Raw genomic sequence first — 96,022 nt, 5'->3', positions numbered from 1 at the left:
CCAGCGCCAGCGAGCTGTTCTTGGTCAGGTTCAGGTACTGGCTGGTCAGCGGCGGCACGATCACCCGCAGCGCCTGGGGCAGCACCACCAGGCGCAGCACCTGGCCGCCGGGCAGGCCGAGCGCGCGCGCCGCCTCGGTCTGGCCCCAGTTGACGGCGAGGATGCCGTTGCGCACGACCTCGGCGATGAAGCCGGCGGTGTAGATGACCAGGCCCGTCAGGATGGCGAAGAACTCCGGCGAGATCGCCAGCCCGCCGCGGAAGTTGAAGCCGGCCAGGGTGGGCATGTCCAGGCCGGTGGGGGCGCCGCCGGCGAGGAAGGCCAGGGCCGGCAGGCCCAGCACCAGGCCGAGGGTGGCCCAGCCCCGGGGGAAGGGCTGGCCGGTGCGCGCCTGGCGCGCCGCCGCCCAGCGCCGCATCACCACGGCCGCCGCCACGCCGGCCAGCAGGGCGGCGCCGACCCACGGCCAGACCGGATCGGCGGCCGGCACCGGGAACCACACGCCGCGCTGGGTCACGAAGACCCCGGGCAGCGGGTTCAGGGCCTCGCGCACCGGCGGCATGCTCTCGGTCACCAGCGCGTACCAGAAGAAGAGCTGCAGCAGCGGCGGGATGTTGCGGACGATCTCGACGTAGACCGAGGCCAGCTTGGCCACCAGCCAGTTGCTGGAGAGCCGGGCGATCCCGACCACCGTGCCGATGATGGTGGCCAGGACGATGCCGATCACCGCCACCTTGAGCGTGTTCAGCAGGCCGACGATGAAGGCGTAGCCATAGCTGTCGCGCGGGTGGTAGTCGATCAGGCTCTCGCCGATGCCGAAGGACGCCTCGCGCTCCAGGAAGTCGAAGCCGGTGGCGATCGACTGGCGTGCCAGGTTCTCCAGGGTGTTGGCGACGAGATACCAGCCCAGCAGCACCACGGCGCCGATGGTGAGGACCTGAAAGGCGATCGCGCGCACCGTCGGGTCGTTGAGGGAGAGCCGGCTGGCCGCCGGCGCGCCGCCGTTCGTGTCACTGACCAAAAGCGCCTCCGGGTTCTGTCGGTGTCGTGCTGTCGGTGGGGAGGGGTGGGGTGGGAGGGCGGCCCCCGCCGGCCGGGGCGGGGGCCGCCCTCCCGTCAGGACCGGCCGATCACCGGAACGGCATGGCGTACATCAGGCCGCCGTTGGTCCACAGCGCGTTGAGGCCGCGGTCCAGCTTCAGCGGGGTCTTCGGGCCGACGTTGCGGTCGAAGATCTCGCCGTAGTTGCCGATGGTCTTGATCACGTTGTAGGCCCACTTCTCGTCGAGGCCCAGCGCCGCACCCATGCCCGGCGAGTTGCCGAGCAGGCGCTGCACGTCCGGATCCTTGCTCGACGCGAACTCGTCGATGTTCTGCGAGGAGATGCCCTTCTCCTCGGCCTGGATGGTGGCGTAGACCGTCCACTTCACGATGTCGTACCACTGGTCGTCGCCGTGGCGCACCGCCGGGGCCAGCGGCTCCTTGGAGATGATCTCCGGCAGGATCAGGTGGTCGTCGGGGTTGGGTGCCACCGAGGCGCGCGTGCCGGCCAGGCCCGAGGCGTCGGTGGTGAAGACGTCGCAGCGGCCGGCGAAGTAGGCGGCGGTCACCTCGTCCTGCGACTCGATGACGACCGGGTTGTACTGCATGCCGGTGGCGCGGAAGTAGTCCGCCAGGTTGAGCTCGGTGGTCGTGCCGGACTGCACGCAGACGGTGGCGCCGTTCAGCTCCTTGGCGCTGGTGACGCCCAGCGACTTCGGCACCATGAAGCCCTGGCCGTCATAGTAGGTGACGGGGGCGAAGTTAAGGCCGACCGAGGTGTCGCGGGTCAGCGTCCAGGTGGTGTTGCGCGACAGCATGTCGACCTCGCCCGACTGCAGGGCGGGGAAGCGCTGCTGCGCCGACAGCGGGGTGAACTTCACCTTCTCCGCGTCGCCGAACAGGGCCACCGCCACGGCGCGGCAGTAGTCGACGTCGAGGCCGGTCCACTTGCCGGCGCTGTCGGGGTTGCCGAAGCCGGACAGGCCGGTGTTGACGCCGCACTGGACGAACCCCTTCTCCTTGATGGAGTCCAAGGTGGCGCCGGCGTGGGCGATCCCGGGGAGCGCCGCGACCGCGGCGGCGAGAACGGCGGCGGAGAGCGTGGTCTTCACGAGAGTGATCTCCTTGTTCGGTTCGGACGGCTTGTTTGTCGTCGCGCCCGCGGTACGGCCGGGTCCGGCCGCCCCGTGTGGCGGTGTCCTGGGCATGGATCATTCGCGGGCGAGGTGAATGCAATGCGCGCCCGAGGTGAACAGGGCGCGGAATTGTGTGAACGGATGTTCCAAAGGGGCCACGGGCGACCGCGGGTTTCGACCCATGCCCTTGAAACAAAAGGAAAGGGCCGGCGCAATGCGGCGCCGGCCCTTGGACATTCCATTCACATTCTGCGCCCCGGCCGGGACCCCCGGCTCAGAACCGGCTGATGTGGAACAGCAGCGTCTTGTCGGGATTGGCCTGCAACACCGCCTTGATCCCGCTGGCGTAGTCGGGGTGGGCCAGTTGCAGGTCCCGGTTGCCGCGGTTGTAGTGCACCGTCGACTGGGTGTCGCCGACGGCCACCGTCGGCAGGTCGCCGGCGTGGCCGGTGGAGTGCCCGGACACGATGACGGCGGCGATGCTGGGTGCCCCGATGCGGTGGCCGATGCCGATCTCGGTGTTGGCGCCGCCCGGCCCCTGGTTGACCGACGAGATCGCCTTGCGGTCGTCTTCGGTCAGGGTGGCGGGATCGATGACGTAGATCGCCGTGCCGTAGAGGCGCGCCGTGAGGGTCCCGAGGTTCTGGTTCTGGTTCAGGTTCTGGACGAACATCTCGCCGTCGCCGCGGTTCTCCAGGGCGACCGAAAGCGGCCCCCGCGCCCGGTTGGTCATCAGGTGGTCGACGAACGCCGACAGCCTTTCGTCGTCGTTGGCGATGTCCGCCGGCACGCGCAGCACGTTGACGCTGACCACGGAGTTGACCTTGTCGTCATCGCTGCGTTTGGCGCCGACCACCTCGCTGCCCGGCGCCAGGCCGGTCAGGGCGCGCCCGGCCACCGCGTCGAGGGGCGGCGCGCCGCCCAGGCCCATGTTCAGCAGGTTTGCGTTGGGCACGAGGCCGGGCAGGACGAAGCCGGGCTCGCCGCTGACCAGGTCCTTGCGGTCGTCGATGACGAGCTGGCCGTCCTGATCCCCGACCACCGGTCCCATCAGATCGGGACGCGGGCGGATGTCGATGCCTCGCACCAGGGACGCGACCTCCTTGTGCGCGACGACAAGCGCCGCGTTGCCGTCGGCGAGCTGGCCGCTGATGCCGGCCACCTCGTCCAGGGCCTGATGGATGCGGCTGGCCTGATGCGTCGTGGGCGTGCGGTCGTCGCGCAGCAGCGCCTGGCATTCGGCGATGCGGTCGCGCGACAGCGCGATCAGCTCCCCCATCTCCTGCTCCTTGGTCAGGATGTCGGCGAGCAAGCTGAGCGACTGGTGCACGTTGCGCGCGTTCGTCAGGGCACCGTCGCGGAACGCCGCCATGGCCGGATCGCGCGTCAGGTGGGGATCGTTGGTGATCTGCTCGTCCGCCCAGGCCAGATCAGAGTCGACGTGCTCGGCGGTCGAGCTCAGCTTTTGCATGACCTGCAGGTCGGTGTCCTGCTGCTGGAGCGTGTCGCTGCGGGCTTCGTCCAGTGCCTGGCTCAGGTCTTCGGTGTTGAGCCGCATCTGCTGCAGCGACGGGGCGCGGATTCCGAACATGGGGGCGACTCCCTGTGGGTGGAATGTCTCAACGGCCACCCCACCTCACACACGCAATCGTGCCCCGGCAACATCCTCACTGGAACGGCAGGGCGTAGAGGACACCGCCCTGGCGCCACAGCCGGTTCGGCCCGCGCGGCATGGCGAAGGGCGAGCGGGCGCCGAGGTTGCGCTCGTAGATCTCGCCGTAGTTTCCGACCTGGCGGATCACCTGGTAGCCCCAGTCCGCGCTCAGCCCCAGCCGCTCGGTGGCGGCGGGGATGCCGTTGAGCAGGCGGCGCACCTCGCTGTCGCCCGACTCCTCGCGCAGGCGGGCGGCGTTCTGCTGCTCCACCGCCTTCTCCTCCGCCAGAACCAGGGCGTGCATGGTCCAGCGCACCACCGTCAGCCAGACGCGGTCGCGGCTGGACACCAGCGGCGCGATGGGCTCGCGCGAGATGGTGTCGGGCGACACCACCAGGTCGTCGATGGGCTCGTGCAGGGCCTGGAGCAGGGTGGTCAGCAGGCCGCGGTCGGCCGACAGCACGGTGCATTCGCGGCCCAGGAAGGCCTGCAGCGCGTCGTCCAGGCTCTTGTAGGGGCGCACCGTCCATTCCTTGCCGGTGTCCGCCATGTGATCGCGCAGGTTGCTCTCGGCGGTGCTCTCCTGGGTGACGCACACGCTGGCGCGCCGCATGGCGAAGGCGGGCCGGCCGTCGCGCCCGCGCCACGCCGCGAACCCCTGGCCGTCGTGGAACACGACCGGCCCGAAGTCCAGCGGCAGCGCCGTGTCGCGCTCCAGGGTCCACGAGGTCTGGGCGAACGAGACGTCGACCTCGCCGTTCTCCAGCGCCACGTACTCCAGCGGCTTGGACGAGCGGCGCAGGTCGATGGCGTCGGCGTCGCCCAGCACCGCGGCGGCCAGCGCCCGGCACAGATCGACCATGAAGCCGACGGGGCGGCCGGTCGCATCGTGGGCGGCGAAGCCCGGCGCGATGACGACCCCGCAGCGCACCACGCCGCGGGCCTGGATGTCGCGGATCACCGGGGACGGGACGGCCGGCTCCGCCGCCGCCGCACCGCCGACGGCTGCCGCCAGGAGGGCCGCCGCCAGCAGGGCGGCCGCCCAAGGGGCCGCCGCCCAAGGGGCCGCCGGACCGGGGACCGCCGGACCGGGGACCGCCGGACCGGGGGCGGGAAGGGCGGCGCGCGGGCGGGCGGCGAACGGCATCAGAGATCACTCGCGGTGGGGCGGGGGCCGTATGCTACGGTTGGCGGCGCATCATGCAAAGGGTTTCACCGGCCGCGGGGGTGGCAGACGTGTCCAGCGTGTTCCGCACAGGCGTCGCCGGCCGGGTGTTCGGTGCGCTCGCCCTCAACGGGCTGGTGGCCCTGGTGATCGGGCTGGGCGCCTACATCGTGCTGGGCGACCTGCACCGCGGGATTTCCGACGTGACCTCGCGCCATTTTCCGGCCGTCGTCGCCTCCGCCAAACTGGAGCGCCAGCACCAGCGCATCATGCGCGCCCTGGAGCAGCTCGCCCTGGCCAAGGACAACCTGACGCGCTCGACCATCAACCAGAGCCTGTCGGACCTGCAGAACGGCTACGACCTCATGCTCGCCGACTTCTCCCAGCAGGACGGCCGGCTGGCGGTGCAGACCCGCACCCTGCAGGAGATGCGCGACGAGATCGTGCGCATCCGCCAGACCATCGACCGGCTGGTCGAGCGGCGGATCGCCGCCGGCAACGCCGTGCGCGAGAGCAGTCTGGCCCTCCAGCGCATCGAGGAGCGCCTGGCCGCCCTGGCGGTGCCCCAGTCGCCGGACCCGACGGTGCAGCGCTGGCGCACCGCGGCGCAGCGGGTGCTCTATCTGCTGATCTCCTCCTACCGGGTCGAGAACACCCACGCGCTCAGCCGGCTGGCGGCGGAGGCGGAGGCCGAGATGGCCGGCCTCACCGCCCTGGCCGCCGGCCTCGACGCGGCGCAGCGGGTGCGCCTCGACCCGCTGCTGGCCGCGCTCCAGCCGATCGCGCTGGGCGCGGGGGCGATCTACAGCCACCGCCAGGTGCAGCTCGACGCCGAGGAGAGCCTCGGCGGCATGGTCGACCGGGCCAACCAGGTCTCGCTGACCAACACCGGCCTCAACACCGCGATCTTCGTGGAGAAGACCGCGGCCGCGGAACGCTACCGCCAGGACATCATCGGCGCCTCGGTGATGTACACGCGGGTGTTCTCGGCGTCGGCCGGGATCGTGCTGGTGGGCGGGCTGCTGACCTTCCTGTACATCCAGCGCAGCGTCGTCGCGCGTCTGTGGAACGTGCGCCAGGCGCTGCGCGCCAAGGCGGTCGACGGCGACGCCGAGATCCCCGCCGACGGCAGCGACGAGATCGCCGAGCTGGCGCGGGCGCTGCGCTTCTACATCCACGAGACGGAGGTGAAGGGCGAGGCGTTGCGCCGCAACGAGCGGTGGCTGCGTGCGGTGCTGGAGGCGACGCCGGTGCCCCTGGTGATCGCCGGGCGCGACGACGGGCAGATCCGCTTCGTCAACCGCCGCGCCGTCGCCCTGTTCGGCGCCGCCGCCACCGACGGCCTGGTCGGCCGGCCGGTGCGCGCGGTGTGGACCGACGGCGCCGCCCACGACGCCTTCGTCGACACGCTGCGCGAGCGCCAGCAGGCCAGCGACTTCGAGGCCGAACTGGTCGACGGGCAGGGCCACGCCGTCTGGGGGCTGCTGTCGGGCCTGGCCTTCCAGTTCCAGGGCGAGGACGTGCTGCTGATCTCGGTGGTCGACATCACCCGGCGGCGCGAGGCCGAAGGGCTGCTGATGCGCACCCAGGCCTTCATGGACGCGGTGATCGACAACGTGCCCAGCGTGCTGTTCGTGCTCGACGGCGGCAGCGGGCGGGTGGTGCTGTGGAACCACGCGGCCGAGCGGGCCTTCGGCACCGACCGCGCCCGCATCGACGGGCGGCGCCTGTGCGACGCGCTCGGCGACGACGTCGGCGGGCGGCTGTGGCGGCCCGGCGGCGACCTGCCGGAGCAGGAGGAGGTGGTGCTGGACACCGACGGCGCCGACCGCACCTTCGCCATCCGCCGCCATCCCTTCACCTGGTCCGGCGACACCCGCCACCACGTCATCTGCATCGCCAACGACGTCACCGCCTCCCACCACGCCCGCGAGGAGCTGCGCCTGGCCAAGGAGCGGGCCGAGCGCGCGGACGCCGCCAAGACCGAGTTCCTGGCCACCGTCAGCCACGAGATGCGCACGCCGCTGAACGGCATCCTCGGCCTGGCCCGGCTGCTGGTCACCGGCAGCCTGCCGCCGGCCGACCAGCGCCACGCCCATTCCATCATGCGCTGCGGCATGACCCTGCTCGACCACGTCAACGACATCCTCGACCTGCGCAAGATCGAGGACGGCAAGCTGGAGCTCGACCCCGCGCCCTGCCTGCTGCGCCCGCTCCTGGACGACGTGCTGGTGACGGTGGAGAGCCTGGCCGACGAGAAGGGCATCGCGCTCCGTCTGGCCATCGCCGCCGCGGTGCCCGCGGCCATCGTCATCGACGAGCAGCGGCTGCGCCAGATCCTCATCAACCTGGTGGGCAACGCCGTGAAGTTCACCGACCACGGCGGCGTCGACATCGCCGTGGAACGCGCGACCGGCGAGGGCGCCGGCGGCGACCGGCTGCGCCTCACCGTGCGCGACACCGGGATCGGCATCCCCGCCGACCGGCTGTCGGCGATCTTCGAGAAGCTGGAGCAGGCCGACGCCTCGATCGCCCGCCGCTTCGGCGGCAGCGGCCTGGGGCTGGCCATCGTCCGCCACCTGACCGACGCCATGGCCGGCACCATCGCCGTGGCCAGCACGGTCGGGCAGGGCAGCACCTTCACGGTGGAGGTGGCGCTGGTGGCGGCGGAGCCGGGCTCGGTGGCGGCCGGCGGCACCGCGCTGCAGCCCCTGGAGCGCTCGCTCAGCCTGCTGCTGGTGGAGGACGCGCCGATCAACCAGGAGATCGCGCTGGGCCTGCTCGGCGACGCCGGCCACCGGCCGGTGCTGGCGGCCACCGGCGAGGCGGCGGTGGCGCTCGCCACCACCCGGACCTTCGACGCCATCCTCCTGGACATGCGGCTGCCCGACATCGACGGCGTCGAGGTGGCACGCCGCATCCGCCGGTTGCCCGACCGCCGCCGCGCCGCCGTGCCGATCATCGCCGTCACCGCCAACGTCTTCGTCGGGGCCCGCACCCGCTATCTGGAGGCGGGGATCGACGCCATCGTCGAGAAGCCGCTGTTCCCGGACCGCATGATCCAGGCCCTGTCGGGGGTGCTGGCGGCGCGCCGCGCCCCGGAGCGGCCGGACCCCGCGCTCGGGACGGGGCCGGCCGCAGCGGTCGAGGCGGTGCCGCCGGTCATCATGGACGCGGCCGTCCCGGACGCCCCGGGCGAGGAGGACCTGCTCGACGCCGCCGCGCTGGAGCGTTACGCCCGCTCCCTCGGCCCGGCGCGGTTCGCGGCGATCCGCCGGACCCTGCTGGCGACCCTGGGCGAGGGCATGGACCGGCTCGTCGCCGGGGCCGCGGCGGGCGGGGCCGACGACGGCCTGGCCGAGGCGGCCCATCTGCTAGCCGGCTCGGCCAGCCATTTCGGGCTGACCCGCTTCGTCGAGGCGATGCGCCGGGTCGAGGACCGGCTGGTCGAGGGGCGCCGCGCCGCCGCCACCCCCCTGATCGCCGCCGCCCCGGCCCTTCTGGACGCCAGCACGGCGGCGCTCCAGGCCTGGTGCGCGGCCCATCCGGGGATCACCGCCGCCACCCCTGCCGCCACCCCTGCCGCCAGCCCCGCTTCTGCCGAGGCGGTTGCCGGAACGGTTGGGGCCGGCTAGTCTCAAACCCTTGTCTGCCAGCGGGTTGCGAACCGGCATGCCTCACACCATCGCCATCGTCGACGACGACGCGGTCACCCGTGAGACGCTGGGCTCCTATTTCGGCCAGGAGGGGTTCACGGTTCTGCCGGCGCGCGACGCCGACGGGCTGTCCGGCATCCTCGCCCGCAACGCCATCGACCTGGTGCTGCTGGACATCCGCCTGCCCGGCAAGGACGGGCTGACGGTGACCCGCGAGCTGCGGGCGACCTCGGAGGTCGGCATCATCCTCATCACCGGACGCACCGACCGGGTCGACCGCATCATCGGCTTGGAACTCGGCGCCGACGACTACATCACCAAGCCGTTCGAGCCGCGCGAGATCCTCGCCCGCTCGCGCAGCCTGCTGCGCCGCATGGCCCAGACGGCGCCGCCGCCGGTGGCCAGCGTCCACCGCTTCGCCGGGTGGGAGCTGCGCCTCGACACCCGGCGCCTGACCCGCCCCGACGGTGGCGAGGCGCGGCTGACCACCGCCGAGTTCGACCTGCTGGCCGCCTTCGTCACCAACCCCGGGCGGGTTCTCAGCCGCGACGCCCTGCTCGACCTCACCCACCACCGGGTCGACCCGTTCGACCGCTCGGTCGACCGGCTGGTGCTGCGGCTGCGCCGCATCCTGGAGGAGGACCCGGCCAAGCCGCGCCACATCGTCACCGTTCACGGCAGCGGCTACGTGTTCGCCACGGCGCCGGCGGGCTGAGGCGCCGCGCCGGCGCGTGTGTCCGGCGCGATTGTGTTGACTCCGGCCGCCGGCCTGCCTATGGTCCGGCCCTCAGTCCCGGTCGACCTGTTCGACACCGTGCCTCATGGCGCGCCGCCAGTCCGCGAGTTTCGCGCACTGGCGCGATGGCGTTTGGCGCGGAGCCGGAGCGGCCGCCGGGGCCGGACCCGTTTCCCGAGGACCCGCATGTTCGAAGGCCTGACCGGACGCCTGGGCGACATCTTCGACAAGCTGCGCCGCCGCGGCTCGCTGAACGAGGAGGACGTCTCCGCCGCGCTGCGCGAGGTGCGCATCGCGCTGCTGGAGGCCGACGTCGCGCTGCCGGTGGTCAAGGCCTTCGTCGCCCAGGTCAAGGAGCGCGCGGTCGGCCAGGAGGTCCTGCGCTCGGTCACGCCGGGCCAGCAGGTCATCAAGATCGTCCACGACCACCTGGTCGAGATGCTGGGCCAGGCCGAGCCCATCAACCTCAACGCCGTGCCGCCGGTGCCGGTGCTGATGGTCGGCCTGCAGGGCTCGGGCAAGACCACCTCGACGGCCAAGATCGCGCTGCGCCTCAAGACCAAGGAGCGCAAGAAGGTCCTGATGGCGTCGCTCGACGTGCGCCGTCCCGCCGCCCAGGAGCAGCTCAAGGTGCTGGGCGAGCAGACCGGCGTGGCGACGCTGCCGATCGTGCCCGGCCAGGACCCCGTGACGATCGCCCGGCGCGCCCTGGAGACGGGACGCAAGGAGGGCTACGACGTCGTCATGCTCGACACCGCCGGCCGGCTCTCCATCGACGAGGAGCTGATGGCCGAGGTGGCGGCGGTGCGCGACGCGACCCGCCCGGTGGAGACGCTGCTGGTCGCCGACGCCATGACCGGCCAGGACGCGGTGACCGTCGCCACCAACTTCAACGACAAGGTCGGCATCACCGGCATCGTGCTGACCCGAGTCGACGGCGACGCCCGCGGCGGTGCCGCCCTGTCGATGCGCCAGGTCACCGGCAAGCCGATCAAGCTGCTGGGCGTGGGCGAGAAGCTCGACGCCCTGGAGAGCTTCCACCCCGACCGCGTCGCCGGCCGCATCCTCGGCATGGGCGACGTGGTCAGCCTGGTGGAGAAGGCGGCCGAGAGCATCGACCAGGAGGAGGCCGAGAAGCTCGCCCGCAAGATCGAGCAGGGCAAGGGCTTCGATCTGGACGACATGGCCTCCCAGTTCCGCCAGATCCGCAAGATGGGCGGCATGAGCGGTCTCATGGGGATGCTGCCCGGTGTCGGCAAGATCAAGGACCAGCTCAAGGACAAGAAGATCGACGACTCCGCGCTGAAGCGTCAGGAGGCGATCATCTCCTCCATGACGAAGAAGGAGCGCAAGTCGCCCGAGATCATCAAGGCGTCGCGGCGCAAGCGCATCGCGGCCGGCTCCGGCACCACGGTGCAGGAGGTCAACCGGCTGTTGAAGCAGTACGACGACATGCGCTCGATGATGAAGCAGATGCAGAAGCTGGGCAAGAAGGGCATGGCCCGCCACGGCCTGGGCGGCCTGCTGCCCCGCAACCTGCGCGGTGGCGGAGGCTTCCCGTGATCGACCACCTTTCGGTGCCGGTGTCCGACTTCGACCGGTCCATGGTGTTCTACGACGCGGTCCTGGCGGCGGTCGGCTACACCCGGGTGATGGAGTTCGGCCGCGGCGCCGGTTACGGCGACGGCCACCCGCACTTCTGGATCAACGAGATCGAGGCGGGCGGGGCGGCCACCGCCACCGCCGGCTTCCACATCGCCTTCCGCGCCCGCGACCGGGCCGCCGTCGACGCCTTCCACGCGGCGGCGCTGGCCCATGGCGGCACCGACAACGGGGCGCCGGGGCTCAGGCCCCTCTACCACCCCGATTACTACGCCGGGTTCGTCCTCGACCCCGACGGCACCAAGCTCGAAGCCGTGTGCCACACGGCGTCCTGACCCGTTCGACCATCCACCTTCAAACAGGAAAGCAGTTCGACCCATGGCCCTGAAGATCCGTCTCGCCCGCGGTGGCGCGAAGAAGCGTCCGTTCTACGCCATCGTCATCGCCGATGCCCGCAGCCCGCGCGACGGCCGCTTCATCGAGAAGATCGGCACCTACAACCCGATGCTGGAGCGCGAGCACCCGCAGCGCATCGTCCTGGACGCCGAGCGCGCCAAGCACTGGCTGGCGATGGGCGCGCAGCCGACCGACCGCGTCGTGCTGTTCCTCGCCAACGCCGGTCTGGTCGAGAAGCGGCCCTTCCGCGAGACCCCGAAGAAGTCGGCCCCCAAGGCCAAGGCCCAGGAGCGCGCCAAGGAGGCGGCGGCCGCGGCCGCGGCCGCCGAGGGCTGAGCCGCCTAGGCATCGGTTCCAACCATGTCCACCAAGGTCTGCGTCGGCCAGTTCGTGGGCGCGCACGGGGTGCGGGGCCTGGTGAAGCTGAAGAGTTTCACCGCGGAGCCGCACGCCGTCGCGGCCTACGGCCCGCTGTCGGACGAGGCGGGGGCGCGGCGCTTCGCCGTCGCGCTCGCCGGGTCCAACAAGGGGCTGCTGCTGGCCACCGTCGACGGCGTGGCGACCCGGGAGCAGGCGCAGGGGCTGGCCGGTGTCCGCCTCTTCGTCGACCGGGCGGCCCTGCCCGCGCCGGAGGATGAGGACGAGTTCTACCACGCCGACCTGATCGGCCTGCGGGCCGAGCGGGCCGACGGCACGCCCTTCGGGACGGTGAAGGCGCTGTACGACCACGGTGGCGGCGACGTGCTGGAGCTGCGCACCGTGGCCGGCGGCACCGAGTTTCTGCCGTTCACCCGGGCCTGCGTGCCGGTGGTGGACGTGCGCGGGGGCCGCTTGGTGGTGGAGCCGCCGGAGGTTGTCGAGGCCGCCCCGGACGGGGAGGTCGCGGACGGGGAGGTCGCGGACGGCGAGGAGGGCGGTGAGCGGTGAACCACGGTGCCATGGGGCCGTGCGTCTGGACGGCGCGGGTGCTGACCCTGTTCCCGGAGATGTTTCCGGGATCGCTGGGCCACAGCCTCGCCGGCAAGGCCCTGGAAAATGGGGTCTGGACGCTCGAAACAGTGGACATCCGGGGTTTCGCGCGCGATAAACACCGCTCCGTCGACGAGACCCCCTTTGGCGGCGGCGCCGGCATGGTGATGCGGCCCGACGTCCTCGACGCGGCGCTCACCGCGCTCTGCGGCGCGCCGGGAGCCGAGGGGCGGGGACGGGTCATCTACCTGTCGCCGCGCGGCCGGGTGCTGGACCAGGATCTGGTCCGGGAGCTGGCGGCGACCCCTGTGGTGACGCTGCTGTGCGGCCGCTACGAGGGGGTGGACGAGCGGGTGCTGGAGGCGCACGGGGTCGAGGAGGTCAGCCTCGGCGATTTCGTGCTGTCCGGCGGCGAGCCCGCCGCGCTCTGCCTCATGGACGCCGTGGTGCGCTTGCTGCCCGGCGTCATGGGGAACGTGGAGACGGCGGGCGAGGAGAGTTTCGAGCGGGGATTGCTGGAGTATCCCCACTACACCCGGCCGGCGGTGTGGACCGACGGGCAGGGTGTCGAGCGGCCGGTGCCGGACGTCTTGCTGTCCGGTCACCACGAGAAGGTTCGCGCCTGGCGGCTGGAGCAGGCGGAGCGGATCACGCGGGCCCGGCGGCCCGACCTGTGGACCCGCTACGCCGAGCGCCGCCGGGTGGACGAGGAAGCAACCGGCCGCGCGCGGCGCGGCCGCCGGAAAACGATGGAGTGACGGTCCGCCGCGAGGCGCGCCGGTTGGAAAGGGGTAGTGCCATGAACCTGTTGCAGCAGATCGAGCAGGAGCAGATCCAGAAGGTCCTGGGCGAGAAGGTCATTCCGGAGTTCTCGCCCGGTGACACGGTCCGCGTGAACGTGAAGGTGGTCGAGGGCACGCGCGAGCGCGTCCAGGCCTACGAGGGCGTGTGCATCGCCCGCAAGAACGCCGGCGTGAACTCCTCGTTCACGGTCCGCAAGATCAGCTACGGCGAGGGCGTGGAGCGCGTGTTCCCGCTGTACAGCCCGCGCATCGACTCGATCGACCTGGTGCGCAAGGGCGACGTCCGCCGCGCCAAGCTCTACTACCTGCGCGACCGCCGCGGCAAGTCGGCCCGCATCGCCGAGCGCACGACGGGCCGCGGCATGCAGAAGCCGGCCGCCGCCGCCGAGTAAGCGCCAGCACCTGCTGCAAGAGCCGTTCCCGTCGCCCGCCGGAGGTCAGCCTCCGGCGGGCGATCGGCGTTTGGGGCGGGGCGGCGGATGGCCGTGGCGAGAGAGGCTGTCCCGCGCGGCCCGCACGACGGGAGGCCGGCCCAAGGGTGGGAATCGGAGACGGCGGGGACGGTGCGGGGTCCACCGCGCCCCGGCGCAATGGACACTCTACAAGGCGCGAAGAGTCCCCGTGACCTCCACGACCACCCGGACCCCATCGATTTCGTCGGGAATCGGCCGGTCGGGCGGCCGCGCCATGTTCGCTTTGATCGCCCATCCGTGGCCGTCCGGGCGCGGCGTGACGCCAACGCTCACCGTCTGGTGGACAATGTCCTCCAGTGCGGCTTTGATCGTTCGTCGCCGCTGTTTGGCCGTGTCGAAATCGACGATCATAAGTGTGGCACCACTGTGGCGTTGAGAGAATCTAGCACGGCATTGATGTCGGTGGCAAACGTCAAACCCTTGGTACCACCGCGTGCATTTCCACACACCACCTGCGCCGCCAGCCCGTTGATGTGCGGCCCGCGCTCGAACAGGATCGGTGCTCCGCTGCAGCCGCCAATCGCAAAGGGCGGGTCTTCCTTTTGTGTCTTGATCTCGATCTGGTCGTCGAGACAGAACACATCATCGTTGTCGCCCCCGACGTAGTAAACCTCCTGCGCCAGAGAGCTCACGAATCCATAGCGCAGGCCATTGCCTGAACCGTATTTCTTCACCAGAAGTTCCCCGCCGGTGAGCATGTCCGGCTGGATCGACACGGCACCGCTGATGGGCACGCCCCGGAGGTCGGGCACGAGGTTGCGGTCATGGCGCACTTCCGGCAACAGCTCTGCAAGCCCGCAGTCGGTGGAGAGCGGGGCGCCGGAGCGGGTACCGACCGGTGCGGCCGGTGGAGACAGCAGCCTCGCGAAGTCACCCATCTGGCCGCTGCGGGACGTCAACGGTCGTTGGAGGAGCGTCCCTTCGCGGATGCTCATGAAGTCGGTCATGACGTGGCCGGACGACACCAGGCAGTGGCCTTCACACCACTTTGTCCGCACGAAGCATGTGATCGACCCGAATTGTCCGCCCGGGTGGTGCACGGACGCGCCGAGGGGGAGGTTGACGTGCGGACCGCGGAAGAAACGCGTCGCGGTAAGGGCCACGACCCTGCCCGCGTATTCGATCGAGGGAGCCGGATAGTCCCTGGAGATCGCGTCTTTCAGAGGCTTGCAGTCGAGGATCGCGCCGCGCCGGCCGGGGATGTCCTCCGGGAAGAACACCCGCACCGCCAAGGTGAATCGCGCTTCGCCGCCCACCGTCGCGGCGTAGGCAACGCCGCCGCCCAAGAGATAGTGGCCGCTGCGCACGTTGCCCCCGTGGACGCCCGGCTCGACCCGGTGCGGATGGTCACGCTTCTTGATCGACAGGGTCGGAAGGTCGAGGGTTCGTGCCCGGTAGCGTGCCACGAAGTCGGCCTTCATGGCGCGTGCGTCCTGAAAGGAGAATCCGGCGCTTTTCGAGCTGACGATCGCTGGCGCAGGGGGCCTGGCTATGGGATTGGTGGGTGCGGGAGGGGGAGGGGGCGCCCCGTTCGGAGCGTCGCGACGTCCCAGACGCTGCTTGACCCAGTCGATGACGTCGGGGGCCAGCCGTTCGACGACCGGCGCCAAGCCGGGGATATCGACACTCACGCTTCCGAACGACACCGACCCGCCGTTGGCAAGAAGGAGCACCCCGATGAGCGCGTATTTCGCGCGTTCCAGGGGCGTTCCCGCCATGGCGTTGGGCAACATGGCCTTGGCCACGGCCGCGTCCAGAGCCTGTCGATCGTCGTCGCTGCCCTGTCGGGCAACGGCCCGGAGAAGCTCGGTGGCCAGCCGGTCGTCGACCGGCGGCACGCCCTGTCCGCTGGTCTTGGTCGAGAATGCGGCGAGGAACTCGCCCAGGTCGTTGCCGGTGGACCGTATCGTCGCGCGCGTGAACAGCGCAAGAGCGGTGCCGGCGGCGTCACCAAGGGCTTCTATGGCTCCAATCAACTCGTCCGGACTGCGAGGCATGGCGTTCCACCGACGAAACAGGCGCGAAATGGCATCGAAACCCGTCAATGGGATGAGCGCTGCCAACAAGTATCGCGTCCATATCCTACGATAGGATTTGGTGCAAGTTTAAAGAGAGTTGCCAGCGTGCGCGGTGGGTGGTCGGTGTGGCGCCGGGTTTCGCAAGGGAGGGGGCCGGAGCGCCGGTCGCGCTCCGGCCGCCCCTCTCGGACCGCGCCGCTCAGACCGCCGGTGCCCGCGCCGCGACGCGCCGGGTGCGCCACCACTGCCAGCCCACGAAGGCCGCGGCGAGGCCCAGGCCCAGCTCGTCGGTGACCGGCAGGGCGACCACCAGCAGCGCCGCGGCGACGGTGGCGACGGCGCGTTCCGGCCAGCTCAGGCGGGTCAGGAAATAGCCGACCGAGGCGCCGCCCCACAGCAGGATGCCGACCGCCGCCTTGGCGACGATGTAGACCACCGCCAGCGGGTCGTCGGTCTGCAGCAGCAGGGCCGGGGAATAGACCGCCATGTAGGGCACGACGTAGCCGGCGATGGCGATGCGGGTGGCGATCCAGCCGATCTCCAGATGCCCGGCCCGGGCGATCGAGGACGCGGCCAGTGCTGCCAGCGCCACCGGCGGGGTGAGGTCGGCCATGATGCCGAAATAGAAGACGAACATGTGGCTGACGATCAGCGGCACGCCCATCTCCAGCAGCGCCGGGGCGGCGATGGCCGAGGTGATGATGTAGTTGGCGGTGGTCGGCAGGCCGGTGCCCAGCACGATCGACGCCACCATGGTCAGCACCAGGGCGACGATCAGGCTGCCGCCGGAGATGGCGACGATTCCCGCGGCGATGCCCGAGGCCAGGCCGGTCAGGGTGAGGACGCCGATCAGCACGCCGACCAGGGCGCAGGCGATGCCGACGCCCACCGCGTTGCGCGCCCCGTCGGCCAGGCTTTTCAGCAGCAGCTCCAGGGTCGCCCGCCCGCCCCGGGTGGCGAGGCTGGGCAGCACCAGCAGGCCGACCATGGCGACCGCCAGATGCTCGACCCGCAGGCCGAGGCGCCACAGCCCGGCCGCCACCAGCCCCAGGGCCACCCAGAACGCCACCCGCAGCCCGGCCGCCGGCAGCAATCCGGCGGTGCCGGTGCCGAGGATCAGGACGATGGTGCAGGCGATGCCGATGACGCCGGCGAACATCGGCGTGAATCCGGAGAACAGCAGCGCCACCAGCACCACCAGCGGGAAGATCAGGTGCCACTGGCTGCGGATGGCGGCCAGCGCGCTGGGGCACTCGCCCCGGGGCACCCCGTTCAGGCCGTAGCGCCCGGCTTCCAGATGGACCATCCAGAAGGCCGCGCCGAAATAGAGCATGGCCGGCAGCAGGGCCGCCAGCGCCACCTCGTGGTAGGGCACGCCGATGGTCTCGGCCATGATGAAGGCGGCCGCCCCCATCACCGGCGGCATGAGCTGGCCGCCCATGCTCGACGTCGCCTCCACCGCCCCGGCGAAGGCCGGGCGGTAGCCGAAGCGGGTCATCAGCGGGATGGTGAACTGGCCGGTGGTCAGCACGTTGGCGACGCCCGAGCCGTTGATGGTCCCCATGAAGCCCGATGACACCACCGCCACCTTGGCCGGCCCACCCTTGGCGTGGCCGAACAGGCCGAGCGCCACGTCGTTGAACAGCTTGATCATGCCGGCGCGCTCCAGGAAGGCGCCGAACAGGATGAACAGGAAGATGAAGGTGGCCGACACGTAGATCGGCGTGCCGTAGATGCCCTCGGTGCCGAAGGCGAGCTGCTCGACGATCTGGTCCAGCCCGTAGCCGCGGTGCGCCACCACGTCGGGCAGCCAGGGCCCGAAATAGGCGTAGGGCAGGAAGACGCCACAGATGATCGGCAGCGCCGGGCCGAGGATGCGCCGCGCCGCCTCGAACACCAGGGCGATGGTGACGGTGCCGACCACCAGGTCGAGGGCGCTGGGGTCGCCGGCGCGCAGCAGCAGGTCGTGCTCGAACACCAGGTGGTAGAGGCTGAGGCCGAAGCCCAGCGTCGCCAGCGCCCAGTCGTGCCACGGCACGGCGGTGCGCTCGTGGCCGCGCCCGCCGCCGAACAGCAGGAAGGTGAGGGCCAGCAGGAAGCCGACATGGACGGCGCGCACCACCGCGCTGGACAGCGGCGCGAAGGTGGCGGTCCACAGCTGGAACAGGGCGAAGGCGACGGCGACGGCGAACAGGACGCGCCGGGTCGCCGGTGGCAGGTCGAACGCGGCCGTGGCCGGGTTCTCGCGGTCGACGACGCGCCGCGTGTCGGACGTGCTCATGACGCAAACTCCGGGGACAGGGGCTGGGGTGTGCCGCGGCCCCTTGCCGCCCCCGCGACGGGGGGAGGCAAGGGGGAACGGACGCTACTTCAGCAGGCCCTTCTCACGGAAATAGCGCTCGGCCCCGGGGTGCATGGGCACGGCGATCGGCGTGGCCGCCTTGGCCGCGTCGATCTGCTTGGCCGCACTGTGGGCGGCGGCGAGGGCGTCCAGGTGGTCGAACACCGCCCTGGTCATGGCGTAGGCCGTGTCGTCGCCGACCCCGGCGTGGGTGACCAGGTAGTTGGCCACCGCCACGGTGGCGACGGCGCTGTCCTGGCCGGGATAGGTGCCGGCGGGGATCGGCGCGCTCCGGTAGACCGGGTTGCCCATCCTGGCCACCACCTCGGCCGGCACCTCGACCACCACCACCTCGGTGCTCACCGCCAGGTCCTTGATGGACGCGACGCCCAGCCCGGCCGACTGCAGGGTGGCGTCGAGCTGGCGGTTCTTCATCAGCTCGACCGACTCGCCGAACGGCAGGTACTCGGTGCGGTCGAAGTCGCTGTAGGAGAGGCCGGCGGCAGCGAGGATGGCGCGGGCGTTCAGCTCCGTCCCCGACTTCGGCGCGCCCACCGACACCCGCTTGCCCTTGAGGTCGGCCAGCGTCTTGATGCCGCTGTCGGCGCGGGCGACGATCTGGATGTAGTTGGGGTAGATGGCGCCGATGGTGCGCAGCTTGTCCAGCGTCTGCTTGAAGCCGGCCTCGGCGTCGCCCGCCCAGGCCAGCGCCAGGGAATCGCCCAGCGAGAAGGCCAGCTCGCCGCGCCCGCTCTGCAGCAGGTTGAGGTTCTCAACCGAGGCCTTGGTGGCCTGGACGGTGGTCTTGGCGTCGGGCAGCGCGGTGCCGACCTGGTTGGCGATGGCGACGCCCAGCGGGTAGTAGACGCCGCTGGTGCCGCCGGTCAGCACGGTCACGAACTCCGCGGCCGCGACGGGCGCGGCGGCGTGGAGCGACAGGCCGGCGGCGAGGCCAATGGCAGCGAGGGTGGTCTTCATGGAGGCATCTCTCCCTGGTCCGAGGTGTCAGCGGCGGCGCTTGGCTGCGCCGTCCGCGCCTCCCAGGGGCAAGAGCCGTGCCATCCATTGTGCGTGGGGTCGACCATTGGCGGACCTGTGTTTTCGCGGAATGGGCTGCGCGGTGCCGTGCGGATTTCCGCACGGGGCGGGGCGGGGTGTGCGGGTTTCGGCACGCGTCGACGGGGCGTTTCGTCTGCCCTCGGACACCGGCTCTGCGCTGACCGTTTCATCCCGCGTGGCAGAATTGTCGGCCAAGGAGGCCCCCGCCATGCGAACCGACGAGCCATCGGACGACAAGCCACGGCGCAGGACGCTCAACATCCGCATGCGATCTGAGGAGCGAAACCTCATCGATCGCGCGGCCCGGGCGCTGGGCAAGAGCCGCACGGATTTCATCCTGGACGCCGCGCGCCGCGCGGCGGAGGACGTGCTGCTGGACCGCGCGACCGTGTCGGTGAGCCCGGAGGCGTACACGGCGTTCGGCGCCCGTCTCGATGCACCGCCTGCTCCGAACGAACGGTTGCGGCGGACGATGCGGATGCCCGCTCCCTGGTGGTCGTGTCCCCGCTCGACCCGATGACGCTGATGGTCACCCTGACCGACCCGCGGGCGGGCGTGGAGCAGCCCTGAGCTACCCCCGCTCGAATCCCGCGCGCGTGATGCCGTGGCGCTTCAGCTTGTCGTAGAAGGTCTTGCGCGGCAGCTGCAGGGCGGCGCAGGTGGCGGCGACGTCGCCGTTGTGGCGGGTCAGCTCGCGCTCCAGGACGCCGCGCTCGAAAGCGTCCACCTCCTCGGCCAGCGAGCGCGGGGCGGCCAGGGCGGCGGCGTCCGGGCGGCCCGGCGCGAAGGGGTCGCGCAGCAGGCCCAGCACGGTGCGCTCCGCCACATTGCGCAGCTCGCGCACGTTGCCCGGCCAGTCGTGGGTGCACAGACGCTGCATCTGCGCCCGCGACACCGCCGGCGTCTCCCGGCCGTAGCGCACCGCCGCCTCCAGCACGAAGTGCTCGAACAGGGCCGGCACGTCCTCCAGCCGGGCGCGCAGGGGCGGCAGGGGGATGGTCGCGACGTTCAGGCGGTAGTAGAGGTCGGCGCGGAAGCCCTGGCGGTCGGACAGCGCCTTCAGGTCCTCCTTGGTGGCGGCGACCACCCGGAAATCCACGGCGCGGCCGTCGTTGGAGCCGAGCCGCTCGACCCGCCGGTCCTGCAGCACCCGCAGCAGCTTGACCTGCAGGGCCGGCGGCATGGTCTCGATCTCGTCGAGGAACAGGGTGCCGCCGTCGGCGTGCTCGATCTTGCCGATGCGCCGCTTGATGGCGCCGGTGAAGGCGCCGGCCTCGTGGCCGAAGATCTCGCTCTCAAACACGCTCTCGGGCAGGGCGCCGCAGTTCAGGGCCACGAAGTTGCGGCCGCGGCGCGGGCTCAGCTCGTGGAGCGCGCGGGCGACCAGCTCCTTGCCGGTGCCGGTCTCGCCCTCGATCAGCACGTCGGCGGCCGTGCCGGCCAGCCCCTCCACCAGGCGGCGCACCGCGGCCATCGCCGGCGAGGCGCCGCGCAGGGTGTCCTCCAGCGCGCCGCGGCCGCCGATGTGGCGGCGCAGCCGGCGGTTCTCCAGGACCAGCCGGCGCTTTTCCAGGGCACGGCGCACCACCTCCACCAGGTGGTCGGAGGCGAAGGGCTTCTCCATGAAGTCGTAGGCGCCGTCGCGCATGGCCTCCACCGCCATGGCCACGTCGCCGTGGCCGGTGACCAGCACCACCGGCAGGTCGGCGTCCACGGCGCGGGCGTGGCGCAGCAGCTCCAGCCCGTCCATGCCCGGCAGCTTGACGTCGGTCACCAGCACCACCTCGGCGTCGGCGGCCAGGGCGGGCAGCGCCTGCTCGGCCGTCTCGAAGCCCGCCACGGCGATGCCGGCCAGGGTCAGGGCCTGCGCGCTGCCCAGGCGGACGTCCAGCTCGTCCTCGACGAACAGCACCCTCATCGCCGCGCCTTCGCCGTCATGCCGGGGCTTCGCCGTCATGCCGCGCTCCGCGCCACGCCGGCCCGGGCGAGGTCGACGACGAACACCGCGCCCTCCGGTCCGTTGGCGGCGGTGAGCAGGCCGCCGGCGTCGCGGACGATGCCGGCGGAGATCGGCAGGCCGAGGCCCAGTCCGGCGGCGTCCTTGGTGGTGAAGAACGGCTCGAAGATGCGCGGCAGCACGTCGTCGGGGATGCCGGGGCCGGTGTCCGACACCCGCACCAGCACCCGTGCCCCGGCCCCGTCGCCGACCGCCTCCACGGCGATGGCCAGGCGCCGCACCGCGCACCCCTTCATGGCGTCCAGCGCGTTGCGGAACAGGTTGATCAGCACCTGCTCCAGGCGCACCTCCTCGAACACCACGGCCACGTCGGGGTCGGGCAGGGCGCAGGCCAGCTCCACCCCCTCCAGGGTCAGCCGCTGCTCGATCAGCACCAGGGCGTTGTGCACCGCGCGGCCCACCGGCACCGGCTCGGCCCGCGCCTTGGTCTTGCGGGCGAAGGCCTTGAGCTGGCCGGTGATGCGCGCCATCCGCTCGACCAGCCGGGGGATGCGCACGAGGTTGCCGCGCAGCTCGTCGTGCAGGCCGCGCTCGAACAGCACGACGGCGTTGTCGGCGTAGGTGCGGATGGCGGCCAGCGGCTGGTTGAGCTCGTGGGTGATGCCGGCGGCCATCTGCCCCAGCATGGCCAGCTTGCCGGCCTGCACCAGCTCGTCCTGGGCCTCGCGCAGCACCCGCTCGGCGCGCTCGCGCTCGTCCACCTCGCGGGTCAGCCGGGCGTTGGCGGCGACCAGATCGGCGGTGCGCGCGGCGATGCGCACCTCCAGCTCGTCGTGGGCGCGCTTCAGCTCGACGTTGGCGCGTTCCAGCGCCCCGCGCGCCGCCATGCTCTCGCGGATGCGGCGGCGGCGCTGGCGCCAGTAGAGGAACACCAGCACCAGGAACACCACGGCGAAGGCGGCGACCACGGCGGCGCCGTTCATCGCCGCCTGCACCGGCGCCATGTCCGACAGCACCAGCAGCCGCCAGCCCGGCCCCGGCAAGGCCACGCTCTGGGCGAGGTAGTCGGTCGCCCCGCGGCCGTCCGGGTTCCGGATCGTCAACACCTCGGCCCCGTGGACGCGGCGCCGCCCGGTGACGGGCAGGGGCGCCAGCGCGACGCCGGCGTACTGGCGGGTGTCGTCCATGCGCCGCTGCTCGGCCGGCGACGGCTCGGCCAGCGTGCGGTAGCGCCACTCCGGCTCCGACGACAGGAAGGCGACGCCGGCGGCGTCGGCCACCAGAACCCGCTCGGCGCCGAAGCGCCAGGCCTCCTCCAGCCCGTCCAGGCTGACCTTTTCGGCGAGCACGCCGACCACCCGCCCGCCGTCGGTGACGGCGTGGGAGAGGAAGAGGCCGGGCGTCCCGGTGGTCACCCCGACGGCGTAGAAGCGGCCGCGGCCCTGCTCCAGCGCCTGGCGGAAATAGGGCCGGAAGCCGTAGTTGCTGCCGACGAAGCTGACCGGCTGGTCCCAGTTGCTGGCGGCCAGCGTCAGGCCGTCGGCGTCCATCACGTAGAGGGTGGCCGAGCGCGCCTCCCCCGCCACCGTGGCGAGGTAGCGGTTGACCCGGTCGCGCCGGACCGCGTCGCCGGGGGCGCGCAGCAGCTGGCGGATCTCGGCGTTCATGGCCAGCACGAAGGGCAGGTAGTCGTGGCGCTGGACCGCGCTCTCCAGGTTGGAGACGTAGAGGGCCACCCGGTGCTCGCCGGCGGCGCGCAGCGCCTCGACCCCGCTGCGCTGGCTCCACAGGGCGGCCGCGGCGACCGCGCCGGCGGCGAGCGCCAGCACGGCCAGCCACCGCCCGGCCAGCCGCAGCGACGGCGGCAGCCGCTCCGCCAGGGGGCGCCGCCCGTGCTCCCGGCGGGCCTCCCACCGGGCAAGATGCCAACCGAAGGCCATGGCCGCTCCGCCCATCGTGCCGGCGCAGTCTACGGGGTTCGCCGGGCGTTGTCGCGGACCGGAGCGGCCGGCGGCGTGCGCCGCGCCACCGGACCGACCGCCGTCACCCCAGGGTCAGGCCGCGGAGCTGCCGGTTGGCCACCGCCAGCATGGCGAGGTCGACGGCGGGCTGGGCGCGCAGCTCGGCCAGCAGCTGCTCGACCCGCTCCACCACCGGCCGGCGCTGCTCGATCCAGCCGGCGACGGGGTCCTCCTCCGGCTGCTCCGGCGTGCTCTCCAGCACCCGCACGGTGAGGTGCATCTGGTGGGCGTAGAGGTCGTCGACGATGGCGGCGGTGGCCTGCTTCTGCCAGTGGTTGTCGGTCTTCACCAGGGCGGCGCGGTCGCGCAGCCATTCCAGGCCGAAGCGGCGGCCCAGCATGAAGTAGACCGCCGCCACCGCGGCCACGTCGCGCTCCGCCCGCTGGGCGATGCGCACCAGGTCGGGGGCGACCGCCAGCACCGGCAGGCTGGCGACGCGGCGCCCCACCGCCTCCGGCACGCCCTGCTCGGCGAAGCCGGCGCAGCGCTCGGCCAGGCGGCCCGCCTCCTCGGCGTCGAGCACGCCGTCCAGCCCGGCGGCCAGGGTGACGATGGCCGGGCGGTAGACCGCGGTCTCCGCGGCGATGTCCAGGGGGTGCGGGCAGTTGGTGAGGAACCACGCCACCGCGCGCTCCATCAGCCGCACCGTCTCCACCAGCATGCCGGTCTGCACCTCGGCCGGGACCTGGTTGTCGAGCCCCTCGATGGCGCCCCACAGCGGGCGCAGGTCGAAGGCGTCGCGGACGATGGCGTAGGCCCGGCTGACGTCGGCCGGCCCCATGCCGGTCTTCTCCATCATCTCCTTCACGAACACCGGGCCGACCCGGTTGACCACGCTGTTGGTGACGCTGGTGGCGATGATCTCGCGCCGCAGGCGGTGGCGGTCGATCGCCGCGGCGAAGCCGTCGCGCAGGGCCGCCGGGAAGTAGCGGTGCAGGTCGGCGGCCATGAACGGGTCGTCGGGCAGGTCCGACGCCAGCAGGTCGTCGTACAGGGTGATCTTGGCGTAGGCCAGCAGCACCGCCAGCTCCGGCCGGGTCAGGCCGCGGTGCTCGGCGGTGCGGGTGGCCAGCTCCTCGTCGTCGGGCAGGGTCTCGATGCGGCGCTTGAGGCGGCCGGTCTTCTCCAGGGCGCGGATGAAGCGGGCCTGGGCCTCCAGCATCTCCACGCCGCGGCTCTGCGCCACCGTCAGCGCCTGGCTCTGCAGGTAGTTGTCGCGCAGCACCAGCGCCGACACCTCCTCGGTCATCTCGGCCAGCAGGCGGTCGCGCTGCTTGACCGTCATGTCGCCGCGGCCGACCACGTCGCCCAGCAGGATCTTGATGTTGACCTCGTGGTCGGAGGTGTCGACCCCGGCGGAGTTGTCGATGGCGTCGGTGTTGATGCGCACCCCGCACTGGGCCGCCTCGATCCGGCCGCGCTGGGTGACACCCAGGTTGGCGCCCTCGCCGACCACGCCGGCGCGCAGCTCCTCGGCGTCGATGCGCAGGGCGTCGTTGGTCTTGTCGCCGACCTCCGCATGGCTCTCGGCGGAGCCCTTGACGTAGGTGCCGATGCCGCCGAACCACAGCAGGTCGACCGGCGTGCGCAGCATGGCCTGGATCAGCTCCTGGGGCGTCACCTGCTCGGTCCCGATGGCGAAGGCGGCGCGGATCTGCGGCGTCAGGGCCAGCGACTTGGCGGAGCGGTCGTAGATGCGGCCGCCGAAGGACAGCAGCGAGGCGTCGTAGTCGGCCCAGGAGGAGCGCGGCAGCTCGAACAGGCGGCGGCGCTCCTGCCAGCTCAGCGTCGGGTCGGGGTCGGGGTCGCAGAAGATGTGGCGGTGGTCGAAGGCGCCCACCAGCCGGGTGAACCGGGACAGCAGCATGCCGTTGCCGAACACGTCGCCGGACATGTCGCCGACGCCGACGCAGCTGAACGGCGTGGTCTGGATGTCGCGCCCCATCTCGCGGAAATGGCGCTTGACCGATTCCCAGGCGCCGCGGGCGGTGATGCCCATCTTCTTGTGGTCGTACCCCTGGCTGCCGCCCGACGCGAAGGCGTCGCCCAGCCAGAACCCGTGGTCCAGCGAGATGCCGTTGGCGATGTCGGAGAAGGTGGCCGTGCCCTTGTCCGCGGCCACCACCAGATAGGGGTCGTCGTCGTCGCGGCGGACCACGCCGGCCGCCGGCACCACCGCGCCCGCCGCGTCGAAGTTGTCGGTGATGTCGAGCAGGCCGCGCATCAGCGTCTTGTAGCAGGCCACCCCTTCGGCCAGCGCCGCCTCCCGCCCGGCCGAGGCCGGCGGCGGATGCTTGACCACGAATCCGCCCTTGGAGCCGACCGGCACGATGACCGCGTTCTTGACCATCTGCGCCTTCATCAGGCCGAGGATCTCGGTGCGGAAGTCCTCGCGCCGGTCCGACCAGCGGATGCCGCCGCGCGCCACCTTGCCGCCGCGCAGGTGCACCCCCTCCATGCGCGGGGAGTAGACGAACACCTCGACCCACGGCCGCGGCAGCGGCAGGTCCTCGACCGCCTGGCTGTCGATCTTGAACGACAGGTAGGTCTTGGGCTGGCCGTCGGCGCCGGGCTGGTAGGCGTTGGTGCGCAGGGTCGCCTGGATGGCGTTGACGAAGCGGCGCAGGATGCGGTCCTCGTCGAGGTTCGCCACGTCGTTCAGCGCCTGGGCGATGGCCTCGGCGATGGTGGCCTGGCGGGCCTCCGCACCGTCCTGGCGGGCGGGGTCGAAGCGCGCCTCGAACAGCGCGACGATCATCCGGGCGATGGCGGGATGGGCCGCCAGGGTCGCCTCGACGCTGTCCTGGGCGTAGGGGATGCGGGCCTGACGCAGGTACTTGGCGTAGGCGCGCACCACCGTCACCTGGCGCGCCGACAGCCCGGCGCGCAGCACCAGCCGGTTGAAGCCGTCGTCCTCCATGCGGCCTTCCCACACCGCCGAGAACGCCTCCTGGAAGGCGTCCTTGACCTGGGCGCAGTCGACCGCGGCGCCGGTCTGGGTGCGGGTGCCGAAATCGTGGATCCACACGGCGTGGGGCCGGTCGGCCAGGGCCACCTCGAAGGGCATCTCGGTGATGACCTTGAGGTCCATGTGCTCCAGCATCGGCAGCACGTCGGACAGCGGCACCGGCCGGCCCTCGTGGTAGAGCTTGAAGCTCACCTCCGCCGGGTCGGCCTCCAGCGGCCGGTAGAGGTTGATGGCGACCTGGCCGCGGGCCAGCACGCTCTCCACCCGGTCGATGTCGTGGACCGCCGCCTCGGCCGAGAAGATCTCCCGATAGCCGGTGGGGAACGCGCCGCCGTAGCGGGCCATCAGGCGGATCGCCGCCTCGTCGCCGCGCAGCCCGACCAGCGCGTCGCGCAGGTGGTCGCTCCAGTCGCGGGCCGCCTGGGCCAGGCGGGCCTCGATGTCGGCCACGTCGATGTCGGCGGTCTGCCCCGGCTCGGTCTTGATGATGTAGTGGACGCGGGCCAGCACGCTCTGCGCCAGCGTCGTGGTGAAGCCGGTGCAGGTGCCCTTCAGGGCGTTCTCCAGGATGCCCTGGATGCGCAGGCGCAGGCCGGTGTCGTAGCGGTCGCGCGGCACGTAGACCAGGCAGGAGCAGAACCGCTCGAACGGGTCCTTGCGCACGAACAGGGCGAGGCGCTGGCGCTCCTGGAGGTGGAGGATGCCGAGCGCCGTCGACAGGAGGTCGTCCAGGCCGATCTGGAACAGCTCGTCGCGGGGGTAGTTCTCCAGGATGTTGAGCAGCGCCTTGCCGTCGTGGCTCTTCGGCTCGAAGCCGGCGCGCTCGAACACCGCCGCCACCTTGCGGCGCAGGAACGGGATGTCGCGGGGGCTGCGGTTGTAGGCCGACGAGGTGAACAGGCCGACGATCAGGCGCTCGCCGACGATCCGGCCCTCCGGGTCGAAGCGCTTGACCAGCACCGCGTCCATGTGCGTGGCCCGGTGGACGGTGGCCGTCTTGTTGGCCTTGGTCACCATCAGCACGCGGGGCTGGCGCAGGAAGTCGCGGACGTCCGGCGGCAGGGTGCTGAAGTAGCGCAGCCCGTCGAACACCGTGTAGTCGGCGTCGCGCAGGATACCCAGGCCGCTGCCCTCGACCATGCGCAGCATCGGCTCGCCGGTCGCCGCGTCGTCCTCGAAGCGGTACTCCCGGCAGCCGAGATAGGTGAAGTGGTCGGCGTCCATCCAGTGCAGGAAGGCCTCGGCCTCGGCCACCTCGTCGGCCGGCAGGACGCGGCGCATGGCGTCGGCGTCGCCCAGCGATTCGCGCAGCTTGCCCCGCATCTCCCGCCAGTCGGCGACGGCCACCCGGACGTCGTGCAGCACCCGCTCCAGCCCGGCCTGGACACGGGTCAGCGTGGCCACGTCGGTGTGGGTGCCGACCTCCACGTGCATGAAGGACTCCGCCAGCGTCCCGCCGTCCGGCGCGCCGTCGCGCGCGGTCCCCTCGGCCGCCGCGAGCGCGGTCAGCGTGCCGCCGTCGTCGCGGGTCACCCGCACCACCGGGTGGATCACCAGATGGACCGTCAGCCCCTGGCGGTTCAGCTCCGCCGTCACCGAGTCGACCAGGAACGGCATGTCGTCGTTGACCAGCTCGACCACCGTGCGGTGGGAGGTCCAGCCGTGTTCCTCGATCCGCGGGTTGTAGACCCGCACCCGCGCCTCGCCGGGCCGGCGCCGCTGCCCCCACTGCCACATCGCCACCGCGGCGCCGTAGAGCTGCTCGGCCGGCGCCTGCGCGATGTCGTCGGGCGGCACATTGGCGTAGAAGGCCCGCACGAAGCGCTCGGCCATGTCGGCACGGTCGCGCTCCAGCCGGCCGCGCACCTGGCGCACCACCGCTTCCGTCAGCTCGTCCTTGATCTGCTCGGCCCTGAGCGCCATGGCCGCCCTCCCGTCCCGTGTTGGTCCACGTGTGGCGCAGAGACTAGCCTTTTCCCGGCATTGGGCAACCGCAACCGCGCCCGACTGCCACCAACGGCCCACCCGATCCGCCGGCGGCCGCCTTTCCCGCTTGCCGGAACCGTGGCGTGTGCCATTTTGATAGGTGGCTGTGCACGTGGACGGGGAAGGGCGGGAACGGGGATGGACGCGGCCGTGTGGATCGGTGCGGCGACGCTCGCCGCGGCCGCGGGTGCCGTGGCGGGATGGGTCGCGCGGGGGCGGAACGCCGCCGGGGTCCGCGCGGCGGCCGCCGAGTCGGTGCGCGGCGGCCTGACCGAGGCGCTGCTCGACGCCGCGGTCGACGCGGTGATCATCATCGACTCCAAGGGGCGGGTGCGGTCGATGAACCGGGCCGCCGAGCGCACCTTCGGCTACGCCGCCGCGGAGGTGGTCGGCGGCAACGTCAGCGCGCTGATGCCGGAGCCGTACCGTGGCCAGCACGACGCCTATCTCGCCCGCTACCTCGCCTCCGGCGAGGCCCGCATCATCGGCAAGGGCCGGGAGGTCGAGGGGCTGCGCCGCGACGGCAGCACCTTCCCGATGGAGTTGGCGGTGGGCGAGGCGCTGGTCGACGGCGAGCGGATGTTCGCCGGCTTCGTCCGCGACCTCAGCCTGCGCAAGCGGACCGAGGAGCAGCTGCGCTACAGCGAGGCCAAGAACCGCGCGGTCCTGGAGGCCGCGGTCGACGGCATCGTGACCATCGACGAGCAGGGCCGGATCGAGAGCTTCAACCGCGCGGCGGAGCGCATTTTCGGCTACGCCGCGGTGGAGGTGCTGGGGCGCAACGTCAGCCTGCTGATGCCCTCGCCCGAGCGGGAGGCCCACGACGGCTTCCTCGCCGCCTATCTGCGCACCGGCCAGGCCCGCATCATCGGCACCGGCCGCGAGATGCAGGGGCTGCGCAAGGACGGCACGGTGTTCCCGATGGACCTCGCGGTGGGCGAGGGGTTCCTGGCGGGGCGGCGCATCTTCGCCGGCACGGTCCGCGACATCTCCGAGCGCAAGGCGGCGGAGCGGTCCCTGCGGATCGCCAAGGAGGAGGCGGAGCGGGCCAACACCGCCAAGACGCGGTTCCTCGCCGCCGCCAGCCACGATCTGCGCCAGCCCGTGCAGTCCCTGGTGTTCTTCGCCGCCGCCCTGTCCGCACGCCTGCCCGACGGGCCGCTGCGCGGCATGGTCCGCGACATGGAGCTGGCGGTCGACGCCCTGAAGATGCTGCTGGATTCGTTGCTCGACGTGTCGAAGCTCGACGCCGGCGTCGTGGCGGCGAAGCCGCTGGCTGTCCCGGTCGACACGGTGCTGGCGACCATGCGCGCCAACTTCGCCGCCGTCGCCGCGGCCAAGGGGGTGGACCTGCGGGTGCTGCCCAGCAGCGCGGTGGTGCGCACCGATCCGCTGCTGCTGGGGCGGCTGGTGCAGAACCTGGTGGACAACGCCGTGCGCTACACCCCCAGCGGGCGCATCCTGCTGGGCTGTCGGCGGCGCGGCGAGACGCTGCGCATCGAGGTGCTGGACACCGGCATCGGCATCCCGTCGGAAGCCCAGGCGGACGTCTTCGAGGAGTTCACCCAGGTCGGCAACGCCGAGCGTGACCGCACCCAGGGCCTCGGCCTCGGCCTGGCCATCGTCCGGCGTCTGGCGCGGCTGCTCGGCCACCCCGTCGGCCTGCGCTCCGAGCCCGGCCGCGGCTCGGCCTTCTGGGTCGACGTGCCCTACCTGCCGACGGCGCGCCCGCGCCCCCTGGCCGGGGTGCGGCCGCCCGACGAGGGCCTCGGCGGGCGCCGCACCATCGTGCTGATCGACGACGAGCCGGTGGTGCTGAGCAGCCTGACCGCGCTGCTGCAGGGCTGGGGCTACCACGTGATCGCCGCCGAATCGGCGGCCGAGGCGGTGGCCCTGCTCGACGCCCGGGCCCGGCCGCCGGCGATCATCCTGGCCGACTACCGCCTGCGCGAGGGGCGCACCGGGACGGAGGCGATCCGCACGCTGTGCGACCTGTTCCGCCAGCCGATCCCCGGCATCATCATCACCGGCGACACCGCGCCGGAGCGCATCCGCGAGGCGCGGGCCAGCGGCCTGGGCGTGCTGCACAAGCCGGTCACCCCGCCGGTGCTGCTGAACGCCCTGACCGACACCATGGGGCGGGCGTGACCGGCGGGACGGTCAGGCGAATCCCTCCAGCACGATCTTGCCCCGCGACCGCCCGCTCTCCAGCAGGGCGTGGGCGCGCACCAGGTTGGCGGCGCTGACCGGGCCGAAGCGCTCGGCCAGGGTGGTCCGCAGGGTGCCGGCGTCGACCAGCTTGGCCACCTCGTCCAGGATACGGCCCTGGGCGTCCATATCAGCGGTCTCGAACAGCGACCGGGTGAACATCAGCTCCCAGTGCACCGACACGCTCTTGCGCTTGAACGGGCGCACGTCGAGCGCCGCGGGGTCGTCGATCAGGGCGAACCGGCCCTGGGGGGCGATGGCCTCGGCGATCGCCTCCAGGTGCTGGTCGGTGTGGGTGGTGGAGAACACGAAGCCCGGCGCGCCGAGGCCCAGCCCGGCCACCGCCGCCGCCAGCCCCTCGGTGTGGTCGACCACGTGGTGCGCGCCCAGGCCGCGCACCCACGCCGCGCTCTCCGGCCGCGCCGCCGTGGCGATCACCGTCAGGCCGGTCAGCCGGCGGGCCAGCTGCACGGTGACCGAGCCGACGCCGCCGGCGCCGCCGATCACCAGCAGGGCGGGGGCGGCGCCGGGCACCGGCCTGGCCACGTCGAGGCGGTCGAACAGCGTCTCCCAGGCGGTCAGCGCGGTCAGCGGCAGGGCGGCCGCCTCGGCCCACCCCAGCGACTCCGGCTTGTGGCCGACCAGGCGCTCGTCGACCGCGTGGAACTCGGCGTTGGTGCCGGGGCGGCCCAGCGCGCCGGCGTAGAACACGGCGTCGCCCGGGCGGAAGCGGGTGACCTCCGCCCCCGTGGCGACCACGGTGCCGGCGGCGTCCCAGCCCAGCACCTTCCACCCCCCGGCCTCGGCGGCGGCGGAGCGGCGGACCTTCGTGTCCACCGGGTTGACCGAGACGGCGCGGACCTCGACCAGCAGGTCGCGGGGGCCGGGCTCCGGCCGCGGCAGCTCGATGTCGACCAGGGCGGCGGGATCGTCGATGGGGCGCGGGGTGCGGTAGCCGACGGCGCGCATGGTGTCCTCCTTCGCGGGATGGGGGGTGTTGTCCGGGGGAGGTCTGCACCCTATGATCCCATTCCGCAAGAACGCACATTTACGGCCCATAGTGTCGAAAAGGATACCGTGATGCCCCGCATCCCGCACAAGCGGCTGGACTGCAGCCCGGGCTGCGCCGTCGAGGCGACGCTGGCGCTGATCGACGGCAAGTGGAAGGGGGTGGTGCTCTACCACCTGTTCGAAGGCACCCTGCGCTTCAACGCGATCCGCCGCCGCCTGCCCAACGTCACCCAGCGCATGCTGACCACCCAGCTGCGCGAGCTGGAGGCGGACGGGCTGATCGTGCGCACCGTCTATCCGGAGGTGCCGCCCAAGGTGGAGTACAGCCTGTCGCCGCGCGGCCGCAGCCTGGAGCCGGTGATCCGGGTGCTGAAGGCGTGGGGCGACGCCCACGCCGCGCCGCCGCCGCCGCAGGAGCCGCCGCCGGCGGGGCCGGCACCGGACGCCACCGCCCTCGAATCCATCGACTGAGGCGATCGATTCGAGCACTATAATGCGTTGGATCGAACGGTAACGCGGTGCGACGGTCGGCCTGCCAACCGTGGGGAGCCGACCATGACCGCCTCGCCGACCGATCCCGGCGGATTTGCCGCCGCCGCACCGCCCGCCACCACTGGGGCCCGTCCGGGCGCCGCCGGCGCGCTGGTGCCCGGCCTGCTGCTGGCCGCCGCGGTCGCGGCCGCCGCCTACGCGGTGCGCGCCCTGCCGTGGGCGGCCGCGGTGAGTCCGATGATCCTCGCCGTCGTGCTGGGCATGCTCGTGCGCACCCTCGTCGGCACGCCGCGGCGCGCCCGGGCCGGCGTCGGCTTCGCCATGCGCCGGGTGCTGCGCGCCGGCATCGTGCTGCTGGGGCTGCAGCTCACGGCGGCCCAGGTGGTGGCGGTGGGCGGGGCCGGGATCGCGGTGCTGGTCGCCGCGCTGGCCGCCACCTTCCTGGTCACGGTCCGGCTCGGCCGGGCGCTGGGGGTCGAGCGCAAGCTGGCCGAGCTGATCGCCGCGGGGACCGCGATCTGCGGGGCCTCGGCGGTGCTCGCCACCAACACGGTGACCGACGCCCCGGACGAGGACGTGGCCTACGCCATCGCCTGCGTCACCGTGTTCGGCTCGGTCGCCATGCTCGCCTACCCGCTGCTGGCCGACGCGCTGGGCCTGTCGGACGCGGCCTTCGGCCTGTGGGCCGGCGCGTCGATCCACGAGATCGCCCAGGTCGTCGCCGCCGCCCACCAGCACGGCGCGCACGCCGGCGACGTCGCCACGGTGGCCAAGCTGTCGCGGGTGATGATGCTGGTCCCGGTGGTGCTGACCCTCGGCCTGCTGGCCCGCCGTGGCCGGGCCGGGCCGGGCGCGCGGCGCGCGGCGGTTCCGGTGCCGTGGTTCCTGGCCGGCTTCGTCGGGGTGGTGGCGCTCAACAGCGCGCTGGCCCTGCCGGCGGCGGTGCCGGCGCTCGCCGCCCCGGTGACCACGGCCCTGCTGACGGTGGCGCTGGCCGCCATGGGGCTGGAGACCGACCTGCGCAAGCTGCGCGCCAAGGGCCTGCGGCCGCTGCTGCTGGGCGCCGCCGCCTTTCTTTTCATCGCGGTTTTCAGTCTGATGCTGGTGGTGGTGGCAACCTGACGCGGCGCCGATGACCCTGGAGCAGCTTCGCATCTTCGTGGCGGTGGCGGAACGCGAGCACGTGACCCGGGCGGCGCGCGCCCTCAACCTCACCCAGTCCGCCGTCAGCGCGGCGGTGGCCGCGCTGGAGGGGCGGTACGCCGCCCGCCTGTTCGACCGGGTCGGCCGCAACGTCGTCCTCACCGAGGCGGGCCGGCTGTTCCTGGCCGAGGCGCGGGCGGTGCTGGCCCGCGCCGCCGCCGCCGAGACGGTGCTGGGCGACGTCACCGGCCTGCGCCGCGGCTCGCTGCGCGTGGCGGCCAGCCAGACCGTCGCCAACTACTGGCTGCCGCCGCTGCTGCACCGCTACCGCACCGCCCATCCGGGCATCGCCCTGTCCCTGTCCATCGGCAACACCGAGCAGGTGGCGGCGATGATCCACGACGACCGGGCGGAGCTGGGCATCGTCGAGGGCGTCGTGGACGACCCGGTGCTGGTGCAGACCACCGTGGCCGAGGACGAGCTGGTGCTGGTGGTGGCGGCCGGCCCTGCCGCCCGGACCGGCGGCGCCGTCGGCCCGGCGGCCCTGCGCCGCCTGCGCTGGGTGTTCCGGGAGCGCGGGTCCGGCACCCGGGCGGCCTTCGAGGCGGCGCTGGGCGCCGCCGGGGTCGCGGCGGCCGACCTCGACGTGGTGCTGGAGCTGCCGTCCAACGAGGCGGTGCGCACGGCGGTGGAGCACGGCGCCGGGGCGGCGGTGCTGTCGCGGCTGGCGGTCGCCGGGGCGCTGCGCGGCGGCGCCCTGGTGGCCCTGGATCTGGCCCTGGACCTGCCCCTGCCGCGGCGCCGCTTCCTCGCCCTGCACCACCGCGAGCACCACGTGACCCGGGCCGCGGCGGCGCTGCTGGCGCTGGTCGGGCCGGCGCGGCCGGCGCGGCCGGCGGAAGGGACATGACGGCCGGGCCGCCGCCGTGGTAGACAGGCGTTCGGCTTCCGTTCCAGTTCCGGGGGGTTCCCATGGCCCGACGCGCCGGCAGCGCCGACCTGCCGCTCCACAGCGGGCGCGTGCCGGCGTGGCTGGCCCGCCGCATGGCGCGCCTCGGCGCGGTGATGGTGGAGGCGATCGCCCACCATTACGGCCGCGACGAGGTGCTGCGGCGCCTCGCCCATCCCTTCTGGTTCCAGTCCTTCGGCGCCGTGATGGGGATGGACTGGCACTCCTCGGGCATCACCACCAGCGTGCTGGGCGCCCTGAAGCGCGGGCTGGAGCCGGTGTCCGGGGAGCTCGGCCTGCACGTGTGCGGCGGCCGTGGCCGCCACTCCCGCCGCACCCCGGCCGAGCTGGCGGCGCTCGGCGCGCGGGTCGGCTTCGACGCCGACGCCCTGGTGCGGGCCAGCCGGCTGGTCGCCAAGGTGGACAGCGCCGCCGTCCAGGACGGCTTCGATCTCTACCTCCATGGCTTCGTGGTCACCGACGACGGCACGTGGACGGTGGTGCAGCAGGGCATGAACGGCGACAGCCGCCTGGCCCGGCGCTACCACTGGCTGTCGGAAGGGGTGGAGAGTTTCGTCGAGGCGCCCCACGCCGCCATCGACGGCCGCGCCGGCGGCGCCATCGTCAACCTGACCGACCGCCGCGCCGCCGCGTCGCGCCACGGCCAGCTCGACCTGCTGCGCGACCTCGGCCCCGACGGCCTGGTGCGCGAGGTCGCGGCGCTGGAGCCGCCGCCGCCGCCGCCGCCGGAGTCGCCGGCGCCGGCCCAGCCGCTGCTGCCCCATCTGGTGATGCCGGGCCATCACGACGTGCGCCCCGGCGACGTCATGCTGCGCCGCCTGCACGGTGCGCTGGCGGCCGCCGCGGCCGCCGGGCCGGCCGACTTCGCCGAGCTCCTGCTGGTGCCCGGGGTCGGCGCGCGCACCGTGCGCTCCCTGGCCCTGGTGGCGGAGGTGGTGCACGGCGCCCCCTGCCGCTTCGCCGACCCCGCCCGCTTCTCGCTGGCCCATGGCGGCAAGGATGGCCATCCGTTCCCGGTGCCGACCGCGGTGTACGACCGCACCATCGACGTGCTCAAGGCGGCGCTGGCCACGGCCCGGCTCGGCAACGACGAGCGCCTGGACGCGATCCGCCGGCTCGACGCCCAGGCCCGCGTCCTGGAGCGCCACGCCACCGGCCCGGCGCTGCCCGCCCACCTGGCCGACGAGCGCCGGCGGTCGGCGGACCACGGCGGGCGCACCGTGTTCGGCTGGGCCGGCGGGGCCGGCGCCGGCGCCGGCACCGGCACCGGCGCCTGACCCAGGGGAGGACCGTTCATGCCCGCCGACACGCTCACCGTCCTGCTGTGGCTCGCCGCCGTCGGCTGCGGCGTCATGGCCGGGGTCTACTTCGCCTTCTCCACCTTCGTGATGGCGGCCCTGGGCCGCCTCGACCCGGCCTGCGGGGCGGCGGCGATGACCGCGATCAACGCGGTGATCCTGCGCTCGGCCTTCATGCCCCTGTTCTTCGGCACGACGCTGCTGGCGGCGGCGCTCGCCGTGGCCGGGGCGCTGGGCTGGGGCGGCCCGGCCGCCCTGGCCGGCGGCCTGGTCTATGTGGCCGGCATGTTCGGGGTGACGGCGGCCCGCAACGTGCCCCTCAACACCGAACTGGCGGCGGCGTCCGGGGAGGCGGCGCCCGGAGACTCAACGGTGGTGTGGACCCGCTACCAGCGCGACTGGACGCGCTGGAACCACGTCCGCACCGCCGCCTCGGCCCTGGCCAGCGCCCTGTTCCTCGCCGCGGCGGGGTGAGGGGGCGCCGGCCAGGGCCGGACGGTACGGCGGGCCACACCTTTCCGATCCTCGCCCCCGCATGGGGGCGACATCCCCTGCCGTTTACAATTTCCCAGTGTCCACCGAGTTTCGATCCACGCCCCCGCATGGGGGGCGACAGAAGATCATCGCCATGGGGTGCGGCAACGATAGGTTTCGATCCACGCCCCCGCATGGGGGGCGACCGTTGTCAACGCCGGCTGAAAACTGACCCACTTTGGCTCTTTGGCACCGGTCGAAAACTGACCCACCGAAGCGCCGCGGGGTGGGGCGAGCCCCACCCCGCGGCGGCGTTCATTTTCCCTCGGATTTGGGAGCGAAGCCGGCCTTGCGCTTGTCCTTGAGGCGCCAGCTGTCGCCCTGGATCTGGACGAGGGCGGCGTGGTGGAGCAGGCGATCGAGCATGGCGGCGGTGAGCACCGCGTCGCCGGCGAAGGCCTGATCCCAGCTGCCGAAGGTGAGGTTCGAGGTCACCACCACCGAGCCCTTCTCGTAGCGCTTGGCCACCACCTGGAAGAAGAGGTTCGCCTGCTCGCGGCCGAGCGGCAGATAGCCGATCTCGTCGATGATCAGCAGCCGGTAGGGCATCACCGTCCGGTTCATGTACTCCTTCAGCCGCCCCTGGCGCTGTGCCGTTTCCAGTTGGAGCACCAGGTCGGCTGCGGTGATGAAGCGGGTCTTGATGCCGCGCTGGGTGGCGAGGTAGCCGAGCGCGATGGCCAGGTGGGTCTTGCCGACGCCGCTGGGCCCGAGGAACACCACGTTCTCCGTGCGCTCGATGAAGGCCAGGGTGGCCAATTCCATGATCTGCTGGCGCGGTGCGCCGACGGCGAAGTCGAAGTCGTACTGGTCGAGCGTCTTGACCGCCGGAAAGCTGGCCAGCGTGGCCAGGGTCGTTCGCGCCCGAGCGCGGCGCAGATCCCTCTCGGCCCGCAATGCGGTTTCCAGGAAGTCGGCAAAGGTGGCGGAGCGGCGGGCGGCGTCCTGGGCCAGCGCCGGCCACTGTCCGGCAACCCCGGCCAAGCGCAGGTCCTCGCACAGCTCGGCGATACGCTGATGCTGAAGGTCCATCACGCCACCTCACCCGCGGCCAGCAGCGCGTCGTAGACGGCCAGCGAATGCTGCACAACCGGCGCCGGCGTCGCGGCGGTCGCCGGCACCAGCGACAGCCTCCCCGGCCAGGGCTGCGGCAGCGGCTGCAACGCCGGCCGCTCCTCGGCCAGCCGTTCCAACGGCACCTGGCCGGTTCCGCCATGGACGCGGGTGTTGGCCACGTCGCGCAGCCACTTGCGCACCTCGATGTTGGCGGTCATCGCGTCCAGCCTCTCGCCGCGCTGCTCCAGCCGCGTCGTCAGCGGCACCAGGAAACTGTCGCGCAAATACCGGATGAACCGCTCCACCTTCCCCTTGGTCTTGGCCCGGTACGGACGACACAGGCGCGGCCGAAAGCCGGCATGGTGGGCAAAATCCCGGAAGGCCGGCTGGAAACGGTGCAGACCGGGGCCATAGACGTCACGCCCGACCACCACCGTACGCATGTTGTCGTAAAGGATCGTCCGCGGCACGCCACCGAAAGACACGAAGGCTTCCTGATGGCAGCCGATCAGCGTCTCCAGCTTCTCATCGGTGACGAACTCGACGTAAGCAGCGCGGCTGTAGCCGAGCACCGCGATGAAGGCCGACAGGCGATCCGCGCCGCGCCGCACCACGGCCCAATCGACCTGCATCTGATCGCCCGGCGCCGTCTCGAAACGGACCACCGCCTCGGGTTCCGCCGACGGCCGAAGCGTCGCCAGATGCTCGCGAAGGAGGGTGATGCCGCCGTCGTAGCCGCGCTGGCGCAGTTCCGTAAGCAGCGCTGTCGCCGACAAACGCTCCGGCGCCGCCTGCCGCACCCGTTCCGCCAGCCAATCCGCGTGAGCCGCCAGTTTCCCAGCCACCGGCGGCCGCGCCGTGTAGCCGGGCTCCGCCCCCCGCGCATACCGCCGAACCGTGTTCCGAGACAGGCCCAACTCACGGGCAATCTCCCGGATGCCCTTGCCCTGCTTCAACATAACCCGGATTTCCATAACTCCCTCCGCTGTCTGCATCCCTCCCCCCTCCGCGCAGGTCGGGGGGAGTCTAGAAGCGGTGGGTCAGTTTTCGCCCGATGAACCCGGGTCAGTTTTCCAGCGATGGCAACACCGGAGCCGCACCGGCTTGGGAGTTTATCGACCGCACCGGCAAAGGCCGAAGCCACAAGCCACCGATTCCGGTCCATGGTGAAACCATCGTAGCCCACCGGGGACCGAATGCCGACCTGAGGGCCATGATCCTCCGCGGGCGAGCCCCCTTGGGACTCTACTGACGCCACATGCTTGCTGCGGCGACGGCTCCACCGCCGCCTTCTGCCGGCTTTGCCTCCGATTCGGCGATTGGGACTCTACCGACGCTCTCCGGCCAAGCCGCAGCACCAACTTATCCACTGGACTCTGCCGACGCCAAAGAGGGACTCCACTGACGCGACTCCGACTTATCCAGAGGACTCCACTGACGAATCTAATAGTTAAAAGCTAATAGTTCTCCAAATAGCTCCGTCAGCAGAGTCCCACTTGCTTTTGCGCCCGGCCTCACCCTGAATGCAATCCATGGGTGACGTTCATCAACTGATCATGCAACACGGCATCGATGGTGCCAGGGCCCTCGCCGGCACAAAAGCCGAGCGCTATGCCGTCGACGCCGCCGCAGCCTTGCTCACCGACGAAGAAAACCGGCTTGGTATTACCCACGCCGGCTTCGCCATGACCTCACTTCCCCACAAACGCATCGACGGCCCGATATGGCGAAGGGAAGGAAACAAGATCACCCTTCTCGTGGAATCCGGCCGTGACCGTCGCGGGGAGTTGATCGGTGTGCCTTTCGGCTCCATAGCGCGCCTGATCCTTCTGTACCTTCAGACCGAGGCCATCCGCACCAACTCCCCCGAGGTCGAACTCGGGCGGAGCATGAAAGCGTGGATGACCAAGATGGACCTGACGACCGGCGGCAAGACCTATCAACTCGTCACCGAACAGTCCCGGCGCATTTCCGCCTGCCGCCTCACCTTCTTCACCGATGGCAGGGCCGGTGCCGAGCATCGGGAAAACGGTGCTTTCGTTCGCAGTGCCATTTCGTTGGCAGGAGTGATCGACGACGACCAACAGACACTCTGGCAAGATCGCGTCCGCCTTGACGACGGCTTCTGGCAGTCCCTGAAGGAACATCCCGTTCCAGTACGGGAAGAGGCCATCCGGGCCATCGGCAAGCGCAGTCTGGCGATCGACGTTTACATCTGGCTGGCTTACCGTCTGCACGCCCTGTCACGACCGACGCCGGTGACCTGGGTGGCGCTGCACAGCCAGTTCGGTGCCGGCTTCCGACTGATCAGGCAAATGAAACCGACCTTCCTCGAAGCGCTGCAATTGGCGCTGGCGGTCTATCCGGAAGCACGTGTCAGCGTTGAAAAGGACGGGCTCATCCTTCACCCTTCGGCACCGGCGATCCCACGCCCCGAAGCGCGCCGCCTCAATATGGTTTGAGGATTGGGGCCCTCCCGACAGCGTCACCAGAGTCCCAATCCCGTAACCCTACTCCCATACGGGTTGGATGTTCCGAAGAACATGCTGCACGTGGGAAGCCGCCGATCCGCCCGGCCCATCCCGACCTTGAGGCGCCGGTCCGCCCATGCTGTCGCGTGGATGCATTGCACGGGGCCGACACGTGACAACGTGTCGGTTTCCGGCCCGGCACGTATAATGCTGCCAAACCGGCGATGCCCGCCCCCCTTCCCGCCCGAACGAGCGCAACCCCGATGCCTGAGCCGTCTCCCTTCGACGCCGACACCATCGCCCGTTTCGAAGCGGCGGACGTGATCTTCGTGGCGCAGGACGGGTTCCGCCAGCCCTCGGCCCGGGTGCGCTGCTACAATTTTGCGCGGGCACTCCGGCAGCAGGGACTGCGGGCCGAGGTGCTGTCCTTCTTCGACCATCTCGGCGCCACCGACCAGTGCGGTCCGCTGTCGACCATTCCCGAAGAGGAGAAGCTGCGCCTGAACCTGCAGGCGCACGGCATCCTTGCGCGCAATCCCCGTGCCGTCCTGTACATGCAGAAGGTCGGCTATCACGCGCTGGCCGTGAGTTTGGCGGCGGCGCGCGGCGGCAATCCGGTGATCCTGGACTACGACGACTACGAACTCGACATGCAGCCGTTCCGGCGGCTGGAGCCGTGGCTGCCGAGCCTGAGGCCGGGCGAGCTGCTGGGCACCATGGCGAACCGGGCGGTCGCCTGCGTGGCGGCAAGCCACCGGCTGTACGACATCCTGGCGCCGCTGAACCCGAACACGCACCTGATCCACACCGTGGCCGACCAGGAACTGTTCAGCCCCGCGGGACGGGAGGCACCGCGCCGACGCTTCGGCAACTTCGTCAACATCCTCTATTCCGGCGACTTTTGGGGCGACATCCCCATGAAGGACGTGCTGTTCGCGCTCGACGCCTTTGCGCTGGTGCCGTGGCGGATACGCGAACGGGCGCGATTCCACATCATCGGTTTCGGCCGCGCCTGGGAAGACCTGAAGGCCCGGATCCGCGAGCGGTTCCCCGATTTGCCGGAGATCGTGCTTCACGAGTTCATCCCGCCGACCGAGTTCGGCGCCGTGCTGCGCGAGATGGACATCGGCGTTCTTCCCTATTCCGCCAACGCGTTCAACGCGGCCAAGAGCCCGACCAAGATGTTCGAGTACATCCTTGCCAAGGTTGCCGTGTGCGCCACCCCGGTCGGCGAGGCGGTGCATTGCCTGACGCCCGACGTGCACGGGCTGTTCGCGTCGGACATCGAGGAATATGCCGGGAGCCTGGCCCGGCTGATCGCCGATGATGCACACCGCAATCATCTGGCCGAAGCCGCCTACGCACTGGCCCTGGAGCGCTATTCGCTCCAAGGCATTGCCGAACGGCTGGCGACGGTGGTGCGCGATGCCCTGCGGCCCACCACGGCGGTCGGCCCTGAGGTGACTCTGGAGCAGCACCTGACGGTCGCTCTCGGCCGCACCCGTCCCGTCGCACCGCGTGAGGTTCACCTGGTGCGGGAAGACCTGCGGGCACTGCTTGCGCTGGAAGACCCGGCCGCCTGCGATCCGCGCCGCTGGTCGGCACCGCTCCTGGCCGCACTCCAATGGCCCGGCCTTGCCTCGGTCGACGGCGTCCCCGCCGAGCGCGTCCGGGTGCTGCAGGCGGCCGGGTCGCTCTGCCGCAACGCCGCCCGGCTGCGACCGGCGCTTCGCCTTCCCGCCATGCCACGACCGGCCGGCCCACCGTCGCTCAGCAAGCTTGCGGCGGTGGAGGATTGGGAGGACGGGCACTGGTGGTCGTGGGCCATGCGCTTTCGCACCAACGTGTCCAGCTTCCGCGCTCCTTATGCCGATGACGCGGACACCGTCCGGCTGAACGACGAGGACATCCGCAACAACGTCTGCAATTTCTTCAAACGCAGCCATGGCACCTGGGAACGGGTGCAGATCCTGTACGCGCTCGACCGGCTGGGTCTGCTGGACGGCAACGCCCGCCTGCTCGTGGGAAGCTGCGACGTGGACGGGTTGCCGCTGCTGTTGAGCGAGTTGGCGGCGCGCGTGGACGTGGTCGACCTGGGGGCGCGGGCGGCCGAGCACGCGGCGCGGGTGGCGGCCGGCGAGCGTGACCCGTGGCTTGCCAAGCCCCGCCGCTTTCGCCGGGAGCGACTGGCCATCCATCACGATGCCTTTGATGGGGTCACTGGTCCCTTCGATGCCGTGGTGCTGCCCCAGAATACGGCTGTTCGGCAGGGGATCGCAGAGCTGCTGGCCCGGGCGGATCAGCAGCTTGCGGTTGGCGGAATTGCAGCCTTTTCTATCGCCGTGTGTCTGGGCGATGGCCGCGCGGATGACGTGCCGGGCCTTGGTGTTGGTGTCGCCGTGGCGTTTGCCGACGCGCTGGCCGCGCACACCGGCTTCACGGTGCTCGGGCCGGTCGACCTCTCGCTCAGCGATGCCACGCTGGACCGTTTCGCCGAGACCGGAACCCCGTCGGCGGACAACCCCTTCCTGGTGGCCCGCACCGCCGGAACGCTCCACGCCACGGCGGTCTGGATCTGCCGCAAGACCACCGGAACACCGCCGGGTGGATGGGCGCGTCTCGGCCGCTTCCTGGTGGAATAGGGGCGGCTATTCCGCCGACAGGGCCTGCGGGTTGGCCTCTTCGACGTAGACGTCGCGCAGGCGTGCCTCCGGCACACCATGGCGCAAGGCATCCTGGCGCATCGCGCTGCGCGTCGACCACATGCGCGGGGTCAGGAACACCGTGCCGGTGAAGCCGGCCAGGAGCGCCGGATCCTCCACCGGTACCGCTCCCAGGGTCTGGCCGGCCAGCGTGCCGTCGAAGAGTCGAATGCGCCCGCCTGCCACCAATGCCTTCAACGCCGGGACCCTTCCCAGGGCTTCGAAGAAGTCGCTTCCGATTCCCCACAGCGCAATCGGTCCGGTCTCAACGGCGCCGACCACCGCCTCGCCGAGCCGCGTCCACTGCCGGCCCAGATAGTCCGACGTGGATTTGGCGCGGTCGGCGCCGATGGCGAAGTCGGCCGTGTCCGTCAGCCGGCGCATCTTCTCGCCGCCGTCGGGCACGTAGAGATACTGGTCGTCGAGTGCCGCCCCCTTGTAGCGGTCGAGATGCCCCTTCTCGCGCAGGGTGGCCATCGGCGTGCCTTCGATCTCTCCGCATCCCGTCTCCTGGAAGGTGTCCAGCGGCAGCGAGGCGATGTAGCGCTTGGTGTCCAGCATCTGCTCGCGCGTCTCACCGGGCAGGCCGTAGGTGAAGGTGCCGTGCACGGTCATGCCCAGGCGCTTCAGCTCGTGGACCACGGTGCGCGCCTTTTCCAGGTTCAGGCGCTTGTTGACGATGTTGTCGTTGACCCACTGGTTGCCGCTTTCGAAGCCGAGCTTCACCCCGAAGCAGCCAGCGTCACGCATCGCCTTCCATGTGTCGAGCCGGATCGTGTCGGCCCGGCACATGGCCGACCAGGGCAGGCCGATGCGGGTCATGACCTCGCAGATACCGAGGACATGCTTGTCGGCGAGATTGAAGGTGTCGTCGTCGAAATAGATCGATTTGTAGCCGTAGCGGCCAATCAGGTCGCGCAGCATGCCCTCGATGTAATCGGGGGAATAGAAGCGGACCGAGCGCTTGCCGGTTCCGTCCGGATCGTTGCCGGTCATGGTTGCCGGCCAGACGCAGAAGATGCACTTGTACGGGCAGCCGCGGCTGGCCCAGAGCTGGAGCTGAGGCGCCTTCTGCCCGGCAGGGTTCACGTCCCAGTAGCGATGGGCGATCGTCTCGTCGAAATAGGGATAGGGGGCGGCGTTCATCTCCTCCACACTCAGGAGGTCGTGCGCGAGCACGCCCGAAGCGCCGCTCAGGACGTGCACGGCGCCCTTCTCGTACTCGCCCTGGAGGACGGCGTGCACCGGGACATCGGCCATCACCGTCTCGCCCTTGGCGGACAGGGCGCCGGTCAGGACGATCCGGGTCTCGGGCAGCATCTCCTTGATGCGGTGGACGATCGTCCGGTCATGATCCCAGCAGGGCGTGGCCGTCTCGATGAAGACGTAGTCGTAGCGGGCCTCCTGCAGGTGCCGGAAATAGTCGGCATAGGACTCCCGCAGGACGATGGAATCGCGGAAGACCACGTCGGCGCCTGTGGCCTTGGCGGCATAGGTCGCCGCATAGCCCATGAAGAAGGGGTAGGGCATATACTCGCCGAACACGAAGTTGCCTGGGGAGGAATGGGCCGGGCTGGTGTGCGGCCAGCGTGATCCCGCACGCACGCCGCTGAACCAGGCGGATGCCGGCGCGGTTTCGCCGTCGAAAGCATAGCGCTTGATCCACCACGGCGGATTGCTGAACAGGACTTTCATGGCAGCTCCTCCTTGCCCTCTTCCCGGTGTCCGCCCCCGCCGATCACCGCGACGGGCCGCGATGCCGCCCGTTGGCGGCGCTCCGATCAGACGAAGCACGTGTGTTCGGCGTCGGTGCCCAGCAGTTCATCGAGCACCACGTTTTTTTGGTGCGCCACGCAATGATGGCGGCAGATCACTGAAGGGTCCAGACCGCGGCGTCGTTTGTGAATCTCGTTGGAGAACCAGAAGTCGCGAAACGTCCGTTCGGCGATGGAGCCGAGCAGACCACTGCGAGTGTAAGCTTTATCCTGGCAGGCATACACTTGGCAATCGGCCCCGATCACCGTCAGGAACTGCATGAAATGGCACTGTGTGTAAGCCTTGTCGAACCGCTCACTCAGCTCATGATAATGATCAACGACGGAGAAGCGGTCGTCCTCAAGCGCCCGCGCCTCGGCGATCTGCCCGGCGACCGCTTCGGCGAGGCGGCGATGATAGCGGTTGTTCTCGCCGGCGTCGTTGGAGATGACGGCGCCGGAGATTTTCACGTGATGCACACCGGCGTCCTTGAGAATGGCGCAGGCCTCCGCGATGTGGGTGTGGTTCTCGGCCCCGACGATGAAGCTGACCCCGAGCACGCATCGTGACCGGCGCGTTGCGAACGAACGCATGTTGTCCAGCAGCGTGGTGAAGGTGCCGGCGCGGATGCCGCGCGCCCGGGCGTAGCTGTCGTCGTCCCAGCCGTCGAGCGAGACGCGCACCCAGGTGCCGTGCTCGGCGAAGGCGTCCGCCATGGCGCCGCGGAGGTTGGCGCCGTTGGTCAGCGTCGCCACGCGGATGCCGCCGGCGGCAAGGCGGCGGATCACCTCGGGCAATGCCTTGTAGAGCAGGGGCTCGCCGCCGCCGGAAAAGGTGACGGCCTGCACGCCCATGGCGACCAGGTCGTCGACGATCTCGAACATCTTCGCAGTCGGGATGCGGTCGCCCAGATCCATGTCTTCGCCGAGCGCCAGCGCGTTCGACCGGTAAGCGCAATACCAGCAATTGTGATTGCAGCGGTTGATCGGCTTGATCCGGACATGCACCGGGGCGGCCGTGCGCCCGGTGGCCAACGCCTCGAGCCGGTCGGTGAACCGCATGAATTTCAGGTTGCTGTAGACGCGCGCCATGCCGGATCTCCTCCGTCCGTGCCTATGCCGGTGCAACGGCAAGCCGGCTGGTCAGCTCGTCGTGGATTTCGGCAATGATACGGTCGATGTCGTAGGTGTGTGACCAGTCGGGATAGTGGCTGCGGAATTTGCGGACATCGCTGATCCACCAGACATGGTCGCCGGTCCGGTTGGTCTCGCTGTAGGTCCACCGCATCGGCCGTCCGGTCAGCGATTCGGCCCGGGCGATTGCCTCGATCATCGAGCAGTTGGAATAACGCCCGCCGCCGATGTTGTAGACCTCTCCGGTTCGCGGGGCCCGGAAGAAGTGCCAGAACGCGTTGACCAGATCGAAGGCATGGATGTTGTCGCGGACCTGCTTTCCCTTGTAGCCCAGCACCGTGTAGGGCGTTCCGGCAACCGCGCACTTCACGAGGTAGGCAAGGAAGCCGTGGAGCTGGGCGCCGGCATGTCCCGGCCCGGTCAGGCAACCGCCGCGAAAGCAAGCGGTGCGCATGCCGAAGTAGCGGCCGTATTCCTGCACCATGACGTCGGCCGCCACTTTTGAGGCGCCGAACAGGCTGTGCAGCGTCTGGTCGATGCTCATCGACTCGTCGACGCCGTGCGCGGCGTAGGGGTGCTCCGCGTCGGGTTCCCAGCGCGTGTCCCCTTCGACCAATGGCAACCGGTTCGGAGCATCGCCGTACACCTTGTTGGTCGAGGTGAAGATGAACGGAGCATCCGGGCAGTGCTGCCGCGCCGCCTCCAACAGGTTCAGCGTTCCCGTGGCGTTGACCGAGAAGTCGGTGAAGGGCTCGCGCGCGGCCCAGTCGTGGGAAGGCTGTGCTGCGGTGTGGATGACCAGGGCGATGGACCGGCCATGGGCCGCGAACAGCCGCTCCATGGCGTCCCGGTCGCGGATGTCGGCGTCGACGTGGGCGTAGGCACGGTGCAGCCTCTCCAGCCGTTGCCGGCTTCGTGCCGTGCTGGCGTCCGGTCCGAAGAAGTAGCCGCGCATGTCGTTGTCGATGCCGACGACGTCGAATCCCTTGTCGGCGAAGAAGCTGACGGCTTCCGCCCCGATCAGTCCGGCCGCCCCGGTGATGATGACCACGGACATGCTGCGGCGAATCCTCTTTTCTTGTTGTCCTCGGGCTCAGCCACCGCCGAGAATCGGCTCAAGGGCGTTGCGGTGGGTGTGCAGCCAAGCGAAGACGTCGTCGAGAAGGCGCTCCACCGGTCGTGCCGGACTCCATCCGGTCGCCTGCGCCACCTCCGCATTGTCGCTGACGTACCACGGGATGTCAGCGGGATCGGTGTCCGGTCGCATCGCGATGCTTGGCCGGCATGCTCCGCGATCAGAACACAACGCCGTCAGTTCCGCCAGGGAGACGCTGCCGGCCGGTCCGCCACCCACGTTGAACACCCGTGACCGCAGCCGGTCAAGCGTCGCGGTTTGCAACAGGACAAGGTCGCAGAGGTCGTCAACGTGCAGCACATCGCGCACCTGCACTCCCTCGCCGCCGAACCCCTTATAGGTCAGGCCGCCGCCGTACACGTGCCGTGCCGCCCAGAGCACGACGAAGCCCTGGTCGACCTTGCCCATCTGCCAGGGACCGGCCAGCACGCCGCAGCGGTTTACGACGACGCGCAGGCCGTACATCGCCGCATACTCCTCGACGAGGAGTTCGGAGGCCAACTTGGTGGCTCCGTAGACCGACCGGCTGCCGGCCAGGGGGAAGTCGGTGGCGATGCCTGCCTCGGACCAGCCCGGCCCGCCGGCACCGGTGGGCAGTGCGAGGCGGCGGTCGTGGCGTTCCAGCGGCAGGGCCCGCAGCGCATGAATGGGATACACGCGGCTGGTCGACAGGAACATCAGGTCGGCGCCGTGGCGGCGCGCCGCCTCCAAACAGTTCACGGTTCCCAGCAGGTTGGTGTTGATCACGTAGGCCGGACTGCCGCCGTAGCCGGCATGGACGGATGGCTCCGCCGAGCATTCCACGAGCAGGTCGAAGGGCCCGGCTTCCGCCAAGTCCTCCGGGTTGCGTACGTCGCCGTGGCGGAAGGCGACGCCGCCCGCGCGCAGCCGCTCCAGGGCCAGTTCCGAGCCGCGCCGGCGCAGGTTGTCGAGGGCTACGACGTCGAGGTCGACGTGGTTGCGCTTGAACGCCAGCGCCAGCGTGGAGCCGACGAACCCCGCGCCGCCCGTCACCAGTACTGTCCGTCTACCCATCGGTGATCACCGGCTCGATTTGCGCGCGGTTGGCACGCGCCCGAACCGCACCGTACCTTCGCGCCAGATCATTAACGAACCTTGAATTGAATCGGTGCGGCACGGCTCACCCCAGGACGATCCGTCCGCCCTCGACCAGTCGCAGGAACTGGCCGGGATGGTCGCCGATGCTGATCGAAAAGCGGGCGGCGTTCCACACGCGATCCACGCCGCGGTGGGCAAGTTCGGCCGCGATGTCCCGGAAGTGGGACGAGGCGATCAGGATCTGGTCACCCGGCCGGCGGACGCGCTCCAGATAGGCGTCGAGGGGCACGATCGCGATGCCGTCGGCCGATCCCGCCGTCCGGGTATCGAGAAAGGCGGCCACCGGGATGCCGCCATGATCCAGGAAGTTCCGCAGGGCACGCCCGGCGGCACCACTGCCGTAGACGAACACGCGCTCGCCGCGGTCCAGCACGTCGACGGAGTCCAGCATCGGATACAAGAGCGCCTCCCGCGGCTACAGCTCGGCCAGGTCGCGGACGATCTGCTCCGCCCGGTGCCGCCAGGTATGGCCCGCCATCACCGCACGGGCGCCGTTGCAGCGCACTCTGTCGAGCCAGGCGGCGTCGCGGAGAGCGCGGGCGGCAGTGTCCGCAAAGCCTTCGATCTCATACTCCACGAAGTCCTCGTTCGGGGTGAACTGGCTGTGGAACAGCCGTCCGGCGTCGGGATGACGAACCGCATTGACCATCACCGCCGCGCCGCAGCCCATGCAGTCGAGCGGCCGATAATGCAGCGGCCAAATGCTGGAGTGAATGTTGAGCCGCGTCGCGCGGTAGGCGGCCGCCATCGACAATGGATCCACCAACTCGCCACCATAATGGGGGGCGAAGGCGGGCCACTGCCCCCACCCCGCGGATCCGAAGAAGCGGATGTTGCGTGACACCTCCATCATGGCACGGGCGATGCGACCGCGCGCCTTGAGCCGGGGAAGGACCTCGTGGAACAGGAGCCGCCGTGCCGGCTCGATGTCCGCGATGGTCATGTCCGGAACGAAGCGCCGGAACCAGCCCTCGATGATGGCGTGCAGCGCCGGCAGGCTGAAGTCGGCCTCGCTGTAGTCCGACCGCTCGAAGTGGGCCACGTAGTCGCGCAGCCGGCCGCAGTCGGTGCCACGCAGCGTCAGGACCGCGTCCAGTGCCGCATCCGGCAGGGGCGGGTAGAGGTGGCCCGCCAGGGTCATGTCGTAGTGCGGTGCCGGGTGGCTAGCCTCGCGGCACATCCGGTCGTTCACCCCCGGCCAGAGGAGGCGCGACGGCCCGAAAGCGTCCGGCGTGACGCCGAACATGTCGGGCGGATTCATGAAATAGGTCAGCCGGCTGCCGCCGATGGTGCCGAGCAGCGGACGGCCGGCGAACTGGTAGTCCTGCAGCCAGCATACGTGCAGGAACTCCCCGTCGAAATCGGGGATCTGATCGCGGCTGCGGTTGATCTCCAACACGGCGTCGGGCCGGAAATTGGCGAGGAAGGCAGGCAGGACGTTCCCGGGCAGGGGCGGCCAGCCGGCAAAGGCCTCCACGCCGATCCGCTCGAACCCCTCCTTCAGCCCCATGAGCGCGTTGATGAACAGAGGCGTCCGTTCGGCGAACAGAGCGATCCGCCGCAGTCTTGCCATGCACACATCCAGTGGTTCGCCCGTCGCGTGGGCCGTCATCTTGACCGGCCCCGCCGGGTATAGCAAGCTGCACGCCCTGCCCCAGAGGCTTCCAGCCCGTCCGGCCCCGACCTGCCATGCCGCCTGTCCCGGTGACCGACGATCCCGATGCCATTGCCCGTTACGAGCACGCCGATGTCGTCTTCGTCGCCCAGGACGGCTACCGGCTGGCGCCGGCACGGGTGCGCTGCTATTCCTTCGCCCGGCTGCTGAACCGGCACGGGCTGCGCGCCGAAGTGTTGTCCGCGTTCGACCATCTGGGCGCTCCGCTCCAGGGCAGCGCCGCCGCCGGGATGGATGCGGGCGAGAAGATGGCGGTGGTCCAACGGGCCTACGGCATCCTGCGCCGCAACCCGGCGGCCATCTTTTACGTCCAGAAGGTCGGCTACCACGCGCTGGCTCCGCTCATGGCGGCGGCGGAGAACGGCAACCGGCTGGTGCTGGACTACGACGACTACGAGGTGGACCTGCCGTCGTTCGCCGGGCTGGACCGGTTCCTGCCGTCGCTGCGCACGGCCGACATGCTGGACACGCTGGCCCGTCACAGCGCCGCCTGCGTGGCGTCGAGCCACGCCCTTTACGACCTGCTGCGCCCGCGCAACCCGGCCACTCACCTGATCCACACGGTGGCGGACCAGGAGGCGTTCCACACCGGCCGGCGTGGCCGGCCGCGCCACCGGTTCGGCGACGCGGTCAACGTCCTGTGGTGCGGCGACGTCTGGGGCGACCTGGTGATGCGCGACGTGCTGCTTGCCGCGGATTGCTTCGCCATGCTGCCAGAGGTGATTCGGCGGCGGGCGCGCCTGCACGTCATCGGGTTCGGCGCCGCGTGGGGGGAGCTGAAGACCCGCATCCGCACCCGCCATCCGGCCCTGCAGTCGGCCATCGTCCTGCACGAGCACATACCCCCCGACGCGTTCGGCGAGGTGCTGGCGGAGATGGACATCGGTCTGTTGCCCTACCACGACAACCCCTTCAACGCGGCCAAGAGCCCGACGAAGATGTTCGAGTACATGCTGTCCGGACTGGCGATCTGCGCCACCCCGGTCGGCGAGGTGACGCACTGCCTGGAGGACGGTCGGACGGTGCTGTTCGGCACCGGCCGCCAGGGCTTTTCCGCCGCGCTCGGCCGGCTGATCGCCGACGACGCCCTGCGCACGGCGCTGGGCGAGGCGGGGGCCGCGCTCGGCCTCGCCCGCTACAGCCTGCAAAGCGCAGGGACGCGGCTGGTGGACATCCTGCGAGCGATCCGGGCCGAGACGCGTCTGGAGCCGGGCACCGGTCCTGCTCTTCCCGATCCGGCGGCGGCCATCGCCGCGGCCATGGACCGGCGGCGGCCGGTGCCGCCCCGCGAGGCCGCATTGGCCCTGCGCGAGGCCGCCGCGCTGGCCGGCGCCGGCGACCCTGGGGCGGTGCCGCCGCGCAGCATCGCCGCACCGGTGCTGGCCCTGCTGGAGTGGCCGGGCCTTGCCGCCCATCTCGACCTTACCGAGGAGCGCCGACAAGCGCTGGCAGCCACCGTGCGGCCCCTGCGCCCGTCGGCCTCCCTGCGCCGCCGCGCCGGCTTGGCGGAGGAGGAGGCGCGGCCTTCCGGAGACCCGCCGGCGCTGTGCAAGCTGGTGTCCGCCGAGGACTGGGAGGACCCGGACTGGTTCGCCCTGGCACAGCGCTACAAGATCGGCTGGGCGACGACGGTGCGCAAGGGGGACGCCGCCGATCCCCGTTCCGACGCCTACGACACCGCCTACAATTGGTTCAAGCGCAGCCGCGGCGTATGGGAACGCACCCAGTTCCTCTACGCGCTCCATCGCCTGGGCGCACTGTCCCATGCTGCGCGGGTGGTGGTGGCCAGCACCGATCCGGACGGACTCTACATGTTCCTCAGCCGGGAAGTGGCCTGCGTCGAGGTGGTCGACGTCGGCCCCGGCCATGAAGAAGTGGCGTGCCTCACCGCCGCCGGAGCGCTCGACCCCTGGATGAGCCTTCCCCGGCTGTTTGATCCAGGGCGGCTGCGCATTTATCATTGGGGCGAGCCGCTCCGGCCGCTTGACAAGCCAGCGGACGTGCTGCTGCTGCCCCAGAACACCGCCTTTGCTGGCGGGCCGGCGCGGTTCGCGGCGTTGATGGCCTGGGCCGACGGCCAGTTGGCGGACGGCGGCGTCCTGGCGTTCTCGGCGGAGGTTGTCCTGAACCCGCCGGCCCCGGTGCCGTGGCCGATTCTGGCGGCGACCGGACCCGAAGGCCTCTGTGACCTGCTGGCGCGCCACACCGGCCTCCGGCCCCAGGGCGCCTTCGACGCCGCCCTCTCCGACACGACCCTGGACCGAATCGCCGTCACCGGCACGCCCGGCGCCGAACACCCGCACTTCGTCCGTGACACCGCCGGCATTCTGCACGTCACCGGCGTCTGGGTCTGCCGCAAGGCGGCGGAGACGCCGGCGCGGGGGTGGCAAGGCCTTGCATCGGCGATTCCACTGGTCCTCGGTGGAACGCCGCGGTAGCGCATCCCTCATCCGGACGTGTCGGGTCGAACGCGGCGCATACCGGTGGATTTGCGGCCCGTGCCATCGAGATCTACAGTGCGCAGACCAAAGGTTCCACCGGCAGCTTTGTTGGCGGCGGCATCCTGTTCATCGCCAAATGTGTGCGCACTGAGCAGCGGAGTCGGACCGTCCGGAAGGGCCTTGCCGATCCCGGTCCCGTCGGGCATGAAGAGATAACGCCCCTTGTCCCGACGGAGACCCCCGATGGCTCTCAGCGCACTCATGCTCTATTGGTTCGCCCGTCTCAAGCACAAGGGGATCTGGCCGTCCGGGGGCGCCATGCTGGAACTCGGGCCCCAGGACATGCTGACCACCAAACCCGTGGTCCGCACGGTCCTGAACAGCATCCTTGGCCCCGCGGAGGTGGACGAGACGATGCGGCGCGTGTCGGTCGAGGGCGCCTGGGCTCACAACGCACAGATCCGGCTGTATGAGGCGTTCGGCGTTTCCACTTATGCCAGCCTCGACCTGTTGGACGGACGCAGCCGCTACCGCTACGACCTCAGCCAGCCGGTAGATCTGGACGAAAAGTTCGACATCGTTACCAACTTCGGCACCTCAGAGCACGTTTTCAACATCGGAACCTCTTTTCGTAACGCCGATCACCTAGTGTCGCAGGGAGGGCTCCTGCTCTTCGTCCTTCCGGCCTTTGGGCACATCAATCACGGCTTCTACAACATCCACCCAACTCTGTATTTCGACTTTGCGCGGGCTAACGGCTACAGCGTCGAGGACATCCTGTACATCGATAATTTCGGCGTCCGTTGCCGGCTGGCGGAAAAGGCTCTGCCCCCAACGTACGACTTTGACGGGCTGCCGGTTCGGCTCGACCCGAAGCGCCCGGCCGCCGCGTTCGAACGCGAGATCACCGAGCTGTTCGTCCGCAACGTCGCCCTGCCCGAGACCCGGCAGTACGGCGACGAGTTCGCGATGCTGTGCTTCGACTACGTATTCGCCGCTCTGCGGCGAAACCGGGACCACGCGACGCCGTTCCAGGCCCCCATTCAGGGTCACTACGCGTCGTCGTAGCGGCGGGGAACGGGGGGCACCGGCTGTGCGCCCCGCACTGCGAGCCCCTACACCGCGTGCCCGAGGAACGCGTAGAATTCCTCGTCCGGGGTGCGGAGATCGTCCACGCCGAGCGTGGCTTTCAGCGCTCCCACCAATGCGTCCACGCCGTGGACGTGGCGGCCCGCCTGCACGGCGCGGCCGTCCGCGATACGCGCGGCCCAGGACCCGTCGTCCTCGACCAGGACCGTGGGGAGCGGCTTGGGCGGCTCCCCGGGTCGTCGCGTCCGGACATAGGCCCACACCATGTCGCGCAGAGCCGGGTCGTCGGCGAAGGGAGTCTCGACCGGTTCGAACAGGGTGATGTTGGGATCGTTGAAGCGCAGGGCGAATCCGTTCCAGCGGAAGCCGCGGTAGGCTTCGTACTCCGGCGTCACCAGGTCGTAGCCCCAGCCCTCGAACAGGAACGCCGGCCGGCGGGCGCTGCCGTCGAGCAGCCCGCGAGTGAGCTTCAGCGTGTAGCGGCGGCTGAGATTGCTCATCTCGCACAACATGTGGTTTGCGGTCACCACGTCGACCGCAAAGGCGCGGGGGGTGCGGAACAGCGTCAGGTACTCCCACCACGGAACGTGAATCCCCGTCACCCGTTCGTCGTCGAGCAGCTCGGCCACCGGCCGCCGGTCGGTCGCCAGCTCCCACAGCCCGTCCCCCACCAGCTCGCGCCACAGGTGGTTCTGGAAGAGATAGAAGCCCTGGGTTACGTCGGTCGCCACGTACCGATAGCCAGATAGCATCAGCAGGGCGCCGAGATAGCCGCTGCCCGGCCCGATCTCCATCACTACCGTCCCCTTTTCCGGGTACAGGGAGCGGATGTGGCGGAACACGTTGACGGCCCGGACGAGGCTTCCAGTGGCAAACACCGCCCGGCCGTACAGCCGGGACGACAGCGCGCGGACGCTGCGGTTGATGGCGCAGCACAGCTCCAGTTCCTCGTCGCTGAACCCGCCCAGCCGGTTGGCGGCGTCCGCCATGAAGCGGGTTTCGTGCATCGTGTCGGCGAAGCGCCAGACCGCCCGGTCATGGCCCACCCGCGTCGGGTAGCCCAGCCGGTTGAACAGGAACGGCTGTCCCTCCTCGATAATGCGGTTGGGGAGATCGCACGCGGCCTCGGCCTCGGCGGCGTCGTAGTCCGCGACGGACAGGAACCCCAACGGAAGCGGCGAAGCCGCGGTTTCCCGACCAGACATGAATGCTCCCCTTCAGCATCGGCCGACCGGTACGCGGCAGGCCTGGACTCACACCAAGGCAACACGAACCGCCGCCCGCCGCGCGGGCGAACGGCGGTCAACCATAGGCGCGCCCCGTTAAACGAGTGTTAATCGGAGCCCCGGCGCCGTAGGAATGCAGGCTCGGAGACTTGCTCAGCGAAATGACCAGGGCCCGCTGCGACAGTCGATTGGCCCTGGGTCATCCCGCCACCGAAGCAGAATTGAATTGAATTCGGCAGTTTACGAAGCCTTGACACTTTCCCGCTAACTTGGAAGCGGCGGCCGATCAGGCATTTCTTGACAACCTAATCCATTGCAGGTGAACGTTGGACAATCAGTTCATGACAGTCGATCAGCGGGCGCGCGGCACCGACGCCGCACGGTCGCACAAGCAATTCTGGATGCGACGGCTGGCCCGCGGCATCGTGTCGGCGCTGCGGCTGAATTCCTCGTCGGAATTCGCCACGGAGATCGTCCAGGCCGTCGAGCCCACGGCGACGATCGACACCCCGCACGGTCCCCTAGTCTGCCGCACCGGCCATGGCCGGCTCCTCTGGCGTGCCCGAACTTTTTTCACCGAGGAACCGGCAACCGTGGCGTGGCTCGACCGCATGGGGCCGGACGACGTCTACTGGGACGTCGGGGCCAACGTTGGCCTCTATGCGCTCTATGCCGCACGCTTTCGCGGATGCCGCACCTTCGCGTTCGAGCCCGAGTCGCAGAATTTCGCCCTGCTGATCGAGAACATCGCCCTCAACCGGATCGGCGACCGCTGCACCCCCTTCTGCATCGCCTTGAGCGACCGGTCGGAACTCGGACGCCTGCGCGTGCGCTACGTGACCAAGGGCGGGGCCTACAACCTGTTCCATCCTGGACTGGCCGGCGAACCCGAACGGCTGCCGGACAGCATTAACCAGGCAAATCCGCTCGATCCCGACAGCGGTTTCGACCAAGGCGTCTTCTCGTGCTCGATCGACGAGCTGGTCGAGACGCATCGGCTTCCCCCGCCAACCTGTCTGAAGGTCGACGTGGACGGGATCGAGCCCATGATCATGCGCGGGGCGGAGCGGACGATCCGATCCGGCACGTTGCGCAGCGTCACCATTGAGCTGAACACCGAGTCGGCGGACGACATGATGGTTCCCGACCTGCTGGCGCAGCACGGCTTCCGCCGTGTGTCGGCCCAGAACAACAGCAACGCCACCGACCTGAAGGTCCAGACGATGATCTTCGAGCGTAGATAGGTCGGGCATTGCCCGACCTATCCCGTCACGCCGGGCCGGTCGCCCGCATCGCGATCCAGGTCGTGGGTCATGGACGCAAGGCGATCCACTTCGTTCGGCATGAGGCGGGCAAAGAAGCGGGTGAGCAGCGGCTGACGGTTCATCGCCTCGCGTAGATGCCCGACCGCCGCCGTCCGGTCTCCCATGCCATCGAGAGTCAGCGCAAGCGCCATGCGCGGCACCGGCCAGAACCCCTCCTTCTCCGCTGCGTCGCGCATCAGCGCCAACCCGGAATCGGGGGCGCGACGGGCGAGCACCATACCGAGCAGAGCGGACGCGATCCAATTCCCGGGTGTCATCGCAAGCATTCGGCGATAGTGCCGTTCTGCATCAGCCCAACGTCCTTGCGCCTGCAGGAAGAGGCCCAGATAGTGGGACAGGCTCATGTCCGTGGGAGCGAGCGCCGCCACACGCTGCTGCCCGGCCACCATGCCCGCGGCATCGCCTTGGAAGAAGGCCGCCACGCCGATGTGGGCGATGACCCAGGTCCGCTCGGCGTCGCTTGCATGCGGCGCGCCGCGCCGGATGACGGCCTGCGCCTCATCAAAGCGATCCGTGAGCAACAGAAGAAACCCGAGCAGGCAATGGGCCCAGCAGTGCTCCGGCAAACCAGCCACGGCAATTCGGAGGTGTCCCTCGGCGGGCTCCACCTCGAGGCGTTCCATGTACCACTTGCCCTTCCAATAGTTGGCCTCGGGGTGCTCGGGGGCGCAGATCAGCGCCTGGTCAAACCAGGAGAGTGCGTCATCCGTGGCCGAGGCCAGAAGGGCTCGCCCCCGCAGGACGTGAACGTCGGCGAGGGCGGTCGCAAGACGTTGGCTACGGCCCGGCGTTCCAGCGGCTTCGAGAGCCTTCACCGCCTCGTCGAACTGGCCCGCGTCAGCAAGATCCGCCGCCATGTGAATTTGGCTTTCCTCCACATAGTCTGGCCGGGCTTGGCGGATCGAGTGGTCGAGTGAATCAGCCTCCGCTGCACGACCGAGACGCTGGAGAAGGTTTACCGCCTGGAAATGGCTGAGTGGATCGTCAGGCAGGAAGGAAATCGCCCGCTTGTAGGAAGCGAGGGCAACCTCCAGATTGCCCTCCCTTTCGATGGCCATTCCCATCTTGAGGTGGTAGTTGCCGAAATTCCCATTTCGTATGCGCTGGCGCCACGCCTCGAAGTCGATCTCGACCATACCACTTCCCTTGCATCTTCGACGCGCATACAGCACCGGGTACGCCAGACGCTTCAGGAAACGCCGGCACCGCGACGTCGATCATAGGAAGCCAGACGCCGCTCAGCAAGCCGCCGCCGCTGGGATGCCGCTCAAAGGAAGCTGCGCATCGTCTCCAGGGCCTTGCGATTTTCCGCGTGAAGGTACTGCCGAAGCGCACGGACGCCCACACGGTGTGCGCCGAGGTCCACCTCCTTCAGGGCTGTGCGTGTTGCTTCCACCGTGGCGTCGGCGACGACGATCCCCGCACCGAAGCGCTGCACCAGATCGGCGGTATGGCCGAGCCTCGCGTTCACGATGACCGGAAGACCGGCGGCCACATAAGCGGTGAAGCGGTTCAAGGCGACGTGCGGAGCATCGGGATGGCCAAGCGGAACCGGAATATTCAGCCAGCCATAATCGAAGGCAGCGAGGCGCTTGATGAGCGTGCTGAGGGGCAAACCTCGATGGTAGTGGATCGCTCCCCGATCATAGCGCGACAAATAGTAGAAGAATCGTTGATCCCGCGCCTCGTCGAGATGGAAGTTGTTGAAGACGTCGAAAGTGACACGCTCGACCGCAGCCATACGCTCCATGAAGTCGAAGGGAGCGTACGAAACGAAGACATCCTGGTCCTGCCGCAGGAACTCGGGCGGTTGAAGCGACGTGGCGTCGACAATGGCCAGCGGTCGGGCGGTTCCAGCCGCCGCCGCCGCGCCGCCGTCGGACGTTTCGGGAACACTTCCGTCAATCAGCGGGTAATAGGCAGTGTAGGCAGCTCCGTCTGCATGAAGCACCGGCTGCCAAGATGACCCGAACCGCTTCGATATTACCAGATCGGACCGGCGCAACGAAAATTCTTCGCCCAGGTGGTTGAGTTCCATCTGCCATTGCGGAATCTCGAACACCGCGGCAAGTCGGGCGATGGGCATCTCAGACAAGGCGGTCCAGTAATCGTACATCTCGTGAACGACGCTCGTTTCCGGGATCGTCTTGCGGACGAAGGCCGCGAGATAGTGGGCGTCGATCGACGTCTGGAGATAGACGGCGCGCGGCTTGATCCGCTTGAGCAGGGCCGCGAGGGCGGGAAGGCACTGGTGGACCGATACCATGCGGAAGCCGGACGCCTCGTCCGTTTCGGCCTCCTTGCCTAGGTTGACGACCAGCGTCCGGTCGACCGGCAGGACCTCCCGCAAGGCTGCGTCCCGGATGATGTGGGAGCGGGAATTCCGCAACACGACGTAATCGAACCCCGATTCCGCCAACGTGTCGATCTCTTCGAGTTTGGTGGCGATTGTAAATGCGAAGAACCGCTCGTCGGCGTACACGCTGACGATCTTGTCGTCAGAAACGCCGGCCGCCTTCAACTGGAGCCGGAGTTCGGCATCGCGCTTTTCGGAAACATGGGCGATGAGGACGAAATCGAAGGAACGTGTGGACAGTTCATCGGGGGTGATCACCGGTAGCCCGATCTGCGAGGTAAGTGCCTCACCTTTGCGATCGATGAAACCCAGGACCTCCAGTCCGGGGCTGGCTTGCAGTATGGGCAGGAATGCACGAGCATCGACGCCGTAGGGATAGATGTAGCACCGCCCCGCATAGGGGCTGGTTTGCAGGAACGCTTCCATGTCCGACCGGACGCGAAGGTGCGTTCTCGACTGCTCGGCTTTGCTCAGAAGCTCGTCGAGACGGGTCAGGCATGCGTCCCAGCCCTGCTCGGCCCGACGATCACCCTGGATGAACTGGAACCGCTCCTGCTTACGATTCACCATCCTGGCCATCGAACAGTGGCTCAAGTAAACGGCGCTGCGGCCCTTGTTGGCGACGATCACCTCAGATTCGGGCCGATTGCGCAGCCACCGGTCCGGGTTCCGGTAAAGATGCTCGGCCGAGTACCCCCGAAGCTCCAGGCTGTATCGGGGGCGCGTCATCGTCGGCGTGACGTAGGTCCGATGCAGGGCAAACTGATCGAACACCAGGCAGTCGCCCGCAGCCAGCCGCGGTGCCACCAAGTCTCCCTGATAGCGTTGGCGCAGGAACGCCTCACGGCTGGTCAGGTCGATCGAGCTGAACATCGCATAGTCGCTTACCTCGGTCTGGACGAGATCGGTGAGATCGTCCGCAAGCGGCCGATCAATGAACTCCAGGCCCGGCGCATGCTCCCCACAGTCGACGAGGGGCACCCAGCAGTTGACTACCGGGTAATCTACACCCGTAAATGTCAAGTCTTGATGCAATGGAACGTGGTTCTTCATCGCTTCCGGAAACTGGACACGAATTTGGCTTATGTTGAGCGAATAAGCGATGTTTTCGCCCATTAATCTCGTGCAATACTCAAACGCTTCAGATTTTACAAACAAAGATATGTAATCAAGGACAAGGTCTTTGAAATCGGAATCGCCAAAAAAATGGTGGAAATGGACCACGTTTATCTCGGTTGCCGACCAGCCATGCCGTTGATAGTGGTGAAAGGCCCGATGGAACCGTGCAGCGATCGTCTCAATCTCGGAGGACGGGATGACGCCACGAAAAACGGTCGGCGTTGTCGGCTGGAACTGGTGCGCTGCTTCGGGGTGCTCGACCGATTTCATGTCAGGTCTCATTCCAAGGGTTATCGCCGTCGTCATCGTTGCATCATCGTTCTGTGCGTTGCCGAAGCTCCCAAGATGGCTCCGGCATCTCGCCAATCTCCGGGGCTGCTCGCCCAGGAGCTGTACTCAGACGCTTGCAGCAACATCTTTCGATCGTCTTAATACGTTTCGGTAGCAGTCATACTGTCGCAGGTCCGACGACGGCTACCTTCAAATCCGTGACGATGGAGTGGCATCCGGCGTTCCCACTGTCAGCTCCTCCACCGCATCCATTACCGACATGAACTTCCCGCCGGCCACGACATAGTGCTCGTGGCGGGCGATGATCGGCGCCGCGTAGCGCCACGCCAGGATGATGACCAGTGCCGGATTGAGGTCGTAGAGCGCCTGAGACGGCAGGATGGGAATGCGATGGTCGGCACCGACCAGCGCGTCGGCGAGAGGGTTGTCGTCGAGCACCGCCTCCAGCCTGTGGGCGAGGCCGAGCTGGTGGATTAGCGTGACGGTTCCCACCGAAGCGCCGTAGCCGACGACCGGGCGACCGGAGGCCGCGTACTGGTCGAGCGCCCGCTCGACGCCGAGCCGCATGGCGTCGATGCGTTGCGCCATGCCTCGGAAGGTCTCCGCCCGGTCGAAGCCCTCGGCCAGCTCGGCTGCCGCCATGGCGCTCACCGACCCGCCGCGCGGGCGCCCGCCGCCCGCGTGCTGCACGTAGCCCCGTATTGAGCCGCCCTTGGTCCAGATATGCTCAACGTCGTACAGCTCCAGCCCCTGCTCCCGGAAGAAGCGCTCCAGCGGGCGCACCAGGAAGTAGGAGAGATGCTCGTGGTAGACCGTGTCGATCAGCGTCCTGCGCACCACGTCGGCCCCATAGGACGTCTCAAAGACGAAGACGCCGCCGGGTGCCAGCACCGTGCGGATGCCGCCGACCAAATCGGCGAGCGCGTCGATATTGGCGAAGGTGTTGTTGCAGATGACGATGCGGGCCGGCCCCCGTTCGTCGCGGATGCGCCGCGCCAGACTGGCGGTGAAGAAATCCGCCACAGTCTCGATGCCCGACGCGGTGGCCTGCTCGGCGATACGCCGGGCAGGGTCGACGCCCAGCACGCGCGCGCCCCGTTCCCGGAAGGCGCGCAGCAGCGTGCCGTCGTTGCTGCCGACCTCCAGCACGAGGCCATCGCCGGCCTCGCCGATGCGGGAAAGTACCTCTCCTGCCATCTGCCGGAAGTGCTCGGGCAGCCCCAACGATACCGAGGTCGTGTAGCGGAAGTTGGTGTACTGCACCTCGGGGTTGATGATGTCGAGGAGCTGGAAATGGCCGCAATTGTTGCAGAGATAGAGATCGAGCGGCACAGTGTGCTGCTGCAGCCGGTCGGCCGGGACCGCGGCGGCGGCCAGCTCGATGTTGGGTGTGGCGACCGGGATCGGACGCAGCGGCACGACGCAGTCCACGTCGGCGGACCCGCACAGGCGGCAGGTGTCTCGGTGGTACGACAGTTCGGTCATCAACTCTCCCCCTCGGCACCGCCTGCCGGCACGGGCAGACGCCCCGTGTCCAGGGCTAGGCGCCAGATCCGTTCGGTCAGGTCCAGGTCGGCCAGCGAATCGGCGCCGCTGGCCAGCGGTTCCCGGCCGTGCCGGACGTCGGCGACGAAGGCCTCCGCCTGCCGACGAAACGACCAACTCGCCGCGACGGCGGGTGCCACCGTCTCGGTGTCGTGCCCGGCCCGCTCCAGGGTCACGCGCGCCGGTACGTCGCGCAGCAGCGGCGAGGGGAAGGCCAGCGACAGCCGGCCCCGCTCGAACAGCACGTCGATGCCCTCCCGCCAGCCGGCGAAGGGCACCTCGGCCATCTCCAGCACCCCGGGGAATGTGCCCCAGTCGAAGCCAACCAAACGGCCGTTCGGCCGGTGCAGGTCCGCGAGGGTCACCTCGGGCGTGCCGCCGGCCAGATGGCGCAGGATGTTCAGGTCGTGAACGAAGACGTTGAGAAACCACGCGTAGTCGTCGGCCAATCCCGGCGGCACCCACTCCGGCGCCGTCGACCACAGCGCCAGACCGTCCGGCCGCACCTCGTCGGTCATGACGAAGCCGTCGGCACAGCCGGCGAAGTCGCCGCCGTGGACGTAGCCGCGCAGCAGGAGCACTCGCCCCAATTCGCCCGTGCTGATGAAGCCGTCGTAAAGGGTCTTGAAGCGCTGGTAGCCGGCGTCGTGGCGCTTCATGAAGCCGACGGCGTAGCGCACGCCGGCGCGCCGCGCCGCCTCGACCAGCCGGGCCGCCTGGACCGCGGTATGGGCCATCGGCTTTTCCGACAGCACGTGCCGTCCGGCCTCCAGGCAGTCCAGCACCACCGGCCCGGTCGCCGGGCGGCGGGTCACCACCACCACCGCCTCGACCTCCGGGTCGGCGAGCATGGCGCGGTGGTCGGGGTAGAGCTTTGCGATGCCGAAGCGCTCCGCGACCCGCCGGCCCAGTTCGGGGCGCAACTCGGCCAGGGCCGCCGGCCGGCAACTGGCGGTCCTGGCGAAATTGGCGATGTGCGCCACCTGCCCGACCATGCCGGCGCCGACGAAGCCGACGCCCAGCGACCGCGGCTCACTCGAAGGTGATGAAGCCATGGTCGCCATCGTAGCCGCATTGCCGGTAGATCCAGGCCCACTCCTCGGGCGTGAAGAACGCCTCGCAGGTGAGTTGCCAGTACAGCAGGTTCGCCTTCTCCCGTTCGTTGCGATAGGACTCCACCAGGATGTACTTCGACGGCGAGCGGCCGACTCGCTGGATCTCGCGCACCGCGGCGAAGACGTCCGGCAGGTACAGGTTGTGCAACGTGTTGAGCGAGATGACGAGGTCGAAGCCGGCATCGGCGAACGGCAGACTCTGCGCCGGCGCCACCTGCAAGAATGGTTGCACCTCCTCCGGGGCGTTGGCGATGCCGTATTCCGAGATGTCGACCCCCGCCACCTCGATGCCGGGTATCGCTTGCGTGAATTCGTAGAGCAGGTGCGCCTTACCGCAGCCGACGTCCAGCACGCGGCTGCCCGCCGTCAGCCCGTAGTGGCGAGCCATGGCTTCGGCCACCGGTCGCCAGCGGCCATCGTAGCGGTACCCGCCATAGCCGTACTGGCGCGATCCGTCCCAATACTCCGCCCCCCAGCGCCGAGCGACGGCGGCGCAGTCGGCCTTGTCATGCTCAACGACGCGGCCGATGTAGTCCCGCTTGGTGGCATGATGCAGAACGCCGACGAAGTCAATCTCAGCCATTTCGGCCGTCCTCCCTGTCCGATCGCCCAACGGCCGCTTGGACAAGGAAGATATCCTCCCAGCGAGCGACGTCGGCCTCGGTGGCCAGCACCAGATCCTCGGCTGCGGCGTGTAGCGAACGGCCGAGCGACAGCACGCGGTCGTAGACAACGCGCCGCCGTTCCGCGCGAGCCGGCAGCATGAAGAGGCTGTAAGCGATCACACCGTCGAGCTGCGGCAACTCCTCGTCCATGAGTTGGGCCAGCATCATGTAGCAGTGCGGCATCGCGTATTCGGTGGCGCTCAGTTTGTAGACGAGACCGCGGCGACAGGCGTAGTCGCGGATGACCAGGTTCTGGATGTGCTGGGGCACCCGGCTGCCCAGCAGCGGCCGGCTGGCGATGTAGCCGCGGTGGCCGCGTAGACTCCTACTCCGGCCGGCGTCACTCATGGAAGCCCTCCGGCAGGCGGTAGGTGAGGCCGAGGCGGGTGGCCGGGCGCATGGTGACCGGCTCGAAGAATTCGCCTAGCCGCTTGTCGGCGTACGGGGTCATCAGCCCCTTGAAGCGGCAGTTCATCGACCACCGCGTGGTCGGTTCCCGGTTGATCCGGTTGCCGTGCATCAGGTTCTGCGTGAACAGCAGGCAGTGGCCGTAGGGGATGGTGAGGTACGTCAGCGCCGGTTCAATGGCGCCGTACAGGTCCTCTGCGCTACGCCCGTCGTACTCGGCGAGGCGCGCCTGGGTGGCCTCGTCGACGCCGCGCTCGGCGATGAACATGCTCTTGGTGGCGTGGCAGTCGACGAGCGGCACCCACAGCACCACCTCCGAGGGGGCGTCGCCCGACCACACGTCGGCGTGCACCGGCAGCAGCGAGGAATCGTCGTCGGGCAGCTGGATCGAGAGGTTGATGCGCCGCTGCATCGCCAACTCGTTGCCCACCAGGATCTCCAGCGGCCGGCGGGCCAGCGCGAAGTAGGCCGGCCTCAGCCATGGCTCGCGGTTGAGCCCGTGGATGACGTGCAGGCGCACCTCGTTCAGCGCGTCGGGCATGACGAGCCGGTGCACGCCGTCGAGGAAGGCTCCGGCGTCGGCCGGGATCGCAGCCCCCAGGGACTCGGCGGCGAGCGCGGCGGCGCGGTCGCGGATGCGATCGAGGGCGGGGCGATCCGCCACGGGGACGATGACGTGCCCGTGCTCCAGGAAGGAGCCGATCAACTCCCGCTCCTCGGGCTGGAAGAAGTCCTGCGCGTAGGCCGGCACGCCGTCAGTCATTGAGGGACAGTGCCTCCCGCACGCTTGCCGCGATGGCGTCGGGGTGGAGCCCGAAGCCGTCCATCAGTTCGTCCTGGCTGCCGTAGCGGGTGGCGAACACGTCGGGGATGCCGAAGCGGCGCAGCCGCGGCATCCGTCCGTCGAATCGCTCCAGCAGGGCGTCGGCCACCGTGCTGCCGAGGCCCCCGATCACCGAATGCTCCTCCACCGTCACCACCAGACGCGCGGTCCCGGCGAGGTCGGCCAGCGTCGCAACGTCCAGCGGCTTGACCGTCGGCATGTGCAGGACGTGGCAGCCGACGCTGTCGGCCTCCAGGCGCTCGGCCGCCGCCAGCGCCCGGGTGGTGCCGATGCCGGTGCCGACCAGCAGCACCGGCCCGCGCCGTCGGGCTGACGCCTCGCGCAGGTGATAGGCCCGGCCGATGGCGAAGCCGTCCGCGGCACGGGTGACAACGGGATCGCCGCCCTTGGCAAGGCGGATATAGATCGGGTGCGGCCAGTCGAGCGTCGTCTCCATGAAGCGTGCCATCTCTTCGGCATCGGCCGGGGCGACGATGGTCATGTTCGGCAGGGCGCGCAGGATGGCGATGTCCTCGATCGCCTGGTGCGTCGGCCCGAGCGGCGCGTAGACCAGTCCGCCGCCGTTGCCGATGAGCCGGACCGGCAGGTCGTGCAGGCAGAGGTCGACCGCGACCTGCTCATAGCAGCGCCGGGTGATGAAGGTGGCGATGGTGTTGACGTAGGGCACCCAGCCGTCCAGCGCCATGCCCGCGGCCATGCCGACCACGTGCTGCTCGGCCACGCCTTCCATGTAGTGGCGGTCGGGGAACTCCGCGTGCATGCCGTCCAGCAGGCTGGGGCTGAGGTCGGAGCCGATGAACACCACCCGCGAATCACGCCGGGCGAGCTGGTGGACCATGTCGAGGCAGGTCTTGCGCATCGCTCAGCCCTCCAGCGCGGCGTAGAGGTCGGCCGCCATGGCCGCCGGCACCCGCGATTTGTGGTGCCAGTCGGGATCGTGTTCGGCGAAGGGAATACCCTTGCCCTTGACGGTGTGGGCGACGACGGCGGTCGGCCGATCGGGGTCGAGGGGAAGGCGGTGGAACAGCGCCGACAGGGCGGCGACGTCGTGGCCGTCGACCTCCTCCACCGCGAAGCCGAACGCCCGCCATTTGTCGGCCAGCGGCTCCAGGTCGAGGATCTCGGCGGTCGGGCCGGCTGATTGGATCTTGTTGTAGTCGACGACGGCGGTCAGGGTGGCGAGGCGGTGCTTGGCGGCGGACATCGCCGCCTCCCAGACCGAGCCCTCGTTGATCTCGCCGTCGCCCATAACGACGAAGACGCGGGAGTTGCGCCGGGCCATGCGCTGCGCGAGGGCCATGCCCACGCCGATCGACAGCCCGTGGCCGAGCGCGCCGGTCGACGCCTCGACGCCGGGGACCTTGCCGGCCTCGGGATGGCCGCCGAGGAAGGAGTGGGACCGGCAGAAGTCCCGCAGGGCGTCGGCCGGGAAATAGCCCTTATCGGCGAGCAGCGCGTAGAGCGCCAAGCAGCCGTGCCCCTTGCTGAGCACGCAGCGGTCGCGCTCCGGCCAAACCGGCTGGTCCGGCCGGAACCGCAGGACCTCGTCGTAGAGGACGCGCAGGATCTCGATCAGCGACATTGAGGAACCGATGTGCCCGCGGCCGCCGCCGGCGAGGGCGTCGACCACGAGCCGGCGCAAGGCGCGCGACCGGCCGTCGAGAGCGGTGTCCGGGAAGGGGCTGCGTGCGAGCGCAACGGGGTCGACGGTCATTCAGTCACTCCGACGGTGGGGCCGGACCGGGGCCGGTCAGGCCTTCGGATCACGCAGGTCATAGCAGGATCGGCATTCCTTCGGCACGGCGCCGTCGATGTGCGCCTGCCGGAAGGCGGTGGCGCGCTCGCCGTGCCACACCGACGCGATGTCGCGGGCGTCGCCCAGTTCGCTGACCTCGGGGTTGCCGATGATGCAGCACGGCACGAGACGCAGGTCCGACGACACGTAGGCCCGCTCGAACGGCCATGGGCAAAGCGAGTTGCGGTCGCCGGTGCGATACTTCTCCGACACGCGCCAAAAGCGCACGGTAATGCCGTGCCGCTCGCCGCGGGCGATCAGGTCCATTACCTCGCGCCGGGTGAACTGTGCCTCGACCGTGACCGCGTCGTTGCGGTCGCGCCAGCGCTCCAGCCCGAAGTCGACGAGGTTGAGGGAAAAGGCCATGCTGCGGAAGCCCATTTCCGCCGCGAGGTCGACGAGGGCCGGCAGTTGGTGACGGTTGTCGCGCTGCACGACCGTCCACATCTTGGTTCGCTCAATGCCGAGGTCGGCGCAGTAGCCATTGATCAGCTTGCAGTTTTCGACGACGCGGTCGAACACGGCGCCGCGGCGGATCGATTCGAAGGTGTCCTTGTCGGCGCCGTCGATGGAGATCTGCACCTCGTTGACGCCGGAATCGATGAGTTTGCGGTGGTTGTCGTGAAGGTGCAGCAGTGAGGCGTTGGTCGTCGTCCGCACCCAAATATGGCGGGCGCGAGCGTAGCGGATCATCGCGAAATAATCGTCGCGCTGTAGTGTCGGTTCGCCCAGCCCCTGGACCTTGATCTCCACCAGTCCTGGCAGGTCGTCGATAATCCGCTTGAACTCCCCAGGCGGCATGTCGACGGCGCGCTGACCCTTGGGCCATTCGCTGACGGCGCACATGGTGCAGCGGAAGTTGCAGCGGCTGACGTTCTCGAAGTCCATGCGCACCGGCAGGTACGATACCTGCGCCTGGCGGCGATCGGCGCGCATGTAGGCGATGTAGTTGCGCAGCCGCTCCGGCGAGCGCGACAGGCAGATGCGGCGCTCGCGCAGATAGGCCTGCATGTCCGGCACCGGCTCCGGAGTGGGCAGGTCGCCGAGCGGCTCGCCCTCGTCCGCCCGGTAGTCCGCCGCCGCGCCGCTTTCCATCGCGTTGGCTCCCATGTCCGCATCTCCGCTCCGATTGCGCCGGGTTACACGTCCCGGAAAACGTCCATACACTGCTCGATCGTCAGGCCGACGTCGAGGTAACGGTAGCTGCCATTACGGCCGATCGAGAAGACGCCATCGGGCAGGGCTTCGACATACTGCTGGTGGCGGTCCTGGTCAGCTTTCATCGGGTATGGATAGAGTTTATTGCGGGTCGACGGGACCTCAATGCCAAGCAACGTCGTCGGTGATTCGTAGTGATAGAATTTTTTGTATTCGACGATCCGGGTGAACGGTTCCGCGTTCGCGTAATAGAGGAAGTAGATCTCCTTCGGGAATACGCTTTCCACCGGTAGCACGATCTTCAGGAAATCACGGCCGGCCCAGCGCAGCGGGCCGAATTCGTTCTTGAGGATGACCTCCGGCGACACCGTGGAGACGATGAGGTCGTAGGCGTGCCACTCGCCGGCGATCCGCACCCGGCGGTTGGCGATGTCGTAGTCCTCGATGGTGGTCTCGAGGTGCACTTTCGCCCGGTCGGTCGCCCGCGGAAAATAATCATCATAGCCATTGAAGGCAAAGGGAAATCCGGAAATTGCATCGGACCACGCAGCCTTCGATCCGGACTTGAGCGCCACCCCCTTCGGTGTGAATCCGAAATCGGTGATCTCTGTGTTGCTCTCGATCCCCCACATCTTGCGCGAGTAACCGTCGACGAACTTGTCATAGAGGGTGGGTCCGACCGAGAAGACCCAGTATTCCTCGAGGTTCCGGGCGCCCTCGGGGCCCCGGCATTCCGCCAGTTCCTTCAGGATCTGCTCGCGATCCGGCATTTCCTCCACCTCGTCGCGGTGGATCGGGAAATGATAGAAGCTTTGGTCGCGTTCGATGTAGGTGAGGAACTCGTGCCCCTCCTCGTAGCGCCGCATCGGACACTTCCGGTTCAGGAACTCGAAGACCTCCTCGCGACGTGTCAGGAAGTGCCGGGGGCCGAGCGTGTAGGGGTGGCCGCCGTAGTAGAAGGTCTTGCAACCGCCCCCGAGGAACGGCGCCTGTTCCACCAACGTGACATCGTAGCCCTTGTCGCACAGCATGTCGGCGGCGATGCAGCCGGCGAATCCGCCGCCGATGATCAGCACCCGTGTCATGAACACTCCTTCGTTTCGCGCATCGCCAGGACGTGCGGATGTTTACGCAGCGGAACGGGTCTTCGTCAAACTCAGGTACTGCTGCCCGCGGCCGAACAGGGAACCGAACCGCGGCGCCGCCGCTATGGCCGCTGGATCGACGGTGCTTCCCGCCAGCAGGTCGGCCGCCTCCTGCAGGGCGTCGGCGATCATCGGCGAGAAGGTTTGCGCGTCAGCAACGATTTCGGCCAGCAGGGCGTTGAAGCGCTCCACGAACACCGGCCGGCGGTCGTGCTCGAACGCAGCGACCTGGGCGCGCGCCCGGGTGCAGAGGTCGTAGAGACGCTGGTTGTCTTCGACCGGCCGCGACGGCAGGACGCAACGGTGATCAAGCAGGTTGTGGGCAAGTTGCCAATAGTGGGTGATGGCGTTTGCGTTGAAGTCCCACTCGTCACCGACGATGGATTTGTACCACCGCCAGTCACTGACGAAGTGTGGTGACGAGCCGAAGAATTGGAACTCGGGAGCCAGAACGGCAATCGCCTCGGGAACGTTGATCAGCGGAATGATCGAGCCGGGATGGATCAGATTGTCGATGACCCAGTCATCGAAGCGGCGGTTGGCAAAGCGCAGGCTGGCCAGATGCGGTTCCATCATTGGCAGGATGCGGGCCACGCGGTCTTCGAGCGGCGCATCGGGATCGGAGGCCAACTGCGCCATCAGGCGACGGATGGTCTCGGGGAAGTGCGACAGGTGATCGACGCACGTGATCACCAGCATGCCTCCAGGGGCCGTCGCTGCCGACAGGATCGCCAGAATCTCCTCGGGGTTCGGCACGCCGGACAGCAGCCCTTCGCAGAAGACGAAGTCGGAAACGTCGTCGGGGCGGTAGTCCTCCAGGCGACTCCCCACAATCTCGATCATTCCGGTCGTCGCAGGATGCCCGGCAAAGAGGGCACGCATGTGCTCGATCCCCGTCGGGTTCCCCTCGACGAGGATGTATTGCCGCGGCGCCAGGCTGGCCGTGTAAAGGGCGTTGTGGCCACTGCCGGGGCCGACCTCGAGCACCCGCCGGCCGGCCAGCGTGCCAGGCGCGATACCGAGTTGGCGGTAGAGGGCGTGCCGGCGCTGGAAGTGGCGTTCTGTGTCGGAAACGTCCTGGCGGACCGGCGAGATCTTGTGGGCCGTGTAGAACCCGAGATGGGAGGCGGTGGTGCGGTCGCTCATGAAACTTCCTTTTCCGGCCGGCCCGCGAGCCACGGCAGCAGAACCGATTCGGCGTCGTGCTGGTGGAACTCGATCATGACGCCGTCCGGGTCGTGGATGAAGAATTGCAATATCCGGTCGGTACGGCCGCGCCGCACTTCGCAGGCGTGCCCGAGCGCGCGCAGCCGCCCGGCCGCCTCCTCGATGTCGTTGACCTCGAAGCACAGGTGACGGAACCGGCCACCATCCGGCTTCGACTCGGCATCGCGAAAGAACTCAAGGAAGGTGCCGTCACCGCATGACAGCATGGCCCCGTACAGCTCATCCCGATCGTTGCGGAACTCGTGCGCGACGGTGCAGCCCAGGACATCGCGGTAAAAAGTGACGGTCCGCGGAAGATCACCGCTGCCGAGGCACGCATGCGAAAGCCGTTTGAGCATGGCTTGGCTCCTCGCCAATTGCGTCCCGCCGTTGGCCGCAGCCACAGCCTGCGGATGTCGTCTTCGTCAACGACTGAGTATAGGGTGGGCAGTAAAGCATCTGTTAATTCCCCGCCGCCTGCCCCGCGAGATCGGCGGCCCGCTCCAGGAAACGACGCGCCTTGGCTTCCTGCACCGCCAGGACCGCGTCCCGGGATTCGCTCACGCCGGCGTGGAGGCGCTGCTGCCAGCGCTCGGGCAGGAATTCGTTGAGAATGATCAGACACCAGCGCAGGGCATAGAGCGGCAGGAGCACCGACAGTCGGACGGCGAAGGCATCATCGTTGCCGTAGATGCGGTCGGCACCGGCCCGGAACCGGGCTCGCAGCTCCGGCTCCAGCTCCATGCCGGGGTGCAGCAGCACATCGGCCACCAGCTTCACCGGATCGTCCCATCCGAAATACTCGAAATCGAGGAACGTCAATGCCCCGCAGTGGTCGCGCCGCGCGTTGTGGAATCCGAAGTCCGACGGGCTGAGCGTCCGGGCCTCCCACGGGAGGTCGGCGTCCGGGACGGTTCCGGCGCACTCCAGCAGTCGCCGCGCGCGCTCCGCGGCCTCATCCAGCAGGGGCCGTATCCCGTCTTCCAGAAGGCTGCCGATGCGATTGCCGGCCGCCGTGCGCAGGCGCCGGTGACGCCGCTCAAGTTGCTCCAGCAACTCCGCCGGAGACAGGCAGGCTTCGGTCGCCGAACCCAGGGCACGCGCGCCGTCGGCGCCGCGCAGCCCGTGTACGATCCTGAGAAAGTCCAGGGCCGCGTCCACATCCGCCGCCCCGGCGGGCAGTGCCGGGCCGCCGTCCGCCCAGGTAAACACCGCGGCACCGCGGCCGGGATCCGCCGCGATGACCCGCGGCACCATGGAGACGCCGTGCCGCGCCAGGAACGCCAGAGCCCCCGTCTCGCCGCCCAGACGGTCGCGATCGTCACCGTGGGAGGCATAGAGCTTGAGCGCGTAGGAGTCGCCACCGCAGGTGATCCGGAAGACCCGGCTGTTGCGGCCGCCGTAGACGCTCGCCACCCCGGTCACCGGTCTTCCCAGAAGGTCGGCAGCAATCGCGGCCGGGTCCCTGGTCGGCGGGTCAGCGGAAAAAGGCGTCATACAGGTCGCTCCAGCCGCGGTAGGTCCGGATGCCCCCCGCCGTTCCGCCGGGAGCGTCCGCCATGATCAGATGGCGGCTGACGCCGCTCGGAAACGCAGGGTCGAGCAGGACCTCGGGCAGGTCATCGATGAAATCGGAACACCCGGACCCGGCAATGCGGCGGATCTTGGCGTCGCGGGTCGCCTCGAAGTGGACCCGCTCCGGCACCAACCCGGTCCGGGCGGTGTCGAACAGGCCGGTATCGGCCATCCACCGCAGCGCCGCATCGCGCAGGTTGACGCGGGCGTCGTCGAAATGGCCGTGCTCGGTCTTGTGGCTGATGATGCGGACGGGAACGCCGCGTTCCCGGCATGCCGCCAGGAAAGCCGGCACCCCGTCGTGCAGGCGTGCGCGCGCCATGAAGCGGCCATAGACCTGTCCCTGCAGGCGCATCCAACCGGCCTCCCCGGCGGCGGATGCGCGGATCGCGGCCTTCACCGCCGCCTTGTCGCCGCAGAAATCGTGATCGAGAAGACCCATGGCGGCAGCGGCCGGTGCAAAGACATGGTCGTAGCAGACGATCGTGTTGTCAAAGTCGATGCCGAGCGATTCCGGGATCATGCCCGCCCGGTCTCCGCCCTCGCCGATGACCAGCCCATGGCGATGTCGAGAATGGCGTGGCAGATGGCGAGATGGGACACCTCGACGAAGCCATAGAGGTGCGAGGCCACGTGGAAGTTGAGGTCACCCATGCGTCGCAAAGGGTTGTCAGCGTCGAAGCCGCTCAGCGTCAGCACTCCGCAGCCGAGCGCCCGCGCCGCCTTGACCGCCTCCAGAATGTTGGGCGAGCGGCCTGAACTGCTGATCGCGACGAGCAGGTCGCCTTCGCGGCCGAACATGGTGATCTGGCGCGAAAAGACGTTCTCGTAGCCGAGATCGTTGCCAAGGCAGGTCAGGGCAGCCCCGTCATTGAATGCCATCGTCGGGATGCCTCCGTTCTTGGAGTAATCGATGGCAAGATGGCTAGCAATCCCCGCGCTGCCGCCGTTGCCGACCACCATCAGCTTGTTGCAGCGCTCGCCGGCCGCCCGCATCGCGGCGATGGCCGCCGCCACCGCCTCCTCCAGCGTCATCGCCCGCCCGGCGTCGTCGGTGGCGCCGGCGCTGCCGCACAGAGAGGCGAGCGTGGCGAAATAGTCCTGAACGTCGGAACGGGCCATCGGCCGGGCATCCTTCAGCGCAGCAGGGAGATGATGGACTTGATCAGGGCCGCCTTGTCGACCGACGCCCGGTGGCCAACGATGCCCACCTTGAGGGCACCGGCCACGTTGCCGACGAACGCCACGTCGCGCAGGTGACCGCCCGCGGCCATCAGAGGCGCGGTCACCGCCAGGAAGGCGTCGCCCGCGCCGACCGTGTCGACCACCCGGTCGGCAAAGGCCGGCACCCGGCACGGCGGCTCTCCTTCGGTGTACCCGATGCAGCCCTTCGCACCCTGGGTGACGATGATCCGCGGACAGCGGATGGCCGGAGCCAGGCGCTCGCCGATGATCGCGTCGACCGGGCTGAACTTGTCGCCGGCCGCCAGCCGCGCCTCGGCCGCGTCGATGCAGACGTAATCGGCGCGCGGAAACCTGGTGATCAGGTTGTAGCCGAAATTGGCGCTGTTGGTCTGGGTGTTGACCGCAAGGAACCGGGCGCTCTCGATGAGCGCAGCGACGCTCGCCGGCGAGATCATTCCATGACCGAAATCGTTGACGATCACCAGGTCATAGTCGGCGGCGATGGAGCGGATGGTGTTGATCAGGACGCTTTCCAGCGCCGGTTCGACCGGCGTGTCGTCCATGTGATAGACCTCGAACAGCTTGCGCAGCGTGCTCTGATCGACGTACCGGCACTTGCGGGTCGTGGGCCCCTTCCCGCGAACCAGCGCGCGCAGCCCGACATTGGGCTTGAGGTGAGTGCGGATGAACTCCTCACGGCTGTCTTCGCCGCCCAGCACCGTCAGGACGTCGACCTCCCGGCACAGGCTGGCGACGTGATTCGCCGTTGCCAGCACGCCGCCGGCGAACAACTCGCCCGACTGGTGCAGCGTGGCGATCAGGTTTTCCTTCGGCGTCTTGCTCATCGGCAGGACGTACCGGTATTCGTCGATGATGCTGTCGCCGACGATCAGGACACGCTTGGACCCGACGTCTTCGATCAGCGCCCGTATGCGCTCGAGATCGCCGGACCCCCGCATGCCATCGAGAAACTCGCGCAGGTCGGGATGGAACGGGTTGAGGTAACGGTTGATCAGTTCCGTGGAACTGAAGGTGATGTCCTCGGTGAAGGTGATGCGGCCGCCATAGCTCTCGACCAGCGCACGCTCGTCATGGATCTTGCCGGTGACGTCCTGGGCCGCGTCGGCATAGTCCGGGCCCTTGACGTAGACGTGCGGCCGGACCGCCGCGATCGCCGGCTCCGCCGTCGGCCCGATGTTGATCGCGACGTAGTCGACGAACGACAGGGAAGCCAGCATCTCCATGCGCAGCACCTCGGTGAACACGGGCCGGTTCGGGCCCTTGTTCACGAAGCGGTCCGGCGTCAGCGTGACGATCAGCATGGTGCCGTTCCGCCGCGCCTCCTGGAGATGGCGCACGTGCCCCATGTGCAGGAGGTCGAAGACACCGTGCGCCAGCACGACGGTCTCTCCCGCGGCCCGCGCTGCTTCGGTGATGCGCACGAGATCGTTCAGGGGCCGCATCTTGTGCGCGAGGGCGTCCATCGGCGCCTGCCGGCCCGTGGCCGTCCGGGCGTCCATCGTCGTGTTTCCCGCGGTCATGCGGTTGGCTCCGTCGTTCCGGGACCGAGATAGCGAAACCAGGACGACGTCGCCCGGGCAATGGCGTCCGGAGTCCAAAGGGGTGCCTCGGCCCAGTAATCGATGTTCTGCAGGACGCGCCCCACGCCCTCGGCAAAGTCCACCTCGGGCGACCAGCCGAGTTCATCCCGGATGCGCGTGATGTCGGCCCAGGTGCAGTCCGGCTCGCCCGGACGCTTGGGAAGGTGGGTGACCTCGCCCCCCAGCAGCTCGACGAGGCGGTTGACCGGCTGCGGGTTGCCCGCACCGACGTTGTAGGCGCGGCCGGCCCGGTTCGTCTCCGCCGCGGCCAGGAAGGCACGGGCCACGTCGGTGACGTAGATGAAGTCGCGGCGCTGCGTGCCGTCACCGACCACGGTGAACGGCTTGCCCGCCAGCTTCTGGCGCAGGAAGACGCCGATCACCGCGCCGTACGCACCCGACGTCCGTGAGCGCGTGCCATAGGCGTTGAAGATGCGGATGGAGTTGGCCGGCAAGCCGTAGACGCGGTTCCAATGGAATACCGCCTGCTCGCCCTGGTACTTGCTGAGCGCGTAGGGATACTTCGGATCGATGGGATGATCCTCGCGCGTCGGCACCTCCGCCAGTCCGTAGCAGGTGGACGAAGCGGCATAGACGAACTTCCGGATGCCGGCGGCTCGGGCGCCCTCGAGCACGCGAACCGTTCCCATGACATTGGTGTCCATGTACTCGATCGGCCGCTCGATCGACGGCACGATATCGCCGATGCCGGCGAAGTGGAACACGGCGTCGGCCCCGGCGAAGAGCGTGTTGTCCGGTTCCAGGGAGCGGATGTCGCCGATCTCCAGCGACAAGCGGGAATCCGCGGCATGGTGGGCGAGGTTGGCCTCACGCCCCCCGACAAGGCTGTCGATCACGCGCACACGGTAGCCACGCGACAGCAGCAGGTCGACCATGTGACTGCCGATGAAGCCGCAACCACCGGTGACGACGGCAACGGGGGCGTGGGGACTCGCGTTTGCCATGGTCACGCCTGCTCCAGCGCCTTCAGGGTCTTGACGTTCACATAGCGGTCGTCGGCCAGGCTGTCGGGGATCTTGCCCGCCCGGAAGGCGACGCACAGATCGCGCACCGCGTCCTCCACGGTACGCTTGGGCTCGAACCCGATGGCCTTGCGAATCTTGTCCGAATTGACGTGGTAGGATCGCTTGTCGTCGGAGGGCGTGCGGATGATCTCGATCTCCCCCAGTTCGGGAAACTCCTCCATCACGACTTTGCGGACAACACCGGCGATCTCGGCGATCGTCATGTTCCGGTAGCCGGCGTTGAAGGTCTCCCCGGCGATCTGCTCCTTGGGAAGGTCGAGAAGCAGAAGATAGAGGTCGACCATATCGTCGATGTGGATGTTCGGGCGCATCTGGTCGCCGCCGAACACGGTGATCCTGCGGTTGTTGATGGCATGGTTCGTCAGGATGTTGACCGACAGGTCGAGCCTCAGACGCGGTGCGTAACCACACACGGTTGAAGGACGAATCGTCACGCAGGTAAAGGTGTCGGACTGGTGCTTGAACAGCAGCGGTTCGCACATGCCTTTGAACTTGTTGTAGAGCGTAAGCGGCACCAGGGGGTGGTTCTCGGTCACGTCCGGAGCGTCGCTGACACCGTAGACCGAACTGGTGGACGCGTAGATGAAGCGCCGGACTCCGGCAGCCTTCGCCGCGACGACCATCGGCTCGAAGCACTCGTAATTGATCGAGGTGCTGAGGTGTTCGTCCAGTTCGAAGCTCGGGTCATTGGAGATGCAGGCGAGATGGATAACCGCGTCCACGCCCTCGCACGCCGTATGGAAGGTGGCCGTGTCCCGAATGTCGGCCTCGATCACACGAAGCCTTGGATCGTCTTTCGGGAGGTGATCCGAACCGAAATACATGATGTCGTAGACGGTCACCCGATGCCCGGCCGCGAGCAGCCGGGGAACCAGGGCACTGCCGACATATCCCGCCCCACCGGTAACCAGCACGTGTTCGAACTGCATAAAGCCCTCTCCCGACCGTCGACTCAACTCCGCACCCGAACCACAGGGGCTTTGCAAGCGCAAGAAGACGCCTTTCCCTGTAAACCAACTCTTAATTCGGCCCCATCGGTATGGCGAGACATAAGTTGCCTCCTGCTTGCCGAGCCGTGTTGCTCCGGGCGGCGACTTTGGTGCAGAACTCGGCCTGAGGACGGATTTCGCCCAGAGGCGATGGAGTTCAGGCGACCTTCCGGGAGGTCGGCATGCCGAGGCTGGTCATCGGGGGTCGAGTAGCAACGGAACGGAAAACCTAGGTAAGGGCCTCAGTCGGTATCCGGAGCTGCATTCCTGGGGTCACGAAGCGGGCGCAATTCGCCACGGGCGACCCCATCCGGTAAGGTGAAAGCGTAACGGCCGAGCATGTTGATGTGGTCGAAGCCGAGCGGCGACAGCCGCGCCACGTTCTCGTCACGCACGTCGAACCCTTCCGCTCGCAGTTGGTCGAGAGCGGCATCCATGTAGATCGTGTTCCACAGAATGATGGCATTGACGACCAGACCGAGGGCACCGAGCTGGTCTTCCTGACCCTCGCGGTAGTGCTGACGCAATTCACCGCGTTTGCCGTGGAAAACGATGCGGGCGAGTTGGTGACGGCCTTCGCCGCGGTTGAGCTGAATAAGAATCCGGCGGCGGTAGGTTTCGTCGTTGATGTAGGCCAGCAGATACAGTGTCTTGATGATCCGCCCCAACGCCTCCAGCGCCCGCGCCAGACGGGTCGGTCGATCGTTCGTCTGGAGCGTGCGCATCAACCCGCCAGCCTGTACAAGGCCCAGCTTGAGCGAACCGGCGAGGCGCAACAGGTCGTCCCAATGCTGGGCGATCAGGCCGGTGTGAGCCGCGCCGGGATTGGCGGAGGTGAGTGGGCTTGAGCCGGGCCGGCTGACCCTACGTTCCGTGGCGCTCCTTGGCCGCGCTCTGCCCTGCCCCGACCAGGCCGAAGCGCTTGGCCCGGTCGAGCACGGCCTTGACCGAGGAGGGCGACCACTCGACGCCGCCGCGCGGCGTGCGCACGTTCATCGCCTGGAGGCGCGCGGCGATGTCGCGTAGGCTGAGCGTCGGGTCGGCGCCGGCGATGCCGGCCACCACCACCAGAAGGCGCTCCTGCGGCGGCTTGCGCGGCGGCGGCACCAGCAGGGTTTCCTCCGCCAACCCTTCCTTGACCAGCCGGTGCACCGCCCGCGCCAGCCGGTCGGCGGTCCACGGCCGCCCGCCGGCCCCGGTGCCGCCCAGCGCCTTGGCCACCCCGGCCCACGAGCGGGTGGGGCGCAGCTCGCGCACCCGCGGCAGCCACGCCTCGGCGCCGGCGATCAGGTCGGCCACGTACCGACGGTCGCGCTGGTCGGACAGCGTCTTCAGCGCCGCCGGGTCGCGGGCGCGCAGGCCGGGGTTTCCCCCCACCCTGCCCCGCGCCCTGGCCGCGCGCAGGCCGGCCTTGGTGCGCTCGCGGATCAGCGCGCGCTCCAGCTCGGCCGCCGCCCCCAGCACCTGAAGCGCGAACTTGCCCTGCGGGGTTGATGTGTCGATGGGGTCGCGCAGCGAGCGGAAGTGCGCCCCGCCCGCCTCCAGCCGCTCGATCACCTCCAGCAGGTGCGACAGCGAGCGCGCCAGGCGGTCGATGCGGGCCACCACCAGCGTGTCGCCCCGCCCCACCCGGTGCAGCGCCTTCGCCAGCTCCGGCCGGGCCCGGCTGGCGCCCGACGCCTTCTCCTCGAAGATCACCGCGCAGCCGGCGGCGCGCAACTCGTCCATCTGGCTGTCGGTCACCTGGTCCTCGGTCGACACGCGGGCGTAGCCGATCAGCGCCATGGTCCGGGGGCTCCGTGGAAAGGTCGGGGCCCCTTTGTACAGTTTCGTCCGTTGCGGAGAAACGGCCGTTTGTCAGGGCTGTACAAACGTTCCCACCGGCGGCGGCCCGGCGCAGAGGCGGCGCACCGCAACGGTCCTGGATGGCAATGCCGCGCTGCCGGCCGGACAGAGGCCATGGCATCGCCTCCTCGGCCGCATCGGAACAGGGGCAGGCGGAAAACTCACCGGGTCACGGAACTTAAACCTGCGTTGAATGCCGAAGCGCGGTGACGGCCTATCCGTCTCCCCGGCACGATCGGGCACAAAGGTGCTGCACCGGCACCGTCGATTTGGCAGTGGACGGTCTGGCGGAAGCGGCCGCGCGGGTTATGGATCGGAGGGAGGCAGGCTCTGATCATCCGGCTGATGACACCGGCTCCTCCCTGGAACACGCTGTCGTCCCACCTGAAGGACGGTGCGGTATCGATGCCCTGAGGGACGAGGGCGCGGGCCGGAAGGCCCGCCCCTGTCGCTGCGGCCCGCCGGCTGCTTCTTCACGAGCGGGCGGCGCGAGAAAATTTTCTCGCGCGGATCGGTTCTATTCGGCGTCCGCGCCGGTGCGCAGGATCGCGTCGATCTCGTCACGGATGGCCTGGAGGACCAGCCGGTCGACGTCGGCAAGGCTCGAGGCTTGGCCGCGGACCGCGGCGACCGTCGCGCGTGCCTTGACCACCGCCCGGGCCAGCGGCTTCGACAGCGCGGTTCCGCTCAGGACGTTTTCGCTTGCGCGCCTTGCCCGCGCCGGCGCCGGCGCCGCCGCGTTTCCCGCCGCGGCTTCGGTTTCCTCGTCCGGGGCCCGTTCGCTCTTGAGCGCGTCCCACATCCGCAGCTGCTCGTCCTCGCCCTTGGCGCGGCCGATCTCCACCAGCTTGTAGCGGGCCGGGCGGTGTTGCGGATACTCGTCGCGGATGCGCTGCGGCAGGCGGCTGATGATGAGGGCGCGCGAGATGTCGACGCGGTCCTTGCCGACCATGCGGCCGATGTCCTCCTGGCGGTAGCCGTGCCGCTCCATGAGCCGGGCGTAGGCGTCGCCCTCCTCGAAGGGGGACAGGTCGCTGCGCACCACGTTCTCGATGAGGGCGAGCTCGTCGGGAGCGCCGGACACCGTCACGGCATAGATGGTGGCGTGACCGAGGTCCTTCACGGCGCGGTATCGCCGCTCGCCGAAGACGATCTGGAAGCGCCCGTCGCTGAGCTGCTGGACGCCGATCGGCTGCGCCAGCCCGTGCCGGCGGATCGAGGCCTTCAGCGCCTCCATGTCGGCCGGGTCGAAGTGGCGGCGGGGCTGGTGCGGGTTGGCGACGACGCGGTCGACGTCGACCTCGACGATGATGGGCCCCGTGCGGCCGTAGCCCTGCCCGGCCGCGCGGGCTTCGCGGTCCGCGGCGGCGGTCGCCAGCACGGCGGTGTTGGTGCGGGCGAGCTTACGCGACATGGTTCATGACCTCCGGCAGGCGCGCGCGCTCCTCGATGAGCGCGTCGACGATGGCTTGGTAGACATCGGAGCCGGGCGCGTCCGGCACCGCCTCCAGGGCGGCGCGGCCCGCCGCGACGGCCTGGGCGTAGACGGTGGCGCGCGGCACCGGATCGAAGACCCGCAAGCTCCGGCCGAAGGTGTTGTGGATGTCCTCCAGCGAGGCCTGGTCCTGGGTCAGGCGCCGGTCGAACATGGTCGGCAGGATGCCGAGCACGCCCACGCCGGGGTTCGTCCGCCGCCGGATGAACTCGAGGTTCTCCAGCAGGAACTCGACGCCGGCGACCGACAGCATCTCCGTCTGGCAGGGAACGACCACCGTGGTGGCGGCCGTCAGGGCGTTGATGGTGAGCTGCCCGAAATGGGGCGGGGTGTCGATGAAGATGAAGTCGTAGACCTGCCGCACACCGTCCAGGCACTCGCGCAGGGCGCAGTGGCCGCCGGGCTGGTTGTGCAGTTCGGTCTCGGCGTCGCCCAGGCGCATGCCGCTGGGCAGGACGTCGAGACCGCTTGCCGTGGTCACGATGTACGGGCCGAGGTCGACGGTGCCGCCGCGCGCCTTGTGCGCCGCCTGCAGCGCATAATACAGCGTCCTCTCCTGGCGCTCGTGCTCGATGGGATTGATTCCGGTGTGGATGGTCGCGTTGGCCTGGGGATCGGCGTCGACCAGCAGGACCTTGAAGTGGCGGGCGAGCAGCGTGGCGGTGTTGACGCAGAAAGCCGTCTTGCCGACGCCGCCCTTGCGGTTCGCCGCGACCACCAGCAGGGCGGGGCCGTGCTCGACGACAGTGCCAATCGTCTCCTTGAGGATCAGCGAGACCACGGCCGCCGGCACCTTCTCGCTGTCGTTCTCCCAGCGGGAGATCTTGGCCTTGTCGTACTTGCGCCCCAGACGGGCGTTGAGCCAGGAGGCGAACTCGGGTTGGTTCTGCCCCTGCCGCTCCCGAAACGCCTTGATGTCCCCGCCGCGCATGCGCCGTCCCCCTCGCGAGTTGCGGGTGCCACTGTTGCGCGGCATTCGGAGGACGGTCAAGGTGGTGGTTGACGCTCATGGGCAGTGATTGAATCAACCCAAGCCGGCCGCGAGAAAATTTTCTCGCGAGCCCGCGGTCCGGCAGCGCACCGCCCTGCTGGACCGCATTCCCCGGCCGACGGCCGCGGCCCGAGGAGGCATCGGGGCTGGTCTATGGGCGCGACTTCACGGTCGGCTATTCACCCGAACGCATCAATCCCGGGGACACGAAGCACCGCTTCGAAACCATCGTGAAGGTAGCGCCATGTTCCCCCTGGCCGGCCGCGGGATCTGGGTCGCCGGACACCGGGGTATGGTCGGCGCGGCCGTCGTCCGCCGCCTGCGGGACGCCGCGGCCGAGGTGCTGACCGTCGATCGTTCCGAACTGGACTTGACGCGCCAGGCCGCGGTGGAGGCATGGCTGGCCGACCGGCAGCCCGACGCCGTGGTGGTCGCCGCCGCCAAGGTCGGTGGCATCCACGCCAACAGCACCTACCCCGTCGACTTCCTGCGCGACAACCTGCTGATCGAGACCAACCTCATCGACGGCGCCTGGCGCGCGGGCGTGCGCAAGCTCCTCTTCCTCGGCTCCTCGTGCATCTATCCCCGGCTGGCGCCGCAGCCGATGAAGGAGGAGCACCTGCTGACCGGGCCGCTGGAGCCGACCAACGAGTGGTACGCGATCGCCAGGATCGCCGGCATCAAGCTGTGCCAGGCCTATCGCCGCCAGTACGGCTGCGACTTCGTCTCGCTGATGCCGACCAACCTGTACGGGCCGGGCGACAACTACCACCCCCTGCACAGCCATGTGCCGGCGGCGCTGATCCGGCGCTTCCACGAGGCGAAGGAGGCGGGGGCCGGCGAGGTGGTGATCTGGGGCACCGGAACGCCGCGGCGCGAGTTCCTGTACGTCGACGACCTCGCCGACGCCTGTGCCTTCACGCTGGAGCGCTATTCCGGCGACCGGTTCCTGAACGTCGGCACCGGCCGGGAGGTGACGATCGCCGAGTTCGCCGCGACGGTGGCGGAGGTCGTCGGCTTCGGCGGCCGCATCGTCACCGACACCGGCAAGCCGGACGGCGCGCCACGCAAGCTGCTGGACGTCTCGCGGCTGGCGAAGGCCTACGCCGACTTCCTGGAAGGGGGAGGGCGGTTTCGCGACGGGACTGCCGGTGTCTGATCACTCGACCTTCGCCCGGCGCGCCCGGACGGTGACGCTCACCGGCCATCCCCGATGCAGTCGTGGACAAGGATCATCCCGGCTTTCCGATCCGGCGTTCGGGGATCGGCGGCGCCGACGGATGGAGCATAAAGCCGCCATCAGCCTCTTCGACCCGTGCCTCTTCGTAGACGGCGAGTGCGTACCGCATCGCTTCGCGGAAGCCGGCCTTGAAGCCACGCAAGGCACTCGCATCGCCCGAGCCGAACTGCGCGTGCAGCGCCGTCCAGCTCACCGACGTCGGCCGGTCGAGCGCGCGCAACCGATAAGCCAGCCAGATGTAGACGTCGAGCGCAGCACTCTTCGAGGCGAGGTGCTTGATTGCCGGCTCCCACACCGGAACGGGGTGTGCGGTCAGCACGTCGTAGAAGCCCTGGCTCAGCCGTACCGTATCTTCCCACAGGTGGGCCTGGCGGTCGTCAGCGCGCAGGCTGATGCCGTCGCGCACGAAGCCTTCGTTCGAAAAGCCCTTTCGGCCGTCGTCGCCGTGATAATCGAAGCTCAGCCGACATCGGCTGATGCGTTCGGCCTGGGCGCGGACCTCGGCGTAGGTGCGGCCACCGGTTGGAATTTCCATGCGCATCAGCCAGGCGTTCATCGAGCGTCCGAGCTCGACGACCGGCGATCGGTTCCGGACCGCCTCGGTCTGCAGATAGAGAAGGATCAGCCGGGCCTTCGGGCCGTACGGAACGCCGAGAAACTCATAATCTTCCGGGCCGTTCGGTGTGCGTGTCGTCGGTCGCCGTCCCGGTTCGACGAGCAACGAGACGCGGCCGTTGCGTCGGAACCAGGGCTGGTCGGGTTTGAGGCGGCGATGGGGCAGACTGGTGAAGCAGAAGCCTGAGTAGGTCAGGCCAGTTTCATCGCTGCTCTCTTCGAGAATGGACGAAGCAACGGCGAAGAACGGGAGATCTTCATTGTCGATGCGACGACGAGCCTCGTCACGGCCGTGACGCCGGATCAGGTGATGCAGAGTGCCCATGCGTCCAACTCCATACTGATTGGCAGCACAACACGCGACCGCGGCGCCTGTCCATTTGGAACTTCCATGCGCAGGCTATTTGTAGGGTTTATTTGATTCCTCCTATTTGCTATGCATGGAAGTTCCAGAGGATAAGCCGAGTCGCGCTCGAGTCGCTGCATGGAAGTTCCAAACTCCTGCATGGATCTTCCATATCGAGGCCGTGGACAAGGCGGGGTGCCGGCATGCCGGGGTGAGCGAATCGAGCCTTTGCATGGAAGTTCCAAACGGACTGTCCGGGTGGATGCCTGCCGGCAAGCGGTTGGTGAATTCCCATTTCCCCGTGTCACCACCGCAGAGCAACGATACCGTCAGCAGAGTCCCATGAACGCCGGTGTCAACGCCGGCTGAAAACTGACCCACTTTGGCTCTTTGGCACCGGTCGAAAACTGACCCACCGAAGCGCCGCGGGGTGGGGCGAGCCCCACCCCGCGGCGGCGTTCATTTTCCCTCGGATTTGGGAGCGAAGCCGGCCTTGCGCTTGTCCTTGAGGCGCCAGCTGTCGCCCTGGATCTGGACGAGGGCGGCGTGGTGGAGCAGGCGATCGAGCATGGCGGCGGTGAGCACCGCGTCGCCGGCGAAGGCCTGATCCCAGCTGCCGAAGGTGAGGTTCGAGGTCACCACCACCGAGCCCTTCTCGTAGCGCTTGGCCACCACCTGGAAGAAGAGGTTCGCCTGCTCGCGGCCGAGCGGCAGATAGCCGATCTCGTCGATGATCAGCAGCCGGTAGGGCATCACCGTCCGGTTCATGTACTCCTTCAGCCGCCCCTGGCGCTGTGCCGTTTCCAGTTGGAGCACCAGGTCGGCTGCGGTGATGAAGCGGGTCTTGATGCCGCGCTGGGTGGCGAGGTAGCCGAGCGCGATGGCCAGGTGGGTCTTGCCGACGCCGCTGGGCCCGAGGAACACCACGTTCTCCGTGCGCTCGATGAAGGCCAGGGTGGCCAATTCCATGATCTGCTGGCGCGGTGCGCCGACGGCGAAGTCGAAGTCGTACTGGTCGAGCGTCTTGACCGCCGGAAAGCTGGCCAGCGTGGCCAGGGTCGTTCGCGCCCGAGCGCGGCGCAGATCCCTCTCGGCCCGCAATGCGGTTTCCAGGAAGTCGGCAAAGGTGGCGGAGCGGCGGGCGGCGTCCTGGGCCAGCGCCGGCCACTGTCCGGCAACCCCGGCCAAGCGCAGGTCCTCGCACAGCTCGGCGATACGCTGATGCTGAAGGTCCATCACGCCACCTCACCCGCGGCCAGCAGCGCGTCGTAGACGGCCAGCGAATGCTGCACAACCGGCGCCGGCGTCGCGGCGGTCGCCGGCACCAGCGACAGCCTCCCCGGCCAGGGCTGCGGCAGCGGCTGCAACGCCGGCCGCTCCTCGGCCAGCCGTTCCAACGGCACCTGGCCGGTTCCGCCATGGACGCGGGTGTTGGCCACGTCGCGCAGCCACTTGCGCACCTCGATGTTGGCGGTCATCGCGTCCAGCCTCTCGCCGCGCTGCTCCAGCCGCGTCGTCAGCGGCACCAGGAAACTGTCGCGCAAATACCGGATGAACCGCTCCACCTTCCCCTTGGTCTTGGCCCGGTACGGACGACACAGGCGCGGCCGAAAGCCGGCATGGTGGGCAAAATCCCGGAAGGCCGGCTGGAAACGGTGCAGACCGGGGCCATAGACGTCACGCCCGACCACCACCGTACGCATGTTGTCGTAAAGGATCGTCCGCGGCACGCCACCGAAAGACACGAAGGCTTCCTGATGGCAGCCGATCAGCGTCTCCAGCTTCTCATCGGTGACGAACTCGACGTAAGCAGCGCGGCTGTAGCCGAGCACCGCGATGAAGGCCGACAGGCGATCCGCGCCGCGCCGCACCACGGCCCAATCGACCTGCATCTGATCGCCCGGCGCCGTCTCGAAACGGACCACCGCCTCGGGTTCCGCCGACGGCCGAAGCGTCGCCAGATGCTCGCGAAGGAGGGTGATGCCGCCGTCGTAGCCGCGCTGGCGCAGTTCCGTAAGCAGCGCTGTCGCCGACAAACGCTCCGGCGCCGCCTGCCGCACCCGTTCCGCCAGCCAATCCGCGTGAGCCGCCAGTTTCCCAGCCACCGGCGGCCGCGCCGTGTAGCCGGGCTCCGCCCCCCGCGCATACCGCCGAACCGTGTTCCGAGACAGGCCCAACTCACGGGCAATCTCCCGGATGCCCTTGCCCTGCTTCAACATAACCCGGATTTCCATAACTCCCTCCGCTGTCTGCATCCCTCCCCCCTCCGCGCAGGTCGGGGGGGAGTCTAGAAGCGGTGGGTCAGTTTTCGCCCGATGAACCCGGGTCATTTTCCAGCGATGGCAACAATGGGGGGCGACGCGTCGATCTCGCGCCGCCGCCACGCCCAGGTGCGGTTTCGATCCACGCCCCCGCATGGGGGGCGACCGCGGCGTGGGTGTCCGCGGTGCCGACGGTGGCGTTTCGATCCACGCCCCCGCATGGGGGGCGACTGTCGTCCTCACCGTCCAGCCGGGCCACGTTGTAGTTTCGATCCACGCCCCCGCATGGGGGGCGACGGCGGCGAGGTGGTCGAGGTCGCCGCCCGTGGCGTTTCGATCCACGCCCCCGCATGGGGGGCGACCAGCGCGGCGCCCACCGCCCCGGCCAGCACCAGCAGTTTCGATCCACGCCCCCGCATGGGGGGCGACCCCCCGTTTCGTTGGTGCCGTGCATGACAAGGAATGTTTCGATCCACGCCCCCGCATGGGGGGCGACGTGGTGGCCATGCCGCCGAGATCGGTGCGGCTCTGTTTCGATCCACGCCCCCGCATGGGGGGCGACTCCTCCACTGTATCCATTTGTCAAAGAACCACAATCCGACCGCGTGGCGCGAACCTCGGCGTTATCCTGGGCCCGCGCTGGCGCTGGCGCCAGGGCTTTGCGGACATCGTCTTGTGGAACAGGGGGGTGCGCGCTGCGCGAACCCCCCGGCGTTTCGGTGGGCGCTTGGGGTTCGCGCGGCGCGGTGCCGGGGCTTCAGAACACCAGCGGGCCGTCCAGGTCCAGCACCGGCTTGGCCCCGACGTGCTCGATGCGCCGCTTGGCGTCGGCGCCCAGGTGGTAGAACCGCAGGCTGTCGGTGGCGGGGTCGATCGCGCCGATCAGCCGGGCCCGCAAGGCCGCCCATTGGGCCGGGTCCACCTCGCACTCGAACACCGAGAGCTGGACGCGCTGGCCGCGATCCAGGCAGGCCTTCGACACCCGGCGCAACCGCCGCCGGCCGGCGGGTGTCTCGGTGCTCACGTCGTAGGTGATCAGCATCAGCATCGGCCGTCCCTCCCGGCGTGACCGCTATTTCCAGACGAACGGCGGATGGCCGTCCAGATCGCCCCGCAGGTGGCGGGCGAGAAGCCGCGCCTGGATGTGGGGCACCAGGCCGAAGCTCATCCGCTCCTCCAGGAAGGGATGGACCACCTCGTCCTTCTTGCGCTCCTGCCACGCCGCCAGCACCGTCTTGCGCGCGTCGTCGGTCAGCAGGACGGCGCCGTTCTCCAGCCGGCGGACATCGTCCGGCCCCAGTTGCCGGCGGTTGATCAGGCTGAGCGCCACCCGGTCGGCCAGCACCGGGCGCAGGTCCTCCATGAGGTCCAGCGCCAGGCTGGACCGCCCCGGCCGGTCGCGGTGGAGAAAGCCGACCTGGGGGTCGAGGCCCACCGTCTCCAGGGCCGAGCGGCAGTCGTGCCCGAGCATGGCGTAGAGGAACGACAGCACCGCGTTGGGCGGGTCCAGCGGCGGCCGGCGGCTGCGCCCGTCGAAGCGGAACGCCGCGTCGTCACGCCGGATCAGCAGCCCGAAGACGCCGAAATAGGCGTTCGCCGCCTCGCCCTCGATGCCGCGCGCGGTGTCGGCATCGGGGGCCTCGGCGGCCCGCCGTGCGGCGTCGCCGAGGCGGCGCTGGGCCTCGTCCAGGCGCGCCCGGTCCGGCTCCGCCATCCCCGCCCCGTGGTCGCGCAGGGCCCGGCGCAGCACGGTCCGCTGGTTCGCCACCTTGGCCGCGACGATGGCCCGGGCGATGGCCAGGGTGGCGTCGGCCTCGTCGGCGGCGCGGTACTGGCGGCGGCGCAGCAGCACGTTGCCGCTCTGCGCCCCCTCGACCCGGGCGAGGAAGCGGCCATGCTCGGTCAGGAACGACACGGCCACGCCGGTCTCCGCGCAGTGCCCCATCAGGGCGGGCGACATGCCGACGCGGCCGAAGCAGACGACGCCGCCCATCAGGTGGATCGGCACCCGGCCACGCTCGGCCCCTTCGACCTCGACCACGATGTTCTCGCGGTCCTTGCGCAGCCAGGCGCCCTCGGTCGTCACGAACAGGGTGTTCAGGTGGCGGCGCATGGGTCAGTCCTCCGCATGGTCGTCCGGCGGCCGGGCCACGCCGCCGTCCGGCGGCTGGTCCAGCTGCCGGGCCAGCCAGCCGGCCACCGACGGCGGCGCGGCAAGGCGCTTGGGCTGGCACGTGTCGATCAGGGAGCAGGCGCCGCAGACCCGCGCGCTCCACACCGGCGGCGGCGTGCGCCCGCTGTCCAGCATCGCCCGGGTCTCGGTGGCGACCCGTTCGGTGAGCGCGCGCAGGGCGGCGTCGAACGGCACCGCCACGCGGCGCCGGGTCTCGCCATAGAACAGCGCGCCTTCCGGCACCTCGGTGGCGAACATCTCCTCCAGGCACAGGGCCTGGGCGCAGAGCTGCACCTCGTCGGCGCGGTGCGCCTTGGGCTTGCCGCGCTTGTACTCCACCGGGTACGGCCGGCCGTCGGGGCCGTGCAGCTCCACCACGTCGGCCACCCCGCCGATGCCCAGCCGGCGGCAGCGCAGGGGCATGGCGCGCACCGTGCGGACGCCGCCGCGCCGCTCCTGCCCGCCGGCGTCGGCGGCCTCGTGCAGGATGCGCCCCTCCGCCGTGAAGCGGTTCTCCGCCCACTGCCGCTCCAGATGGATCAGCGCGCACTGCCGCGGGCAGTAGAGCTGGTGCTGGAGCGCCGACAGGGGGATGGGGTCGTCGTCGTCCGCGATCATGCGATGAACAGCCCGGTCTGGTCGATGTCGCGCCATTCCAGAACGGCGGCCATGTAGCCGAGGAAGGTCCCGTCATACGTGCCGGTCCAGCCGTACACGTCCGGCCGGCCCGGGACCGGTTCCAGGTGATAGGCGGCGATCTTGGCCGCCCAAATCTGCACGCTGCCGCGCAGCAGATCGCGAGCGGTCACCCCGTCGTGCGCCGCCACGCGCCGCAACAGTTCGGGATCGACGACCACGAGGCGTGTATCGGCGTCGATCACGCGGCCGAGGTCGGCGACGCCGGGGTAGTCCTTCGCACGCTCGGCCAGGACTAGGGGGGACGTCGTCGCCACGTCCGTGATCCCCCTTTCGCGGAGTTCGTCAGCCATGGCGCGGGTGACGATATCAGCCGGAAGCCGGTCCGCGTCCCGGAACCAGCCGCCGTCCAGCAGCTTTCCCAGAACACCGGCGGCGTGCCGGGCGGCGGGATGGCGGACAATACCCCCGGCTTCGGAGAGCGTGAAGTCGAAGACCTCGCCGCCGCCTCGGACGTCATGCTCGCCATGGCGATTGACCCGTCCGGCCACCTGCAACAGGCTCGACACGCTGAACCGTTCGCGGAACGCCGTCCTGAAGGAGAGGTCGACGCCCGCCTCGACGCAACTCGTCGCCACCAGCGTCCAGTCGGTGTCGGAACCGCGCAGGCGGTTCTCCACCAGTGCAAGCACAGTCTCCCGATCGCGCGGGCACAGGGCCGTCGAGAGATGCAGAACGTCCAATCCCTCATCCCGCATGGCGCGTGCGACGACGGCCGCGCTTTGGACGGTGTTCAGGATGACGAGGCGCGGCCCCGGCCTCTCGGCGGCGTCCACCGCCGCGACCAGTGCGGCGACGGAGCCAAGATGGCCGAGGGCTTCGATGCGAATCCGCCGGCGCTCCGCGACCGCGGCGGTGGTGGCCATATCAAGTGGCATCAGCTGCGGCAGCCGAACCGGTGTGCCGACGACGCCCGGATGCTCCCAGAAGCGGGCGAGGGACCCGCTGGCAAGAACGAACCGGCACGCCCAGATATCGGCCAGTTCGTTAAGCCAGCGCCAGTTCTGCGGCCACAGTGCCGCCGGCAGGGCGGCGTGTGCCTCGTCGATGAACACCGCCGAGCGGGGAAGCTGGTTGAGCTTGCGAAGCGCGGCGGGGTCGCGCGCTGCCAGTGTCTCGAAAAACTGCACGGCGGTGGTGACGATCACCGGCGCCCGCCAGGTGATCGCCAGGTCGCGGCTGTCGATGCTGGCGAAATCGGCGCGGTGGTGATGCTCCACGACCACTTGGTCCGGCGTCTCGCCGGGCAGCGTCAATGCCTCCCGCAGCACCTTGACGGTTTGCGAAATGATGTTGGTGTAGGGCGCGACGACGATCAGGTGGCGCAGTCCCTTTTCGACCGCGACGCCCAGCAGGTGGGCGGTCACCGCTGTGGTCTTGCCGATCCCGACCGGCCCTTCGCACGCCACGATCGGGCCATCGTCGTCAGCCCTCCGGCAGGCTGCGTAAAACCGCGCCCGCAGGTGATTGCGCTCCTGATCGCCAAGGCTCGCCGTCGCACGGCCCGCGACGTAAGTGTCGAGCGCCGCCAACCGCTCGGCCCACCGCGGCGCCACGGGCCTGGGCGGTGTACGCCCGGTGTCTTCTTTCGCCGTATCGGCATGGTCGGAGTCCACGAGGCAGGAAACGCCGAACCGCAGCGCTAGCCCGTGAAAGGTCTTCACCGGCGGAACATCGACGGGGCCAAGCGCCGCCGCGTGGGCGTCCAAATAGGTTCCAAGCATGCGGTCGGTTCGCGCCACCTGGGCCGGGTCGAAGGCTTCCCCCGTGTCGTGGCGCCGACCGCGCAGCTTGGCGCCTTTCCTGTCGACGTTGAAATGGTCCTCGTTCCTGGGCAGTCCCGGCGCGTGATGCGCCCGGACGATGAAGGCTGCGGGACGATTCCGCCCGGCCACCAGATGCGCGCAACCCGCATCGATGTGGTCCCACGGAAGCCGGCCGCCACGCCCGCGGCGCAGCACCTCCTGGATGTCCGGATCGAGTTTCCCGAGGTCATGGAACCGCGCCGCCGTTTCGACCGCGTGTACAAATCCATCGGGCGGTCGGGTGCCGCCGCCGCACATGTCTCTTGCGTTCGCGGTGGCGCCGGCCACCACCGCCCCCACATGGTCGCTGTAGGATTGGCCGTCCCGCGTTACGTCAGGTGACGAATGGGCGAGAGGGCGACGCGCGTCCGTCAAACCCAGTCCTTCCGGCACAGGTCCTCGAACGACGCGAGGCGCCCGGCGATGTCCGCCGGCAGTTCGGTGGGGACGTCGTAGTCTTCGATCGACGTGGACGGATCGTCGGATCCGCCCTTGGTCTTGCGCGGTGTCATCGCCTCGACAATCAGATAGTCGGGGCACGATCCCAGCGGGTCCTTGTGCTCCGCATACCAGGCGTGCCGGATATCGACGAACGGCCGCACGGCCGAGGCCGTCGCACGATAGGCGTGGGGAACCAGGAACTTCAGCAGTTCGATGTCGCTGGCCGCGCAGCCGGTCTTACGCGCGGCGCTGGGGTTGATGAAGAACGGCATGAGGTAGACGCCGTGCTGGACCACCCGCCACCCCAGAGGTGCCATGCCCCGGTCCTTGTCGCCCTCGACGCCGGCCTTGTTGGTCATGGTCAGCCGCTCGATCGTCACCGGTGCGATACTGACACCGGGGCCGAACTGGGCGACGCCGGTGTTGATGAAGTGGTCGCGGGTGACCTTCTTGCTGTCCTTCGGTGCCTCCTTCATCGACTCCAGGAACGTGTTGCCGAAGACACGGGCATCCCAAAAGGCGGCGGTGAAGCCGTCGCGATCGAGCTTGCCGATTTCCTCCCGGTTGCGCCCCCGGCTTTCGAGAACCTTGTGCTGACGATCCGTGCCGATCAGGTGCGGCATGGTGGCGATCTTTTCCCACACCGGACCGTCGGTGGCCTCCACGAGATCCCGCAACTTGCGCTTGAACGACACCGGCGAGATCAGGCCCCGTCCATCGGCGCTGAGGGTGCGCGGGTCACTTTCCTGATCGGGGTCGCCGTTGGGGTTGGAGCACCGCACTTCGATCACCAGCATGCCCGTGCCCCGATTGAAATCGATCATGGTCACTCGTCCCCCTTTTTTTCCAAGCCGGCGACATAACCCAAGAGCAATTCGGCACGAAATTCGTCATCCACCGTCACATCGAGGCTTTCCCTCAATTCGCGAGCCAAATCGGCAGCCCGGCGATGCTGGGAAACGGCCCAGCGGATGGCAATGCCTTCTTGAGATTTGTGATCCTTGCCGAGGAGCAGCGTCGCCTTGTGGCTGGTCTGTGGTTGCTTCGCCCATGCGTCGTACACCCGCCATCGCGACAGCAGCACGGCGAGCGCCTTCTGCGGTCGCGTCTGCGCCATCGCGAGCACCGAATTGCCCAGCAGCGTCGGCGGTGTGGCACCCTTGCGCACGTCCGCGCAGTAGCCGAGATGAAGTCGGTCGGCGACGCTGAGGAACTGCCCCAGTTTGAATGCGATGGTCGTCATGACGTCCGCTCCATCCGGTTTGATGGTGTTCAAAAGCACGCCGAAAACGGCCACCGCGCGCAGGGCGGCGTCGCGATTGTAGGGCCGCGCGGCCTCGATGCCGCCGCGGCGAAGGGAATGGACGACGCCGGAGAGCAGGGCGCCATAGCGGTGGAGGAAGAGCCGCAGCATGCGGCGCGCGCGTGGAGCCGCATCCCCGTCGCCGAGGAAAAGGCCCAGCGCATCCGCTGCGGACACCCCGACGACATCCGTCACGGCCAGTCCGCCCCGCACATACGCAACGCGCGACAGGCGCGGCAACGATAGCGGCGCCACCGGCGGAGGGGCCGCCCAAACCGCCGTCCGCTTGGCGCTGCCGCGCACGGGCAGCCGCAGCCATGAGGGAACGTTCTCCTGACCGGAAAGCCAGCGATCACGAGCCCGCTCAATCTGGACAACCGTGGTCGATCGGTGAAGGATCACCTTATGGTTGCCCAGGTCGACCTTGCGCATCACGCAGACGATCACCGGTGTGTCGCTGAAGGTCGCGCCGCGCTCCGCTTTCAGGGCGTCTATGACCCGCTGGGTCCGCCGCTCATAGCTGGCCTCGGGGCTGTGGCTTTCGTCCTCTTCCTCGTCATCGCCCCCGTCGGCCAGGACCGGAGCGATCGCCAGATCCGGTGCCCCGGCGACGAAGGCGATCAACAGGTCGCTTTGCTTGGGCCGTTCACCGGGCACGCTGGCCCACGTCTTGCCCTTGCGCCCGGTCGTGGTGACGGCGTCGAGCGCCGCCCGCATGAGGCCGATCGACTCCCGCGAAACGTCGAACGCGGCGGTGCCGATCAAGCCGTAGCGCGCCACCGCCGGCAGGTCGGGGTTCTTGGAGAACAGATAAGTTTGCCCGAGGGTGGGGAGATTAGGCTGCGGGAACTGGTCGGCGAGGTCGGCCTGCCGACCGGTCATGGCACAAATGCCGCGCCGCCGTTCGTCCCCGCCGGTGTCGAGCGCCCGGCTGATCGCCGGAATCTGCTGGGGAGTGCAGGCATCTGTCGGGAAATCATCGCGGGCGATGTCGAAGCAAAGCCTACCGCCCGACGCCAGGAACTGGCGGGCGGTCTTGGCGTCCGCGTCACCGTCCCGATGGGCGCGCAGGACGGCGTCGGCAATGCCGCGCAACAGCGTCGCGGGCGAGGCCGAGGCCGATATAAAGCGCTCGAACATTGCAGGCACCGCGGCGGATTCCGGTGCTGCCCGCAAACTGTCGAGTTGGGCGAGTCGCTCTCCGATCCGCTGGCGGAAAGATTTCCGTGCCCAGGACGGCGCCGCGTTCTGCGAGGCGAATGCTTCCGCGAGCGCGTCGAGAGGCGCAGTCTCGACGTCCACTTCGCTGCCGAGCTGATTGGCAACCGCGTGATTGACCGCGGGAAAGCTGTTCTTCTGGCCGTCGCGCAGCGTCCACAGTTGTGCGACCTGCTCGGGCGCGAGAAAGGCCAAGCTGTCGACCGTGCCGTCCGTGGCCAGTCGCACCCGCGCGCACACGCTCTTGCCGACCTCCTTGACGTCCGGGTGCCGTTCGCCCGCCGTGGCGAGCCCGGAGGCCGCCAGCCCCCGCTCGATGGCGCGGAGTTCATTGAGCATAGGTGAGAACACCTTGGACGACGCGCGCGTCCTGTTGGAAGCGTGGCGCCAAACGGCCGCCGCGCGGCGCATCCCACATGGACGCCAACATCGACGGCACCGTCAGGTCGAGGTGGGTGTCGATTTCATAAAGATCGGGTCGGATCGGCCCCCAGTAGGAGCAGACGAATTCCTTCCAACCCAGCGCCGGTGTCTGATAGCAGCGCCCCTGCTTCAAACGGCGCGAAAACAGATCCTGAAGGTGATGCGCCGGGTTGGGGCCAGGCCCATCGTGGGTGGCGCGCACATCGGCATGGATTCGGAAGCAGACGTCGGAGAGGACGGTCGCAAAGAACTGGAAGCTGGCGCCGCTGGCCCGCTGATTTGCTTTTCTCAGCGGCCCGCCATAGTTGGTGGCGTAGCGCTGATAGCGCACCTCGCCACCCGGCGCGCCGACGCGGCGACAGATTTCGACCCGTGTCGGGCAGAACACCGCACCGCTGTGCAGGAACGCGATGGTTTCCAACAATCCCTTGGCAGCAGACCAAGGGGGCGCTGGATAGCTCACCGGCGCAGCACCCGGCGTGTCCGGCCGGGCATACATCGCCAGCGGGCCGGCGACTTCGAACACGACACCATACTTGGACATCGGCTCCTCCGGCGACAAATGCAGCTGGATCACCAGTGACCTGCGCCGGGAACTGGCGTGCGCCGGCACAACGGATCGCGTCGCCAAACTCAGGCAGCGCCATCCGTGCTTCGTTAAACCCTCATGAGGGGAAACGATCGCCTCATCAGCGCCGACACGGTGCATCAAGACCCTGTGATTCTGCCAAAGGGGATTTGACTCGTCAATCTCTAACCGTTTAAATTAGAATTCTAGAGAATTCTCTACGCCGTGAGCGTGCGGCACGCTACCGTTGGACAATCGCTCGCGACGATGAGTGTGGATCGAAACTCTAGGATTCTGGGGACGCGGTGAGGGAGTCACACCCCGGCGGTTCACGAGATCCGTCCGGGGGGTGGCAATGTCCCCGGCGCAAAATTCGCGTTGCCGCGTTATCGGTTGTTCCGATCCACGCCCCCGCGCGTGGGGCGACCCGCCGGCGAGGCGGATCGCTACGCCGACCTCCTGTTTCGATCCACGCCCCCGCGCGGGGGGCGACTCGCGGCCCCACACCTTCGACACCACGGCCACGGGGATTCGATCCACGCCCCCGCGCGGGGGGCGACGCTGCTTGCGCGGCACGCCGCCCTTGGCCTTGCTGTTTCGATCCACGCCCCCGCGCGGGGGGCGACGTCGCGAGCGTCCCGGCCGATGCTCTCGCCGCGGTTTCGATCCACGCCCCCGCGCGGGGGGCGACCGTCGGCGTCGAACTCGGCCCGCGGGTTGGTGCCGGTTTCGATCCACGCCCCCGCGCGGGGGGCGACCGCCGGCGGCCGTGATGTACCCGACGTCGTTGGCGTTTCGATCCACGCCCCCGCGCGGGGGGCGACTCTTTGATGGCGCCGGCTTGGCTCGTCTCGGGATGGTTTCGATCCACGCCCCCGCGCGGGGGGCGACTGCCGGCACTCGGCTACACCAACGCCCTTGCCCAGTTTCGATCCACGCCCCCGCGCGGGGGGCGACCTTCAGCGTCTGGACCGTAATCGGCACGATGGCGGTTTCGATCCACGCCCCCGCGCGGGGGGCGACTGCAACGCCACAGAAGACTGCGGACCATTCCAAGTGTTTCGATCCACGCCCCCGCGCGGGGGGCGACGTCGCGGCAGTTGCCGGCGTGGCGTTGCTTGAGGTTTCGATCCACGCCCCCGCGCGGGGGGCGACCGCGCCTGGTCTGGCACGTCGAGACCCGCTGATGGCGTTTCGATCCACGCCCCCGCGCGGGGGGCGACCGTAGTAGCGCAGCACGTCGAGCGGGCGGCTGTAGTTTCGATCCACGCCCCCGCGCGGGGGGCGACGCGCGGTCCAGGTCGGGCACCAGGGTGGGCTTGCTGTTTCGATCCACGCCCCCGCGCGGGGGGCGACCCCTTCGCGCCGCCGCCGATGCCGCCGCAGACGTGGTTTCGATCCACGCCCCCGCGCGGGGGGCGACCCCCCAGTCGAATGCCATCTGGCGGCCCTCCTCAGTTTCGATCCACGCCCCCGCGCGGGGGGCGACGACGATGGCCGGCCACGTCTGCGGCAGCGCGGCCGTTTCGATCCACGCCCCCGCGCGGGGGGCGACCCCAATATGGCCAGTACGGGGTGCGGCGCTGGAACGTTTCGATCCACGCCCCCGCGCGGGGGGCGACTGTGGGTGGTGCGGCCGCGGATCATGGCGGACAGGTTTCGATCCACGCCCCCGCGCGGGGGGCGACGCGATCGGGATCACCGCATGCTCAACGTCGCTCTGGTTTCGATCCACGCCCCCGCGCGGGGGGCGACGAGGTCGCTAGAAAAATCGGCATAGGTCGAAGTGTTTCGATCCACGCCCCCGCGCGGGGGGCGACGCACTGGCGATACGTCGTCGGTCAGTTACCCGCGTTTCGATCCACGCCCCCGCGCGGGGGGCGACAGGCCGCGCTGCCGCAGACGTGGCCGGCCATCGTCGTTTCGATCCACGCCCCCGCGCGGGGGGCGACTTCTCTTCACGCCCGCCATGAAGAGACTGTATACGGTTTCGATCCACGCCCCCGCGCGGGGGGCGACCGGCCAGAACGCCACTTCCGAGCCGTGGAAGAACTGTTTCGATCCACGCCCCCGCGCGGGGGGCGACGGCGGCGCGATGTCGAGGATGCGCTCCTCGAGAAAGTTTCGATCCACGCCCCCGCGCGGGGGGCGACCCCTGGTAGACCAGTACCGCGCCGCTGTCGAGAACGTTTCGATCCACGCCCCCGCGCGGGGGGCGACGCCGGCATACTCGCTACAAAATGCATCATGACGGTTTCGATCCACGCCCCCGCGCGGGGGGCGACCCGCATCAATAGTGACGACGTGTGCGTCGAGTACACGTTTCGATCCACGCCCCCGCGCGGGGGGCGACTTGGCGACGAGTGGGCCCCAACCGCGGATCTCGCGTTTCGATCCACGCCCCCGCGCGGGGGGCGACTCTCCGACCGCGAGGCCAAGCTCCAGCAGCTCGTCGAGTTTCGATCCACGCCCCCGCGCGGGGGGCGACGCTGCGCCTGCGCGGCTACCGCGTCGTCCGGTTCTGGTTTCGATCCACGCCCCCGCGCGGGGGGCGACCTGGCCTGTGCGAGATCGGCCAGCGGCCCGTCGTTGTTTCGATCCACGCCCCCGCGCGGGGGGCGACCGTGGATGATGTTGTCGGCGATTCCGTACTCGATGGCGTTTCGATCCACGCCCCCGCGCGGGGGGCGACCCCCCTTACTCTATCCACTTGTCCAAGATGCACAATCCGGCTGCGTTGCGCGAACCGTGTCGCGATCATACGGCTTGGCCCGCAGCCAAGCGAGAGCGCTGCGGGATTGGTCCTGCGGAACAAGGGCTTGCGGCGCGCGCGAACCTCCCGGCGCTGGCGTGTTCGCTTCGGGTTCGCGCAGGCACCGGCGCTCGGGGGGGCCGGTGTCAGAAGATCGCGCCCTCGATCCGCCGGAAGGTTGGGTCGTCCCAGTCGAGGCCGCTGTCCGGGTCGTACAGGTCGGTGTTGGACAGCACGATGACCGGGCGCTGGGCGTCGTCGATCATCCGGAAGGCGTCGGCGATGTCGGCGAACGGAAACAGCCGGTCGCCGCCCGCCTCGTCCAGGGCGGCGAGGATGCCCTTGAGCCGTCCCACCCAGGCCTCGTCCAGGCCGGCGGCGCCCTTGCGCCAGTAGAGATCGCCGAAATAGAGCCGGATCGCGTCCAGCCCCAGCGGGTCGTCGGGCCGGGCCCGCAACACCGCCTCCGCGGCCCCCGCGAAGGCCTGCAGCTCCCGCGGCGGGCCATGGTCGGGTTCGGCCGGGGTGAAGACGACCACCCGGCCGCCGCCCTCGCCCAGCCGCCCCTCCCGGTTGCAGCGGCCGGCCGCCTGGGCGATCGATTCCAGGCCGGCCATCGCCCGGTAGACCACCGGAAAGTCCAGGTCGACGCCGGCCTCGACCAGCGACGTCGCGATCAGACGGACCGGGCCGCCGTCGTCGCGGCCCAGCGCCTCGCGCACCCCGGCCAGCACGGTGCGGCGGTGGGCGCCGCAGAGCGCGGTGGTCAGCACCCGCACGCCGTCGAGGGTGCGCGTGGCGCGGAACAGGGCGCGGGCGTGGCGGCGGTTGTTGACGATGACCAGGACGCGCGGCGCCTCCGCCATCCGCGCCGCCAGATCCTCGACCGTCAGCGGCGCCTCGCAGCGCCCGACGGTCACCCGGCGCAGTCTCTGGTAGAGGCGTTCCGGCTTGGGGGCCAGTTCGCGGGTGTCGGTCAGTCCGCCCGGGAAGCCGTCCGTCTCCCGCACCGCCGGCTGCGTCGCCGTGCACAGCACCACCGA

The 96,022-nt window shown here is 69.4% G+C and carries 76 protein-coding genes, 1 pseudogene and 2 CRISPR repeat arrays (1 of these 79 running past the window's edge); of the genes and pseudogenes, 21 read left to right on the top strand and 56 right to left on the bottom strand.

Features of this window, described 5'->3' with window-relative positions; translation table 11 throughout:
• The 4 genes from AC6H2I_RS15095 to AC6H2I_RS15080 form a co-directional block, all read right to left on the bottom strand.
• On the bottom strand, positions 1 to 1,021 hold a 1,021-nt coding region (locus AC6H2I_RS15095), incomplete at its 3' end, for an amino acid ABC transporter permease (protein WP_497501483.1).
• Positions 1,022 to 1,130: 109 nt separating this feature from the next.
• Positions 1,131 to 2,153: an amino acid ABC transporter substrate-binding protein gene (locus AC6H2I_RS15090; RefSeq protein ID WP_497501482.1), complete on the bottom strand. Its 1,023-nt coding sequence runs from the start codon at positions 2,151 to 2,153 to the stop codon at positions 1,131 to 1,133.
• Between the two features lie 298 nt (positions 2,154 to 2,451).
• Positions 2,452 to 3,768 carry a hypothetical protein gene (locus AC6H2I_RS15085; RefSeq protein ID WP_497501481.1) on the bottom strand — a complete coding sequence of 439 codons (1,317 nt, stop codon included), beginning with the start codon at positions 3,766 to 3,768 and terminating at the stop codon, positions 2,452 to 2,454.
• Positions 3,769 to 3,844: 76 nt separating this feature from the next.
• Positions 3,845 to 4,978 carry a transporter substrate-binding domain-containing protein gene (locus tag AC6H2I_RS15080; protein WP_497501480.1) on the bottom strand — a complete coding sequence of 378 codons (1,134 nt, stop codon included), beginning with the start codon at positions 4,976 to 4,978 and terminating at the stop codon, positions 3,845 to 3,847.
• A gap of 89 nt (positions 4,979 to 5,067) precedes the next feature.
• Between AC6H2I_RS15080 and AC6H2I_RS15075 the strand changes: the two genes are divergently transcribed.
• The 8 genes from AC6H2I_RS15075 to rplS all read left to right on the top strand — a co-directional run bounded on the left by AC6H2I_RS15075 (position 5,068) and on the right by rplS (position 13,550).
• Positions 5,068 to 8,631: an ATP-binding protein gene (locus AC6H2I_RS15075; RefSeq protein WP_497501478.1), complete on the top strand. Its 3,564-nt coding sequence runs from the start codon at positions 5,068 to 5,070 to the stop codon at positions 8,629 to 8,631.
• Positions 8,632 to 8,668: 37 nt separating this feature from the next.
• Positions 8,669 to 9,367 carry a response regulator gene (locus AC6H2I_RS15070; RefSeq protein WP_497501477.1) on the top strand — a complete coding sequence of 233 codons (699 nt, stop codon included), beginning with the start codon at positions 8,669 to 8,671 and terminating at the stop codon, positions 9,365 to 9,367.
• A gap of 207 nt (positions 9,368 to 9,574) precedes the next feature.
• On the top strand, positions 9,575 to 10,951 hold the full coding sequence (gene ffh, locus AC6H2I_RS15065; RefSeq protein ID WP_497501476.1) for a signal recognition particle protein: 1,377 nt from the start codon (positions 9,575 to 9,577) through the stop codon (positions 10,949 to 10,951).
• Complete coding sequence (locus AC6H2I_RS15060) at positions 10,948 to 11,325, top strand: VOC family protein (protein ID WP_497501475.1); 378 nt, start codon at positions 10,948 to 10,950, stop codon at positions 11,323 to 11,325. Before ffh ends, AC6H2I_RS15060 begins: the two co-directional genes overlap by 4 nt.
• Before the next feature lie 43 nt (positions 11,326 to 11,368).
• A complete protein-coding gene (gene rpsP, locus AC6H2I_RS15055) occupies positions 11,369 to 11,722 on the top strand; it encodes a 30S ribosomal protein S16 (protein ID WP_497501474.1) in 354 nt (117 codons plus the stop codon).
• Between the two features lie 24 nt (positions 11,723 to 11,746).
• A complete protein-coding gene (rimM, locus tag AC6H2I_RS15050; protein ID WP_497501473.1) occupies positions 11,747 to 12,313 on the top strand; it encodes a ribosome maturation factor RimM in 567 nt (188 codons plus the stop codon).
• The gene (gene trmD, locus AC6H2I_RS15045; protein ID WP_497501472.1) at positions 12,310 to 13,113 is read left to right on the top strand and encodes a tRNA (guanosine(37)-N1)-methyltransferase TrmD; all 804 of its coding nucleotides are present in this window, start codon (positions 12,310 to 12,312) and stop codon (positions 13,111 to 13,113) included. Before rimM ends, trmD begins: the two co-directional genes overlap by 4 nt.
• 41 nt (positions 13,114 to 13,154) lie before the next feature.
• Positions 13,155 to 13,550 (top strand): 50S ribosomal protein L19, encoded by a 396-nt coding sequence (rplS, locus tag AC6H2I_RS15040; RefSeq protein WP_497501471.1) that lies wholly within the window; start codon positions 13,155 to 13,157, stop codon positions 13,548 to 13,550.
• A 207-nt stretch (positions 13,551 to 13,757) separates the two neighbouring features.
• Here the strand turns inward: rplS and AC6H2I_RS15035 are convergent, their stop codons facing one another.
• The 4 genes from AC6H2I_RS15035 to AC6H2I_RS15020 form a co-directional block, all read right to left on the bottom strand.
• Positions 13,758 to 13,982: a hypothetical protein gene (locus AC6H2I_RS15035; RefSeq protein ID WP_497501470.1), complete on the bottom strand. Its 225-nt coding sequence runs from the start codon at positions 13,980 to 13,982 to the stop codon at positions 13,758 to 13,760.
• On the bottom strand, positions 13,979 to 15,694 hold the full coding sequence (locus AC6H2I_RS15030; RefSeq protein WP_497501469.1) for a hypothetical protein: 1,716 nt from the start codon (positions 15,692 to 15,694) through the stop codon (positions 13,979 to 13,981). Before AC6H2I_RS15030 ends, AC6H2I_RS15035 begins: the two co-directional genes overlap by 4 nt.
• Positions 15,695 to 15,848: 154 nt before the next feature.
• Positions 15,849 to 17,930 (bottom strand): TRAP transporter permease, encoded by a 2,082-nt coding sequence (locus tag AC6H2I_RS15025; protein WP_497501468.1) that lies wholly within the window; start codon positions 17,928 to 17,930, stop codon positions 15,849 to 15,851.
• 84 nt (positions 17,931 to 18,014) lie between these two features.
• Positions 18,015 to 18,968 (bottom strand): TAXI family TRAP transporter solute-binding subunit, encoded by a 954-nt coding sequence (locus tag AC6H2I_RS15020; RefSeq protein WP_497501467.1) that lies wholly within the window; start codon positions 18,966 to 18,968, stop codon positions 18,015 to 18,017.
• 289 nt (positions 18,969 to 19,257) lie between these two features.
• On the opposite strand from AC6H2I_RS15020, the gene AC6H2I_RS15015 reads away from it, so the two are divergent.
• Complete coding sequence (locus AC6H2I_RS15015; RefSeq protein WP_497501466.1) at positions 19,258 to 19,569, top strand: type II toxin-antitoxin system TacA family antitoxin; 312 nt, start codon at positions 19,258 to 19,260, stop codon at positions 19,567 to 19,569.
• A 51-nt stretch (positions 19,570 to 19,620) separates the two neighbouring features.
• Here the strand turns inward: AC6H2I_RS15015 and AC6H2I_RS15010 are convergent, their stop codons facing one another.
• The 3 genes from AC6H2I_RS15010 to AC6H2I_RS15000 form a co-directional block, all read right to left on the bottom strand.
• Positions 19,621 to 21,006 carry a sigma-54-dependent transcriptional regulator gene (locus AC6H2I_RS15010; protein ID WP_497501465.1) on the bottom strand — a complete coding sequence of 462 codons (1,386 nt, stop codon included), beginning with the start codon at positions 21,004 to 21,006 and terminating at the stop codon, positions 19,621 to 19,623.
• Complete coding sequence (locus AC6H2I_RS15005; RefSeq protein WP_497501464.1) at positions 21,003 to 22,946, bottom strand: ATP-binding protein; 1,944 nt, start codon at positions 22,944 to 22,946, stop codon at positions 21,003 to 21,005. The genes AC6H2I_RS15010 and AC6H2I_RS15005 overlap by 4 nt, the downstream gene beginning before the upstream one ends.
• A 103-nt stretch (positions 22,947 to 23,049) precedes the next feature.
• Complete coding sequence (locus AC6H2I_RS15000; protein ID WP_497501463.1) at positions 23,050 to 27,918, bottom strand: NAD-glutamate dehydrogenase; 4,869 nt, start codon at positions 27,916 to 27,918, stop codon at positions 23,050 to 23,052.
• 201 nt (positions 27,919 to 28,119) lie between these two features.
• Between AC6H2I_RS15000 and AC6H2I_RS14995 the strand changes: the two genes are divergently transcribed.
• Positions 28,120 to 30,129 (top strand): PAS domain-containing hybrid sensor histidine kinase/response regulator, encoded by a 2,010-nt coding sequence (locus AC6H2I_RS14995; protein ID WP_497501462.1) that lies wholly within the window; start codon positions 28,120 to 28,122, stop codon positions 30,127 to 30,129.
• A 12-nt stretch (positions 30,130 to 30,141) separates the two neighbouring features.
• On the opposite strand, the gene AC6H2I_RS14990 is transcribed toward AC6H2I_RS14995, so the two are convergent.
• A complete protein-coding gene (locus tag AC6H2I_RS14990) occupies positions 30,142 to 31,158 on the bottom strand; it encodes a zinc-binding alcohol dehydrogenase family protein (protein WP_497501461.1) in 1,017 nt (338 codons plus the stop codon).
• 111 nt (positions 31,159 to 31,269) lie between these two features.
• Here AC6H2I_RS14990 and AC6H2I_RS14985 point away from each other — a divergent pair, with 111 nt between their 5' ends.
• From AC6H2I_RS14985 to AC6H2I_RS14965, 5 genes are all read left to right on the top strand, one after another.
• Positions 31,270 to 31,671 carry a winged helix-turn-helix transcriptional regulator gene (locus AC6H2I_RS14985; protein ID WP_497501460.1) on the top strand — a complete coding sequence of 134 codons (402 nt, stop codon included), beginning with the start codon at positions 31,270 to 31,272 and terminating at the stop codon, positions 31,669 to 31,671.
• Positions 31,672 to 31,755: 84 nt separating this feature from the next.
• Positions 31,756 to 32,814, top strand: coding sequence for a YeiH family protein (locus AC6H2I_RS14980; protein ID WP_497501459.1), 1,059 nt, complete (start codon positions 31,756 to 31,758; stop codon positions 32,812 to 32,814).
• A 10-nt stretch (positions 32,815 to 32,824) separates the two neighbouring features.
• Entirely contained in the window at positions 32,825 to 33,745 is a 921-nt protein-coding gene (locus AC6H2I_RS14975) for a LysR substrate-binding domain-containing protein (protein WP_497501458.1), read from the top strand.
• A 62-nt stretch (positions 33,746 to 33,807) separates the two neighbouring features.
• The gene (locus AC6H2I_RS14970; RefSeq protein WP_497501457.1) at positions 33,808 to 35,082 is read left to right on the top strand and encodes a DUF763 domain-containing protein; all 1,275 of its coding nucleotides are present in this window, start codon (positions 33,808 to 33,810) and stop codon (positions 35,080 to 35,082) included.
• 18 nt (positions 35,083 to 35,100) lie between these two features.
• Positions 35,101 to 35,577 carry an anthrone oxygenase family protein gene (locus tag AC6H2I_RS14965; protein WP_497501456.1) on the top strand — a complete coding sequence of 159 codons (477 nt, stop codon included), beginning with the start codon at positions 35,101 to 35,103 and terminating at the stop codon, positions 35,575 to 35,577.
• Between the two features lie 315 nt (positions 35,578 to 35,892).
• Here the strand turns inward: AC6H2I_RS14965 and istB (AC6H2I_RS14960) are convergent, their stop codons facing one another.
• Together istB (AC6H2I_RS14960) and istA (AC6H2I_RS14955) are read right to left on the bottom strand one after the other, a co-directional pair.
• On the bottom strand, positions 35,893 to 36,669 hold the full coding sequence (gene istB / locus AC6H2I_RS14960) for an IS21-like element helper ATPase IstB (RefSeq protein WP_497501418.1): 777 nt from the start codon (positions 36,667 to 36,669) through the stop codon (positions 35,893 to 35,895).
• A complete protein-coding gene (istA, locus tag AC6H2I_RS14955; RefSeq protein WP_497501417.1) occupies positions 36,669 to 37,688 on the bottom strand; it encodes an IS21 family transposase in 1,020 nt (339 codons plus the stop codon). The genes istB (AC6H2I_RS14960) and istA (AC6H2I_RS14955) overlap by 1 nt, the downstream gene beginning before the upstream one ends.
• Before the next feature lie 537 nt (positions 37,689 to 38,225).
• Between istA (AC6H2I_RS14955) and AC6H2I_RS14950 the strand changes: the two genes are divergently transcribed.
• Positions 38,226 to 39,155, top strand: a complete 930-nt coding sequence (locus AC6H2I_RS14950) for a replication protein RepA (RefSeq protein ID WP_497501455.1) — start codon at positions 38,226 to 38,228, stop codon at positions 39,153 to 39,155.
• Between the two features lie 272 nt (positions 39,156 to 39,427).
• Positions 39,428 to 41,806 carry a glycosyltransferase family protein gene (locus AC6H2I_RS14945; RefSeq protein WP_497501454.1) on the top strand — a complete coding sequence of 793 codons (2,379 nt, stop codon included), beginning with the start codon at positions 39,428 to 39,430 and terminating at the stop codon, positions 41,804 to 41,806.
• A 6-nt stretch (positions 41,807 to 41,812) separates the two neighbouring features.
• On the opposite strand, the gene AC6H2I_RS14940 is transcribed toward AC6H2I_RS14945, so the two are convergent.
• The 6 genes from AC6H2I_RS14940 to AC6H2I_RS14915 form a co-directional block, all read right to left on the bottom strand.
• Positions 41,813 to 43,561 carry a B12-binding domain-containing radical SAM protein gene (locus AC6H2I_RS14940; protein ID WP_497501453.1) on the bottom strand — a complete coding sequence of 583 codons (1,749 nt, stop codon included), beginning with the start codon at positions 43,559 to 43,561 and terminating at the stop codon, positions 41,813 to 41,815.
• A gap of 86 nt (positions 43,562 to 43,647) precedes the next feature.
• Positions 43,648 to 44,712 (bottom strand): radical SAM/SPASM domain-containing protein, encoded by a 1,065-nt coding sequence (locus tag AC6H2I_RS14935; RefSeq protein ID WP_497501452.1) that lies wholly within the window; start codon positions 44,710 to 44,712, stop codon positions 43,648 to 43,650.
• 22 nt (positions 44,713 to 44,734) lie between these two features.
• On the bottom strand, positions 44,735 to 45,811 hold the full coding sequence (locus AC6H2I_RS14930) for an NAD-dependent epimerase/dehydratase family protein (protein ID WP_497501451.1): 1,077 nt from the start codon (positions 45,809 to 45,811) through the stop codon (positions 44,735 to 44,737).
• 36 nt (positions 45,812 to 45,847) lie between these two features.
• Positions 45,848 to 46,903 carry an NAD-dependent epimerase/dehydratase family protein gene (locus AC6H2I_RS14925; protein WP_497501450.1) on the bottom strand — a complete coding sequence of 352 codons (1,056 nt, stop codon included), beginning with the start codon at positions 46,901 to 46,903 and terminating at the stop codon, positions 45,848 to 45,850.
• Positions 46,904 to 47,030: 127 nt separating this feature from the next.
• Positions 47,031 to 47,399: a hypothetical protein gene (locus tag AC6H2I_RS14920; RefSeq protein ID WP_497501449.1), complete on the bottom strand. Its 369-nt coding sequence runs from the start codon at positions 47,397 to 47,399 to the stop codon at positions 47,031 to 47,033.
• A gap of 24 nt (positions 47,400 to 47,423) precedes the next feature.
• On the bottom strand, positions 47,424 to 48,620 hold the full coding sequence (locus tag AC6H2I_RS14915) for a glycosyltransferase family protein (RefSeq protein WP_497501448.1): 1,197 nt from the start codon (positions 48,618 to 48,620) through the stop codon (positions 47,424 to 47,426).
• 77 nt (positions 48,621 to 48,697) lie between these two features.
• Here AC6H2I_RS14915 and AC6H2I_RS14910 point away from each other — a divergent pair, with 77 nt between their 5' ends.
• Positions 48,698 to 51,121 carry a glycosyltransferase family protein gene (locus AC6H2I_RS14910; protein WP_497501447.1) on the top strand — a complete coding sequence of 808 codons (2,424 nt, stop codon included), beginning with the start codon at positions 48,698 to 48,700 and terminating at the stop codon, positions 51,119 to 51,121.
• Between the two features lie 8 nt (positions 51,122 to 51,129).
• Here the strand turns inward: AC6H2I_RS14910 and AC6H2I_RS14905 are convergent, their stop codons facing one another.
• On the bottom strand, positions 51,130 to 51,330 hold the full coding sequence (locus tag AC6H2I_RS14905; protein ID WP_497501446.1) for a hypothetical protein: 201 nt from the start codon (positions 51,328 to 51,330) through the stop codon (positions 51,130 to 51,132).
• A 37-nt stretch (positions 51,331 to 51,367) separates the two neighbouring features.
• Between AC6H2I_RS14905 and AC6H2I_RS14900 the strand changes: the two genes are divergently transcribed.
• Positions 51,368 to 52,192: a hypothetical protein gene (locus AC6H2I_RS14900; protein WP_497501445.1), complete on the top strand. Its 825-nt coding sequence runs from the start codon at positions 51,368 to 51,370 to the stop codon at positions 52,190 to 52,192.
• Between the two features lie 47 nt (positions 52,193 to 52,239).
• On the opposite strand, the gene AC6H2I_RS14895 is transcribed toward AC6H2I_RS14900, so the two are convergent.
• Positions 52,240 to 53,418: a hypothetical protein gene (locus AC6H2I_RS14895; RefSeq protein ID WP_497501444.1), complete on the bottom strand. Its 1,179-nt coding sequence runs from the start codon at positions 53,416 to 53,418 to the stop codon at positions 52,240 to 52,242.
• Positions 53,419 to 53,780: 362 nt separating this feature from the next.
• On the opposite strand from AC6H2I_RS14895, the gene AC6H2I_RS14890 reads away from it, so the two are divergent.
• The gene (locus AC6H2I_RS14890; RefSeq protein ID WP_497501443.1) at positions 53,781 to 54,683 is read left to right on the top strand and encodes an FkbM family methyltransferase; all 903 of its coding nucleotides are present in this window, start codon (positions 53,781 to 53,783) and stop codon (positions 54,681 to 54,683) included.
• 17 nt (positions 54,684 to 54,700) lie between these two features.
• On the opposite strand, the gene AC6H2I_RS14885 is transcribed toward AC6H2I_RS14890, so the two are convergent.
• The 23 genes and pseudogenes from AC6H2I_RS14885 to AC6H2I_RS14775 form a co-directional block, all read right to left on the bottom strand.
• A complete protein-coding gene (locus AC6H2I_RS14885; RefSeq protein WP_497501442.1) occupies positions 54,701 to 55,900 on the bottom strand; it encodes a tetratricopeptide repeat protein in 1,200 nt (399 codons plus the stop codon).
• A gap of 131 nt (positions 55,901 to 56,031) precedes the next feature.
• Positions 56,032 to 58,509: a phytanoyl-CoA dioxygenase family protein gene (locus AC6H2I_RS14880; protein ID WP_497501441.1), complete on the bottom strand. Its 2,478-nt coding sequence runs from the start codon at positions 58,507 to 58,509 to the stop codon at positions 56,032 to 56,034.
• Positions 58,510 to 58,719: 210 nt separating this feature from the next.
• Complete coding sequence (locus AC6H2I_RS14875; RefSeq protein ID WP_497501440.1) at positions 58,720 to 60,015, bottom strand: methyltransferase domain-containing protein; 1,296 nt, start codon at positions 60,013 to 60,015, stop codon at positions 58,720 to 58,722.
• Positions 60,015 to 61,130: a Gfo/Idh/MocA family protein gene (locus AC6H2I_RS14870; protein ID WP_497501439.1), complete on the bottom strand. Its 1,116-nt coding sequence runs from the start codon at positions 61,128 to 61,130 to the stop codon at positions 60,015 to 60,017. Before AC6H2I_RS14870 ends, AC6H2I_RS14875 begins: the two co-directional genes overlap by 1 nt.
• Positions 61,108 to 61,773, bottom strand: a complete 666-nt coding sequence (locus AC6H2I_RS14865) for a class I SAM-dependent methyltransferase (RefSeq protein WP_497501438.1) — start codon at positions 61,771 to 61,773, stop codon at positions 61,108 to 61,110. The genes AC6H2I_RS14870 and AC6H2I_RS14865 overlap by 23 nt, the downstream gene beginning before the upstream one ends.
• Positions 61,766 to 62,203, bottom strand: a complete 438-nt coding sequence (locus AC6H2I_RS14860; protein ID WP_497501437.1) for an LIC12192 family sporadic carbohydrate cluster protein — start codon at positions 62,201 to 62,203, stop codon at positions 61,766 to 61,768. The genes AC6H2I_RS14865 and AC6H2I_RS14860 overlap by 8 nt, the downstream gene beginning before the upstream one ends.
• Positions 62,196 to 63,026: a sporadic carbohydrate cluster 2OG-Fe(II) oxygenase gene (locus AC6H2I_RS14855; protein ID WP_497501436.1), complete on the bottom strand. Its 831-nt coding sequence runs from the start codon at positions 63,024 to 63,026 to the stop codon at positions 62,196 to 62,198. Before AC6H2I_RS14855 ends, AC6H2I_RS14860 begins: the two co-directional genes overlap by 8 nt.
• Complete coding sequence (locus AC6H2I_RS14850; protein ID WP_497501435.1) at positions 63,019 to 63,966, bottom strand: transketolase family protein; 948 nt, start codon at positions 63,964 to 63,966, stop codon at positions 63,019 to 63,021. The genes AC6H2I_RS14855 and AC6H2I_RS14850 overlap by 8 nt, the downstream gene beginning before the upstream one ends.
• 3 nt (positions 63,967 to 63,969) lie before the next feature.
• Positions 63,970 to 64,821 carry a transketolase gene (locus AC6H2I_RS14845; RefSeq protein ID WP_497501434.1) on the bottom strand — a complete coding sequence of 284 codons (852 nt, stop codon included), beginning with the start codon at positions 64,819 to 64,821 and terminating at the stop codon, positions 63,970 to 63,972.
• 36 nt (positions 64,822 to 64,857) lie between these two features.
• On the bottom strand, positions 64,858 to 66,012 hold the full coding sequence (locus AC6H2I_RS14840; protein ID WP_497501433.1) for a radical SAM protein: 1,155 nt from the start codon (positions 66,010 to 66,012) through the stop codon (positions 64,858 to 64,860).
• Positions 66,013 to 66,041: 29 nt separating this feature from the next.
• Positions 66,042 to 67,145: an FAD-dependent oxidoreductase gene (locus AC6H2I_RS14835; protein ID WP_497501432.1), complete on the bottom strand. Its 1,104-nt coding sequence runs from the start codon at positions 67,143 to 67,145 to the stop codon at positions 66,042 to 66,044.
• Between the two features lie 42 nt (positions 67,146 to 67,187).
• Positions 67,188 to 68,351, bottom strand: a complete 1,164-nt coding sequence (locus tag AC6H2I_RS14830) for a class I SAM-dependent methyltransferase (protein ID WP_497501431.1) — start codon at positions 68,349 to 68,351, stop codon at positions 67,188 to 67,190.
• The gene (locus tag AC6H2I_RS14825) at positions 68,348 to 68,770 is read right to left on the bottom strand and encodes a VOC family protein (RefSeq protein ID WP_497501430.1); all 423 of its coding nucleotides are present in this window, start codon (positions 68,768 to 68,770) and stop codon (positions 68,348 to 68,350) included. Before AC6H2I_RS14825 ends, AC6H2I_RS14830 begins: the two co-directional genes overlap by 4 nt.
• A 103-nt stretch (positions 68,771 to 68,873) precedes the next feature.
• Positions 68,874 to 69,908: an aminoglycoside phosphotransferase family protein gene (locus AC6H2I_RS14820; protein ID WP_497501429.1), complete on the bottom strand. Its 1,035-nt coding sequence runs from the start codon at positions 69,906 to 69,908 to the stop codon at positions 68,874 to 68,876.
• The gene (locus tag AC6H2I_RS14815) at positions 69,889 to 70,509 is read right to left on the bottom strand and encodes a hypothetical protein (protein WP_497501428.1); all 621 of its coding nucleotides are present in this window, start codon (positions 70,507 to 70,509) and stop codon (positions 69,889 to 69,891) included. Before AC6H2I_RS14815 ends, AC6H2I_RS14820 begins: the two co-directional genes overlap by 20 nt.
• Positions 70,506 to 71,108: an SIS domain-containing protein gene (locus AC6H2I_RS14810; protein WP_497501427.1), complete on the bottom strand. Its 603-nt coding sequence runs from the start codon at positions 71,106 to 71,108 to the stop codon at positions 70,506 to 70,508. The genes AC6H2I_RS14815 and AC6H2I_RS14810 overlap by 4 nt, the downstream gene beginning before the upstream one ends.
• 14 nt (positions 71,109 to 71,122) lie before the next feature.
• Positions 71,123 to 72,712: a PfkB family carbohydrate kinase gene (locus AC6H2I_RS14805; protein ID WP_497501426.1), complete on the bottom strand. Its 1,590-nt coding sequence runs from the start codon at positions 72,710 to 72,712 to the stop codon at positions 71,123 to 71,125.
• Positions 72,709 to 73,737, bottom strand: coding sequence for an NAD-dependent epimerase/dehydratase family protein (locus AC6H2I_RS14800; protein WP_497501484.1), 1,029 nt, complete (start codon positions 73,735 to 73,737; stop codon positions 72,709 to 72,711). Before AC6H2I_RS14800 ends, AC6H2I_RS14805 begins: the two co-directional genes overlap by 4 nt.
• 2 nt (positions 73,738 to 73,739) lie before the next feature.
• Positions 73,740 to 74,747: an NAD-dependent epimerase/dehydratase family protein gene (locus AC6H2I_RS14795; protein ID WP_497501425.1), complete on the bottom strand. Its 1,008-nt coding sequence runs from the start codon at positions 74,745 to 74,747 to the stop codon at positions 73,740 to 73,742.
• Between the two features lie 302 nt (positions 74,748 to 75,049).
• Positions 75,050 to 75,616 (bottom strand): annotated as a pseudogene (locus AC6H2I_RS14790) (Tn3 family transposase); the annotation flags it as partial.
• A gap of 55 nt (positions 75,617 to 75,671) precedes the next feature.
• The gene (locus AC6H2I_RS14785; protein WP_497501424.1) at positions 75,672 to 76,592 is read right to left on the bottom strand and encodes a recombinase family protein; all 921 of its coding nucleotides are present in this window, start codon (positions 76,590 to 76,592) and stop codon (positions 75,672 to 75,674) included.
• 577 nt (positions 76,593 to 77,169) lie between these two features.
• Positions 77,170 to 78,066 carry a ParB/RepB/Spo0J family partition protein gene (locus AC6H2I_RS14780; RefSeq protein WP_497501423.1) on the bottom strand — a complete coding sequence of 299 codons (897 nt, stop codon included), beginning with the start codon at positions 78,064 to 78,066 and terminating at the stop codon, positions 77,170 to 77,172.
• Positions 78,056 to 79,078 carry an AAA family ATPase gene (locus tag AC6H2I_RS14775; protein WP_497501421.1) on the bottom strand — a complete coding sequence of 341 codons (1,023 nt, stop codon included), beginning with the start codon at positions 79,076 to 79,078 and terminating at the stop codon, positions 78,056 to 78,058. The genes AC6H2I_RS14780 and AC6H2I_RS14775 overlap by 11 nt, the downstream gene beginning before the upstream one ends.
• 304 nt (positions 79,079 to 79,382) lie before the next feature.
• On the opposite strand from AC6H2I_RS14775, the gene AC6H2I_RS14770 reads away from it, so the two are divergent.
• Positions 79,383 to 80,297, top strand: coding sequence for a GDP-L-fucose synthase family protein (locus tag AC6H2I_RS14770; RefSeq protein WP_497501420.1), 915 nt, complete (start codon positions 79,383 to 79,385; stop codon positions 80,295 to 80,297).
• Positions 80,298 to 80,370: 73 nt separating this feature from the next.
• On the opposite strand, the gene AC6H2I_RS14765 is transcribed toward AC6H2I_RS14770, so the two are convergent.
• The 11 genes from AC6H2I_RS14765 to cas3 all read right to left on the bottom strand — a co-directional run.
• Positions 80,371 to 81,318 carry a replication protein RepA gene (locus AC6H2I_RS14765; RefSeq protein WP_497501419.1) on the bottom strand — a complete coding sequence of 316 codons (948 nt, stop codon included), beginning with the start codon at positions 81,316 to 81,318 and terminating at the stop codon, positions 80,371 to 80,373.
• A gap of 480 nt (positions 81,319 to 81,798) precedes the next feature.
• Positions 81,799 to 82,575 carry an IS21-like element helper ATPase IstB gene (gene istB, locus AC6H2I_RS14760; protein WP_497501418.1) on the bottom strand — a complete coding sequence of 259 codons (777 nt, stop codon included), beginning with the start codon at positions 82,573 to 82,575 and terminating at the stop codon, positions 81,799 to 81,801.
• Entirely contained in the window at positions 82,575 to 83,594 is a 1,020-nt protein-coding gene (gene istA, locus AC6H2I_RS14755) for an IS21 family transposase (RefSeq protein WP_497501417.1), read from the bottom strand. Before istA (AC6H2I_RS14755) ends, istB (AC6H2I_RS14760) begins: the two co-directional genes overlap by 1 nt.
• A gap of 140 nt (positions 83,595 to 83,734) precedes the next feature.
• Positions 83,735 to 84,162: direct repeats of the CRISPR family, unit length 32 nt; unit sequence GTTTCGATCCACGCCCCCGCATGGGGGGCGAC.
• Positions 84,163 to 84,357: 195 nt separating this feature from the next.
• The gene (cas2, locus tag AC6H2I_RS14750) at positions 84,358 to 84,648 is read right to left on the bottom strand and encodes a CRISPR-associated endonuclease Cas2 (RefSeq protein ID WP_497501416.1); all 291 of its coding nucleotides are present in this window, start codon (positions 84,646 to 84,648) and stop codon (positions 84,358 to 84,360) included.
• Between the two features lie 24 nt (positions 84,649 to 84,672).
• Entirely contained in the window at positions 84,673 to 85,713 is a 1,041-nt protein-coding gene (cas1c, locus tag AC6H2I_RS14745; protein ID WP_497501415.1) for a type I-C CRISPR-associated endonuclease Cas1c, read from the bottom strand.
• A 3-nt stretch (positions 85,714 to 85,716) separates the two neighbouring features.
• Entirely contained in the window at positions 85,717 to 86,391 is a 675-nt protein-coding gene (cas4, locus tag AC6H2I_RS14740) for a CRISPR-associated protein Cas4 (RefSeq protein WP_497501414.1), read from the bottom strand.
• Complete coding sequence (locus tag AC6H2I_RS14735) at positions 86,388 to 88,562, bottom strand: CRISPR-associated helicase/endonuclease Cas3 (protein WP_497501413.1); 2,175 nt, start codon at positions 88,560 to 88,562, stop codon at positions 86,388 to 86,390. The genes cas4 and AC6H2I_RS14735 overlap by 4 nt, the downstream gene beginning before the upstream one ends.
• An 83-nt stretch (positions 88,563 to 88,645) precedes the next feature.
• On the bottom strand, positions 88,646 to 89,539 hold the full coding sequence (locus AC6H2I_RS14730; RefSeq protein WP_497501412.1) for a type I CRISPR-associated protein Cas7: 894 nt from the start codon (positions 89,537 to 89,539) through the stop codon (positions 88,646 to 88,648).
• A 2-nt stretch (positions 89,540 to 89,541) separates the two neighbouring features.
• Positions 89,542 to 91,575: a hypothetical protein gene (locus tag AC6H2I_RS14725; RefSeq protein WP_497501411.1), complete on the bottom strand. Its 2,034-nt coding sequence runs from the start codon at positions 91,573 to 91,575 to the stop codon at positions 89,542 to 89,544.
• Positions 91,565 to 92,236 (bottom strand): CRISPR-associated protein Cas5, encoded by a 672-nt coding sequence (gene cas5 / locus AC6H2I_RS14720; RefSeq protein ID WP_497501410.1) that lies wholly within the window; start codon positions 92,234 to 92,236, stop codon positions 91,565 to 91,567. Before cas5 ends, AC6H2I_RS14725 begins: the two co-directional genes overlap by 11 nt.
• Positions 92,237 to 92,622: 386 nt before the next feature.
• Positions 92,623 to 94,919: a CRISPR direct-repeat array (repeat unit 32 nt; unit sequence GTTTCGATCCACGCCCCCGCGCGGGGGGCGAC).
• 206 nt (positions 94,920 to 95,125) lie between these two features.
• Positions 95,126 to 96,022, bottom strand: partial view of a CRISPR-associated helicase Cas3' gene (gene cas3, locus AC6H2I_RS14715; RefSeq protein ID WP_497501409.1) — the end only. It continues 1,206 nt past the right edge of the window; the window shows 897 of its 2,103 coding nt (coding positions 1,207–2,103); its start codon lies off the right edge, out of view — the gene reads right to left on this strand; it ends in the stop codon at positions 95,126 to 95,128.

The sequence above is a fragment of the Azospirillum sp. NS33 genome, from assembly GCF_059703765.1.
Note: the sequence above shows the minus strand (reverse complement) of the source record. Positions and strands in the feature narration are given on the sequence as shown.

What these genes read in the sequence shown, in the direction of transcription:
- AC6H2I_RS14920 (WP_497501449.1), bottom strand. Translation starts at nt 47,399, where the DNA reads ATGCTGGACTCCGTCGACGTGCTGGACCGCGGCGAGCGCGTGTTCGTC.
- AC6H2I_RS14890 (WP_497501443.1), top strand. Translation starts at nt 53,781, where the DNA reads ATGACAGTCGATCAGCGGGCGCGCGGCACCGACGCCGCACGGTCGCAC.
- AC6H2I_RS14850 (WP_497501435.1), bottom strand. Translation starts at nt 63,966, where the DNA reads ATGCGCAAGACCTGCCTCGACATGGTCCACCAGCTCGCCCGGCGTGAT.
- AC6H2I_RS14940 (WP_497501453.1), bottom strand. Translation starts at nt 43,561, where the DNA reads ATGAAAGTCCTGTTCAGCAATCCGCCGTGGTGGATCAAGCGCTATGCT.
- AC6H2I_RS14980 (WP_497501459.1), top strand. Translation starts at nt 31,756, where the DNA reads ATGACCGCCTCGCCGACCGATCCCGGCGGATTTGCCGCCGCCGCACCG.
- AC6H2I_RS14725 (WP_497501411.1), bottom strand. Translation starts at nt 91,575, where the DNA reads ATGCTCAATGAACTCCGCGCCATCGAGCGGGGGCTGGCGGCCTCCGGG.
- AC6H2I_RS14765 (WP_497501419.1), bottom strand. Translation starts at nt 81,318, where the DNA reads ATGGGCACTCTGCATCACCTGATCCGGCGTCACGGCCGTGACGAGGCT.
- AC6H2I_RS14825 (WP_497501430.1), bottom strand. Translation starts at nt 68,770, where the DNA reads ATGCTCAAACGGCTTTCGCATGCGTGCCTCGGCAGCGGTGATCTTCCG.
- rimM (WP_497501473.1), top strand. Translation starts at nt 11,747, where the DNA reads ATGTCCACCAAGGTCTGCGTCGGCCAGTTCGTGGGCGCGCACGGGGTG.
- AC6H2I_RS14835 (WP_497501432.1), bottom strand. Translation starts at nt 67,145, where the DNA reads ATGACACGGGTGCTGATCATCGGCGGCGGATTCGCCGGCTGCATCGCC.
- AC6H2I_RS14995 (WP_497501462.1), top strand. Translation starts at nt 28,120, where the DNA reads ATGGACGCGGCCGTGTGGATCGGTGCGGCGACGCTCGCCGCGGCCGCG.
- AC6H2I_RS14730 (WP_497501412.1), bottom strand. Translation starts at nt 89,539, where the DNA reads ATGATCGATTTCAATCGGGGCACGGGCATGCTGGTGATCGAAGTGCGG.
- AC6H2I_RS14780 (WP_497501423.1), bottom strand. Translation starts at nt 78,066, where the DNA reads ATGTCGCGTAAGCTCGCCCGCACCAACACCGCCGTGCTGGCGACCGCC.
- AC6H2I_RS14950 (WP_497501455.1), top strand. Translation starts at nt 38,226, where the DNA reads ATGGGTGACGTTCATCAACTGATCATGCAACACGGCATCGATGGTGCC.
- AC6H2I_RS15070 (WP_497501477.1), top strand. Translation starts at nt 8,669, where the DNA reads ATGCCTCACACCATCGCCATCGTCGACGACGACGCGGTCACCCGTGAG.
- AC6H2I_RS15085 (WP_497501481.1), bottom strand. Translation starts at nt 3,768, where the DNA reads ATGTTCGGAATCCGCGCCCCGTCGCTGCAGCAGATGCGGCTCAACACC.
- AC6H2I_RS14885 (WP_497501442.1), bottom strand. Translation starts at nt 55,900, where the DNA reads ATGGTCGAGATCGACTTCGAGGCGTGGCGCCAGCGCATACGAAATGGG.
- AC6H2I_RS14845 (WP_497501434.1), bottom strand. Translation starts at nt 64,821, where the DNA reads ATGACCGTCGACCCCGTTGCGCTCGCACGCAGCCCCTTCCCGGACACC.
- AC6H2I_RS14840 (WP_497501433.1), bottom strand. Translation starts at nt 66,012, where the DNA reads ATGGGAGCCAACGCGATGGAAAGCGGCGCGGCGGCGGACTACCGGGCG.
- AC6H2I_RS14785 (WP_497501424.1), bottom strand. Translation starts at nt 76,592, where the DNA reads ATGGCGCTGATCGGCTACGCCCGCGTGTCGACCGAGGACCAGGTGACC.
- AC6H2I_RS14775 (WP_497501421.1), bottom strand. Translation starts at nt 79,078, where the DNA reads ATGCGCGGCGGGGACATCAAGGCGTTTCGGGAGCGGCAGGGGCAGAAC.
- AC6H2I_RS14855 (WP_497501436.1), bottom strand. Translation starts at nt 63,026, where the DNA reads ATGACTGACGGCGTGCCGGCCTACGCGCAGGACTTCTTCCAGCCCGAG.
- AC6H2I_RS14810 (WP_497501427.1), bottom strand. Translation starts at nt 71,108, where the DNA reads ATGGCCCGTTCCGACGTTCAGGACTATTTCGCCACGCTCGCCTCTCTG.
- AC6H2I_RS14915 (WP_497501448.1), bottom strand. Translation starts at nt 48,620, where the DNA reads ATGACGGCCCACGCGACGGGCGAACCACTGGATGTGTGCATGGCAAGA.
- AC6H2I_RS14830 (WP_497501431.1), bottom strand. Translation starts at nt 68,351, where the DNA reads ATGAGCGACCGCACCACCGCCTCCCATCTCGGGTTCTACACGGCCCAC.
- AC6H2I_RS14875 (WP_497501440.1), bottom strand. Translation starts at nt 60,015, where the DNA reads ATGACCGAACTGTCGTACCACCGAGACACCTGCCGCCTGTGCGGGTCC.
- AC6H2I_RS15080 (WP_497501480.1), bottom strand. Translation starts at nt 4,978, where the DNA reads ATGCCGTTCGCCGCCCGCCCGCGCGCCGCCCTTCCCGCCCCCGGTCCG.
- rpsP (WP_497501474.1), top strand. Translation starts at nt 11,369, where the DNA reads ATGGCCCTGAAGATCCGTCTCGCCCGCGGTGGCGCGAAGAAGCGTCCG.
- AC6H2I_RS14990 (WP_497501461.1), bottom strand. Translation starts at nt 31,158, where the DNA reads ATGCGCGCCGTCGGCTACCGCACCCCGCGCCCCATCGACGATCCCGCC.
- AC6H2I_RS14965 (WP_497501456.1), top strand. Translation starts at nt 35,101, where the DNA reads ATGCCCGCCGACACGCTCACCGTCCTGCTGTGGCTCGCCGCCGTCGGC.
- AC6H2I_RS15020 (WP_497501467.1), bottom strand. Translation starts at nt 18,968, where the DNA reads ATGAAGACCACCCTCGCTGCCATTGGCCTCGCCGCCGGCCTGTCGCTC.
- AC6H2I_RS15035 (WP_497501470.1), bottom strand. Translation starts at nt 13,982, where the DNA reads ATGATCGTCGATTTCGACACGGCCAAACAGCGGCGACGAACGATCAAA.
- ffh (WP_497501476.1), top strand. Translation starts at nt 9,575, where the DNA reads ATGTTCGAAGGCCTGACCGGACGCCTGGGCGACATCTTCGACAAGCTG.
- AC6H2I_RS14865 (WP_497501438.1), bottom strand. Translation starts at nt 61,773, where the DNA reads ATGGCTGAGATTGACTTCGTCGGCGTTCTGCATCATGCCACCAAGCGG.
- AC6H2I_RS14895 (WP_497501444.1), bottom strand. Translation starts at nt 53,418, where the DNA reads ATGTCTGGTCGGGAAACCGCGGCTTCGCCGCTTCCGTTGGGGTTCCTG.
- AC6H2I_RS14770 (WP_497501420.1), top strand. Translation starts at nt 79,383, where the DNA reads ATGTTCCCCCTGGCCGGCCGCGGGATCTGGGTCGCCGGACACCGGGGT.
- AC6H2I_RS14880 (WP_497501441.1), bottom strand. Translation starts at nt 58,509, where the DNA reads ATGAAATCGGTCGAGCACCCCGAAGCAGCGCACCAGTTCCAGCCGACA.
- AC6H2I_RS14870 (WP_497501439.1), bottom strand. Translation starts at nt 61,130, where the DNA reads ATGGCTTCATCACCTTCGAGTGAGCCGCGGTCGCTGGGCGTCGGCTTC.
- AC6H2I_RS14930 (WP_497501451.1), bottom strand. Translation starts at nt 45,811, where the DNA reads ATGTCCGTGGTCATCATCACCGGGGCGGCCGGACTGATCGGGGCGGAA.
- AC6H2I_RS14910 (WP_497501447.1), top strand. Translation starts at nt 48,698, where the DNA reads ATGCCGCCTGTCCCGGTGACCGACGATCCCGATGCCATTGCCCGTTAC.
- AC6H2I_RS15010 (WP_497501465.1), bottom strand. Translation starts at nt 21,006, where the DNA reads ATGACGGCGAAGCCCCGGCATGACGGCGAAGGCGCGGCGATGAGGGTG.
- AC6H2I_RS14815 (WP_497501428.1), bottom strand. Translation starts at nt 70,509, where the DNA reads ATGATCCCGGAATCGCTCGGCATCGACTTTGACAACACGATCGTCTGC.
- AC6H2I_RS15005 (WP_497501464.1), bottom strand. Translation starts at nt 22,946, where the DNA reads ATGGCCTTCGGTTGGCATCTTGCCCGGTGGGAGGCCCGCCGGGAGCAC.
- AC6H2I_RS14905 (WP_497501446.1), bottom strand. Translation starts at nt 51,330, where the DNA reads ATGCCCGACGGGACCGGGATCGGCAAGGCCCTTCCGGACGGTCCGACT.
- AC6H2I_RS15025 (WP_497501468.1), bottom strand. Translation starts at nt 17,930, where the DNA reads ATGAGCACGTCCGACACGCGGCGCGTCGTCGACCGCGAGAACCCGGCC.
- AC6H2I_RS14805 (WP_497501426.1), bottom strand. Translation starts at nt 72,712, where the DNA reads ATGACCGCGGGAAACACGACGATGGACGCCCGGACGGCCACGGGCCGG.
- AC6H2I_RS14970 (WP_497501457.1), top strand. Translation starts at nt 33,808, where the DNA reads ATGGCCCGACGCGCCGGCAGCGCCGACCTGCCGCTCCACAGCGGGCGC.
- cas4 (WP_497501414.1), bottom strand. Translation starts at nt 86,391, where the DNA reads ATGATCGCGGACGACGACGACCCCATCCCCCTGTCGGCGCTCCAGCAC.
- cas1c (WP_497501415.1), bottom strand. Translation starts at nt 85,713, where the DNA reads ATGCGCCGCCACCTGAACACCCTGTTCGTGACGACCGAGGGCGCCTGG.
- AC6H2I_RS14860 (WP_497501437.1), bottom strand. Translation starts at nt 62,203, where the DNA reads ATGAGTGACGCCGGCCGGAGTAGGAGTCTACGCGGCCACCGCGGCTAC.
- istA (WP_497501417.1), bottom strand. Translation starts at nt 37,688, where the DNA reads ATGCAGACAGCGGAGGGAGTTATGGAAATCCGGGTTATGTTGAAGCAG.
- AC6H2I_RS14975 (WP_497501458.1), top strand. Translation starts at nt 32,825, where the DNA reads ATGACCCTGGAGCAGCTTCGCATCTTCGTGGCGGTGGCGGAACGCGAG.
- istA (WP_497501417.1), bottom strand. Translation starts at nt 83,594, where the DNA reads ATGCAGACAGCGGAGGGAGTTATGGAAATCCGGGTTATGTTGAAGCAG.
- cas2 (WP_497501416.1), bottom strand. Translation starts at nt 84,648, where the DNA reads ATGCTGATGCTGATCACCTACGACGTGAGCACCGAGACACCCGCCGGC.
- AC6H2I_RS14800 (WP_497501484.1), bottom strand. Translation starts at nt 73,737, where the DNA reads ATGGCAAACGCGAGTCCCCACGCCCCCGTTGCCGTCGTCACCGGTGGT.
- AC6H2I_RS15000 (WP_497501463.1), bottom strand. Translation starts at nt 27,918, where the DNA reads ATGGCGCTCAGGGCCGAGCAGATCAAGGACGAGCTGACGGAAGCGGTG.
- rplS (WP_497501471.1), top strand. Translation starts at nt 13,155, where the DNA reads ATGAACCTGTTGCAGCAGATCGAGCAGGAGCAGATCCAGAAGGTCCTG.
- istB (WP_497501418.1), bottom strand. Translation starts at nt 36,669, where the DNA reads ATGGACCTTCAGCATCAGCGTATCGCCGAGCTGTGCGAGGACCTGCGC.
- istB (WP_497501418.1), bottom strand. Translation starts at nt 82,575, where the DNA reads ATGGACCTTCAGCATCAGCGTATCGCCGAGCTGTGCGAGGACCTGCGC.
- AC6H2I_RS14900 (WP_497501445.1), top strand. Translation starts at nt 51,368, where the DNA reads ATGGCTCTCAGCGCACTCATGCTCTATTGGTTCGCCCGTCTCAAGCAC.
- AC6H2I_RS14820 (WP_497501429.1), bottom strand. Translation starts at nt 69,908, where the DNA reads ATGACGCCTTTTTCCGCTGACCCGCCGACCAGGGACCCGGCCGCGATT.
- AC6H2I_RS15015 (WP_497501466.1), top strand. Translation starts at nt 19,258, where the DNA reads ATGCGAACCGACGAGCCATCGGACGACAAGCCACGGCGCAGGACGCTC.
- AC6H2I_RS14935 (WP_497501452.1), bottom strand. Translation starts at nt 44,712, where the DNA reads ATGGCGCGCGTCTACAGCAACCTGAAATTCATGCGGTTCACCGACCGG.
- AC6H2I_RS14795 (WP_497501425.1), bottom strand. Translation starts at nt 74,747, where the DNA reads ATGCAGTTCGAACACGTGCTGGTTACCGGTGGGGCGGGATATGTCGGC.
- AC6H2I_RS14945 (WP_497501454.1), top strand. Translation starts at nt 39,428, where the DNA reads ATGCCTGAGCCGTCTCCCTTCGACGCCGACACCATCGCCCGTTTCGAA.
- AC6H2I_RS14985 (WP_497501460.1), top strand. Translation starts at nt 31,270, where the DNA reads ATGCCCCGCATCCCGCACAAGCGGCTGGACTGCAGCCCGGGCTGCGCC.